The following is a 115,343-nucleotide window of genomic DNA, read 5'->3' as shown; positions in this document are numbered from 1 at the left end:
CTTTAAAACGTCCCATGATGAAACGGTCGTCTTCCAAATCCTGTTTCAGGCGTGCCCACTCCGGATCGCTCAACAACTCGTTCAACCGCTCCTCTTCCGGCCGCGTAAGAGTCCCGGCCCAGGATTTCAGAATTAAATCCAATATGATATGTATGTTGTCTATACTCATAACTGCTTAAAGAATACTTGAAACACGATTAGGTATTACTTTTTAACTAAAATTTATCTTCCTCTTCTTCGGATCGCCACAAAAATGGCCGCGATCAATAAAGCGATCGGGATAAACCATTTGAACATGATATCCGTAATTTTGACGCCCGTTTTACCCAAGAAAAGGCGGTTGTCAATAGATTTCGGACGACGCACGTCAACCGGAGCTTCCCCATCAGAAAGCCAAGAAAACGAACCAAGTATAATATAAAAGTTACCGGACTCTATTTCTTCCCGAGATTTAAAAAGCTCGGCATTACTAATACAGTCTGCATCACCCAAGATCACGATCTTCTGCTCCCGGTCGCCCATCGGACGGGACAAGGCCAGTACAGTCGTGTACATCTGTTCGATTTCTCCGGCCGAAGGATTAAAACGAACGGTATCATCAATAAAATTGGTGGTTTCCATCTCGTTCCACACGCCCGTCGTGTCAGTTTGCAACACGGGGACGACATTGAATCCCTTGTCCGTGGAATATTTCAGCCCCGCGGCCCCGGACATGGCCGCACATTGCCGCCAATTCTTCATATTCTCGTAGAAATAAGACAATTCCAAAGCCCCGGGGGTCGGCCAGGCCATCACTAGATCGGGTTGGAAATTTTCAGTCGGTTTCACAAGTATCCCTTCTGTAAATTCCACACCGAAAGGTTCTACTAACGGATTCATAAACTCACGACTATACGGGTCGCCCACGATGAAAAGATTACCTCCCCGATTTATATATCGTTCCAGACGTTTCATTTCATTCTCGGTCAACGGTTGCATCATATCAGCGATCACGAGAATATTAATCAATGCCGGAATATCCTCTTTCAAGGTTACTTCCGTCACATCAAACCCCTGATTAAGTAGTGCATGGCGGAATCGTTTATCCCGGGCGAAACAAGCGTAATCCCTGTCCCGGTAAAGATTGATATTCCGTTCCCCGTGACCTGTCAGAAAACCGACCGTGGGTAATTCCATGACCATTCGTTTAAAAGCCGCCGAGATCTCTCCCTCCGAAGGATCACGCATCATATCATCAAATTGTCGCAAGAACATTTTTTCCCCGCTTTCCCGGGTCACCTGCCTAACAAAACGATTATCTTCGGGCGTTAGATCAATAACCTGTTTAATCTGTTCAGGGTTAAGATACCTCGAAAATTTAATCTTGTGTGAATGTGCGATCTGTCTTGCTCGTTTCTCCATAGGCAGGTCGGCAAGGAATCCTCTTCTCCTCGTGTTCTGAACCGAATCATAGTAATACACGTACTCCATCTTGATTTCCGGTTTAAAACGAATGTATTCCTGGAATCTTTCTTTATCGTAATTCTGGTAACGCGGGATGGCCTTCATGAAATCATCGTCCAACAGGTTACTGTACGTGGTTATCGTTAAACCGCCTTTCAGTTTCTTGACAATTTCCTGACTATTAGGAGTTAGTGTTCGACTATTTTCACGGGTTGTGTCGACATATCCCATCAAATGAGGACGGGAGCTCAAATAACCGACAAAAGCCACCACGAGAAAAACACCTACATATTTTATGGCATTCTGTCCCCGGGAACTATGATTCACTCGGGAAGAAAGTTTTATAATCGAGAACCAGAGAAACATGCCCGGCACCATGATAAAATAGACAACATCCTCGCTGGAGATCAAACCGCCCGTGAAACTTTCCGCCCGTCCGCGAAGAGATAGCCAGAAGGTGACATCCCGCACGAAATCAATATCCTGCCAGATACTACTCACAAAATTCAAGAAAATCAAAAGCACAAACGTCCCAACGGCCGCGATAATCTGGTAAGACGAAATTGTCGACATAAACAACCCGATCGAGGCATACGTGCAAATCAACAGGTATATACCCAGTATCCCGGTAAGAATATAAAGTACATCGAAATGCTCGACCACGAACAAGCTGTAGATCACGTAAATCACGAATATCCCCACCAGCAAGAAAGCAAAAATCATCATGGAAAAGAATTTTCCCAGAATAATCTGCGTGTTCGTCATTGGCGAAGAATGAAGCAATTTAATGGTACCTCCCGCCAAATCACGACTCACAAGACCCATCGTCAGTAAAGGAATATACAAAAAAAGATAATCCTGAACAGTATAGAACAACCGGCCGAAAAGACTAGAACTGATAAACATCGGGTCATAGCCCATGGCCTGCTCCCGTTCAACCATCTCAATCGCATTGGTAAATATCAATCCCGATTGAAATGTAAATATAATCAAAACCAACCAAGCCACAGGCGAGTAAAACAACATCTGCAATTCGGTCTTCGCTATTTTATATATCATATTCATAAACCTAACATTTTAATATTAACCCGCCTAACCTCTAACGCCCCCGGCGGCGTACCCATATTATAATTCCGGCAAGTGCCAGAATAACGGGAATCACGATCATAAACACGATCGACCATACTTCCATGGCGGCTTCCCCGACATACAGTTTTCTATCAGTAGGATCATCCCCCTCCGTACTTACCGGCAATTCCTCGTGTGATAGCCAGTAAAAAGCGGAATGCGCCAAAGTATAGTTAAAATTCCGAACTTCACGCCTTCCCGTGGCAAACTCCCCGTTACTGAGGAAATCGGTATTCCCGACAATGACAATTCGCTGTTCCTTACCATTCACATCACGGGTTAAAGCCAGAGCCGTGGGAAAAATCCCCGCCTGATCACCAACTTCGGGCATATAAGTAATAGAATCACGCACGAAATCGGCAGTAGTCATCCGGTTCCAACACCCGATCGTGTCCGTTGACATCAAAGGAATGATCTTCACTCCTTCAACGGGTTTATATTCCAAGCTCACGCATCCCGGCATAGCCACGCATCCCTCGTATTTCCGGATCATAGCCAGACCGGACCAAAACCCGACACCTTCATCTGTCGGCAACGCCTGGATCAAATCCGCTTGAAGCAACTCGGTAGGTTGTACTAACTGCCCCGGCATGAAACGCACGCCCCAACGTTCGGTAAGCGGGTTCATCAACTCCTGTCGTCCGGGACCTCCCAGGATTAAAAGATTTCCTCCCCGGGCAATAAACGCATCCAGATTACTCATCTCCCCGACGGACAAGGGAGATCTTAACTCGGAAATAACCAAGATACTGATACTGTCCGGAAGAGGAGCTTTCAGATAGACTTCTTCTATATTGAATCCTTGATTAATCATAGAAGAACGTATATTCTTATCACTGGAAATACGTTTATATTCCCGATCGGCCTCCTTGTATATATTTCGTTCACCATGCCCAGCCAAGAACCCGATCGTCGGGACATCCGATACCAACCGCTTGAATGCAGCCGAAATTTCAGGTTCACCCGGGGAATCTTTCCATCCCCCATGGAAATAGAAACGCAAGTAAGCCTTCTGACCGTTCTCTCGCTCGATGACACGAATCGTTTTATTACCTTCCCCGCTCAAATCCTCAATCTTTCGCATCTTTTCAGGAGAAAGAAAAATAGAAAACGGCACCCCATAATTCTCGCTGATCTGTTTCGCCCTTTCCGCGTCGGTCATATCGGGATACTGCTCTTCCAATTCATTATTATTGGCATTATCGTAAAAATAGACATAACGAATCTTCATATCAGGTTTGAACCGGATATAGGGTCGGAAGTTCTGTTTATCAAAATTGATATGGTTAGGTAAAGTACTCCAAAAATCCTTATCCAACAGGTTGGTATAGGTCGTAATCTTCACCTCACCGTCCAGCATGGCCACGATATCCTGACTATTTTTACTTAATGAATTCATTTTTGTCCGGGTCGAATCATGATACGCCATCAACATCGGACGAGAACTCAAATACCCAAACGTCATGGCCATCACGAACACGCCAAGATAAACACCCCAGCGTGTCGTCCAAGTCCGACGCTGCACCCGGTTAATCAACCGGTAAACGGTCCATGTCAGGAACAAGAAAATCACGATAAGGAAATAAAGCACGTCCTCGCTGCAAATCAACCCGTAAATGAACTCCTCCGTCCGTCCCCGGATAGACAACCAATACGTGAGATCACGTACAAACTCGTAATCCTGCCACACGCCCCCCACGTAATTGAACATGGCCAGGATAAATAACGTCCCGAAAGCTGCCATTACCTGATAAGAGGTCAAGCTGGACACAAACAAACCGATTGCCGCGTAAGCACACAACAACAGGTAAAGCCCGAGCATTCCCGTCAAGATATAAGGTAAATCTATATTTTGGATCGTACATACCCCGAAAATCACGTAAAGTAATATAATTCCAATCATAACTAACCCAAATACCATCAGAGCCAAGTATTTACCCAGTACAATCTCCGCATTACGCAACGGGGCTGATTGCAGTAACTTGATCGTGCCACCACTCAAATCGCGGCTGATCATGTTCATCGTCAGCAAAGGTATGTAAAAGTACAAGGTTCCCTGAATATTACCGAAAAGCTCCCCGAAAATACTGGAAACCCTCCACGCCCCGTATCCCATAGCCTGCCGAACCACAATATCTTCCAACAAACCGGACATGATCATTCCCACTTGATAGGCAAAAACCACCAAAAGCAACCAGGCTATCGGCGAATAAAACAAAGACTGTAATTCGGTCTTCGCTATTTTTATTATCATCTTCATAAGCCCTCCTTTCTAGTGTTTCTTACTTTTGGCCGAAAGCTCGGCAAACACGCTATCCATAGAGCTTTTCTCCATTCGAATTTCCAACAACTGCCAATTTCGGGCCACGCTCGCCTCCACGATCTGCATGATCGCCTCCCGGGAATCCGAGAAATTCACCCGATAGTCCATGCCACCCACACTTTCCGCGTTCTCCACCCCCGGAAGCATTCTTAACTCGTCCACGGCAGGCGTAGATGCCAAACTTACAAATATCGTGCTGGGAACGATGTAGTTATCAAACTCCTCGACAGTCCCGGCAAAAACAACCTGTCCCTCCTCGATCATCCGGATATAATCACACGTTGCCTGTACCTCCGACAGGATATGAGTTGAAAGAATCACCGTACGTTCTTCGGCAATCTCCTTGATCAAGTGACGGATCTCCACGATCTGATTAGGGTCCAGACCATTCGTAGGTTCGTCCAACACGACGAAAGCGGGATTGTGAATAATAGCCTGGGCGATACCTAACCGTTGTTGATAACCTCCCGATAAATTACGCACCAAACGTTTCTTGAAATGTGTCAGACCACAACGTCCCATGACAACCTTGATCGCCTCATTAACCTCGCCCGTGGGAATACGACGGATATTAGCCGAGAATGCCAGAAACTCTTCTACCGTCAAATCATTGTATAATGGAGGTTTCTGTGGCAAAAAACCGATATAGCGTTTCGCCTCAACCGGATTCTCCCTCATACTCACACCCTTTATAAACACTTCTCCCTCAGTCTGTTTCAACACCCCGCACATAATGTTCATTGTCGTCGATTTACCGGCACCGTTGGAACCTAACAAACCGTAAATACCATTTTCCGTTATTTCAAAATTAATATCCCGAACCGCCCATTGCACGCTGTAACGATGAGATAAATGTTCTACCTTAACAATTGATTCTTCCATAAAGTATAGTTTTGAATAAATATTACCACACGTTTTATTACACTTTATAGAATACCCGAAAACGGAAACGGTACTACCCGATTGAAAAAGAAAATTCCGGATGCCGCCAAATAGCTACACCCGGAATCATCATTTATAACAATTAATTCTAATTCTCCTCCAACGCTCTTGCTAGTTGATCAGGACAAGAAGTCTGCTTACGCCCACAACAAATCCCGCGTAACCGACGAATCGCCTCCTCCCGCTTCATTCCCTTCAACAAGGCGGCAACCCCCAAAGCGTTCCCCGCACAACCTTTCTTGAAACTCACTTCCACGATCACGTCATCTTCCAACACGACATGAATCTCCTTTGAACAAACCTCCGATGAGGGAATGTATGTAAATTCTTTTCTCTCCATAACACCATAAATCTAGCGCCACAAAGATAATAATACTATTCTAACATTTCAAGTATCCGCTCATTATTGATGATCAACATACCATGACGATCATCTGTAATTCCTTCTTCAAGTCGATAGGGATAAGTCGGTATGTTTCCTTTCATCAAAGTCGGTACAAAAACAAAATGTAAATTATCAAGGCGCTCCCGCAAAGCATGCCCCGCCTCAATAATATGCGTGGAGATAATAAACGTACAATTCCGGTTCACGGAGAACGCCTCGGTTACCGATACGGTCGCATCATAAGCGTCTTTGACGTTCGTACCCTTGAACAGTTCGTCAAAAACGACAACCAAGTTCTTCCCCTTGGCCACCTCTTCTGCCACCTGTTTCACCCGTAACACCTCAGCGTAATAATGACTATATCCCATATTAATATTATCGGCAACATTGATCGACGTATACAATCCGTCCTGCACGGAAAATTCCATACCATCAGCCGCTACCGGAAAACCCATGTGAGCCAGATAAATCGCAATACTAAAGGATTTCATCAACGTAGACTTACCCGCCATATTGGCTCCCGTGAGGAATAACACGTTGCGATCACAGTCCAAACGTATCGTGTTTCTTACTGCACGCTCTATAGCAGGGTGACAAAACTCCCGAATAGTAATGTGATTCTTCCCAATTGTAAAAGGAAGAGCTTTCGCGTAAGTAAATCCTCTCTCCCGGGCTACCGCAGACACGGCTACATAAACATCAAACCCGTAAAAAGCTTCCAAAACCCCCTGCAACTTCTCCTGGAATTCATGCCGTAACAAATAATCGACACGAGCGAGCCGATACCAAGGTACTTGTTCAAACTTCTCCCCGGAGCACACGCACGCCAAGCGTTTATCAGCAAACACCTCCTGTAACCTGGATAATATCGGTTTGTAAACAGCAGGTACATTACCTGCTGCCAGTTTTCCGGTAAACACCTGAACACGTCGAAGAAACTCCACGCAGGCACATACACCCTCCCGAATAATCACGTGTTCTTTATCAGCACCAATATAATTCAAGAATTTCCGACGTCCCGCACTAAAAAGAGCGGAAGCAAAATTCCCCTGTATCGTCGTGGTAAAATACTGATCTACCTGTTGAAATAATTCATCCGAAACCGGATACTCCAACCCGGATCGCCCAAAAAAAGCAAAAATAGCCGCCCGATCATTAATTGCTCCAACATCTGTCAAGGGGTGTTGAAACATGGATTCAAGCAAACGTTTACCACCCCGTGTCCGAACACGGTTAAATAGAGAGAAAACGGAATTCGCACGGTATTCCCCCAAAATATTCAAATCTTCGAGTGTTTGTCTGTCTATCACAAATTTTTTGTTCTCCGCACCTCTCGATACCTCCCGGTGATCATGCAATATATCAAGAATCTTCTCGTTGCGGATAATCACCATACCATGACGATCGGACGTGATTCCCGGTGTCAGCGTATAGGTGTATTTCGGCATACTCCCCTCCATGATCGTCGGGAAATAAACGAAATTCACGTTATCACATATTCCCCGGAGTTTCTCTCCCGCTTCCACGATATGCGTGGAAATCACGAAAAGACACTCCCGTTTTCGGGCAAAAGCCCGGGCAATAGCCACTGTCGCATCGTAGGCATCCTTGACATTGGTCCCACGAAACAGTTCATCGAAAATAACCAGTAGATTCTTGGATTTACTCAACTGGCTCGCCACGTGTTTCACCCGCAGTACCTCTGCATAAAAATGACTGTATCCCATGCTCAGATTATCCGGCAGGTTGATTGTCGTGTACATTCCCTCCAACACGGAAAAACTCATCTCTGTTGCCGGAACAGGAAACCCCATGTGTCCCAAAAATACCGTCGTTCCAAGCGTTTTCATAAAAGTCGATTTTCCCGCCATGTTAGCCCCGGTCAGGAAGATCACGTTACTGGAACGATCCACGGTCAAAGAGTTAGCCACGGCGTTCGGAATGCCGGGATGATACATCCCGGTCACCCGAAGCACGTCACCCCCGGGAGGTAAAGCCCGGGCAAAAACAAACCCCCGTTCCGTCGCCACCCGGGCCACGGAAATATACACGTCAAGATGATACACCCAATTCAACAAAGGTAAAAAATGATCCCGCAGAGAAAAACGTAACAAGGCATCCAGTTTTGCTGTCTTCTCGTAAGGTAACTTCTTCTGCCCGTATTCCGCCTGTAAAATATCAAAATCCGGTTCCCGTGCCAGTACCCTAATCCGTTCTAATTCCTCCCGGTAGGGATTGTCCCCGGCCTCCCGCCATGCCTTCTCTACAAAGCTTCGCAAACTACCGATAATCTCGATTCCGGCAAGAACTCCTTTATGCAATTGCTCGTAGTCCGTATCAGCACCGAGCGCCCCTTTCAATTTCCGATGCAACGTATTATCCTCTCCGGATAACCGGGTACGAGTATCCGTGTTAGATAAATAATACTCCACCGTATCAAATAATTCTCCCCGGAAAGGGAATACTATATTTTTCTGTTGGAAATAGCGAATGATGCCGCTCCGTTTATTAATTTTCTCTTCGTCTGACAAAGGATAAAGAAACATCTCTTCCAGTACCCGAGCGCCACCACTCGTCCGGGTTGTATTGAACATGCCGTAAACAGAGTTCTTTCCCCGCTTCCCGAAGATATTCAGATCATCCAGTGTTTGTCTGTCAATTATAAAAGCCATAATCCTATCATTGATTTACAATTTTAGCGTCCCCGCCTTCTGATCCACACGAACAGATACAATCCCAACAAACAAAGAGGGAAACACCATTTCAATATCGTCCGGCTAGTCTTAGCTCCCGGCATTTTCAGATTTAAACGAGTATCGGGTGGTACAGGTCGTCGAATATCCACGGGAGCCTCGTTATCCGATAACCAGTGAAAAGCCCCCATAACCAGGTTATAATTATAAGTTTCCAAGCCCGGCCGTCTCTGCCCGACCTCTCCATTCCCGATACAATCTGCATCCGCGGCAATAATAATTTTCTGTTGCCGTCCCCCCATATCCTTCGACAACGCGAGCAAGGTTGGAAACTCTTTCACACACTCCCCGATAGTAGTATTCACGGTAGGAACCTCATCCACAAAATTAGTTGTCTCCAACTCGTTCCAAGTCGTGTCAACACTAGTTACCAGCAACGGAGTTACTTCAAACCCCCGATCTGTTTCGTAAGTCATTTCAACCGCAGTCGGCATGGTAACCTGGAAATGATCACCACCTCCCATATAATAACTGAATTGTCCGGCCACGGGAGTCGCCTTAGAGACAATAAAATTCGGTAAAAAATCCTGATCTGTCCGTTGTACGAGTTGGCCGGGCATAAACTGTACCCCGAAAGGAGCTATCAACGGGTTCATGACCTCCTGTCGACGAGGTTCCCCCAAGATAAACAGATTACCACCACGAGCCACGTAAGCGTCTAACCGGACTTTTTCTTCCTTGTTCAAAGCCGTACGCATATCCGCTATAACCAAGATATTGATCTCCTCCGGGATATCCTGTTCCAAAGTGACTTCTCTAAAATCAAATCCTTGATTAATCAACGAATAACGGAAAAACTTACTCATCGCAAACTGGCGATAGCTACGATCCCCCACACGATCAAAGTCTCGTTCACCATGCCCTTGCAAAAAAGCCACCGTGGGCAACGTCATTGCCAAACGCTTGAAAGCCGCCGAAATCTCGGCCTCACTGGGATAATACTCGTTATCGTTAAACATCCGCAAGAAAGTCTTCTGTCCGTTCTCATGTTCAACCAAACGTACCACCCGATAATCTTCCGGGGCCAGATCAATCTCTTGCTCGATTTCCTGCAACGTCTTAATCCTACTGGTATCCAAATGGTAAGTCAAACACAACTTCTCCATGATCTCTCGCTCGGACAGCCCCGGATTGTAGTCCATTAAACCTAACTGTTTCGCATGGGCATAATAATAGACATACTTCATCTTGATCTCCGGTTTAAAACGGATAAATTTACCAAATTTACCCAAATCATACTTACGACGAACCGGTAAGTGAGAATAGAAATTCGGATCAAAAAGATTCACGTAAGTCGTGATCGTCATATTCCCCTTCAATTGCCTGACAATCTCTTGACTCGCCTCCGTGATCGTACCTCGTTTCGTACGACTCGCATCGTAAAAGAACTTCGTGGCGGGACGGGAACTCACGTATCCCAATATCAAAGCCAACACCACGACTCCGGCGTACTTACCAATAGACATTTTCCAACCTGCTTTTTGCCGGATCGCTTTCAAACGCAAAATAGCAAGTAAGAGAAAGAGTCCTACCACGATAAGAAAATACAATACATCCTCGGAACAAATCAAGCCCTCAACAAACGTATCAGCACGCCCCTTGATCGAGAGCCAGTAAGTGAGTTCTCGCACGAAATCATAACTTTGCCCTACCCGTCCGATAAAATTTAACACGGCCAACATGGCTAATGTCGAGATTGCCGCCACAACCTGGTAAGAAGTCAGACTTGACATGAATAACCCGATAGCACCGTACGCGCATACAATCAGATAAAGCCCTAGAATCCCCGTAAGCACCAACGACAAATCGAAATGAGCAATCGAACAGGATGCCCATACCACGTAAACGCCAACAATCACCATTAACAACAAGCCAAACAAAAGGATCGCCAGGTACTTCCCCAAGATAATCTGAGAGTTCTTGACCGGGGAAGAATAAAGTAATTTAATCGAACCGCTGTTTAATTCCCTACTCATCAATCCCATGGTCAACAAGGGTAAATAAAGATACAAAATATTCTGCACCCGACGAAGAAACCCGAACATACTGGAAAACATGTTATACGTGATGTCTCCCAACAAATAATTCAATTCCTGAGATCGCACGTTCCCCACGAGCGTACTCGTAAAAGCTGATGCCGTCTGAAAAGTAAATAGTATCAGAATCAGCCACGCCACCGGAGAATAAAACAACGTCTGTAATTCCGTGAGCGCTATTCTAAAAGTTAGTTTCATCTTTTCTATTTTTTAATTTATCGTTCAACCTATCGTCCCCGACGCCTCAGCCATAAGGCCAAATATCCCAACAATAACAATAACGGGAACACGTATACCAAACAGATCGTGACCACTTCCGTCCCTTGCAATCCCAAGTAATACCTATTATCCGGGAAAGACGGGCGACGGACATCAACCGGAGCCTGATTGCCCGATAGCCAGTTAAAAAGCCCACCGGGGAAATAATAATTATTTCCCGGAATAACCCCCAAGCGGGATGCACTGACTTCTCCATTCGAGAAACAATCAGCATCTCCGGAAATCACGATTCGCTGTTCCTTGCCGGCAATCTCCCGATTCAACGCCACGATCAGCGGGTAACTCTTCTCTTCCTCCCCGATTGTCGGGTTTACAGTCGGCTTTTCATCGAGGAAATCAGTTGTCTCCAGTTCGTTCCAGAAGCCTTTACCCGGGGAAACAAACAAAGGTGTTACCTCGTAACCTTTATCCTCGTCATAAGCCAAAACGGAAGTTCCCGGCATGGTTATATGTAAATTACGTACTTGAAGAAATTCAAACTGCCAAGCCAGTTTCGAAGATTCGGGTGTAGCGAAGCCGACTACAAAATCGGGAGTAAACCCGTTATCGATACGTGTCACCAATTGACCGGGAAGCATACGTACCCCAAAACGCTCCAAAACGGGATTCATGGTCTCCTGCCGACAGGGTTCACCAAAAATCAACAAATTGCCACCACGAGCGATATAATTATCCAGATTTTTTTCTTCATCCGGAGTCAGAGCTGTTTTCATATCCGACAAAATCAAGATACTCACTTGTTCAGGTACCTCCCGATCCAATGTCAACACTTCGAAGTCAAAGCCATTATTGATTAACGAATAACGGAAATACTTGTCTACCGTCGAGTAACGGAAACTCCGATCCCCGTTCCGTTCAAACCCGCGTTCACCATGTCCCTGCACGTACCCCACGGTAGGGAGTTTCATTGCCACCCGCTTCAAGGCTGCCGAAATCTCCGCTTCCTTAGGTGTCACAGTCACGTCATCAAACATTCGCAAGTAAGTTTTCTTCCCATTCTTTCGCTCAATCAACCGCACCATACGATACCCCTCGCTCGCTAATCCCGCTGTATCCACCCCCTTTAATTCACTCACGTGCGGGAACATATCAGGATCAATATCGTCCACCAGACAAATCTTTTCCACCCGTTCCCGGTCTGAAAGTCCCGGATAACGCTGTTCCAAAGACGGGTTATCCGCGTGGGCGTAATAATACACGTACTTCATCTTAATCTCCGGCTTGAAACGAATGTATTGCATGAAAAGCTCTATGTCACGCTTCCGGCATCCCGGGGCCCCATACATATTGTAACGCTTGTCTAATAAATTCACATAAGTCGTGATCGTCATTCCCCCATCCAGTTGTTTCACAATCTCTTGACTATTGGGCGTGAGTGTATTTGATTTTGTCGCGGTGGTATCATAAAAAAACATCATCACCGGACGAGAAGAAACAAATCCCAGTAATAAAGCAACAAGCACGATCCCCACATATTTCCCGACAATCACGTTCCGACTTCCACCTTCCCGCACACTCTTCAATCGCAAAATTGTAAGAAAGAGAAACAACAGAGAAACAATCAAGAAATAAAGGACATTCTCACTACAAATCAACCCGCTCACGAACTCCATCGCCCGCCCGTTGATACCCAACCAATAAGTAATCTCCCGCACGAAATCAATGTCTTGCCCAACCCCGCTCATGATATTCAAAAAAGAGAACATGGCAAAGGTTCCGATAGCCGCCACCACCTGATAAGAAGTAAGGCTTGATAAGAAAAGACCTATCGCGGAATAGGCACACAACAATAAATAAGTACCCAAAAGACAAGATAATGCCGTCTGTATCTCAAAATTCCTGACCGTGAAAAAAGAAAGAATGATAAAAACAGAAAGAATCAATATCAACGCTCCCCCGTAAACAAGCATTGACAAATACTTCCCCAGTACAATCTGGTAATTCTTGACCGGGGAAGAATAAAGTAACTTAATCGAACCGCTACTCAATTCCCGGCTCATCAACCCCATGGTCAATAGCGGTATATAGAGATAAAGATATTCCAATATATCAAAAAATGTTCCTCCAAGAATCTTTGATGACATACTTGCTATCGTGTACCCCATTTCCTGACTTTGAGAAAACATCCCCAAAGTATCCGTAAAAGTTATAGCGACTTGAATCGTGAAGACGATCATAATCAGCCAGGCAATCGGAGAGTAGAAAAAGTTCTGCAACTCGGCAATCGCTATTCTTTGTATAATTTTCATAACCTAATTCTTCATTACTAGTGATTACTTTTTCTTCTTTGATAACTCGGCAAAAATGAAGTCCAAAGAATTTCTTTCAATACCCACTTCCGTCAAATGCCAATCCCGTTCGACACTTGTGCGAACAACGAGTTCCACCACATCCCGCGGATCGGTACATTTCACCCGAAAACGATTATTTCCCAACTCGTCGATCCCGACGACTCCGGGCAACTTGACTAGTTCGTCCACGCTCGGGGCATTCATCAACGTAATTAACAAGGAATTGGGAGCGATGTAATTGTCAAAGTCCGCCACGGTTCCGGAGAAAACGATCTGTCCCTGTTCCACCATACGAATGTAATCACAGGTCGCCTGTACTTCCGATAAAATATGCGTGGAAAGAATCACGGTACGTTCTTCCGCGATATCCTTGATCAAATGACGTATTTCCAGAATCTGGTTCGGATCCAGACCATTCGTCGGTTCATCCAATACCACCAGCACAGGATCATGAATAATCGCCTGGGCAATTCCCACACGTTGCTGATACCCACCCGATAAATTACGAATCAGACGCTTCCGGAAATGCGTGATCGAACACTTTTCCAACACCTCGTCAATGGCCCGCTCGATTTTATCGGCAGGTATCCAACGCAGATACGCACAGTATCTTAAATATTCTTCTACCGTTAACTCCATGTGCAAGGGTGGTTTCTGCGGCAGAAACCCGATAAAACGTTTCGCTCCGACCGGATCTTCCTTCGTGTTGATCCCGTTAATAAAAACATCGCCTTCCGTCTGTTTCAACACCCCGCACATGATATTCATCAACGTGGATTTCCCGGCCCCATTAGATCCTAATAACCCGTATATACCTTTTCCCTGTATTTCGAAATTAATATCACGTATTGCCCATTGAACACTGTAACGATGAGACAAATTCTGCACTTTTACGATTGCTTGTTCCATACTTTTTATGATTTACTTACTATCAACTTTTGATTTAAAAACAAGAGCTCCGCCACGCCACTTGTTTTTACACGTGGCGGAACCGTTTTTCAAAAATGTTTTATTCAAATAACGCTATGATTTCCTATATTTTAGTATTTTGCTTGAGATCCGTATTCTGATCCGTGACCGATTTCGGAAAAGGCATCACCCATAACTCGGAATCCGGTTTGAGAGAATGCATGATCCCCTTGTCATCCTTTTTCACCATGGTACGTTGATACTCCGTTTCCGTGTTGAAACGACGCATATCATAAAACATCATTCCACTACCCAACAACTCGACATCCCGTTCTTTACGAATATAATCTATCGCCTCTTTCAAGGATGAGGCACTTAGAGGCTGGTACACGCTGGCAATGATTCGCTTCTTTCTTAAAGCATTCAAATCGTCCATAGCCTCGTCCAGAAAGCCCAGCCGGGCATTACATTCCGCCCGTATCAAATAAACTTCCGGCGTGCGTAAACCTCCCCAATTCTTGTTATCCCTCAACCTGCTCTCGTAATAACCGGAAGCCTCATCCCGGTAGAACACGCACAAAAAACGAGTATCTCCTTCCCCGAACCGGGACGGATCCCGGGTACAGAACTGATTCTCCACGGAATCTTTCAACGGAAGTTTTATAGAAATCTCCGTACTTGTCACTAAAGAGTTACCGCCTTTAACCAGAAGGTTTTCATCTTTTCCCAGCGAGTAGGTAATACGAGGTAATCCGGTAAAAGCATTCCGATCATCCTGTATCGTGCGTCCAGTCCCGTCCGGATCAACATACTCCCGATGATAAGCCACCATATCAAAAATATAATCGTTCAGTTTCAATGCCTCATTAGCATCATTAAAAGCCTCTTGCCAATTATGCATGAAAAGATGAACCCGGGCACGCAGAGCATAGCCTGCAGCTCTATTCGGTTCCATAAAATTATCTACTTCCAACGGTAATTCCGGGATCGCCGCATTCAGATCATCCAGAATATGACCGTATATTTTCTCCACACTCTCTTGAGCAATCTGCCCCTCAAAATCATCGGAATTTGTCGTGTAAGGAATTCCCCCGTCCGAAGCCGCCGTTTCCGGATTATAAGCCTTGGCAAACGTGTTAACTAGATAAAAATAATGCAACGCACGTATCGTTTTGGCCTGAGCGATTAACACCTTCGCCCGGATACTTTCCGCTGATGAAGATACATTTATTCCCGGTACATCATTGATTAAAAGGTTCATATAAAATATAGCCCTATAGTTCCCGTTATAAACTTCGTCATTTTTATAATCGGAAATCCGGTCTTTATCTTCCAACCAATAATAATGAATCTGATTCAACGGGCTGGATACCATATAAGAAGGATCCTGATAAGACTCGTTTACCAGATACATTTTATAATATGTTCCTCCAACCGTAAATGCCGGGTTCTGCAAAAAGGCCGCGTAATCCTCCAGCGTTTTGGGAACTCTTTTCCCTTTGGGTATGATATCAAGATAATCCTCGCAACTCCAGCAAACAACACTAGTCCAAAACACAAGGACGGCAACACGAAATATTTTTCTATTCATAACTCTCCAAATTAAAATGAAACATTTATACCAAACGAATATGTCGGTACCGTAGGAGCTGTCCGACTTCCATTATTCAGATTATAGTTTTCCGGATCACTCTTTTCCCCGTTAGCAGCAAAGAAGAACAAATTATCAGCCTGCGCACTCACGCTCACGCTCTTCAAGAACGTGTTTTTCAACCAAACCGAAGGTAAATTGTAAATTAAACTCAAATTACGCAATTTGATATAACTAGCCGATACAACCTGAGAGTCATTATATCTCCAATGGTCATTTCGATAAAAAGTATCCGCATCATAGCTATAAGTGATACGAGGTGTTACTCCCGATTTCAATTCATCTCCCGGTTGTTTCCAACTTTTATCGTAACCATTATATGACAAATTCGCCGGTCCTCCAAACCACGACATATGAGGATCTGCAATCCGCTTACGCATCTTGTGTCCGGCATTGTATATAAAATTCAAAGACAACTCCAGTCCTTTATAACTCAAGGTCGTGAAAATAGCCCCGGTATAAGGAGCCAGCGTCGTTCCACTATAGCGCACGGCGTCTATACTAGTAACATTTACCAAAGAGACTTCTTCTCCATTCTCGTCAAAAATCACGGTTTCACCATTTTCATCTATCCGGGAAAAACGATAACTATACATCGTGTCGTATGGACGTCCCTCTTGCAATACCCCACCAGACACTAATGTTGAAGCACTAAAAGGCTTCTTATTCAGTTTAGTAACCTCGTTTTTGTTATAAGCAAACGTAAACCCGGCAGTCCATTCCAAATCCCGCCAACGCACGGGAGTACCTCTCAATTCCACTTCAAATCCCTTGTTCGTCATCGCCCCCACGTTAAGCTGCATCCTCTCGAAACCGCAAGTCGGGTCACTATCTACCACGGCAAGCAAATCCCCGCTATTACGACTATAATATTGCAATGAACCCGTCAATCTATTCTTGAAAACCGCAAAATCAACCCCCAAATTAGTTACTTTGGTTTTCTCCCACCGTAACGAGGCATTCGGCGGCGTGGTAACCTCCCCGTACTGTTGGCCCGTAATCTTATTCAACTGGTACTCAGCTACCAGATAAGGAGACACACCCCTCGCCACGTTTCCGTTAATCCCGTAGGTCGCACGTACTCTTAAACGATCCAGCCAAGTAATCCCGTGCATGAATTTCTCGTTACTGATTGTCCAAGCCGCACCAACCGACCATAACGGTTTATACAAGTATTTCTTTTTCTTCCCGAACAAATCCGAGAGATCCCAACGGATACTCCCCGTGATATCGTACCGGTTATTAAACGTGTACATCACGTTACCAAAGAAAGAAACAAATCGATTTCTTGTTTCTGACTTCCGGAAAAAATCCCATTCAGATATAGAACTCCACATCAACCCGTTCCAAAATTGGGTCAGCTCTTTATTATTCACGGCTGTATATCCTTGCACTTCATCATCATATCCCCAAACCCGGGTATAAATATATTTACCTTTTGACTCCCGAGTCTCGCTTCCGGCCAAAGCCGTGATCGAATGCATACCATCCTTGGTCGTGTAATCGAAATTCAACTGATTACGCCATGTGAAATTATCCGTATCCGTATTCCCCTCCCCGTAAGAATCGGCATCAGGCAAATAATGCATCACCTTCCCGGAAGCCGCATCCACGTAAGAAAAAGCATTATATTGCATACGCATATCGTAAGACTCCTTGTTATACAATAAAGTCTCTTTAGCCCGGGCAAACTCGTATTGAAAACCTGAAGAGAATTTCAACCATTCCGTGATCTTGAAATTCAGCATCAAAGCGGCCCGGGTCCGATAACTTTTAGTTTTCCGGATATTCTGATCCAACTCATCCTGTAGGATAGCATCCAACCCTTTCAGATCATTCGGGTATTGTTCCAGTGTTAACTGATCCCATCTTGAACTTAAAAACGGTAACGGGATCGGATTTCCTTCCTCGTCCACCAAACGAGTATAAGGAGTATAAGTAGCTAATAATCGAGTTCCGAACGAAGGATTCTTTTCTTCTCCTACCCGGACATTTACGGTCATATCCGTATCTAACCAAGGAGCGATATCGAATGAATTGCGAAGATTCAAGTCTATACTATTCCCTTCGTAATTCTTAAAATCCCGCTGATTATCTGTATAAGTAAGCGAAGCCACGATATTATTTCTTCCCGTAGCCTTGGCTATCGACAAATAATAACGTTGCGTGATCGTCGGGCGATATATATATTTCACGTAATCATCCATAATAGGGGTTCCTGATGAACGGTAAGCATCTATCTTCCGATCCGCCTCGTCTTGCGACAGTTTACCCTCGTGAACCTGTAACATCAGGTCCAAGGTAGGATTAAGCACGTTACTTCCCCGCATCGTATTCTTGTAAGGATAGTCTTTCATAAATTCGTACTGGTAATCTATATAATCACTTGCCGACATATAGTCCATTTTATCATAATTAGGAACAGGCTTTATGGATACATCCGCGGCTACTGAAATCTGGGCCTTCCCCTGTTTTGCCTTTCTTGTCGTGATCACGATCACCCCGTTCGTCGCCCGAGCCCCGTAAATAGAAGCAGCGGCAGCGTCCTTCAACACGGTAATACTCTCGATATCTTCCGGGTTAACTATGGGCGGGTTATACATCACGTTATTATAGACCACCGTGGGGCCTTCTCCTTCCACGGGAAACCCATCAATGACATACAAGGGGGTTGACGTGGCATTAAACGTACTACGTCCCCGAATGTGGCCATATTTTTGAATACCAGCCACCTTCCCTTCCAAAAGCGAAGTAATATCGTACGCCACGTAACGATTCAAATCCTTGTGATTCACCGTGGAAAAAGATCCTGTAACTCGCTCTTTTGAAAGTGTCTGGTATCCGGTAACAACCACGTCGCTCAATTCTTCCACGCCTTCAACCATTACAACTTTAATCGTATCCGTCTTTTCCGTGAACTCTACATTTTGAGTTTTATAACCAACGAAAGAAATATCCAGATACCCTTTAGAAAAAGGCAACAACATGGAAAAACGTCCTTGATTATTTGTCGCTGTTCCCAACAAAGAACCCCGCAAACGTATGGTCACCCCGGGAAGAGGTATATTCTTCTCGTCCGTCACGATTCCTTTTATTCGAAACTCTTTCTTTTCCGGTTGCTGTTCCCGGGTCCGAATCACCACCACGTTATTGTCAAAAGAATAGCCTAAACCGTAATGAGGCAACAGTTCGCTCAAAAAAGTCAGGAAATCTTTATCCTTCACGTTCACATCCTTCACGACAATACGCTTTATAAAATTTAGATTATAAAGAATATCACACCGAGTCTGTCGACTGACCTCCTGTAATACCTTATTCAGCGAGACTTCCTTCATCTCTAAAGAAACCTTGGCATTCTGCGAGTGACTGCTCGCGTGCAAGGACATGCAGATTCCCAAAAGAAAAACACTCAACAGTTTCATGTAAATTAACATTTTACGGTACGGAATCAATAGCATTGAACCGACCACAGTTCGATTTTTTTTCATAGATTTGTAGTATTAAAATTCAACAATATATACTTCTCGTTCTTTCCACGGGCAGAGAAGATATAATGAATTTAACGGGTTGGAAACTATCGGTTTTCAACCCATTATTTTTTCCTGACTGTAATCACATTATCTTTAATAATAAACTCGACAACTCCGGTTTCCTCAAACTTACTTAATAAATAACCGAAATCATCATAACGTTTCAAACGTCCCGAGAACTCGTATTCCTTCACTTCCTCATCCACGTAGAAGACCTTCAAATCGTACCATTTCGACAACATTTCCAAGACCTCTTCCAACGGCATCTCGTTAAACGAATAGTACCCGTCTTTCCACGAGGTGTAATACTTCGTATCCACTTTTTTCATAGCAGACTCTCCCGTCCCTCTATCATAGCACACCTGATTCCCGGGTAATAAATCATACTCTTCCCGATCGCCGCACACGATCTTTAAATGTCCTTCTTCCAGCGTTGTTGCCACATGCTCCTGATCTGCATACGCTTTCACGTTAAAAGAAGTACCCAGCACGACGGCCGTCATACCCGACGCGTGCACTTCAAATCTTTTGACCGAATCTTTGGCCACCTCGAAATATCCTTCACCCTCCAGGTACACTTCTCTGGTATTCCCGGAAAAAACAACCGGGAAACGCAATTCCGACCCGGCATTCAAATATACCTTTGTCCCGTCGGCAAGTATAACATTGTACTCCGCCCCCAAAGGAACCGTCAGCGTGTTGAATTCAACTTCCTTCTTTATCGTATGCTTATTATAGACAAGGGTATTATTAGTATTTTCCACCTTCATAAAACTATCGGCTACAATCACCTCATCCCGGTTCGCGTGTAACGAAATCACTTCACCATTCGCCAACTTCAACCGGGCAAATGACTTCCCATCAATTGACTTCGTGGTCACTACTTGTTCGGCCTCCGGTCGCATGTCCGAAGTTCCCCAATACAGCCATGCCATGCCCAATGATAACAGGAGACAAGCTGCCGCCGAATACTGGTAAAATAACCTTCTTCTTCCACTTCGAGCATTCACTTTATGCCAAATAGAACGCATTCCCCGTTCCGGTTCACGATGTAACCTCTTCCTGATCCCTATCCCTTTTCGCATCCCTTGTAAAGTAGATGTCAATCTCATGTTAGTTTCTTGTTCCAGCCATTCCGCCAACACACGGGACTCCTCCGGTGAAAGTTCTTCCCCGGCAAAATAATCCACTAAAATATCTTCAATTTCTCTCATTCTTGACCATTTTCCCTATAATCACCGCCGAAATAAAAAAGGGTGACAGGAAAAGTCTATTTTTTTAGAATAAAAAATAAAAGGAAAGCATTATACCTGTCTTTCAAGGTATCACGAAGAAATTTTAAAGAACGACTTAACTGTGTCTTTACCGTATTCTTAGATATTTGCAGTTGATCCGCCACTTCCTGATATGACATTCCATCCACGAAAACCATCAGGAATATATGACGTCTCTCCTCCGGCAACAAGTCAATCACCTTGTAAACCATCTCCAAAATCTCGACATTTTCTTCCTCCGGCAAATCTTCTTCAGACATCATTTCCCGGATTACATTCTCGTGAAGATTCTTCTTTCTCCTATCTCCCCTCACGTAATTCAATGAAGAAAACTTTACCGCCTGAAATATATATTTATCCAGACCGGACTCCAACGTTCTGTATCGCTTGGAAATCCAGAACTTCACCAGACAATCCTGCACGATATCCTCTGCCGCTTGTGAATCATCTATAATCTGATTGGCAAAAAGCACCAACGTCTCATAATACGAGCTATAAAGTAACTGAAAAGCCTCCTTTTCCGCAACCTTAAACATATTCAATATTGTTTCCGCTTTATCCATCGTGCATAAATAGATCACAAATATAGGAAAAATCATAAACAACACGAATATTCCTCCCCATTCAACCAGAACAAACGTGCGAAAACACTTTCGCCCGAGTCCGTAAAGTTCATAAAAACCGAAGATTCTTCACTAGTATTCCACCACACACGCACCGGAGATAAACCGTTGATTCACTAGTGTTTCACTAATGCTTCGATTATACATCAATTAGGCTTCGATTATACTTCGATTGAATATTCAATCAATTTCCAATCAACTTTCAGTTAACTTTCAATGAACTTACTAGTGAGACACCGGCGAGACTACGGTGCGGGATACCATCGTCTACCTTCCAACCCTTACTCCCTTCGAGGCAAACGCATTTACCCGACACGATAAAAAACGAAAGAAGAGAAATCCGTTTTCACCGGAAATCTCTCCTTCACAATTTACAAACTGTATTACAATTATTTATTCAACAAGTATTTCGAGAAATAATCCCTCTTCTTCTTTTCAAAATAAGCCTTATAAGGGCCATCATACCCATGTCCTTGTCCCGGTAACACCAGCAAATCGAAGTCCTTTCCTTGCAGGATCAATTCATTCGCCACCCGGAACGTGTTAGCCGGATGCACGTTATTATCCACCTCACCCGTAACCAAGAGTAAATGTCCTTTCAAATATTTCGCCAACTCCTGATTCGTTTTAACGGTAAATTTATGATCATTGCCTATCCCCTGGTAAGTCTCTCCCCAAGTACGGTTATAAATACGATTATCATGATTCCCGGAAGAAACCACGGCAACCTTATAAAAATCCGGGTAAGTACAAATAGCGGCAAAAGCCATCATACCACCCCCGGAATGACCGAAAATACCTACCCGATTCGTGTCAATAAACGCGTATTCTCGTCCCAACTGCTCGATGCCGTACTTGTCATCCGCCAGAGCGTAATCCCTCAAATTTCCATACCCGTACGTGGCGTACGCTTTATCCCGGAAAGGCGAACCACCCCGGTGTCCGAAACAAACCACGATAATACCCCGTTGAGCCAAAGCCGTGTTATTATAACGGTCAAACACCGTAAAGTCCGTCCACACGGTCTCCGTCTGTGGCCCGGGGTACACCTGCGACACGATCGGGTATTTCTTCGAGGGATCAAAATCATAAGGTTTCCACATGATCCCGTACAAATCCGTCTTCCCGTCAGCAGCCTTCACGGTAAACTGTTCCGGGAACTTCCACCCGTATTCCAACAGCTTGGAAACATCCGCCTCTTCCAGCACCGTCAACAAACGTCCGTTACCGTCCCGCACGGAGATGCGCGGTATCGTATCTATCCGGGAAAAATTATCAACAATCAGATTCCCGGGCAAATGAATAAACACCCCGTGGGTTGCATTTTCCGGTGTCAACAGGGTTATTTTCTTCCCGTTGAAACCGACACGATACGCGAAAGTATAATTCGGATTACGCCCTTTCTCTTTGCCGTATCCATACAGGTAGATCTGTTTCTTCTCCGTGTCAATCTTCATGATTCTCCCGGCCGTCCACTCTCCCGAAGTAACCGCGTTCAACAACTTCCCTTCACCGGAATAATGATAATAATGCCCCCAACCGGAACGATCCGACCACAGGAAAATATCTTTCCCCCCGTTCACCACCCGACAACTGAATAACTCTTCATTCAGATACGGTTTACTAACCTCGTGTAGTATCACTTTCACTTCCCCCGTCTTCGCATCCGCGGAACACAACTCGAATTCATCTCGCGTTCCCTTCTTGCGAATAAAAAATACCCGATCATGCACATCAGCTACTTTCAGCACTTCCAACAACTGCCCTCGCCACCGTTCCACGTCGACCTTTTTAAAATCACCCGTTCTGACATTACCGACAAACAACTCCTGCCTCAACACAAGCGTATCTCCCGGTAACTCGTATTTATACTCGGAAACAACGGGTGTCGGTTCCCGAAGAGAATACACCAGGGGGAAAGTTCTCACCTGACGTTCATCTTTTCTCGTGATGTAAAAAGTCCCGTCTTCCGTCAACCACTCGATATCCGGAATTTCAAATTCGTAATCATCCCCCCCGTCAAAAGTAAGTTGTACCTGTTTCTTCTGATCTTTATTCACCAACCAGAGATTATGTTCTTTCGTGATCAACTCGTACTTTAAATCCGGAGATACCCCGTACGGTCGAACTTCCGGGTATTTCTTGGGTTTGGAAGGTAATAATACTCGTTTTCGTGCATCATACACGAATGTCTTTCCCCGAACCTGCAATTTAGCTAACAATTCATCTCCTTCAAATTCCGGGGAATAGTAAACACTCTCCTCTTGTTCCGGAAACATATCCCGCACCAGACTGTCAACCACTTCCTGATCATACAATTCCCGTTTCCCCGTCCGGATGTCATAGGCATAATAAGCCCGTTTCCCCGAACCATCATCCCACACGTACCAGAATAACGGCTTTGTCGGGTGAAAAAAGGGAACGATCATCGTGGAACCAATCTTGTCCTTCAAATTCTGCACGTCATACTTTTCGCCCGAGTACACCTCATCCGGACTCAAAATCGACTTAAAATAATTCACCAGATTCGTTGCCCCATCGCTTTGCACCACTTTACGGGCAATATTCAACAATTGCGGATCATGTTTTCCTTCATGTAACGGGAATAAAGACATTCCCCCGAACATCACTTGTTGATTTTTCTTGTCAAAATCAGCGATATGATCCTCCAGAAGTTTCCGGGCCGTCGACTTATCCCCCTCGCAAACGGCCTTGCTCACGTCCATCATGATCAGGTAATCCTGCTGGAAATGAACCGGGATTGCCGCTATTCTTTGTTTATAATACTCGAAATCTTCCGGCTTACGCTCGAAATCATTGAAATACCAACCCTGCAACACCCATTCCGTCATATCCCTGTAAAGCGAAGTAATCCGGTCAAACACCTTGTCCTCCCCGAACTCTTTTACGAACTCTTGCCAATGCTCCAATAAATAACGCATATTCGCGCTATTAACACCACCCAAAACCCGATCCTCGAACAAGAACCAGTTTTCAGCCTTCAACCGCTCCCGGGGCGTGAGCCGATCAAAATACTCTTTTCCAAGCCGAAGACACTCCTCTCGTTCAAGCAACTGTAACTTCAACTGAACATATTCCCGCAAAAAATCATTAGAATACTTCCCCGAAGCATAAGTCTCGTTCATCCGGGCAACCCGGTTATCCGGCCTCATCCCTTTCCTGATCTCCGCCATGAACACGTCCGCAGTCTTGCCCCCGACAAACTTGTACACGATCTTTCCCTCCTGATCCAACAACAAGAAAGAAGGATATGCCCCGATTTTATACGTATCCGCGTATTGTTTGCCATCCTCGGCCAACATATCCAACTTCACGTTCACGAACGTGGAATTAAAGAAATCGGCAACACTATCCAACGTGAACACTAACGCGTCCATCGTCTTGCAAGGTCCGCAATATTCCGTGTAACAGTCCACGAATGTCAATTTTTTCTCGGAAGCGGCCTTATTCAAGGCCTCTCGCAAAGTCGTTTTCTCAAACGCTATTTTCCGGTTCTGCGCTTCAACCTGGTAAAATACCAGCAATCCCCAAAGCAAAAACAAAATCCTTTTCATATCCTTTATTGTTTATCAAAATATTCCCTGTTCATTCTCAATAACATCACTTGATAATTACTCCGGGTTGACGGGTCCTGATGTTTCTCGCTTAAATCCTTCACCTTGCGGGCAAGTTCCACGAAATAAGCATGGTATACCCCGTTAGCCCCGTTCGACAACCCGAAAGAAATATTATTTTGAGCCATAAAACGGGCAAACTCCGAAACAAAACAAGCCTGAACTCCCCGTTTATAAGTAGACACTGGCGCACTTGGATCAAAATTCTCAAAAACAACCCGATCCAGGTAAGCAAACAACTCCCTAGCCGTAAAAGCCTTCTCCCCTAATCGTCTCTCCCCGGCAACAAGCGATTCCATCACCTCCTTATTCATAAAATGCCTTAACAAGGCTTCAGCCAACCCGACCATCATCTGATCCGTATCGAAAACCCCGGACTGATCCAGTTCTTTCACCCGCACCCATTCCGGGAACTGTCCCAAGATAGCCGACTCCAAGTAGTTCAAAGCCTCTTCCTGTTGTTCCCGGGGCACGTAAGTCACCCGTGTTTCATTCACCCCTTTAATAATCGGCCGCACGGAACGTCCCCCGACTAATTTTACAATTTGAGTAAGATACGTTTGAAATAAAGCCTGCGCTTTCACCGTGAAATCCGACACGTTCTTCCACGCATTCTGATCATCGGGCAACTGTTTTATCCACTCGCTCAATCGCGGATAAATCTTTTTCACCGCCTCAACACCCTGTATACTTGCATTTAATATATCATTTGACAAGAAACCATCCTGAGCATAAGGATCTCCTTTATCTTCCGGAGCGTAAAAAGCTCCCCGCATAGAAGGTAAAGCATCACTATTCCCATAGGCATACTTGATAGCATCGTAATCATAAACAGACACCCGGGGAAAAAGATTCTTCACGCTCACCCCGTCTCCCGGTTGTGCCAGGTAATTAAACGTCACTCCCGAAGTGATAGAGGCCGTTATCCCGTAACGGTTCAGCCACTTTTCCGAACGAATATCAGCTGGCGTGAAAACCGTATACCCGGCTTTGTTTGGCTTCATCTTCAGCACCCCGGAAAAAGCCGATGCCACTTGTGCCGTTAACACATCCTGCCGGACCGCCAGACTATGCAAATCCTTCCTGATCCTCCCGTCCAGCAAACCACATTGCAGGAAATACATTCCCAGCAACTCATCTGCCGCCATATCCATCACGTTCACCCGGGCGCATAAAATCTCCCCGGTCACCGGATTCTCGATCACGGAAGAATATATACCATTATAAGCACTTCCCCAACGGAACAAGATCGCCCCGTAACTCAACGAAGCATCTTTCGCGTCCGAACTAAAACGGAAGACATTCTTCCAACCGGCAGCTTCAAAAGCCCTCTCCCACTGTTTCACGCCATTCTTGATGCTCTCTGCGAAAGGAGCCGGAGTCACCGGATCAATATACACGCAAATCTGTCTTTCCGGTTCGATCGCTATCCCTCTTTTCTGCTTCTTTATCTCTTTCGCGGAAGCTGTCAGATTCCATTTCCGGATATATTCTCTCTTTTGAGCCACGTACTTTTTGGTATCATACTCCGTAACCCCTATCGTCTCGAACCCGTAAGCCGGATGACTGATTCTCTGCTTCATCCTGTTCTCCGGAAGTTGTTGTATCACCATCTCCAGAATATACCTAGTAGCAATATCCCGTCCTTCTTGAGTTTGTGGATTCGACTGATAATCCGACTGTCCGCGGGTCACTGAAAACACGACACCTTTATCAAGCATTCGCCAACCGTCCACCCCGGAACGGGAAGGATCCGGATGACTCAGCCAATAATATGAACTTACATTAAACAACCCGCTCCCCGGATTATTCAATTCCCCCGTCAACTCGATGATGACAGATTTACCGTCCTCTCCCCGGGCCACGATCGGGAAGGTATAATCTATCGGGACAAGACCCGACTTTTTCAAAGCCATCATCATACAAATATCCAAGGAATCCGCAGCCATGTCCGTCAAGCGATTACGAACCACCTGCACCGTATTGTTCCGTCCTTCTGAAAACCGGATAACCCCGGAAGCCTCGGAAACAAAGGCTGCCATGCCGTGAGCAATCTGCGTGGTGATCAACACCTCTTTACCCAGTCCCTCTGCCGGGATTTCCAAATAATACTGATCATTCAAACGATAAACCGTGTAAAAACCTTTATCTGTTTGTAAATCTTTCTGTTCCTTAAATTGTTCGTAAGTCATGGGCTTTACATCCTGTTGCGCCACAACCGGACAAACAAACAACAAAGTCACCAACAGCAACAAATATACATTCAATACTTTCATTCCCGATATTTTTAATTCAATTCAATCAATGCTTTGTTTCCCCCTTTTTCCCACAGGGTAATAAAATTATAAAGAGTCTTGTAATGACTTGCCGTCAACGCATCCGAACACCCTTCTGTCGCGGCCCGTGCATGTTGTTTGATTTTCGAAATTACTTGCTGCATCACAACCCCGACCCCGTTCGAAAGATTGTAAGGATTCTCCGCGTTAATCACCAGATTCTGAAGCAAACCGTTTTGTAACGCCTGATCATACCAGGATAACTTCCCTCCCTGTCCTTTAGCCTCGAAAATGGTCGAATACAAACGATTCAACAACTCGTCTGCCGTGAACCCCTCCTCGCTCAACTGCCTGTTTTTATGCAATGCCGAATACTTTAACAACAACTTTGTCAATTTCCCCAAAGCCTCCTCCTGTTCATAAAATTCAGGAGTAACCCCGGTCTTTTCCATCACTTCAGCCACGAAAAGCCAATCCTGCTCGTGACACAAATACTCTTCCAAGAATGCCCACGCTTCCTCCTCTTTCTCCCGGGATACCGGCTGATTCAACCTCAACTCTTCCTCCCGGGTAGGGTTATCCGAATAACGTCCTCCCACGTAACGCAATACATGTTCTATGTAATTCTGATACTGGCTCAAAACAGACAAATAACGCTTCCGCAATACATAATAATCCGGATCATTCCCGTCAGTCCACGCCTCCAAATGAGCCATTATATACTTCAGGTTATTCATTCCCAAACGATTTGCCTTAATCACGTCATCCCCGCTATCCTCCGACTGCACCCGCGGATCGCTGTAAGTGGTCTCCTCGATATAAAACAGCTTCGGGTCCTGCCGTCTTTCATCCACCCATGCCCGTAACTTCTCGTTATCCCGCTTCAAATTACCTGCTTCCGGAAAATAACGGTATCCCCACTCTATCGCGAACTCGTCATACATGCCGATACGAGGTAACAAATCCAGCGGTTCCAACCCGTCACCCGGTTGAGCCACGTAATTAAACCGTTGATAATCCATAATCGAGGTTCCCAACCCGTGTTCGCGAATAAAGGATTTACTCCGTAAACTATCCACCGGATAAGCCGTACTTCCCATGAAATGATGACGCAATCCCAAAGTATGCCCCACCTCGTGAGTCAACACGGTTGCCGCCAATTCACCCATCACTTCCTGACTCACCGGATACTCTCTTGCCCGGGGATCTACCGCCCCGCACATCACGAAATACCAACGCTGTATCAATTCCAACACGGAATGGAAAATGGCGATATGCGACGTGATAATCTCTCCCGATCTCGGATCAAACACCATCGGCCCGTAAGCATTCGCTATCGGTGAAGCCTTATAAGACACCAACGGGTAACGAATATCCCCCTCGCAATAATCGGGGTCTTCCTCCGGCGTAGGGGCCAACTTCCCGTAAATAGCGTTCTTGAACCCGGCTTTTTCGAAAGCCCCTTGCCACACGTTAACTGCCTGAATAAAATAAGGGACTAAAAACTCCGGTGTAGCCCGATCAATATAAAACACGATCGGCTTCACGGGTTCAACCAACTCTCCCCGCAAATATTTCTCCACGTCCTCCGGTCTCGGTTCCAAGCGCCAACGAGTAGCCATCATCGTTTTATCCATCAAATCCCCACGTTTCACCATCCCGTCCAAGGAGAAGGCAAAGTACCCGACCCGCTCGTCAAATACTCTCTGTATCATCGGTTTTTCCGGTAATAAATACCACGAAGCCCCGACTTCCCAAAGCGTGGAAGGAAATTCGCCCTTTTTCACCTCGCCCGACAAACCGTAACTCCTGATAGACCGGAAATTTATATTCTCCGGGAAAGCCTTCACGTCCAACACGTAGGATTGTCCTTGTTGATAACCGCCCAACTTTAACGACTCCTTGGCCCCTTTCAAGGCAAACAAATCACTATCACTTAAAAACAAGTCCGTGATATCCACCAAGTACGAATCCCCGGAACGAGCCTTTATCTCGAAAGAGGCTATCGCCGGAGATTCCAGATTCCGGTAATAATCAATATATAAACCCGTAGAATCTCCCAGGTGAAACACCTGGGGAGAAACTATTTCAATCCGATCCCGATTCTTGATTAAACGTATCATCCGATCAAACACCGAATCACCGCCATACCCGAAACGGGCATCCCTGCTCCGCTCTTTCTGGGCAGTTCCCTTGACAATCGTCACCGCCACTAAAATATCCCGCCGCAACATATCATCCGGAACCTCCAGATAATACCTTCCATCCTGCACGTAAACGTTAAAGAAACCGGCATCCTTCGGGGTATCCTTCCGAATAAACTCATCTATCGAGACCACGTTATCCTCCGAAAAAGACGCACGACTCTCAGCCCTGCCACCCAACGCGTACAGGGAAAACAATATAACCAATAAATACTTCATACTAACGATTTAAAGCATTGCCAACCTTTTGCAAATCCATGTTATAATTCTCGATAAAATAATTCCGCACCATATCGTACCGCTTCTTCAAAAGACCATTTACATCTTTTACCGGATTCAACAACCCGTCCCAATTCTTTGAAGTTGAATCCCAATCGCTATTATATTCGGGAACCCGAGTTAAAAACTCTTCCGGACAAAGTACCATCATCATCATAAAAGTCTTCCAATCATTATCTTCTGAAATAGCAGAATTTACTAACTGAGGTATTCCCGCAGCCCAAAGCTTCGAGGCTGTATACATATCAGAAGAACTAATATCGTAATTCGCACTTTCACCAAATTCCTTTGTCGGTGCCGTTTTACCCCGTCCAATCATACTCTCTACAAAGGTACGGTTTATCCTACTCCGGAATGCTAGTGAATCCTCCTTTGTCATCTGTGTTACTGCAATATTCCCGTATGACACACATATATTGTCATAATTATACCAAGATTGGACTTCTTGACTTAAGTATTTCATCTGTACGGGTGTCACCGAAAAATCCCAAGTTACATACACGGAATCAATTTCTGAACAAAGCATAATTTTCACCGGAAGAAACTCCTTCAAAAATTCGTCTGAATAAGAAGAGAACCATAACTTCTCGATGACATCTAACTGCTCTCCCACGTACTTTTCATCAGCAGGAGTAACTAAATATCCATTCGTACCATTCACCCCCAAAACACCATTCATCCAACCGGAAGGAGTCCAATAAGTATCCTTATCTGTAAAGATATATAATAAACAGGAACCGTACTTATTGTAATATTCCACAATTACATCATCATAATCATGCTCCCCTTGAGGAACTGAATAACTGGAAATAATCCCCGATGGAGATAACTCTTTCTCATCATAACAAGCTACCGCACACAAGAACCACGATAACAATATCATATAAAAATAAATTTTCCGTTTCATATTATCTAGGATTTTGTTCTAATCTGTAATTTCTCTCTATCGCATCATAAGGAATAGGCAAAGCATAAAGCGGGGAATTACTTTCCAATGTATATTCTCTCTCTACTCCCTCTGAATCAATATATACATGAGTAACCGATAACCCCAAGCGTTTGATATCAAACCAACGGAATCCCTCTTCTAGACTCAATTCCAATCTACGTTCCATCAAGCAAAATTTCAATAACTCATTAGCATCAGTAATCTGTTCGTCAACATAAGAACCCGTTACATACCTTGTCTCTCTTAACACGTTCAAATCATTTAATGCCAGTACCCGGTCTCCAGCGTTCCCCGTGGCTAAAGAACGGCGAATAAAAGCTTCCGCCCGGTTTAAATAAGCTTCTGCTACACGAATACCATGATCTGAACCATTGGATGTATTATGAGCCACTTTAGTTCCGTATGTACACCCGTATGGACTACCATAATACATCTTATATCTCAAATCATTTGTTGCATCATAAAGACGTAACAAATCAGAAGAGACTTCCCAAGGTACGTCATATCCCCAAGTTACATTTGTCGTGAAAAAAGAACCTCCACCAAATGAATTTACACCGTAAATCCAAATCACTTCCGAACTTACATCACTATTATAAACACTCTTACCACTGCCATCCAACAAAGCTAAGCGGGTCAGATCCGGACCTTGAGCTATAGCTAAATCCGCATATTTAATCACGTTATCCATATCCTCGTCACGTCCCATGTAAAGATATAAACGAGAAAGTAAAGTATAAGCTGCAACATTTCCAACACGCCAAACATTATCCGGTGTATAATTTTCTTCTAACAAAGTAGCTGCTGTCAGCAAATCTTTTTCAATTTGTTCATACAATGCTTTCAAAGAAGCCCTACGAGGAAAATCATCTGTTAATTCCATCGTCAATATCAAAGGAACTCCCAAAGCTGTATTCACGTCTATTCCCGGAGCATTATATGGCTGACAATATATTGTCGCTAATTTCAAATAATAAAAACTCCTTAGAAATAACGCTTGCCCCACTAACGCATTCTTTTCCTCCTCGGTACCCGATATTTCGGAAACATAGTCAATAACAACATTACATCCTTTAATTTTCTCATAATACGTTTTCCAAGCATTCACATCCGCTGGAAAAACTTCAATGCCATCAAACATCATCGGATTAAACGTAAACACCGGTGTTCCGCTTTGATGAACGGTAGCATACGTATCATTCGACAACCCGTTACACTGGACTTCATCGGTCAATAACATTAAAAATGTTCCTGTTGCCACTTGGTAAGGGTAAGCTTCTTTATACATTACTCCCCTCAAATCCTCCACGGAAGAAGGTTTTATCTCGTCCTGACTCGACTCTTTGAAGAAATCATGACAGGAAGTACATAACAAATACAGAAGTATTCCCAAACAATATATAGATCGATAATTCTTCATATCAATATCAACTAAAAGGTTACATTAAGATTAAATGAATAAGAGCTAGTCAATGGTTGAGCTCCTGTTGCAACTTCCGGATCCCGCCCCTTAAAATCTTTACTTGCTATTGTAAACGGGTTAGAAACACTTGCTCCCAGACTGATAGACTTACATCCCATCAACTTTGCCGCTTTTTCCGAAAGGAAATAACTCACTGCAATATTATTACATTTCAAAGAAGAGGCATTCACAACCCGGACATTACTATAATTATACATTTCATAAACATTACTAAAGGTCGAATTATTCGGCAGATAAAAATTAGTAACATTTTTATCCGGTAAACCGGGGAATTTAGCATCCGTATCTCCCGGCCTCCAACGCCCGTTCAACTCGGATGACAAATTTTCGTATTCAGAAGGTAAAGTCTGGGATTCATAAGCAGTCTTCAAAAACTTCTTGCCTCCTATTTGTAAATAAAAGCCTGTTGACAAAGACAGTTGTTTATACCGAAATGACATGGATAAACCTCCCGTAAAATCCGGATCTAATTTGCCCGCATATTTCATATACGTGGTAGGATCATTCAATGGATCTCCATCTCCAGATGTTTCCAGATTAATGATCGGATAACCTGTTTCTTGATCTATTCCCTCGCAATCAAACGCCCAGAAGGATGACACTGCATATCCCTTTTTGTAATACTCTCCCGAAGTCGCTGTCCTCCATGTCAAATTTTGTACACCGACTTTCATTATCTTATTATTATTTTTAGAGGTATTAACATTCATATCCCAAGTAAAATGTTTCGTCCGTACCGGGGTAAAACTTACACTTAACTCATACCCCGAATTATTCATACTTCCTCCATTAACCGGCATATTCGCAATACCATATTCCCGGGGAACTAACAATGAAGTAATTATGTCCCTTCCTTTCTTCATGTAATACTCAAATCCAACTCGAATCTTATTATTGAATAGAGCTAAATCCACCCCATAATTATAAGATGTTGTTTTTTCCCAACGCAAATCCTCGTAAGGTAAGGACGTGATTTCCAACAATTCATCTCCTGTATTAACATCCGTCACAGCACTAGATGCCCCGGATGTAGGGATCTTAACGATTAAACTTGGGCTATAATTTGTAGCCATATTACGTTGATAACCAAAACTAAAACGTAAACTCAGATCAGATACTACGTTTTGTCTACTAAACCAAGATTCACGGGCCACGTTCCAACGAAGTCCTCCAGCCCAAACCGGATTAAAATTCTCGTTAGCATAACGTCCAAAACGATTCGATGCATCTACTCGAACACTAAAATTCACAACGTAACGTCCATCGTAAGCATAATTTAACGTCAAATATCCCCCCATTTGATTTGTTTTTCGATCTGTGATTTTACGAGTGAATTTTTTTATCAACTCATTTTCATAAGTAGCTCCTCCATAAGGACTTATTCTCACAGCAGGCACAGTGGCAAAAGATTTTCCCCTATCTCTTAAATAACCATAAGAAGTAGTCGAGAAACCCGTATTCTTTGTACTGGACAATTCAATTCCTAACATTGCAGTTAACGTATGCACCCCATTAAACACTACATCATAAGAAAGCGAATTTCTCCAATTCCATGATATGGTCTTATTCTCATCTTGATTATATTCTCCCCCCACGGGAAGTTGTGAATTCTTGTAGTCGGCATCAATAGGCTTACGTGTACCATAGTCATAACCACGGATTTGAGCAATATACTCCGTTCTTTCCGTAGCCCACGATTCTCCGATAACAGATGCAACATTAACACTCCCCAACATTTGAAATCTCAATGACTCTGTAAAGTCATAATTCAAATTCAGATTCGTATTAATAGACATATTTTTATTCGAAGTCCCCGTTTGATCCCGTTCATTTATAAAATTAAACATTTTAGGACCTGGACTACCATCTTTCAGATAATAAGCCAACTCACCATTATCTTCATAAGCCGCTATTGATCTATTAATTGTAGTTGCATAGGTATATGGATTTACTATATAAAAACCATTCGTCGTTGCCTGAGCTCCAGATAATGTAAATGAAGCCCTTAACTTCTTTCCAAAATTCATATCCAAACCGACATTCGCCCCGTATGACTCCGTGTCATTTCCAATAGCCGTACCCTTTGTTGAATTATACGATAAGGAAGCATAATAGCGAACATCTTCACTACCTCCCGAAACAGAAAGCGAATGGGAATGACTAAATGGATTCCGGAAAAGAATATCAAACCAATCTGTATTCGTAGTTTCCAATTTAGTCACACGTCGTTCAAACTCATCTTTTGTTATCTCCTTCTTCAAATATTGATTTAAAGCCCCGGCATAACCAATATTATTATTAGTCCAACTTGCCGTCAAACCTCGTTGAAAAATTTCTCGAGAAACATCCACTCGTTCCTTGGAATTCATCAGTTCCAATTTATCATAAGTAACTTGTTCCGAGACATTCAAACGGGCCGAGTAAGAAATAGAGGCCGTACCTGCCCTTCCCCGTTTTGTTTTAATTACAATAACTCCATTGGCCGCACGTACGCCATAAATAGCTGTAGCCGAAGCATCTTTTAACACTGTTATACTTTCAATATCATTCGGGTTCAACCAAGTAATAGAACTTCCCACGAAATTCCGGATATAATCAAAATTATCCGAATTAATCTCTCCTGCACTATCAAAAGTTTTCGTGTCAAACGGAAGCGGGTCCTCTTGGATGATCCCGTCCACGACCCAAATCGGTTCCTGACTTCCCAGCAACGTGGATGTTCCCCGTACCCGGGTCTTCTGCCGCACACCGACCAACCCGCTCGTGTTCGTGATAACGACACCCGGTAATCGTCCCTGCAACGCCTGCTCCAAAGTATTCGTCCCGTTAAAATGCAAATCCTCCGCTTTTATCGAAGAAACAGAACCCGCCATTCTTGACCTGTCAAACTCCTGATAACCGGTAATCACCACTTCCCCGAGTTGAGTCATATCCTCCTTCATCACAACCGTGTACTCGAACTTATTCTTTTCAAGTTTCAGATACGTGGTCTGCATTCCCACAAAACTGACAATCAAAGAATCAACGCCCTGAGGCACACGAATTGAAAAATCTCCTTTAGAATCTGTCACCGTTCCGATACTCGTTCCCTTCAGTAATATGGTGACACCGGGAAGAGGTTCTTTATTAGAATCCACGATTTTCCCTTTCACGACGTTAGACTGGTTCGATACCTGACTGGTATTACTTTCAACCTTCCGTTTGATTACCACAATCTCGTCCTTCACGTCATACGTGAACCCCTCTTTCTCCAAAACCCGTTTCAGTACTACTTCCCAATTCTCCCCTTTTGCCTCCACGGTAACCGTTTTCGCATCTTTAAACAGCAATGAATTATACAGGAAATTCAGTCCCGTTTTCTGCTTCATCACCTCCACGAACCTCTCCAGTTTCACGTCTTTCAGATTCAAAGAAACCGTATCCGGCACGACTTTAGCACCATATCCCGCCAAACTTCCTAGCGTCAGGATAAGTGTCAAACTTACCACGTGAAAAAAGCCTTTGCATTTTAAAAGCCTTTTCCACTTCAAGAATGGATTTTTTTTCATAGATTTGTAAATTACTTGTTAAGATGAGATAATGGACATCGAACCTGAGAAATTTGTAGTCCGTTATCTCGTTTTAGTTTATTTATATAAGATCACGTGATTCCCATCCACCCGATACTTCATATCCCCGGTACGGGTTAAAGCATCAAAAAATACATTTATATCATCGTATCGTTTCAAATTCCCTGTAAATGGAAGTTCTCTCAACTCTTCTTCTTCAAAAAGCACGGATATATTATACCATCGTTCCAACGTCTTCATAATATCACCCAAATGCTTCTCCCGAAAAACATATATACCGTCTTTCCACCCCACGAACTCTTCCACATCCACCTTCTGCCGGATCATCTGCCCGTCCTTGGAGGTAACCACTTGTTCCCCGGGTTGAATAATCACCGGATCGGCCTCACCTGTCTCAACGCTCACTTTCCCCCTTACCAGAGTGGTATAGCTCTCCGAGGCATCCGTGTAGGCATTTATCCCGAAGGCCGTTCCCAACACCTTCACCTCCCCGAAAGACGTCTTCACGATAAAAGGCTTCTCGCTCTTCACCACGTCAAAAAAAGCCTCTCCTTCCAACACCACCTCCCGCTTCTCTCCCACGAACGTTACCGGGTATTTCAACCGGGTTTCGGCATTCACCCACACCTTAGTTCCGTCATCCAACGTGATGATACACTCCCCCCCTCTCGGAACCTCCAATTCATTATAAACAATTTCGCAAGACGCTCTTTCTGTCACGTAAGAAATCTCCCCGTTCTCGTATTTTATATTCACACCCTCCTCTTTCAACACGTGCGCACCCGTCTTCGACACCTCGACCTCGGTCCCGTCAGCTAAAATCAACCGGGCCTTCTTCTCCCCTGCCGGAATAACTTTCGAAGCCACGGGCAGTACCTCCTTTTCCCCGCTCTCTCCCAACGTCAACCACAACATCGACCCTAGCACAATCACCCACACGGCTGCCACAGCCGCCACCCAACGAATCGTATTCACCCGTCGGTCGCGTCCCCTTCGCTCTCTAAAAACCATGTAGCCTTTCTTACCCGAATAATTCTCGTACTCCATAAATTGCTTTTTCAAGTACGTCGGATCACTCAACTGATCATACACCTCCCCTAATTGCCGATCTTCCAGCAACTGCTCCAACTTTATTTGTTCTTCCTCGCTTAAACCTTTCAACAAAGATTTCTTGATCAAAGAAGCGTCATCATATATATCTTTCTCCATATTCATCTATTATCGGTTCACTTTGTATACTCATAATACACAACTCCCGATTTCAGATGACACGAGTAGTCATTTTTTTTTTCAATTAAATTAAAAACAGGCACACGGAATCCTGAAGTTTAGAACGTAACGATTTGAACCCTCGACTTTTATGCGTCTTCACCGTGTTCACACTAACACCCAATTTTTCCGCGATCTCATCCCACGAATACCCCTCGATACTCATCAAAATCACTTTCTTCTGCTCCGAAGGCAGGGCCTCGATATACACGTACAACTGCCGGGTAACCTCCTCCCGTACAGTCTGGGCGTACACGTCATCAGCGGTAAAATCACTTTCGGCCCCGATAGAATTCAGAATCGTATCATGGATCTGGTTATTCCGCACGAATACCAAAGCATTATTATAACATGCCCGGTACAAATAACGAGTCAAATCCTGCAGGGAATCAAATTTCTTATCCGATTTCCAGATCGCGATAAAAACCTCTTGCACCAAATCCTCCGTACTCTCCGATCCCTTCAAAATCCGGTTCACGTAGGCACACAATGCCGCATAGTAATGCTCGTAAAGACTCTTCCAAGCCTTTTCATTCTTGCGGTTTACCCCGGATAAAATCAACTGCTCATCTATCATATCGACATATATTCTTCATCACCCATTAGACAAATATAGTGATTTAAAATTCTTTCAAAACATACTTCGTGTACAAAAATACAAAAATGAACGTTCACGCCCCTTTTGACATACTTTTATCCGTTTAAAAATTTTTCTATTCCGCCATATTCTAGTAAATTTGTCATGATTTATCATCAGTTTAATTTTATATCGAATGAATGAATTGAAACCGGAAATAATGGAGTTACTAGCATTAGTCGGAAAAAAGTATTCTCGGAATTTACTTACCACGACCGATTTCGACGAATTCTCTCTTCATCTAAAATCCGAACACGGTTACCTGATCTCCACCTCCACGTTAAAACGCTTGTGGGGATATGTCAACGACACGCACCAGCCGCGTACTCAAACCTTGGATTTATTATCCCGGTACATCGGTTTCACCTGTTTCAGCGATTTCTGTCATCACCTGAAAACCAGCACGATGTACAATTCATCATTCTTCACCACGCGACAAATACAAGTACAGAATTTGAAACCGGGAGACGAGATAGAAATAGGCTGGTCGCCTAATCGTTACTTGCGCTTGCAATACCACGGGGAAGCCCGTTTTCAGGTTATCGACTCGAAGCAATCCAAGCTGAGAAAAGGCGACTGCTTCGAAACAGCTTGTTTTCTAATGGGCCAACCCTTGCTGTTATCCTACATTTTAAGAGATAACCAAAAAACACCGCCCTTCATAGCCGGACGTAACGGGGGACTCACTTTAATCAATCAACTGACATAATGAATGAGGAAACTTTATCATCCGGCTTTTTCGGAGAGGATATAACCTTGGATATATACACGGACCTGAAAGAATTTTATACCCCGGCCAATGGATTCAGCAGACTACACCTATGCCGCCGGTATGGAAAACTGCATATCCTGAAAAGCCTGCAACCCTTCTATTCCTCGCAAGAATTCTACAAGCAACTCTTGCTAAAAGAATTCAATATCGGTTATCAACTGGACCACCCTAACATTCGTCACACCTTGGGGTGGGAGAAAAACGATCTTTTGGGCAATTACATCGTACTGGAATACATCGACGGTATCCCGTTAACCACTTTTATCGAACAAGGTAAACTGACCCAAGCTCTAGCCTACAAATTCATCACGGAAATATGTAATGCCTTGCAGTACATTCATAGCAAACAACTGATCCACAAAGACCTGAAACCCAATAATATTCTTATCACGCATAACGGGAACAATGTCAAACTCATTGATTTCGGACTTGCTGATTGTGATGATTACGAAATCCTGAAAATTCCAGCCGGAACAGAAAAATACCTCGCCCCGGAGCAACTAAACCCAAATGCGACACTGGATTGCAGAACAGACATCTATTCCTTGGGCATCATCATCGAGGAGCTATCAATTATCCTAAAAGATCGCAAACTAGCCTCCATCGCCCAAAAATGTACCTGTCAGGACCCGAATTTGCGTTTCAACAATACCTCGGAAATAGTAGAATCCCTGAAAAGCAAATCTTTCAGAACAATCTACAAATACGCCGTGTTTATCCTTGTCTCCTTCGCAGTAACCTTTCTTTACCTCCAATACCCTTTTGCCGGAAACAAATCCCCGGACAAAAACACGATCACACAAGTATACAGTAACTTCTCAACCAGTAGTACCTATCACCACACCCTCTTACAAGAAAAAAATCGCTTACACCGGAATATAAACCGGTATTCGGCAAACCGCCAAGAATTGGTCCAAGATAGCCTGCTACTGCATCAGGCCCTACAAAAAGCCTTGAATACCGATTTCCCGGAATCAAATCAACGTGAAACCCCGGTATACAAAAGACTCCTGACCAACATACAACTCGACGTGAAACGGGAAATAAGAAACATCCGGGAGAAACTCTGAGTGCGTTTCTATGGGAGCAAAGGACAGAAACATCAGTTTACCTTCCTTACCAATACAATCGAATAGAATAAATAAAAAATTCGATCTACATGTCATAATATCTCAAAATCATTGAATTATTCGTACCTTTATGGTCACAGATAAATTTATAACGCATGAATAATAATAAGTCGGGCAATATTAATAATAATGTTATTAGCAATCTTACCAATCGTATAGAACATTTAATTACGGACGCTCGAACGTATATTGCAAGTGCGGTTAATATCTCTGAAGTTATCACCAAGTATGAAATCGGTCGTGCCATTGTAGAAGTGGTTCAAGATGGTGCGGAACGAGCAACATACGGCAAACAAATATTGCAAAGTGTGTCAGAATCACTCACGAAACGATTAGGAGACGGATGGTCTACCGAAACCCTCAAAAGATGTCGTAAATTTTTTATAATTTATTCTACTCAAGAGGACGGAACAACAGCATTAATAGAATCTTCTACTAACAATTTGGTCAACAGTGTTGACCAAATTCAAAAATCCGCAATATCGTTGAGAAAATCTATGGATACATATTCTTTTACGCTCTCATGGTCTCATTATTTGATTCTGATGCGCATAGAATCTGCTAAAGAACGCAGGTTTTATGAAATCGAATGTCAAAAACAAAATTGGAGTGTTCGACAACTACAACGACAATATGGTTCTAGCTTATATGAGCGATTAGCTCTTAGTCGTGATAAAAAAGGAGTGATGCATTTGGCAAAAGATGGACAAACTCTTAATAAACCAGATGATATTATCAAAAATCCACTCACGTTGGAATTCTTAGGACTCAAACCGGATATTACATATTCGGAAACGAAATTAGAGAATGCCATCATCGGAAAGATACAACAATTTTTATTGGAACTGGGAAAAGGATTTCTATTTGAAGCCCGTCAAAAGCGATTTACTTTCGAAGAAGAAAGTTTTTATGTGGATCTAGTTTTCTATAACCGTCTCCTGCAATGCTACGTGCTTATTGATCTAAAAGTAGACAAATTAGCTCATCAAGATTTGGGGCAAATGCAGATGTACGTCAATTACTATGATCGATATGTAAAGCAAGATTTTGAAAAACCTACAATCGGTATTCTACTTTGCAAAGAAAAGAAGGATGCATTAGTAGAACTTACCCTTCCCAAAAATTCCAATATTTATGCACAACAATATGCCCTCTATCTTCCTGACAAGCAGTTACTACAAATGAAGCTAAAAGAGTGGTTAGAAGAACAAGAAGAGTAAAAAGCAAATTACTCCACGATACGTTTAAACTTTCCCCAAGGATCGGCATAACGATACCTGTTCTTACTCCCGGCAGGCACATGAAGCACGCACGAATCAAAGAAATCCACTCCCTCGAAAGCCTTGGATGCACACGTGGGAGGAATATCTGCCAACACACGTAGTTCTTCCAGCACACACCCGTCAAAACTGTAATCAGATATAAACATGGTTCCACTCCCCAAGGTCACGGAGCGTAACCCGCTACACTCCTGAAAAACCGCACCCGGTACCGAAGCTATTCCATCGGAAAGAACAACTTTCTTAAACTTGGCACCTCGAAACGCCTGAAGTCCCAACACCGTGACCGAATGTGCCATGCTCAAAGTATCCACGGGTGCATACAGGAAAGCATATTCGGCAATCTTTTTCACCCCCTCGGGAATCTCGAATACAGCCCGTGCCCTCCCTTCCGGATACAACAATAACGTCTCTTTCCCCTTGTCATACAAAATACCGTCTTCCGCCGTGAAACCGGAATTCATAACAGAAACCCGAAACTCTTGCAACGAGCTACACCCCTCCGAGGAGGCAAAACTTCGTACCTCATCGGGAATCGTCAGAACCGTTAACCCGGTACACCCCTTGAATGCATCTTTCTCCACGACCTTTATCGTGCTCGGCAAGGCGATTTCCCGAAGATTCCGACAATTCATAAACATACCATACCCCAACGTATCATTAGCCGTATAGCGGGAAGAATAGTAACTCATTCCCCCCTCGACAACCTGTACATCAGTCAGGTAAAGCCGACTCAGTATACCGGGAGTCACTTCCCCCTCAACTCCCCGTCCCAACATATCCCGCAACAAGCGGAAATCAGAACCATTCAATCTTCCGCTAATAGAAATCTCGGTTAATTGATATTTCTGTCGTTCGCTAATCACCTCCGACAACGTTCCCGGCTCCGAAACATATATCGCGTTGTCCGTAATAAATTTCACCTCACTCGTGTATATCTCTCCCACGGCATTGGCGGCATAAGCCCGGACCATGTAGGATGTAGACAAATTCAAATCTGTCAACCGAGCCCTAAAAACGCCCTTTTCTCCCGACTCTGCAGCAACAAACAACTCTTCCGCAGAGGTCTCCTCCCGGTATTTGAATCCCAGAAAAGAAAGAGCCTCGCCTCCATTCTCGACTAACACGCACTGCACGACAGCCGTCGTGGGTCCTTTATTAATCAAAACCATCTCTCCCAACACGGGCTCCGTGTTCGGGGATGTACGAAAACGCAACATTCCCGTCCGTACCACACTACCTCCATTAGAAACTTCCAAGTAATAACCATACTCCGTTCCCGCCTTCAACCCCTCCAATGTAACCTCCGCACCCTCCTCCGTCCGGGTTGCTGCAACCTGTATCATCTCCTCCGGCGAACTTCCATACACGAAATAACAATCCCGTACCGTTCCCTCCCCGTTCAATACTATTTTCCCGGATAAACAGGCCTCATTCCGGGTAATTCCGGTAGCCTCATGCAAAGTCAGTGTCGGGGGTAAGACCGTGGGGTCCGTCTCGTTCGAACAAGCCGCTCCCACCACCACACAACAAATAATATAGAAATAAAACTTATACATACTCTAAAAATTAATCCCGACACCCAGCAACGGTTCCCAATATTTACCCTGAATCGTCAACACTCCAAAAGAAACCGCCACCCGACGCAGCTCCATAAGTACCCCCACTTCTCCCGCGAATCCTTTTACCGAATAATCCGTGTTTTGTAATTTAACACCTTCCAGAGTTTCCCAAACAACCCGCTGCTCCCCGTAACCAATTCCCTCGTAAACATGCAACAATCCTATCACCCGGTGAATTCCTCCCGCGGTCACCGTGTTTAAAGCCCGGGACACGGAACTCTTGTAATAAGGTGTCGGTTCACCAGAGGACAACTCCCCCGCCTTGTTACACTTCCCCAAAATCGACAGGAACCGGAAATTACTTTGCACGTGCAACCACCCTCCATGCCGCTTCATGATCCCAAACCTCAACCCGTTTGCGACCTCCCCCTCGTGTAACCCCAAGGTTGCCAAGAGAAAATAAGCCGGCTTTCCTCCCCGCAACTTTCCCCCGGACACGGGACGAAGCGAACAATCCAACGAAGCATTTTTCAGTCCCCGGAACGGACGTTTCAGCACCTCCGGGTAAGGTTTCTCCTGCACTTTTTCAGGAGGAGAAGCGATCACTAATTCATACGTCAATCGGGACTCCAGTGCCGCCGGAAAACGATAATCCCTCAACACTCCCCAACGAGGATGCTTAATCGTCAATTTCACCGTCCCGTGAGGAACGTAAAGCCATATTTCACCAACTTCATTCTTACGGGAAACAATCCCTAAAGGAGTTGAAAAAACAAAATCCGGGTCACCTACCACTTTTATCAAGGCACAAGCCTCATCATTTAAATCCCTCACCGGATCTATCCAAGCCGTGATATCATTCGGCAAACAACGGAAAGAATGCACCTTGAACTCCTGGGCATCAATCGAACGCCCCAGAAAACACAGTAGGATTATCAATATTATTTTACCCATCATTCCAAATTAAAACTTCCGATATTAAATATCTCCTGTTCGGGTAACGGCGTGTGTTCATCCACCATGCGGGGCTGCCACGTGCGCACGTGTATCCTGGGTGCCGTTTGATCCCGAAAATCCCACAACAAAAATAGATATCCCTCGTCGGAATATGTATCCGATTTATAACTTTGCTTCACCGAAACCCCGTATATACCTTTTTTCGTGGGATGTCGTTTTATCGTAAAATCATTAAATTCCACGTCAATACGCTGATTCCTCCTAAATATCGTCTTCAAATGATTTAGGTACTCACGTTTACTCTTCACACTGTAACGTACCTGCTCGGAGGACAAATAGAGCCTTTCATTCGAGGGAGCTTTCCTGATCACCGTTCCCACGACAATCAACGCCTCCTCGCTAAACAACTGCTCCAGGAAATCAATATCTTTCGTCGGGTACGCCATCCGGAAATGTTCCATATAATTCAATATAACCTGTCGATTCGAGGCATCTTCCTCCTGCAATCCCCCGTCCAGCACTTGCTTGGCTTCCCGGTAGAAAGGATTATTTTTATCTATCACACGGGCTTTAGGCAAAACAGGTTCCGGAGATTTCTCCACCTTCTTCTCTTCTTTCACCGTCACGATGATCGAATCCTTCGCCGCTTCATACCGAGTGAACACTTGGGGACACTCCCTGACCGCCTCCTGATCCCAGTGAACGGCAGAAAACTTATTCGGCCCGACAACCTGTCCCCGTTCATCTATTAAATAATAGACACTATTCTTACGAGCGAAAGCACACCCCTCGAAATCAGAAATCCAATCATACACGAACTCGCAAAGCGGTCGTCCTTCAAAATCAAAAAGAGCCCACTTATCCCTCAATTTCAGCGCCACCCGTCGCTCCCCGATCACCCGTCCATTGTCATAATTTGCCGGGATCAACACCTTTCCGGCCTTATCCATCAACCCGACTCCCGATTCCGTCCAGAATATCGCCGCGTCATAACGGAACGGCATGACTTCCTGCACACGTGTCGGCAGGTACAAACAAACATTTCCCTCACGATCCAAAACCCCGCAATAATTCTGTTCCAAATTCTTGAACATCAAACAACCACATGCAAATCTCTCATGTATCCGGCAGTTTTGTAAAGTAATATAAAATTGAACGTTCCCCTGCTTATTAATTACCTGATAGGCCAACCGCCCCTCCCCGTCGGCAACACCCACAACGGCCAACCCTTCCGAAAAATCCACGGCATAATCGTACACCGGTTTAATTACCATCTCTCCGCGAGTATCCACATAACCATACTTCCCGCTGTTCGTATATACCAACGCCAAGCCTTCCTCAAAATTATGTGCCATCAGTATTTCATGCCCCTGGTAATTATCCACAATCGCCACCTTCTCCCCGAATTTATCCACCACGAGCAACGGCTCACCCTTCTTTTCTTGTGCGAGCGTCACCTCCTCGAAAAAATAACCGATAGTGGTAAAACTCTTGGGCGATACCGATTTCAACTCACCGGAAAAACTATACAAACCATATTTTCCCGAATCATTCGGAACACTCAACCTCTCGTTCACCAAAGCAGAAGGTTGATGAGCGAAAGCATTGATCATCTTGATCTCACCATTCATTCCGATAATTCCCCACTCTTCCCCCCGGGTAATCTGAAACGGTAAACCACCAATTGCTATTCGTTTCTCCTCGCAAGAAACGAATAGCAATACACATACAATCAGAAACGTACCGACTCTCATAATCGACGGGGGTTTACAACATCAGATGGAGCAAAAATACACATTTCTTTCTATTTATCCCAATCTTCAATCTCTCCCCCAATCTCAATTTTCACCTGCTCCGGATTCTTCGAAATCACCACGGTTATCGTGTGCTGTATCCCCGGTTTAAAAACGAATCGACTCTCTACCAGATAGGCAACCCCTTTCATCACCACCTCCACCAGCGGCTTGCTATTATCAATGCGCTGAGGCACCAGTATGGCCGAATACTGGTAAACCCCCGTCTTCATCGCCCGAATCGTCTCCGTCGTACCGTAAGGATTCTTTGTCACGAACCCTGCACTCAAATCTATCGTGGCCGAGGGTACCGTGTTATGCACATACACTTCGGCCTCCTCTGGCAGTTCCCCGTCATAATCCTCTCCCCTTACCAACCGGACATTCAATTTACTCATCCGGTGAGCAAACGTTAACTTCACCGCTCCATCCCCCGCAGTCACGTTTTTCGAACTTGCCCACAAAAAATCACTAGCCTCGTAACCTCCCAACGAATTTCCATCCCTTGCCGTAGTCTGATCCGACGCTACCTCAAACGGCAGATCATCCACGCTTGTCAACGGGGACACGTACGGGTAATAACCAAACACGTCATACGTTCCGTCATTCCAATAAATCTTTCTTGCAGATTCCCATTTCGAACCGGAATACGTCAACAATTCGTTATTCACGTAATTCCCGGAGACTTCCAGAGGGACATCTTTCTCTGTCAAGAATACCCCCATCCGGTCACCCGTCTCAAAATTTGTCGAAGTCGCCCGGGCAAGAGCGGGATGTACCACGTCAAAAGAGACAAACAGATTATCGGGCTCTATTTCCTTTTCAGAATTAGAGCAACCAGCCGAGAGGCACAGGAAATAGAGTATCCCGATTCTGTATATTATTTTCATGCAATTCATAGCTTACTTGTTTTTACATTCAACCCTTATTTCAAAATATCCGGTTTCCCCTTATGAATCCGGGGTGCATATTGATTACCCCGCACCGTAACACCCGAACGCTCCGCAGAACGAGACAATGAATTAACAACATCTCGCTTGTCATTCTCCACGAACTTCTCGAACGAGTAAGATTCTCCGGCATATTCCATGATTCGTTTCACGATCGCTTCCCGGCTGATGGCATTGTAATATGAAATATTATTATTCATACAGCTATTCTGTTCCGAACGGAAAACCCCACGTGCATGCTTGAATCCACCCTCGTAAATATCCACCACGTCACTATATCGGTCATCGAAAATCAAATGCGACCAAGGCACCTCATGCATCTTTCCGGTAAGGGACAGATTCTCATACCATCCCAATGACTTCGCAATATTAAATTCAAACACATGCTCACAACAAGTACAATCACAAAAATCAATAAACGCATTGTGGTAAATATACTCATCTCCCAACTTACCAAAACCATGTCCCCCAGCCTCATGTTGAATAATTCCCCGAGCATCGTAAGGATAACTATCCTCACTTAATGGACAAAACGCTATCGCACTACCATCTGTCCACATCTCAGTTATACCACCGTAATCAATCGTGTTCGGTGTTACAACAATCAACGATTGATTCAAATTACTCTCATCTACCGGAGAAACTTCCATCGCATAATTAAAAATTGCACTATAATTTCCCCTTAATCCGACTCCCCCCGTGAATGTTGTTTCAAACTTCGTGTTCCGAACTGTATTCACAGTACCAATCCCACTCTCCGGAGAAACAGCTATTGCAGTTGAAACATTGAAATAATCTCGATAAGTATGATAAGGTTCAATATCAAAGAAACGTTCCATCTGCTCGTTCATCACCCGCAAATAATCCCCATTGGAGATATTTTCCGCATCGAACCCATCGCCCAAGAATACTAAATTAATTCCTTTACCCCTACTATGAGTTTGTAAAGTAATTTCCTCATCCTCTTCATGTTCATAATAATATTGTGCAACACGGCAAGTTGTCGTATAATCATATTCATCCAGTTTAAACACAATCTCCCCTTCCCTGCTCTCGCTTCCTGCATCAATCGTAAGTGTCAACTCTGTTTTTTTCTCTCCACTCATAGTAGATAACGTACACCAATCAGGCTTACTCACTACTCCCCATTTCCCTTCTGCATCCAAAACCAATTGTCGTTCAGTTCTCCCGTTTAATGTCTTCAACTCTGACGGACGGCATACCAATTTTCTGTGTGCTGTTATCTTTTTAAATTCACACCATCCCGGAGCAGAATTATACTGTTGAATTGCAATTTCTGGTATTTCAAGTACCACATTCTCTTTTTCAACACCATCAAAAGCATTCATGTGCATATAAGAAGGAGTAATACTTTTACATACTATTGAATTTATATAAAAACAATTTCCAAAAGCGACGGAACCTATAGATTCTAAATTATCTGACAAAATAAGTTTTTCAATCATAGAACACCCTATAAACGCTCCTTCCCCTATATTTTGAACACTTTGAGGAATCTCCAACACTCCTGTTAATCGTTGATTATCGCCAAAAGCAAAATCTCCAATAGAAGATAATTTTTCCGGTAGTTTTAATTCTCCAGAAAAATTACAACCAGCAAAAACTCCATTTGATAGAACAAACAAATTTTTCGGTAAAACTAATTCACCTTTAAAACGACATCTAAAAGCATTCTCCTCTATATTTATAATCCCATCATGTAATTTTAATATTCCATCAAAACCACAATAATTAAAAGCCTCTTGATGAATAACAGATACTCTTTTAGGTATTTCTAAACTACCAGTAAATCCTCTGCAATTTTGAAAAGCTCCTAAACCTATGTATTCTAAATTTTCAGGTAAAATCAAAGAACCATATAAATTCTGACAATTATTAAACGTATAATTTCCTATGTATTTCAATTTATCTGGCAATTTTAGCTCACAGGTAAATCCACACTCATCAAAAACAGATCCAACACTATTTTCATCCCCTAAATATTCTAACGTAGTTGGCAACGATAAGGTACCCTTCAAATTCACACAACTTTGAAAAGCAGCAGCCTCTATTTTGACAACACCTTCTGGAATAGTCAATGAACCTGTTAGGTTAGTACAGTTATAAAAAGCAAATGTTCCTATTATTTTTAATTTATCTGGCAATATTATTCGTTGCAAAGATTTCTTTTTATTAAAAGCTCCTTCAGGTATTTTATCATTTTCAGGAACCAAATTCCCCCATTCATCATAATATCTAACAATCTTCACCTCCTTCAAATTCAGAGCCTGCAACCGATCCATCGAATCCCGCATGAAATGAAAATCCAAAGCACAAATCTCCCCCGTAATCTTCAAATTTTGCAATTGCCGGAAATCCTTATTCGCCGCCTTTATTGCCTCTTTTAATTTCCCAGCCTCGGATTCAATCACGATATACTCCTTTGCCGTCGCATCATGCGTTATCATATCATTTTCCCATGCCGTGATCGACTCGCTCACCAGCATAAACTCGTATGCCCCGGTATTCTCCTTCTTATTCACCTTTATCGTGAAATTATGCATCTTCGAAGACACGTAAGCAAACACCTCGTCCTTTTTGAAAGTATACACCACACCATCTACCGTGATCTTAAACAACTCCGTTCCGCTACTTATTTCCTGCGGCACGACAATGGCCCGGAATTCCCCATCCTTCTGATAAGGTATCGTTCCCGTGGTAGCAACCGTTCCCGTGGCTGTCACTTTTCCCGTTGTCAAATCTATCAATGCCTTTCGTTTAGTATTCGTCACCAACACCTGTTTCTCCAATCCCGTCCACTCTCCTTCAGCAAACCCCTCTCCTTCCACCAACGTCACACGAGCCGTACTCATTTTATGCCGGAAAGCCAAGCGGATCACTTTTGTCGAGGGAGCCACCTCCTCTGCTTTTCCCCAAAGAAAATCACTCGCCTCGTAACCTCCCAGACTCCCATTCTCCCCCGCTTTCGACTGATCCTTCTGTACCTCGAAAGCGTACTCACCAATACTCCCCGGAGAATTCCAAGGATAATACCCGTACACATCTATCGGAGTTTTCGAATCCTTCCAGTAAATATCATACGCCCCTCTCCATTTATTACTAGCTTCATTGTAAGTAAACTGCACATTCGAAGCCCGATTTCCTTCCAATTTCAATTCTCCGGGTTTTCCCCCTTCGTAGTCCACGATATAAACCCCTATCACGTCCTTATCACAAAATCCCCCGTCATTCACCCGCGACAGCATCACCTGATCAATTTCCCCGGATAAATCAATCGGAAGTCTCGTATCCTCGCCCCCCATCACTCCATCATCTTTCTGGCAGGCAAAAAGCAAGCATAGAAACGCCATCATGCATGCAACCAAAACACTATATCTTTTCCCCATAACCTATAAATTTTAATTATTCCGCCACCCCTCCGTGATCAATATCATCCTCTTCCCAGCTCCCAATGCCGACATTTATCCCTTCATTCGTCTTATCAACGACAACCGTAAACGTGTGCCGTTTATTCGCTTCAAACGTGAAAGCCTTCTTTAACGCATACTCTTTCTTGTTAATAAGAACGACAATCAAACCAACCTCCTTAACGGATTGCGGCACGATCAACGCCTTGTAATACTCGCCATCCTTCCAAGGGGTGATCACCTTCTCCCCGCCTTCCACCTTCACCGCTCCCGTTGACAGGTTAATCGAAGCCCCGGTACTGACACCATGCACGGTCACGCTCTCGACAACCTTATTCAATTCCTCCTCCGTGTACCCTTTACCGGCAGCCACCTTGATCTGCATACAACTGAAAACATGCTTCAAAGTAATATCAACCGCATCACTCGACGGAGACACGCCACCCGTTTTTCCCAACAAGAAATCGGATGCCTTGTAATTTGCTTCCGTCGATTGATCCGCATTCACGGAAAACTTGTACGCCGCAACATCCGTTATGGTCGCGTACGGATAATAACAATAGAAATCAGCCTTCGTCGTCTCGTCCTTCCAGTAAATCTCCCGCTCCGGGGTCCACGCGGAAGAATAAGTAAACTTCACGTTATCCGCGTGATTCCCCGTGTTCTGCAACGTTCCTGCAGAAGAACCGTTATAATTCACCACGAACAAACCGACCTTATCCCCCGACTCGAAACTCGTTTCCGTGGCCCGGGAAGCAATACCGCAATTTAAAGCTATTTGTACTTTCGGAGTCTCCGGCTCTGTCGGAGGCGTCACCTCCTCTTCACCTCCTCCTCCCGAACATCCACACAGCAAAAGAAAAACTAAAATGTGCAACCAAGATTCTATTTTCATAACCGCTATTTTAAATATGATTTCATTTTTCCACACAAAAATACAGGACAAACCAACACCAAACAAGTTCATAATAGTTCACGACACCCATTATATTTCACTTGTCCCAAAACATATTCTCCCACCTTACGCTATCGTAACGCCCGCATCCCCTGGTATTCAAGCATACTCCGTCAAGTAGCTAATATACGACAAAACACACCCTACATCCAAACAAAACCCATCCAAATATCAATTTTATCGAGGATGAATGCTTCATGAATGCAAGATGAATGCTTCATGATGATAATGAACTACAAATAGGATATTAATAGCAAAATAAGGAAAAATAGCCTAACCAAGAACCAACCCTTGACCAACACCACAGCTTCCACGATCCGTTTATTAGAAAATCTTCTTTATCTTCGTAAATAGTTCAATAATCTCATTGATTATAGATACCTTTACGACTGAAATTCAAAGTCTCTATCACTAATGGCAAAAATTACAGTAAAAGACACCGAAGTGAATGTTATCAAAGTCAATGGCGAGGACTATATTTGCCTGACAGATATGTTGCGGGCCAAAGACGGTGATTTCTTTATTACAGACTGGTTACGTAACCGAAACACGCTTGAATTTATCGGAATTTGGGAGAAGGTGTATAATCCTGATTTTAATTATGGCGAATTCGCCATAATTAGAAACCAGTCGGGACTTAACAGTTTCAAGATAAGCGTCAAAGAGTTTGTGGCACATACTAATGCCGTGAGCCTGCAAGCCAAGGCCGGCAGGTATGGCGGTACCTATGCGCATAAGGACATTGCTTTTGAGTTTGCGATGTGGATAAGCCCTGAATTTAAAGTTTATATAATAAAAGAATTTCAGCGACTGAAAAACGAAGAGCAACGATTACTCGGTTGGACCGCCAAACGTGAGCTATCAAAGATTAACTACCGCATACACACCGATGCCATCAAACAGAATCTTATCCCGACAGAGGTCACTCCGGCACAGGCAAGTATCATCTATGCAGAAGAGGCCGACGTGCTTAACGTAGCCATGTTTGGTATGACTGCTAAAATGTGGCGTGAACAGCATTCCGAATTAAAAGGCAATATCCGTGATTATGCCTCCATCAACGAACTGATTTGCCTTTCTAACATGGAAAACCTAAATGCAGTGTTCATCGACCAAGGTATTCCACAAGGGGAACGACTCATCAAGCTAAATCGGATTGCCATTCAGCAAATGCGTGTATTGGAAGATGACTGGAACAGGAAGCTGTTGAAATAAAACTCACCCCCTCTTCACGGCAGGTAGTTCGAATATCGCCCCGTCGTAACACAAATCCGTGTTCGGGAAAACCTCACGGGCTTGCTCTAGCAAAGGAGCCGGATCGGGATAACGGGATGAAAAATGTCCTAGCAGGAGGTGCTTCGCCCCGGCAAGCACGGCCATTCGCGCCGCTTGTCCCGCAGTACTGTGAAATGTCTCTTTGGCCAAATCGGCAAACTCGTTCCCGTAAGTGGATTCGTGATAAAGTAAATCAACCCCTTTCACGTATTCGGCAAAAGACTCCCGGAAAAGCGTGTCGGTCATGTAAGCGTACGAACGGGGTGCAGGTGGTGCCGTTGTCAAACGGCCATTCGCGATAATCTCGCCATCGGGAGTAACAAAATCCTCCCCCTTCTTCAATCGGTGCATAAAAGCCACGGGCACTTGAAAAGCATCGGTCATCTCCCTTTTAATATTTCTCTCCTTCTCTTTCTCAGCAAACAGAAAACCCGTCACCGGGGCCTCGTAACGATGCTTCAATGGAAAAGCGAGAACCGTCATCATACGATCCTCGTAGATCAAACCGGGTTCACGATCCAGATGGTGAAAAATCAAGGGATAATTCAAACGGGAATTCATCACCTTCAATTGGAATTCAATGATCTCCTGTAAACGCTTATCGGAATAGATATGCAACTCGGCACGTCGGTTTTGTAGCGAGAAACTGGAAAGCAAACCGATCAACCCGAAGAAATGATCCCCGTGCAGGTGAGAAATAAAAATATGATTAATCTTATTGTACGGCACCCGGAAACGTCGCAACTGTTGTTGTGTACCCTCGCCGCAGTCAATAAGAAAGTACCGCTCAAGTACATTGAGTACCTGAGCGGCAGCATTTCTTTGAAGCGTGGGGACGGCTGAACCGCACCCCAGTATAGTCAGTTCGAATTTCACAAATTAATTGTTCTTTTCTTCCTCTTCTTTAGCTTCCATTTGATCCTTCAAAGCAGCCAACTCGGTGATATCACCTAAAGTTGTTTTTTCAAGTTTCTCTTTCACTTTTTTCACTGCTTTCTTGGTAGCGTTAGCATCATCTTTTTTCTTGGCATTGTCAACAGCCTTTTGCTCGTCCTCGAAAATACGAGAGTGAGAAAGGATGATTCTCTTGGCTCCCTTGTTGAACTCGATTACCTTGAACGATAATTTCTCGTCAACCTTAGCCTGAGTTCCGTCTTCTTTTACCAAGTGGCGAGGAGTTGCAAATCCTTCTACGCCGTAAGGCAACGCGATAACAGCACCCTTGTCGAAGATTTCAGTGATCGTACCTTCATGGATAGAATCAACGGTAAAGATCGTTTCGAACACATCCCAAGGATTCTCTTCCAATTGTTTGTGACCCAAACTCAATCTCCGGTTGTCCTTGTCGATTTCAAGAACTACCACGTCGATTTCAGCACCGATCTGGGTGAACTCTGCCGGGTGTTTTACTTTCTTCGTCCAAGACAAGTCAGAAATGTGGATCAACCCGTCAACACCTTCTTCGATCTCTACAAATACACCGAAGTTCGTGAAGTTACGCACGATAGCTTTGTGCTTCGTACCAACAGCATACTTCTCTTCGATATTTTGCCACGGGTCGTTCTTCAATTGTTTGATACCCAAAGACATCTTTCTTTCGTCACGATCCAAGGTAAGAACAACAGCCTCTACCTCATCACCCACTTTCATGAAGTCCTGAGCTGAACGCAAGTGTTGAGACCATGACATTTCAGACACGTGGATCAAGCCTTCTACACCCGGAGCGATCTCTACGAAAGCACCGTAATCAGCCATAACCACTACTTTACCCTTCACGCGGTCACCCACTTTCAAGTCGGCACTCAAAGCATCCCACGGGTGCGGGGTCAATTGTTTCAAACCAAGAGCGATACGTTTCTTCTCGTCATCAAAGTCAAGAATAACAACGTTCAACTTTTGATCCAACTCCACGATCTCGTTCGGGTGATTTACGCGACCCCAAGAAAGATCGGTAATGTGAATCAATCCGTCTACACCGCCCAAGTCAATGAATACTCCGTAAGAGGTGATATTTTTAACAGTACCTTCAAGTACTTGTCCTTTTTCCAGTTTAGAAATGATATCTTTCTTCTGTTGTTCCAACTCAGCCTCGATAAGAGCTTTGTGAGACACAACAACGTTCTTGAACTCTTGGTTGATTTTAACCACCTTGAATTCCATCGTTTTTCCAACATAGATATCATAGTCACGAATCGGCTTAACATCAATTTGAGAACCCGGTAAGAATGCCTCGATACCGAATACGTCAACGATCATACCGCCCTTCGTGCGACATTTAACAAATCCTTTGATGATCTCGTCATTTTCCAACGCGGCGTTAACGCGATCCCAGCTACGTAAAGCTCTCGCTTTCTTGTGAGAAAGAGTCAATTGACCTTTTTTGTCCTCTTGAGTCTCCACGTAAACTTCTACTTTATCTCCCACTTTCAATTCCGGGTCGTAACGGAATTCGTTCAACGAAATGATACCGTCTGATTTGTAACCGATGTTTACAACGACTTCTCTCTTGTTCATTGAAATGATCGTACCATCCACAACTTCTTTCTCTACTACAGAGGAAAGAGTCTCGGCGTACTTGTTAACCAATTCTTCTTTTTCAGATGCGGGGATTACATCATCATTTGCATAAGCTTCCCAATCAAAATCTTCGTCAGCCTCAGCGCTAGTTGTTGCTACCGGAGCAACTTTCTTAGTTTCTTCTTGTGCAAGTTCCACTTGCATTTCTTTTTGTTCTTCAGTCATAATAATAATAAATGTTTCTCTCCTAATAAATTAGACATTATGTTTTTATAACACGGCCGCAAAATTAGAAATAAATATCCACTCGGCAAACAAAATACACTGAAAAATAACGAGAAAATGAAACAACACGAGAATTCAGAAAATCAGGGATATAAATTCATTCTCCAAAGTAAAAAATCTCACTATTTTTCAAGCCCAAAAAGAGGGTGAACTGAATTACTTTCTATTCTCTGGAGAAGTCACCAGTTCCTTCTCTGTTTATAGGAGGTTCCTTTCAATTACTCTATATTATACAACGAATTCGGACAGTAAAGTAACCCCTCTTTCAGAGGTTCCCCGTCCCCTATCGCGTCAAAATATCCGTTTTTAGGCGTCCTAAATATTGATATATCACCGGTTTTGATATACTCGTCAAAATCATAAACATCCCGGATACTTACTCTCTCTTGGGGGTACAAGAACCAATCCAATCCACATTTATCGCCATTCTTATTACAATACTTAAAAACGTCATGAATACTCGTAAATATCAACCCGTAAGGGATTCCATTCTGATCAAGGCATTTTTTATTATTAGTTATGGCATATAACCTAACACCCCCATCAACCTCAATAAACCAATTCACGGCACACCTCAAATCATCACTTTGCTTTTTCAGGTTCTCGGTATACTTGAACTTATTCATGTTTGACAGATCCTTCTCCCCGTATGTATTAATGAATCCTTCTTTTCCACCAAATAACTTTCCCCGGCAATCTTCAGCAACGATGACTTCATTAGGATTATTAATATTCCCCTCCATTTTCTCGAAACCCAACTTAATTGTCTTCGTGGAGCCTAACGCGATAGGTTGAACGGAAACGGTGTAACTATCCTTCTGGATAATCCACTTCACATGAATGATTAAATCATTATAATCGTAATCCCCGTTTCTACTATCTTCGAAAGCAACGACCTGCCAGGTCCGTAACTCTCCCTTATAAAAGTTATTTTCATTTCTAACGTTCTCTATCGTGATAGCATCAGGAAAAGAAGCTCTCGACACAGAAGCAAGATTCGGGATTGAAATTGTAGTCGTGTACGGGCAAATTGCCAATGTATCACCATATAATTTCACGATTGAAGCATACCCCTCCGGCACGATGACCTCCAAATCCTTGTAAGGTTTCAGGAGTTCCACATCCGTATCCGGTTCTTTATACACACTCTTATCATGACAAGATAAGAACAGTAGCATTCCGCATAATATAAATAATATTTTTCTCATAATGAAAGGATGATTTACTTCTACAAAGGTATTTCAATTTATAAACACGACAAAGCAATCCTTGCATTATTTTCAACTAAAATACAACTATATAGCTAAAATTACAACCACAACACCCTAACATTACCGATTTAAGGAAGCATTACAATTCAATCTTCCAGTAAATCCGGGCGCAAACGCTTCGTTCTCTCGTAAGCCTGTTGCTCCTGCCATTCGTCAATCAAAGCGTGATTACCGGATAGCAAAACTTCGGGAACCCGCCAGCCGTTAAATTCAGCCGGACGCGTGTAAACGGGCGGTGCCAACAGATTATCCTGAAAAGAATCGGTCAAGGCCGAAGTTTCATCCCCCATCGCCCCAGGTAGAAGACGTACCACGGCATCCGTCATGATACAAGCCGGTAATTCTCCCCCGGTCAGGACATAATCACCGACAGATATCTCACGAGTAATCAAATGCTCCCGAATACGATGATCTATCCCTTTATAATGCCCGCACAGAATCATGATATTCTCTTTCAAAGAAAGTTCGTTAGCCGTCTTCTGGTTAAAAGTCGGGGCGTCAGGAGCCGTGTAAATAATCTCGTCATAATGACGCTGGGAAGTCAACTCGTTGATACAATCAAAAATAGGTTGTATGGCCATGACCAACCCGGCATCTCCCCCGAAAGAATAGTCATCCACCTTACGATGTTTGTCTTTCGACCAATCCCGAATATTATGAATATGAATCTCCACGATACCTTTTTCTTTCGCCCGTTTAATGATCGAGTGATTCAAAGGACTTTCCAGTAATTCCGGCACTACACTTAATATATCAATACGCATGATAAAACAATTGAAAATTGAAAATGCAAAATTGAAAATGACAAGAATCCATGACAACCCTCCCATTTTCAAACTCGCGAACAAAGATAAGAATTATTGATAAATTCAACTTACATACCCGTGTAATTAAACTGTTCCTCTACATTTTAAATCTATAAAAGGATATCCGCCCCCTTTGCGAGATAATGGCTTCTAAAAGAATTACACGAATTTTTCTTACATTTGCCCATCATAACAGAATACTGAAAAAAATGGATATAATCATTAAAGCAGGCGTCACGTCTGACATTGACGAATTGGAACAACTGTATGACGATCTCAATGATCATCTATCAACAACAACCAATCATCCCGGATGGATAAAAGGGATATACCCAACCCGAAAAAATGCCGAGGAAGGAATTGCCAGTAAAACTTTACACGTGGCGAAATTCGAAGAAAAAATAGTGGGTTCAATTATCCTCAATCACGAACCGGAAGCCGCTTATAACAACGCACCCTGGCAAATAGAAATACCCTACAACAACATCTTCGTGATACACACGCTTGTCGTTCATCCTCATTTCTTAAAATTCGGTATCGGGAAACAACTAATCTCTTTTGCTCTCGAATTTGGGAAGAAATCACACATGAAAGCCATCCGGCTAGATGTTTACGAGCAAAACACTCCTGCCATCAGGTTGTATGAAAAAAATGGATTTCAATATATTACTACCGTTGATCTAGGACTTGGCGATTACGGCCTCCACAAATTTCACCTGTACGAGAAAATATTATAACCGTTATAAATAACCTCGTTATCAAAAAGATAACAAGCTCCTATTTTGATTTGTCACGAGTTTACACTACCTTTGTTATAACATTATATAACACGAAAATCATGGGAAGCGAAGGTTTACAAGAACGATATATTAATCCTTACACGGACTTCGGTTTCAAGAAGTTATTCGGCACGGATATGAATAAAGATTTACTAATCAGCTTCTTGAACGCTTTACTACACGGGGAGCAAACGGTAAAAGACATCACGTATCTGAATACCGAACATCTCGGTACCCTAGAGATTGACAGACGTGCCGTGTTCGATGTATATTGCGAGAACGAGCAGGGAGAAAAATTTCTCGTGGAGATGCAAAAAGGCGAACAGCAATTTTTCAAGGATCGCAGCCTGTTTTACTCGACATTCCCGATCCGGGAACAAGCCGTAAAAGGGAGAAGCTGGGATTATGAATTGAAAGCGGTTTACACGATAGGTATTCTTAATTTCGTTTTTGACAATAAAGATGACAACTATTATCATCACGAAGTTAAATTATTGGATACACGCACGAAAGAAGTTTTCTATAATAAATTAACGTTCATCTACCTGGAAATGCCGAAATTCAACAAGACTGAAGCAGAACTGGAAACGATGTTCGACAAGTGGATGTTTGTTCTTCGAAATTTATCGGTACTTATGGAACGCCCTGCCGCATTACAAGAACGAGTTTTCGAACGTCTCTTCAAGTCCGCGGAAATCGCAGGGTTCAGTAAACAGGAATTATTCGAATATGAAGATAGTCTAAAGGTATTCCGAGATTGGTATAGCGTGGTTAAAACTGCCGCAGACAAGGGATTCACCGAAGGCTTTGGTGAAGGCTTTGGCGAAGGCTTTGGTGAAGGCTTTGGTGAAGGTGAAAAGAAGAAACAATTGGAAATAGCACAAAATCTAAAATCATTAGGGATAGCTATTGACGTTATCGCTCAAAGTACTCACCTATCCCAGGAAGAGATCGAAAAACTATAATTTCCTATTAAACAACGAAACGTTGAATCGAGCTTATTATTATCTCGAATCCCAAAAATTTACAAAAAAAAAGAAAATGCAGGATTCATTTTCAATCCTGCATTTTCAATTTTCAATTATTTCAAGTAGTCTTCAAAGTAATTCGTGACTTTCTGCATCAAATGAATCCGGTCACGTCCCATCACGTTGTGCTCGGCACACGGGTAAGGGAAATAATCTACTTGTACATTATTCTTGATACACTCCCGGATAAAGCTTAAACTCTGCTCCCAAACGACCACGGGATCAACGGCTCCCTGGCAGATTAACAATTTGCCTTTCAGATCTTTTGCCTTGGCAATCAAGCTAGTCTTGGCATATCCTTCCGGATTCTCTTGCGGGGTGTCCATGTAACGTTCTCCATACATCACTTCATACCATTTCCAGTCGATCACGGGTCCCCCGGCAACGGCCACCTTGTAAATTTCAGGATAATTGGTAATCAACGAAATAGTCATGAATCCCCCGTAACTCCATCCATGAATCCCGATACGTTCGGCATCCACCCACGGGAATGATTTCAACCACTCGATACCCTTCACCTGATCCTTCATTTCCACTTGCCCGCACTGGCGATGAATCACTTCCTCGAAAGCCTTTCCCCGGTTGGGCGTACCGTGATTATCGATCACGAATACCACGTAACCGTGTTGTGCCATGTACATTTCCCACATCCGCAAGGAAGCATTCCACGTATTAGTCACCAGTTGGGAATGAGGACCTCCATACACGTAATGAATTACCGGATATTTCTTGTTCGGATCGAAATCCATAGGTTTGATCAAACGATAGTACAAATCGCTTCCGTCATCCGCCTTGATCGAACCCAGAGTGATTTCCCCATAGTTATAATCTTTATTCGGGTTCTCCACTTCTTGAAGACGACGTACCACTTTACCCGTGTTAGCGGTCAAATCCACATTACGAGGAATCTTGATACTACTGTAATTATCTATAAAATAAGCGCAGTCCCCGCTCATCGTGATATTATGCCACCCTTCTTCCGCGGTCAAACGGTTTTTCTTACCACTCTTTACATCCACACGGAAAAGTTGTTTCTCCACCGGAGACACTTCCGAAGAAAGATAATACACGTATTTTCCCGCACGGTCAACGGCCACGAACTCCACGTCTGCATCCACATCTGTCAGGCGCTTGATCAATTTCCCGGTTACATCATGCAGGTAAAGATTCATATACCCGTCCCGATTGTTGGTTGAATAAATAAATTGTTTCGAGTTATTAGGCATAAATACCAAAGCACTCTGCGGTTCCACGTAAGTCTTGGATTTCTCCTCGAATAAAGTAGCCACACGCTTGCCGGTCGAGGCATCATAAGAATTTAAACGCATGTGATCCTGTCCCCGGTTCAGCACCTGAATATACACCAAATCCGATTCCGGCGACCAAGTAACTCCCGGCATATATTGTTCACGACCGAAATCGTTCACATCCAAGAATGTCGTTTTACCGGAAGCGATATCATAAACCCCGAAGCTTACCAACTCGGATTTCATCCCCGCCATCGGGTATTTAATCTCTTTCAATTCTCCCGTGCGGGTATTAATGTCCAGTAATGGAAAATTAGTAACCTGACTCTCGTCTTTACGATAAAATCCCAATTTCTTTCCATCGGGGGACCAGAAAATACCTCCCTTGATTCCGAATTCGTTACGACTCACCACTTGTCCGTTCACGATATTCTTGTCCTGATCAGTAGTCACCGTGTAGCTGTTGCCCCGTTCGTCCTGATAATAGAGATTATTATCAATCGTGTAAGCGTAAGCGTTAGCCGCTTTCGAGTAGGTCTCGTTAGCCGCCCCCTTCGGGAAGGTGAAAGTTTGTTTCAACTGCTTTTTATCCACGTCGATATGGTAGATGCTCCCCTGACGGGAAATCACTAACGTGTTTGCATCCAACCACTCGATATTAGGGTAACCTTTCAATTCGGTTCCTAATATTTTATTCAACTCGGCAACCGTCAACAAGACTTTCTTTTCACCTTTATCGACGGACTCACTCATAAGCCCTTCCCGATCAAGATAAGTCAGTTGATTCTTATCTCCCTGCCATTGAAAATACTTGGACCGGGGGTATAAATGATACCCTATCACGGCCTCCTCCATGGTTAAAACCTTCTTTTGCGCACTCAAATCGAACATCATAGTTAATCCGATTATTGCCAAGAACATCCTTTTCATTCTTTACTTTTAGCTATTATTATTAATCTTCAATTGTAAATTCATCCCGATCTTCCAGCACGGGAAATTTTACACGAAATTCCCGTAAAGTCCTTAAATCAATATCCACCTGCTTCACTTCATCGGCAAAAGGTTCACACGCGATCAACTCCTCCCCTCTGGGGGAAATAACAACCGAATCCCCGGAATAATGTAACCCGTTCCCGTCTTCACCCACGCAATTCACCCCAACCACGTAACATTGATTTTCGATTGCCCTCGCTTTCAGTAATACCTGCCAAGGCATCCTTCTCGCCTCCGGCCAGTTGGCCACGTAAACCGCCAGATCATACCCGGAAGTGTTACGACTCCAAACCGGGAAACGCAGATCATAACAAATGAACGGTGCAATCCTCACCCCCTGGTAATCAAATACCAATAATTCGTTTCCTGCCGAGAAATGATCTTTCTCATTCCCCATCGTGAAAAGATGCTTTTTGTCGTAATGCAACACGTTCCCATCCGGGAATGCAGCCAGCAAACGGTTATAATAATGCCCGTCTTCAAAATAAATCGTCGATCCCATGATCAACGCGTCCTTCTCCTTTGCCCATTCCTGCATACACTGGTGAACTGCCTCGTAAAAAGGAGCTACCCGCTCTTTTCCATTCATGGTAAAACCGGAGGCAAACATTTCGGGTAAAACGATCACGTTAGCTCCTTCTATCGCTCCTATCCGCTTGTTAAAAAGCTTCAAATTCAATGGCACATTCTCCCATTCGAGGTGTGCTTGTACGATCGCAACATTCATATTCTTCTTTTTAATTTACTTAATCACCCGCGGAAAAATTCTCCGGATGCCGGGGATGTACATCCCGGTATGTCGACATGATATATTTTAAATCCGCATCCGGATCACCTGTCGGTTCAAACCGAGGCCCCCACGTGCAATATTTATCTTTGTAATCTATTCTACCCAAGTAAACAGGAACACCCGCCTCTTTGGCAATAACCAAAAATCCTTTTTTCCACTTTTTCCTTTTCTTCCGACTCCCCTCCGGCGTGATCGTCAGGTACATCGTATCCCTTTTCTGAAACTCCTCCACCATTCGATCCACGAGATGATTATCTTTATTACCGCGATCTACCGGGATCACGTGTAATGCTTTCAAAATGGGTCCCAACGGGAAAAAGAAAAATTCCTTTTTCATTAATATATAAGTAGGGACACCATAACTCATGAAAGTAAGCTTTCCCCAGATGAAATCCATAATCGACGTATGCGGCACGGAAATAACCACCGCTTTCTTGTCCGTGGGTAGACTTCCCCGGAGTTTCCAACCAAATATCTTTAATATCAATCGTGCGATATATTTCATAACCTTCTCGTTTTTCTGAAATCCGTCAAAGTTAATATATTTCCGGGAAATATGAAAAAAACAATTAAAACGCTAGGGCAAAAGCGTCAAAACGCTTTCGCCCTTTGAGCCGAAGGTTTATAAAGTCTATAAAGTCAATGGACCCTGCGGGCGCATATCACGGCAGCCGAGTTGCCGATCGGGACAGAGTCCCGTGAAACAAGTAATTCCATTAACTTTATAAACTTTAGATGCCAAAGACATGATTTTATGAACTTTACGGACTAGGGCGAAACCTTTCGCCCTGATTAAAACGCCAGTAGCATAGATATAGAATAGGTTTTCGCAAAAGGATACAACGTCCCCCGCTCGTATTGTTTTCTATCCTTTTGTGAACGAGTGTAAACATCACTCATTGAAAAGCTCAATTTACAATCTTTCAAGAAACAATCTTTCAGAATACCTGCATTTCTGAAATCATAGTAAACAGACAAATACGACAATGAAAACCTGTTGATCTTTTGCACGAAACGGGTGGAATACACCTCTTGATTATCAGAGGAACCGGATTTAAAATAAGAAGCATCACCCGGTTGTTTCCAACGCCCGTACTCCGTTAGCCGTTTGTCAAAATTAAAATGTTCATCCGCATTATCACATTGACTAGAGAGGGTATTATTAAACATCATACTCCCCCGATCCCAGGTAAACACGGTACTTACCCCTATTCCCCAAAACTCCCCGTTCACCCCGAAGTTCCCGATATTTTTAGGCATCATGTCACCACAGTCCACGATAGCCGCTTTTTCGTAATCAAAAGTATTAGAACCGTCCGCAGCAGCAAATATCTCCTTACCGGAAGTCGGATCAATTCCCAGCGAGGCATGGGCCATTAATGCATTAAGTGGAATTTTCGAGCCTTCGAAAAGATTCGCACTTTCACTCCCGACATGAATTGAAGCATTCTTCATCTTATTTTTAAAAGAGGTCACTGCCGCGAATAAATTCAAATGATATTTACCATTCGCGCTATTCAACACTTTAAAATTCAAAAAAGCCTCGAACCCTTTACTCTCTGTTTCAGCATCAATCATGACACTTTGATTTTCATCTTCGAACATAACTCCCGCAACAGCGCATACATGATCAGCTTTTGCCGTAAAATAATTAAAACGCCCGCTCACGAACCCGTTCAACAGGGAGAAATCAGTCCCCACGTTCCAATCATGACGTTTCTGCCACTCGATTTTATCTGTTATACTCTCGTTATCACCCCCGACATTACCAATAGCTAAACGGATTTTAAATTCATCTATCCATTTTAAATCACGTAAAAATAACTCGTTGTGCATAGCCCAACACGCACCGATCGACCAAAATCCGTTTGTTCGGCTTTTCATCGAAGTTACCGAAGTATTTTGAAGACAATAATTCGCATAGAAATAATACCGGCTAGCGTAAGAATAATTAGCAATAGCGTTCACTCTCCATACTTTAGAAGTTAAATCCGGAATATAAATCGGGGCAGGCTGTTCCCCGGCAAATTCCAAGCTTGAAGAAGACATACCATACAAGGACAACATGGAATAGTCTATTTTCGAACGATCGAAATTCGCAACCAAACTTGTCGTAAGATTGCCCATAATTCCCAATTGCCTGTTATAATCCAACCCGAATTCGCCCCCCACATCTTCTCTATTCGTACGAGCTTCTTCATAACTCCCACGCAACTCGGCATCCGAAGAAATAAAATCCGTGTGATCAACCGGTTTGAATTCCCAACCTTTATACTTCAACTTCGAGTAAAGGAAACCTCCACGAGCCATTAAATACGAATTAATATACCAATTTACTTTAAACAATTCGGATATATCACTCCCCTTTATCTTGGATTTAGTACCAATAGTCGTGTTCCAAAGCGGATTAGCCTGAGAAAAATCCCCATCCTCGAAATATCTCACCAGATCCCCGTCCGCATTATAGGGTGAAAAATAAGGATTCATCAACGCGTATTGAGCAAAACTCCCGTACGGGGAAAAATGCCCCCGATTTTCGGTATAACCGAACTGATTACTGATATGTACACCCTTGAATTTATAAGATAAAAAAAGATTACCATCCACCACACGGTTATCGGACTCTTTCATGACTCCCTCCGTGTTGTTGAAATAAAAATTTACCCCGTAAGAAAATTTATCCACGATACCATCCACGTACAATGAATGTTTATGACTTACCGATTCACGTAAAGGTTGTGACAACCAATCCGTGTTCAACCCTTCATCCGCCCTTTTCATCAGATCAATATATCGCGAATCCAGCGGGATAATATTCCCGTCATCTCCCATCTCAAACGAACCATACCCCGCAAACATCTCGCCAACCAGCTTCTCCCACATATTACATAAATTATAACTGGACAAATCTGCCGATTGAATATCAACGTTACCATTATAACGCACGTTCACACTACCCGTCGTGGGAAGTATCGTGTATATTTCTACCACTCCCTGGCCCCCTTCGGCACCGTATTCCGATTTGCCGACGGCACTCTTGATCAACACGACATGATCAATCATGTTAAGGTCGAGATTCATCACACGACGTAACGGAACCTTGAAACCGTTGATAATAAACAACGGTTGAACGTTAGACAGCCCCGTTTGGCCATAAAATTGTATTTCCGGGACCATATTCGGATCCGATCCGTTTTCCAGATTCTCTACCACCATAAAAGAAGGATCGATATTCTTCAACGAATTGATAACACTCGTGTTTCCGGCACGCCGAAGTTCATCGCCGGTAATAACCAAACGTTCCCCGACAAATATTCGAGGAAAGACACAAGAAATCGTTCCCGCAGATTCCTTGGAACCAGAACGTGTTTTTAACCGCTCTTTTTGTGCGAAGACATTCGTTATCACAAATAAACAGAGTAATGCAATAGTAGTAAGTTTTTTCATAATCATCCGAATAACATGTTTAACCCTCTTTGCAACAAAAATAAGATTTTTTTTTACAAATTCACAATTTATCCCGTCAATAATAAAATGAGAATATGAAAATTAACATTTACAGTTGTCAACTTACAAACCAAATCAAATTACTTGGCAAAAAATCACTCGTTTATCTTTGCCAGTTCAAAAACTATTACTACTTTTGCCGAGCGAAAATTTAACCTCAGGGGTACAACAAGCGGAGGAATCCCACCCCACGGTATTAACTTAATAATGAAATAGAACAATGTACGCAATTGTAGAAATCGCAGGACAACAATTCAAGGTTGAAAAAGACCGTAAAGTCTATGTTCATAGACTAGCTGCAGAAGAAGGTGCTCAAGTAGAATTCGAAAAAGTGCTTTTGGTAGACAACGAAGGAGACATCAAAATCGGTACCCCCGTTGTAGAAGGAGCTAAAGTTACGGCAAAAGTATTATCTCACTTAAAGGCTGACAAAGTTGTCATCTTCAAGAAAAAGAGAAGAAAAGGATATTGTAAGAAAAACGGTCATCGTCAATGTATGACCCAGATTCAAATCGAAGCTATCAACGCTTAATTTATTTTGTAACTTCTAAAATTTAAAACGATATGGCACACAAGAAAGGAGTCGGTAGCTCTAAGAACGGTCGTGAATCAGAAAGTAAACGATTAGGAGTAAAGATATTTGGCGGACAATTTGCAAAAGCAGGTAATATCTTAGTTCGTCAAAGAGGAACAGTACATAACCCGGGATTGAACGTGGGAATTGGTAGAGATCATACCTTGTTCGCATTAATCGACGGAAAAGTTGTTTACAGAAAAAAACAAGACAACAAATCTTACGTTTCTATTGAAGCTATCGCTGAATAAGCAGAAAAAAGATAATATTTAAACTCCTGTCCTATTAAAGTACAGGAGTTTTTTTTATTTTTACGCCTTGAAACCGGAAAACGAAAAGTCAATCCTGTTTCAATAATTTATAATTTAAAATCTAAAATTATTAGAGATGCTAAACCTTAAATTTATTCAGGAAAACAAAGACACGGTCATTCGAAAATTAGCCGTGAAGAACTTTGATGCCAAGGAATTAGTTGAGAAAATCATAGCTCTCGACAACGAGAGAAAGAACTTACAAAAAGAATCGGACGACAAGCAATCCGAAATGAATAGCATCTCCAAGCAAATCGGGTCCCTGATGAAAGAAGGGAAAAAAGAAGAAGCCGAAAATGCCAAAGCCAACACGACCCGTCTAAAAGAAGAGATCGCTGCATTGACAGCCAAACATAATAACGCCATGACCGAGTTAAACGCCTTAATCGTGCGTTTACCCAACTTGCCCCACGATTCCGTTCCTCCCGGCAAGAGCGATGCGGACAACGTGATCGTCAAAATAAGCGATAATATTCCCGCTCATGAAGAGGGGCAACTTCCCCACTGGGATCTGGCCAAGAAATATCAACTGATCGATTTAGAGGCCGGGGTTAAAATCACGGGAGCCGGCTTCCCCGTGTACAAAGGCTTGGGGGCCCGTTTACAAAGAGCCTTAATTTATTTCTTCTTGGAAGAAAACATAAAAGCAGGTTATCAGGAAGTGATGCCGCCACTCGTGGTTAACGAGGATTCCGGTTTTGGTACCGGACAGTTACCCGATAAAGACGGTCAGATGTACTACGTGAACGAAGATAAGCTATACCTTATCCCTACTGCTGAAGTACCCGTAACCAACCTTTACCGGGATATGATCGTGGAAGCCGATCAATTACCGATCAAAAACACGGCCTACTCCGCTTGTTTCCGTCGGGAAGCCGGATCATACGGGAAAGACGTCCGCGGTTTGAATCGTCTGCACCAATTTGACAAAGTAGAGATCGTGCAGATCACCCGTCCGGAAGTATCTTACGAGGCTCTTGACGGCATGGTAAAACACGTGGAAGGCCTGTTGATCAAGTTGGGTCTACCCTACCGGATCGTTCGCCTATGTGGTGGAGACCTGAGCTTTACGTCTGCCCTCACGTTCGATTTTGAAGTCTTCTCCAAGGCTCAGAACCGTTGGCTAGAAGTCAGTTCTGTTTCCAACTTCGAAGAGTTCCAGGCAAACCGTTTGAAATTACGTTTCCGGGATAAAGGAGACAAAAAAACGACCATGGTACACACGCTCAACGGTAGCGCACTAGCCTTACCGCGAATCGTGGCCTCCCTGTTGGAAAACAACCAGACACCCGAAGGAATTCGTGTACCGGATGTACTTCGTGGTTTCATGGGTACAGACTATATAAAATAAACGTTGTAGTTTAGAGCTAGATACTTGAAACTTCGTGATTTATCTATCACACGGAAAGATTATAAATAACTTTTTAATCTTCATCACCGTAATTATAAATCACGAAGTTTTTTTATTCTAGCTTTTAATTTAAACCAACCAAATTATGAGACTTGTATACAATACAACTTTTCACGTTGATGACGAAATCGCGGCAGGATTAATCAAATCAATCAAAGAATTCTATATCCCTTATGTCAAAGCAAAAGGTTTATGCTGCGATATACTGTTCACACGAGTTATCGTCCACGAAGAAGAAGGCCGCTCCTTCTCCCTCCAACTCGTGTTCCCCTCGGAAGAAGACTACGCCATTTTCATTGATATATACAAAGACAAACTACTAGGCGTTCTGATTGAATTGTTCGGACAAAATCTCTTGCACTTCAGTACCACACTGGAAGAGATCGAATAATACAGCACATATTCATGAAACCCAAGTAGATTTTCATTATATTTGTAACACATAAATAGTATATAGATAATGGAAAAACTGATCATGGGCATTGACCCCGGTACAAACTTCATGGGATACGCGATACTTAAAACAACCGGTAAGAATTGCAAACCGGAACTTGTCGTATCGGGAGTCGTAGACATGAAAAAAATGACAGATCCTTATCTTAAATTGCAACGAGTATTTCAACGTACCCTACAAGTCATCGACTCCTATCACCCGGATGAACTGGCTATTGAAGCACAATTTTATGGCAAGAACATCCAATCCATGTTGAAACTCGGACGGGCACAAGGTGTCGCCATCGCGGCTGCCCTTCAACGGAATATCCCGATCTTTGAGTACGCACCCAAAAAAATAAAAATGAGCATCACGGGCACAGGAGAAGCATCCAAAGAACAGATCGCCATACTTCTCGGCAAATTCATGAATATGCCCACAACGATCTCCACTTTGGATGAAACAGATGCCATTGCTATCGCCTATTGCCATCATTTACAGGGTAATCTCCCCACCACGGGTAGCTCCAAATGCAAAGATTGGGGCGATTTCATCAAACAAAATCCGGATAAGGTTTTGTAAAACAACAAGTTGTTTTACAAAGTTACAAGTTGCAAGTTGAGCCTGCGGCCCTATTTGTTACAAGTTCCTTGTTTACTTGTAACAAATAGGGCCATAGCTTTCGCTATGGCCCTATTTTACAAAGCAAAGTCAAACAATTTTAATCAACAATATTCGAATATTTTACGAAACAACAATTACTTCCCAGAATTACAGGTCAAGAAAAACTTGTAACCTGCAGAGCCGCAGGCTCAACCTGCAACTTGTAACTAATCGGGTGATAGCAAAAGCTATCACCCGACTAATCTAATCAACAATATCCAAATAAATACTTTCCTGCGCGTAAGGATAAAATTCTTTATCAGTACCGGCCATCTGTTTCAACTGCGGATCAAGCTGTATCGCTTTCTGCAAAGCCACGGCCATCGTCTGCACGTCTTTTATTCTCGCTGCAGCCACGGCCATCATATAATATTCATACCCATCCGTTAGATTCAATTTTTTCAATGTTTCCAAAGCGGCACGATTATCATTAGCCATTAACTGGGCATAAGCTAGGTTTACACTCGGCATAGCCTTCAAATAAGGAATAGCCTTATTATACTCTTTATCTTTCAATAACAACATTCCCAAATTATACTTGGCTTCATTCTTGATAGAAGCTTTGGTATACATCTCTTTTGCTTGGGTGTTGTTACCCTCATTCTGGTAAACGATTCCCAAATTGTTAGAAATTTCCGGTTGTTGACCGATCACGACAGCCGATTCTAACAATTTCTTCGCTTTCCTGTAATCTTTATTTCGAATAGCCATAACAGCCAAATCATTCAACAAATTCGCATCCGTACGTGCGGACAATACAGAGGTTTCTTGCAATTGAGGAACATAATAAGCAGTTGCTTGATCCTCCACTTGCATCACTCCCGGCACGGTATAGAAAATAAAGAAATCAGCACGACGCAAAGTCGGAAGAATCACATCTTTCAATTCCGGTACCGTCTTGATATAAGATTCAAGAACAGCTTCCCGTTTTTGTAAATTCGGGGCATTCTTCAAATCTTTCACGATTTGTACCTTATTCTTCAAATTAGAATCATTCACCAACATATACAAACCTTCCCAATTCTCGTTTACCAAGTTAGACGTGATAAACTTAGAATTCTTCATCATCGGCGTATTAGTCAATCCCAAATCCTTCACGAAGAAAGCCTTGGCTGCATTGAAACGATTCGTGGTCAAATTCTTGTTCAGTCTTTCCGATCCCTCCGGAGAACTGGAAATATACACAACCATATTCGTAATCTGGGCATTCTTGTCTGCCAATATACTCTTCATCGTCTGGACAGCTTGTGTCATCACAGATGATTTCTTCTGTGCATCCGGTATCACGGATTTAGCCAACGGGAATAATACGTACCCGCCAACCACGCCAACGCCTGTTGCCGGAACATCTTTCACGAAAGTTTCAGTGAACAAAGGAATTGCATCCGGGTTATTCGGTAGAGAATACATGTATGTTTTCCATTCTTTCACCCCGTTCGTATTCAGTATTGCCGGAGTCAACGCCACGACCTTGTTACCCATAATAGCCTCTATATCTGCTATTAAAACACCTTTTTGCATTCCTTCACGATACGGGAATGACAGGTTATAAGTAGCTAACGTATTTCCTTGATATTTCACCACCGGATAATTCGTTCCCTTCACCTTCTCTCCTTGGAAATAAAGAGGCTCCATAACCTCTTCCCCACCGGGATATTGCATTTTAGGAGTCACCTTCAATATCAACTTTTTATAAAACTGCTTGGGAGCAAAAGCAATATTATAATTAAAATTCACAACCCCATCCACCGCGGTCAACTGCTGAGGAGAAACTTTCCCCACAATTGCCGTTTCGATAGCCTCTCTCTCCAACTTCTTCATGGTATTACACCCCACCATCAAGAAAGAAAGCATCAAAATAACTCCACTCGTTATCAAAGATAATTTTCTCATAGTTCTCTTTTTTTGCGTTTAACTTATTCTATCCATTAAAAATGTTCATATTTTTCAATTCATATCCTCTCTAACGAATTTTATTGAATAAGGTTTTTTATCTTTGTCGAAAGTTTTGAAGTAACCCAATTCAATTCACAATAATTATGGAAGAAACTGTCAAACCAGTATATATAGAACAGCTATTCAAAAGTAAGAATCCTAAACTAGCTCGTTGGATTCCAAAATTCGTTTACTCCTTCCTAAAACGTGTTATCTGCCAAGATCAGATCAACGATTTTATCTCCAAATACGGGGATCGCAAAGGACTGGATTTTGCCGAGGGAATTCTTGAATACTTGGACATATCTTATATTATTGAAGGTAAAGAAAATCTTCCCGATCCCGACGGGCGCTACATTTTTGCAGCCAATCATGCTTTAGGAGGACCTGACGGGATCATCCTGATCTCCTTCTTGGGAAAAATATACAAGCAACTCAAGTTTCCGGTAAATGACCTATTGATGAATCTCAAAAACCTGAACAACATCTTCTTACCCGTCAACAAACACGGAGCCTTGGCTAAAGAAGCAGCCGTGGATTTGGAAGCAGCTTTCGCCTCCGATGCCCAGGTCATCACGTTCCCGGCCGGAATGGTAAGCCGCAAATACAACGGGGTGGTTCACGACCCGGAATGGCAGAAAAGTTTTATCACAAAAGCTATAAAATACCAACGGGACATTATCCCGATCCGGGTAAAAGCCGAAAATTCAAAATTCTTTTATAATCTAGCTAATTTCCGCACCAAAATAGGATTAAAAGTCAACCTTGAAATGATGTACTTACCCAAAGAAACATTCAAGAAACGGGGTTCCACCTTTACCCTGGTCATCGGGAAACCCATCAAATGGGAATCGCTGGATAAAAGCAAAACCCCGAAAGAATGGGCAGCAGAAATAAAGAAAATTGTCTATCAATTATAGATCCACACACACTATGCAACCAGTTATCTATCCTGTAAACAAAGCTAAATTATTGGCAGAACTCACGGAGGAAAGATTCGTTCGTAAAACCAATAAAGGGGGAAACGAGATTTACTCGTTCAATGCTTTCAACAGCCCGAACCTGATGAGAGAAGTCGGGAGATTACGGGAATTGACTTTCAGAACGGCCGGAGGCGGTACCGGGAAAGAAGTTGATATCGATCCTTTCGATACTGACGAACAAGTCCCCTATCAGCAATTAATCGTGTGGGACCCCAAAGAACAGGAAATTCTAGGAGGATACCGCTATATCTTATGTGATAATTTACCATTGAACAGCGAGGGAGAACCCAATCTGGCCACAACGGAATTATTCCGTTTTTCCGGGCAATTCAAAAAAGAATACTTGACGAAAATGATCGAACTGGGACGTTCATTCGTGCAACCCTTGTACCAGTCCAGCAAAATGGGGCGTAAATCACTCTTTGCTCTGGATAACTTATGGGACGGCTTGGGTGCGCTCACGGTCGAGAATCCCGGTATGGAATACTTCTTCGGGAAGGTAACCATGTATACCAGTTTTAATATCGAGGCTCGCGATATGATTCTCTACTTCATGCGCAAGTATTTTAAAGACCATGAAAGACTTGTCGAGCCGATTACTCCACTTGAAATTCATATCAATGAAGAGAAATTGGGGCAAATCCTGTGTGGAAACAATTATGACGAGGACTACCGTATTCTTTCCCGTTACGTCCGGGAACACGGGGAAAACATTCCGCCGTTGGTGAATGCCTACATGAGCTTGTCGCCCTCCATGAAATCTTTCGGGACGGCAATAAATCCCGGATTCGGGGGTGTCGAGGAAACCGCCATTCTGATCAAGATTGCCGACGTGTACGACACGAAAAAAGCACGGCATATTTCAACGTATATACCTAGAATACTCCGGTTAAGAAAATTCTGATCACACGGTCACGAAGATCAAACTGATCCCGATAGCAAAATAAACCAGCGACTCGATGATGTGCATAATCAACGAGAAGTTGGGATTTTGCATCAATCGCCGGGACAAACGGTCGGCAAGCAAGGCCACGAACGAAAAGATAACAATAGCCTGTGCCATGAAAAGCAACCCCAGCACGAGCAACTCGCCTGCCGGATTCTCGGAAGAATGGCTTACAAATTGAGGAAAAAACGCTATAAAAAACAATAATACTTTCGGGTTCAGAATATTCATCAAGATTCCCTTGCGATACAATTTATACTCCACACCCGAAGAAGGGGGTAAAGCCAATGAATTCTCTTTTCTATGTATAAAAGACTTAATTCCCAGATAAATCAAATAAGCCGCACCCAAAAACTTCAGCACGGTAAAAGCCACGGGAGAATTATACAGTATTAAAGAAAGTCCCAAACTAACTGCCGCCGTGTGGGCGATCAACCCGGTACATAATCCACAAGCAAAAATAATCCCGGCCTTCTTTCCCCGGGTTATACTTTGCGTGATTACGAACAATATATCCGGCCCCGGCATCAAGGTCAGTAAAATAGCAGCACTCAAAAATCCCAGAATATTCACAAGAAAGAAACTAAAAGTTAAAAATTAAAAGATAGAAGTTTAGATTAAAAGATAAAAACTAAAAGTTCTATTGTTTCAAACTTTTAGTTTTTATCTTTTAATTTTCATCTCTATAACAAGTTACTTGCCACCTCTGCCAGATAACTTCTCTCCCCTTTCTCCAAATGAACGTGAGCGAAGATATCCTGTCCCTGCATACGGTCAAACAAGTGCGACAAACCGTTGGATTGTCTATCCAAGTAAGGAGAATCAATCTGATCAATATCCCCCGTGAACACCATCTTCACGCCCTCGCCGGCACGCGTGATAATCGTTTTCACCTCATGCGGGGTAAGATTCTGTGCTTCATCCACGATAAAGAAGACGTTCGACAAACTCCGTCCCCGAATATAAGCCAAAGCGGAAATCACCAGCCGCTCGTCTTTCAGCATATCATCAATCAGCCGGTTCTCCTGACTATGCATATTATAACGGTGCTTAATCACCGCCAGATTATCAAATAAAGGTTGCATATACGGGCTTACCTTTTCATTCACATCCCCCGGCAAATATCCCAAATCCTTATTTGACAAGGCCACAATCGGACGAGCCAAATAAATTTGCTCAAACGCTTTATTCTGTTGCAAAGCGGCAGCCAGGGCTAATAGCGTCTTTCCCGTACCGGCCTTACCGCTTAATGCTACCAAAGAAATATTCGGATTCATCAGCGCATCCAACGCGAAGGCTTGTTCCGAATTCTTCGGGAATATACCGAAAGTATTTAACTTTTCAACTTTCCGCACCACTCTCCGGGTCGGGTCATAACAAGCCAATACCGAATTACTACCATTCTTTAATATATAATAGTTATTTCCCTTGATATCCTCTTTCGGGAAAAACGTTTCTACCGGAACTCCCGCTTCCCCGCTCTCGTAGAGCTTGGCAATCAATTCCGGGGAAAAATCCTCTCTTGTTAATACACACTTGTTTAACGACACTTCCAAGTTCTTCACCTGATCGGTCTTGTAATCCTCTGCCAAAATACCCAGAGACCTCGCTTTCATCCTCAAATTCATATCCTTCGACACCAAAACAACCTTTTCTCCCTTTCTCTCGCTCGCCACGTGTTCGGCAATAGCCAATATCCGGTGATCCGGAATATCCTCGCTGAACGAATCATTCATCTTGGCAGAGAAAGGCACGCCCGTCTGGATAAAAAGACGACCTCTTCCCTTACCTAGCGGTGCTCCGGCCTTAAAAAAATCCTCGCCCGAAATCTGATCCAGCTCACGCACGAACTCCCGTGCATGGTAATTTATCTGGTCATTTCCCCGTTTGAACTTATCCAACTCTTCCAATACCGTGATCGGAATAACAATATCATTATTCTCAAAATTGTAAATTGATCTGTAATCATGAAGTATAACATTCGTATCTAATACAAAAGTCTTCTTATTTGTAGTTTTAGCCATAATGTAATTTTTTTCAAAACAATGACAAGTTACAAAATTAAATCACAAAAAAAAGCGGCTAAGCCGCTTTTTTTAATGTATAAACCGGAACATCCTGTTCCAACGTATCTTACCTAGGAAAGATTTATCCTTATCCAGAGAAAGCCAGATGAAATAAGCCTTCCCGACAATGTGATCTTCCGGAACAAATCCCCAGTAACGCGAATCGGCCGAGTTATGACGATTATCTCCCATCATCCAGTAGTAATCCATCTGGAAAGTGTATTTATCAGCCGGACTCCCGTTAATATAGATCACGGAATCTTTCACCTCTAACTTGTTCCCTTCATAAGCCCCGATAACACGCTCGTAAAGCGGCAGGTTCTCCACGGTCAGATCAATAGTCTCCCCTTTCTTCGGGATCGGTAGAGGACCGAAATCGTCACGTGTCCACGGGTAATTCGGACTAAACGGGAATATCTGTCCCGAATCCTCTTGGTGACTCACGGAAGAAACGTTCGGCATGGCTTTAATCTTCTCGACCATTTCAACCGTCAAGGGTAACACGTAATGGTTATTTCCCATGTACCCATTATTAATATCCTCCATCGACATACCCATCTCCTGTAATTTCACCTTGTTAAAGGGGGAATTCACGATAACATCGTAATTATACTGCATCCCATCCTTATCCTCCAGCTTCTTGCCATTCACGTACAGCACGGCATCCCTCATTTCCAACACGTCTCCCGGCATCCCTACGCATCTCTTGATATAATTCTCCCGTTTATCCACCGGACGGACAATGATCTCGTTATCTTTCCAAATCTGTCTGCGAGCGATAGACCACGCTTCCTCCGGGGTCACGCTTAATTCTTTCTCTTTAGCCACTCGCTCGATATAAGAAGCCTGCCCTCGAATTTGCGAATAGTAGTCCGGATTCTCTATTCCGACGACCACCGTATCCCCCGCCGGGAAATTAAAGACCACGATATCCTCCCGCTTGATCTCGCCCAACCCGCCAATTCGTTTATACGGCCATTGAATCAAATCGGAATAAGCCTTGGTCGACCGAGTAAAAGGCAACGTGTGATGAGTAAACGGTATTGACAACGGCGTGTTCGGTAATTTAGGCCCGTAAGCCACCTTGCTCACGAAAAGATAATCGCCCACCAGCATGGATTTCTCCATGGAAGAGGTCGGGATCGTGTAAGCCTCGAAAAAGAACATACGAATCAATGTCGCCGCGATTATCGCGAAAATCAAGGCATCAATCCACTCCACGGTCTTGCTCTGTTTCTCCACGCCTTTTTTCTTCCAGAAAGCCCAATGGACTTTTTTCGTGATATAAATATCAAACAAAACGGGCACTCCCAGCAACAACCACCAGCTCCCGATCCATAACGTCCATAACAAGTAAACGAAGAGGACACACCCGAGTTTAAACCATCTATTTGTCAATATATTACTCATACACTATTAATTTACGATTTATGATTTTAGATTGAAGAATTCCGTAATTTAATGATTTCAGATTAGGTGATTTCAGTCGCACAATTCTTACTCTCTTTCTTCATAATCACGAAATCACTCAATCGGCAATCTCTGAATCTTTTATCTTTTAGTTTTTATCTTTTATCTTAATCAGGTCTTCCATCCCGAAAACCCCCTGTTTACCAACCAGAAACTCGGCAGCCATGACAGCCCCCTGGGCGAACCCGTCACGGGAATAAGCCGAATGGCATATTTGAATCTCGTCCACACCCGATTGATAAGTCACGGAGTGAATACCCGGAACCTCTCCTTCTCGCTTGGCCTTGATCGGAAGCTCCCCCACTTTCACCTGTCCCTCGTCCAGCTTCCAAGACGTGTACTCCGGATGTTCTTTCAGAATTCCTTCCGCCAACGTGATCGCCGTACCGCTGGGTGCATCCAGTTTATGAATATGATGAGTTTCCTCCAAAGAAACCTTATAATTGGAGAATCGAGCCATCGTTTGGGTTAACCAGCGATTCAAGTGGAAAAAAATATTCACCCCGATACTATAATTGGAAGCATAGAAAAAAGTACCTCCAGAACGTTCACACGCTGTTACCACCTCGTCCCACTTTTCCAACCAACCCGTCGTGCCCGACACGACGGGCACCCGGTTTCGAAAACACCAGTTATAGTTTTCCACGGCCACGGCAGGCATCGTGAACTCGATAGCGACATCCGCCTGTTTCAATTGTTCATCCGTACATCGGGTTCGATTATTTTCATCCACGATCAACACGATCTCGTGTCCCCGCTCACGAGCTAACCGTTCAATGGTCTTCCCCATTTTCCCGTATCCTAGTAATGCAATCTTCATTATATTGAATTAAAAATAATATACCACTAGTTTACAAAGGTAACATTTAAAAATAAAAAAAGGCTACCCGAAGGCAGCCTTTTCCGATATTTTATAATTACTAAGCTAACTCTTTCACTTTCGCAACAATTGCTTTGAAAGCTTCCGGTTGATTCATCGCCAAATCAGCCAGAACTTTGCGGTTCATGTTTACTTCTGCTTTATGAACTAAGCCCATAAACTTAGAGTAAGACAAACCTTCCATTCTAACTGCGGCGTTGATTCTCTGAATCCACAGTGCTCTAAATTCTGATTTTTTCTTCTTTCTGTCACGGTACGCGTATGTCAAACCTTTTTCATACGTGTTTTTAGCAACCGTCCAGACATTTTTTCTTGCACCAAAGTTACCTCTGGTCTGACTTAAAACCTTTTTTCTACGTGCTCTCGAAGCAACGGCATTTTTAGCTCTTGGCATAATCTTTTGTTTTTTGAATGTTAGCGTCCCACGAGGGAACTTTTACAGGCGTAACATCCCGGTTAATTACTTCTTTTAATTTCTTAGATACAAAGCATTTTTCTCACTGTTGCATCGTTAGCTGCGTCAACGATAGCCGAATGAGTCAAATTTCTTTTTCTCTTGGTTGTCTTTTTAGTCAAAATATGACTTTTAAAGGCATGTTTTCTTTTGATCTTCCCGGTAGCAGTCAAAGTAAATCTTTTCTTCGCGCTGCTTACACTCTTCATCTTTGGCATCTGTTCTAATTTTAATTATGTTTCAGAAAATATGTAATTATAAAATATCCTTATTCATTTTAGATTTAGTGATTTTAGATTTAGTGATTTTCCCGCACAATTCTCCCGCTCTTTTATAATCACAGAATCATCAAATCGGCAATCTCTGAATCTTTTCACTCTAAACTTCTCTCTATTTTTTCGGAGTAATAATCACGATCATCTTTTTTCCTTCCAACATGGGAGCGGATTCCAGTTTCCCGTAATCCTCCAAAGCATTGACAAAGCGCTCCAGCAAGTCCGCACCCTGATCTTTGAAAAGGATCGAACGTCCCTTGAAGAACACGTAAGCTCTCACCTTCGCGCCTTCCTGCAGGAACCCGATAGCATGTTTCAACTTGAAATTGAAATCATGGTCATCGGTCTGGGGCCCGAAACGGATCTCCTTTACAACAACCTTCACGCTCTTGGCCTTGATCTCTTTCTGCTTTTTCTTCAGTTGATACAGGAATTTACTGTAATCAATGATCCTGCATACTGGTGGATCGGCATTGGGGGATATCTCTACCAGATCAGCTCCGGCCGCTTCAGCCATCGCTAAAGCTTCTTTTAAAGGATAAACACCCGATTCTACATTCTCACCAACGACTCTCACAGAAGCGGCTCTTATCTGCTCGTTTATTCTGTGCTGTGGCTTGTCACTTTGACCTCTGCCCCTAATTTCCATTGTTCTTGCTATAATTAATCCTCCTTTTATATTATTCATTATAGATAGAATTCAACTGAGCTTCTACCTCTTTGTTAATCATTTCTGCAAACTCTTCCGCTGTCATTGATCCCTTGTCTCCCTCTCCCTGACGGCGCACGGAAACTTTATTTTCGTTCATTTCCTGCTCGCCGACAATCAGCATGTAAGGAATCTTTTTCAACTCGTTATCACGTATCTTACGACCGATCTTCTCGTTACGATCGTCTAAAACGGTGCGAATGTCGGAATTATTTAATAAATTTACAACTTTTTGAGCGTAATCGTTGAATTTTTCGCTAATCGGAAGTACCACAACCTGATCCGGGGTCAACCACAACGGGAATTTTCCTCCCGTGTGCTCGATCAACACGGCCACGAAACGCTCCATACTTCCGAACGGGGCCCGGTGAATCATTACCGGACGATGTTTCTGGTTATCGGCACCCGTGTATTCCAGTTCAAAACGCTCCGGCAAATTGTAATCCACCTGGATCGTACCCAACTGCCATTTCCGCCCGATCGCGTCTTTTACCATGAAGTCAAGCTTCGGACCGTAGAACGCGGCCTCACCCAACTCGACGGTCGTTTTCAATCCTTTCTCGGCGGCAGCCTCGATGATAGCACTCTCCGCTTTCTCCCAGTTCTCGTCGGTTCCGATATATTTCTCCTTGTTATTCGGGTCTCTCAAAGAAACCTGGGCGGTGAAGTTCTCGAAGCTCAACGCCTTGAATATCGTGAAGATAATATCAATCACTTTCTTGAACTCGTCTTTCAACTGGTCGGGAGTACAGAACAAATGCGCGTCATCCTGCGTGAACCCGCGAACCCTTGTCAACCCGTGCAATTCCCCGCTCTGCTCGTAACGGTACACCGTGCCGAACTCCGCGAAACGCACCGGAAGGTCCTTGTAAGACCGGGGTTTAAACTTGAACATCTCGCAATGGTGAGGACAGTTCATCGGTTTCAACATGAACTCCTCGCCTTCCTGCGGGGTCGTGATCACCTGGAAACTATCTTTACCGTATTTCTGGAAATGTCCCGAAGTCTTGTATAAATTCACGTTACCGATATGCGGCGTGATCACCTGCTGGTAACCGTACTTCTTTTGCACTTTTCGTAAGAACGCTTCCAAACGATCCCGCAACATGGCCCCTTTCGGCAACCACATCGGGAGTCCCGAACCCACGGCCTGCGAGAACATGAACAACTCCATCTCCTTGCCGATCTTGCGGTGGTCGCGCAACTTGGCCTCCTCCATCAACACCAGCCATTCGTCCAGCATCTTCTGTTTCGGGAACGTTATACCGTATATACGGGTCAACATCTTGTTATGTTCGTTTCCTCGCCAGTATGCCCCGGCAACAGAGGTCAACTTGATAGCCTTGATATAGGAAGTATCCGGCAAGTGCGGTCCGCGGCACAAGTCCGTGAAATCACCCTGACGGTAATAAGTAATCGTTCCGTCTTCCAAATCGTTTATCAACTCCACTTTATATGTCTCGTCGAGCGATGAAAAATGATCCAACGCCTTTTGCTTACTAACGTCTATCCTGCAATACTCCTCGTTCTTTCTTGCCAGCTCCAACATTTTCTTCTCGATCTCCACTAAATCCTTCTCTTGGATAGCAACACCTTCCCCCGGGTCCACGTCATAGTAGAAACCATTTTCAATAGCGGGGCCGATACCGAACTTGATATTCGGGTAAATAGCCTGCAAAGCTTCTGCCATAAGGTGTGCAGATGAGTGCCAGAAAGCATGGCGTCCCTCCTCGTCATCCCATGTATACAGCTTAATCTCGGCGTCTGTCGTTATACCGCGCGTCAAATCCCACGTGACGCCATTTACGGATATCGACAACACTTCCTTAGCCAGCTTATGGCTAATCGACTTAGCTATGTCCATGCCGGTAACCCCGGACTCGAACTCTTTTACATTCCCATCGGGAAATTTAATCTTTACCATTCTGCTTTCTTTTAGTTATTACTCTTTGTAATTTACAAACTGCAAAACTACAAAAAAACATCCGAATATCAAAGAAAAAGCCCCCGCAGATTAGGTTAGTAGACTCAACAAATTGCTCCTTTTGCCATGAAGCGTGTGAATCAGCAAAATCTGATAAAGTCCTTATCATTATTTTACTCACGTGCAACACCTCGTTTCGATTCGCTATTTACATTATTTTGGAAGATACACGATACTGTAATGTTTGTTTTCTTTATTCTTACCACGTTTATGATTCTTCCACGTGCAACAATCAATAATACATTTATAATAATATAATGCATTATTGATATCAATCTTTCCTTCTACAAGATCATCAATAATCTCCATTTCCGGCCGGAGATTTGTCCCCCGAAGAATTTCTTCCGGGGTAGAAATGGGCAAATAAGAGAAGCTCACTTCATCTAAATCCAAACATCCCCAAGATATGATCTCAGCCATCTCGTTAATAGCTTGCTCGTAAACACGACTAACGAAATACGCCTCGTTCCCTTCTCCCAAGAAGTTCGGATCCATGCTTAAGACCCGACAAATCAAGTTGTAGTGTTTCGGCTTCACGTATCGCCCTCGCTCGTATCTCCAAAGAGTATACAGGTTTATCTTTGTTTGTCGAGATAAATTCAACAAGGATATACCGAGTTTTTTTCTTCTATATCGAAAAATTCCCCCTCTAGTTATTATTTCATTCTTAATTCATTGAAATAGAATTTTCTATAAATAGATTTTCAAGCACATCACGAGGAACATAACGAGCTCCTAACACCAGCTTGCACGACAAGCCAGAGAGGACAAATGTCTTTTGCCGTGCCATGACAGGAAATTTCACCAATGAAGCATTGTGAACCAGCGTTTTTTCACGCTCTTTTCTTATCATTTTCTTTAAATTGTAATGCTTACGCGGAAAATGTATTTCTCCTCGTGATTGTAAATTACTCATGCCGATTCTTGTTGATTTAGATTAAAAAACGTGTACGTTATCAATAATTCAAAAAATAAAAATGATCTCTCGCGGGAGTTATGTTTCAAAGAACTCCGGGCGTTTGAAAAAAATGGGGGCGTATTTCACAACAGACCCCGTGTAGTTCCACGAAAACAAAAATCTGTTATAATCTTTGTCTCGCCTTACTTGTCAGCATTTTTACAACTTCACGTATCCAACTTCACGTATTATCGAAAATTGACTTGCAAAAAAAGGAGGAACAGTCGAAAAGCTCCTGGTTGCATTTAAGAATTTCTTTTCAAAGTTATTCTACTTCTCGACCTGCTCCCCCAAAATGAGCAATGCGCTCTCGTTCTCCAGATGGGGGACTTTATTTCTTATAAGAGCTAATTCCCACAAAGGAATTAGCTCAACAAATATGAAAAAAGAAAATTTTAGTATGAAATGACAAGCTCACATTTACACCATTTGGTTAAAATGTGAGCGTAGAAATCGTCATCTCTCGTCGCAAAATATTAATCCTTTTTCTAGCAAGAAACGCTTTCAAACGCTCACAATAAATTAAGAACTTTAGTTATGTTGATATTATTATAACTGATTATATTAACACCCAACAAATATATTTTGAAGAAAAATCTAAATAAGAATAATCGAACTGACAGATAGAAAGCCAGGGGAGATTACTCTAAAGCTAGAAAGGTGGATTAGACCTGCGACGCAATAAAGTAACCCCACACCTGACTTATCGTTATTATAGGAACATACGAATATCAAGCATAAGAGTTTCGATACAGAGTCTCGTCTATATAATTAATCCGTTTATCTAGAGACTTTTCTCTTAACAACTTACGTTAAATCGAGAAATCAGCTATAAAGGCCTATTCTCAAATACAAAGAAACGGAAAAAAATCTTTGTACGCAACTTAATCAAGAGGTTTTTCAAAATATTTTTCATTTCGTCAAATTTGTTGAAAACAACCATATCATTTATTTGTCCTATCACCCGATAGGAATCCACAAGAAAACAAAAATTCTTCACTAGAATTTCGTCGGAGACAAACCGTTGATTCACTAGTGCTTCACTAATACATCAATTGAGCTTCGATTAGACTTCGATTAGGCATCAATTATAAATTCAATTAACTTCCAGTCAACTTTCAATCAACTTTCAATGAACTTACCAGCGAGACACTAGTGAGACGACAGCGCGGGACACGATCGTCTACCTTCCCTCTTTACCCCCTTCTATCGTACCCTATCAACGGGAATAAACCATACTCTTACCCGATTATTGCCCGTTTTTTTACAGACATTTGCCGGGGTTAGCCTACACTTAGCCGCCACCTAACCACCACCTAACCGCCATTTTAGTAGGCTTTAGGCTTATTTAACACCCAGCAGGAACATTCTTCCCCTCTCCTTTTTCAAGCAAACGAGAGACTATCAACTCCCGACGGGAGAGATGATCCCCGGCAAAGCCCCTATAATGCCCCTGATCAAGAGTGTCCAACCACAACTATACGAATTGACGCATTTTCCAATAACGGCAGAAGCTCAAAACGAGCTTTTATCTGAAATCCAATATTACTAATAATTTTATTAGTAATAACATTGTTAGTAATAAACATATTACCAACTCGGCTCGTCGGTCAATGTCAGCATCATAAAACGGGCATTGAGAAAGAAAGAACTTATAGAAATCGAGAAACGTCAAGTTGTCATTCCCGATCCCGTGATGACGGTGTGGTTAAAACGGGAATTGAGGGCATGATCTTCTCCACAAAATCATCAACGACATCGAAAAGCCTCCAAACACCATATTGGAGAACTATAAAATTTTGACTCAAAGGGAAAAAGCGTCAAAACGCTTTTACCCTGCTACTCCTGCCCGTGCAATTTATTGAACAGGATCGCCAGATTCGTGTAAATTGTAGTATTTTGTACCGCGATATGAGCCGGCACTTTGATTCGAGCCGGGGTAAAATTCCAAATAGCCTTGATTCCCCAGGCCACCATCAAATCTGCCACGTTCTGGGCACATTCGGCCGGAACGGTAATGATACCGATTGCCACGTTACATTCGCCCGGCATTCCCCGGAACTGGTCGACATGAAAAATTTCCACGTCATTAATTTTCGTACCGATTTTCGATTTATCCACGTCAAAAGCCTTCTGGATATTCAACCCGAAATTCCGCAATCCTTTATCCTGTAACAAGGCGCATCCCAAGGACCCCGCCCCGACCAGAAAAGCATTATTGATCTTGTTGAAACCAAGAAAGTCATCCAGTGTTTCCACGAAAGTATCAACCTCGTAACCGACACGAGTTTTACCGGATATCCCGGTATGCGACAAATCTTTCGTCACTTGCGTGGCGTCTATTTCCATGTACTCGGCAATCCTCGTCGAGGACACGTATTTTTCTCCCTGCTTTTGCAAGGTCTTCACGAATGAAAGATACGCGGGCATTCGCCTCAAAACCGGAACCGGAACAACTTTACTATTATTAGTCATATAACGTTCTATAATTTCCGCGAAGTTATATCTTTTCGGTGAAATCCGGTACAAAGAATTTGTATTATTTCTTATTTGCCATTTCCGGCCGCGTTACGTCACTCTTCTGTTTCATCATGTTACTCTCCCCGTTAAAGATAGCCCCCGCCTCCACGACCAACGTCTCCGTGGTGATGGTTCCCTTGACTTGAGATTTAGCCCTCAGTACGACGGTTCCCGTTGAAACAACCTCTCCTTCCATCCTCCCGAACACGTCTATATTCGGGGAGTTAATCTTACCCGTTACACGAGAAGAGGGACCGAGAATTAAGCGACCGTTCGTTCGGACCGTACCCACGAGAGTCCCGTCAATCCGGATATCCCTCGTGGTTTGGATATCCCCCTCGACAAGAACGCTTTCGCTCAAAAGATTCAAAATTGCTTGTACTTCTTTACCCATATTTCTATTTTTAATAATTTCACTTCATTGAAAATGAATAAAACGGCAATATCCCGCCTGATTTTACCCGCGTGATCAACATGAAGGCAAAACCTTCAATCCATTACATGAGAATTACGGGTTGAAAGTTAATAAAAAATCATCGAAAAATATCAAGAACACGACTCACACCCAGCATATATTTTTACTATTTTTGCCCGCTCGATAAAAAAGAATTTGTTTGTTTAAAAGAAGATACATGAACTACAAAGAAACATTAGAATGGCTATTCGCGCAACTCCCGATGTACCAAAGGGAGGGACAAGCGGCCTACAAAGCCAATCTGGACAACACGCTGAAACTGGATGAACATTTCGGTTCCCCGCATAGACAATTCAAAACAATCCACGTGGGTGGGACAAACGGTAAAGGCTCCGTGTCCCACATGCTGGCTTCCATATTACAGGAAGCCGGGTACAAAACCGGGCTATACACCTCCCCGCATTTAAAGGATTTTCGCGAACGCATCAAGATAAACGGGGAAATGATGCCCGAAAAATACGTGATTGATTTTGTAGAACAAAACAAAACCCTCTTTGCCGGGATCAAACCCTCCTTCTTCGAAATGACCGTGGCCATGGCCTTCCAATATTTCGCGGATCAAAAAGTTGATATCGCGGTAATCGAAGTCGGCCTTGGCGGGCGCCTTGATTCCACGAACATCATAACACCCCTGGTTTCTATCATTACCAATATCTCGTTTGATCACATGGCTTTGCTCGGCGATACACTTGAAAAAATCGCGCACGAAAAAGCCGGGATCATAAAACCCGATGTTCCGGCGATTATCGGAACAAAAGACGCGGCCAGTGATTTCGTCTTTATCGAAAAAGCGGCCACTAGCGGGACTACAATTGAATTCGCGTCCGAGAACTGGCAAGTCGAACGTAACCCGATGAACGAGTACCGACTTGAAAACAAACATGGCGTCATTTTCGATCACGTACAACCGGATTTAAAGGGACTTTATCAACGTAAAAACATTCCCGCCGTACTAGAAGCCGTGTTAAGTTTAAGAACAAGCGGGTTGAAAATCACGGATCAAAATGTATATAACGGTATTGCCAACACGATCCGCAACACGGGGCTACTCGGTCGTTGGCAGGAATTATCACGCACGCCTTACACCGTATGCGACACGGGGCATAACATAGACGGCCTCACGGAAATCGTCGCTCAACTGAAAACGTGTAAATACGAAAAACTCCATTTCGTTATGGGAATGGTGAACGACAAGGACGTGGACAGCGTGTTGCACATTCTTCCCAAAGATGCCATCTACTATTTCTGCAAAGCCTCTATTCCCAGGGCCATGAACGAAGAGGTACTGGCTGAAAAAGCCCGGTCAAACGGTCTTCACGGTAACACGTACCCCACGGTTGCCGCGGCTTATCAAGCCGCTCGCGAAGAGGCAAGCGATCAGGACATGATATATATCGGTGGAAGTACTTTCGTGGTAGCCGAAGTTGTATAAACAAAATAAAGCCGTCGGAAATCCCGACGGCCTTATTTACTACACGAAAAATTAAACTATAAACTATTCTTTTTTAGACTTTTCTTTCTCTGCTTTAAAGACCGCGATCACGTTATTATCATCCTTTAAAGTCAACTTATTATTTTTTATCACGAAGCTCTTCGTGTCTTCCAACACCTTGAAAAAGGTGGTTTCAATATCCATATCGGGACAAGCCATTTTCGTCGCTCCCATCCCGCTAAAAGTCAACTGTGTCTCATCCTGCTCGTATGCTCCAAAAAAGCGATTACATCCCGCCCTTCCGAATACTTTTTTCTCGTTGGCCTCGAATGTAACGAAAACCCCGCTCTCGCTCTCTTTAAACTTTATCTCTTTTCCGTTCAGACTCTCCGCCACCCATTTCACCCCCGTCAAAGAGACGCTCTCTTTCGCCGATTTGCAGGAAGCCATGCACAATGTTATTAAACAACAAAAAAATATTCCTTTCATAATTTGATCACCATTTTTGGATATAAATATTTTACCATTTCGATTTATTTCCTACAAATACTATGCCAAAAAGGGACCACGTCAAGGCACTCTCGTTAAAACACGGGGCTCTTTAGCAAAAGTCTTTTTCTATAACTCCCTCCCCCCTTCAGGTACCCCCTCTACAAACAGAGGGCTCTGAAGAAGTCGGTTTTGAGAGAAACAACTACCCCCTTCGGCTCCCCTTCACACAGGAGGGAGAGTTGATTACCAAGCGGTTTCCCCTCGTGTGTAAGGAGAGGTTGGGGTGGTAGTTCAAGACAACAGAACTTTTTCTGCGGTCTCGTAAACAGAAGAAGAGCTGGTGACTCCTCCCGAAGACAGGGCGTCACTTAGCTCACCCTCCTAATTTACAAAAACACGGTATTCTTGTTACCGAGAACGAAATGCCCACGGGGTTAAAGACTTCATGAATTTTATGGACTTTAGATGCCTTCGGCATCACTTTATGGACTTTATAAACTTTTGACTTTCGATGCTAGCGCGTTTTAACGCTTTACCCCCGAAATTAACCATTGAATTACTGAATAAATTCAATAATTGATTATATATTTGCACGAGTTTTGAAAATAAGCAATTATTGCGTGAAACAAAAATAATTATCTACATATCAAAAACATAATAGAACAATGTCCAAGGTTATAAAACTGAAAAAAGGCCTTGATATCAAGTTAAAAGGAGAAGCAGAAAATCTGGTGAAAAACATCGAGAGATGTGATCTGTATGCCGTGAAGCCTACTGATTTCCGGTTGCTTACCCCGAAACTTGCAGTAAAGGCAGGCGATCAAGTGAAAGCGGGCGACGTGTTGTTTATCAACAAGTATCGACCCGAAGTCAAATTCACGTCACCTGTTAGCGGTACCGTTGAAGCCGTAACCAGAGGTGAAAGAAGAAAGTTATTGGAAGTTGTCGTAAAAGCTGATAACCAGATCCAATACAGGGATTTTGGTGCGACTGACGTGAACAAACTTTCCAGGAACGAAATCATCGAAAAATTACTTGACAGTGGTGTTTGGCCCATGATCAGACAACGTCCGTACGACATCATCGCGAACCCGGAGGACATGCCGAAAGCGATATTCGTATCCGGTTTTGATTCCGCCCCGCTCGCTCCCGATTTCGATGTAACGCTCTCGGATGAAATTACCACGCTTCAAGCTGGTATTGATTGCTTGAAAAAATTATGCGAGAAAAACGTGAACCTGAACTTAAAAGAAGGGACTCCTTCCACGTCCGTGTTCACGAAATTGAAAAATGTTGACGTGAATTACTTTGCCGGACCTCACCCGGCCGGTAACGTGGGTATCCAGATTCATCACTTGAACCCGATCAACAAGGGAGACATCATATGGGTTGTAAATGCCATGGATGTTGCCATCATCGGGCGTTTGTTTACTTCCGGTAAATTTGATGCCCGCAAGATCATCGCTCTCGCGGGTTCGGAAGTTGAAAAACCCGCTTACTATAAAACGATCCTTGGGGCGAAAATCGGTTGTCTCGTTAACGGGAAATTGAAAAACCAAGTTCATCAACGTATCATTTCCGGAAACGTTCTCACCGGATACAAAGTAAGCGAAGATGGTTATCTGGGATATTATAATAACATGGTAACCGTGATCCCGGAAGGCGATAAATACGAGTTCTTGGGTTGGGCCACTCCCGGATTCAACAAGTTCTCCATGTCAAAAACGTTCCCTTCTTTCTTGTGCCCAAGTAAGAAATACACGCTCGACGCCAATTACCACGGGGAAGAAAGAGCTTTCGTGGTTACAGGACAATACGAGAAAGTACTCCCGATGGACATCCTTCCCGTGTACTTGTTGAAAGCGGTATTAGCCGAGGATCTGGACAAAATGGAACAACTCGGTATGTACGAGGTCGCACCGGAAGATATGGCTTTGTGTGAATTCGTTTGTACCTCTAAAACCCCGGTTCAGGAAATCCTGGAGAAAGGGATAGAGTTAATGATTAGAGAACTAAACTAATTTTAAATTGTAAATTTTAAATTGTAAAATCCTTGATGGAACACGATTCGAAATTTAAAATCTAAAATCTAAAATTTAAAATTATAGAGATGAATTTTTTACGCAAATATTTAGACAAGCAAAAACCAAAATTTGAAAAGGGGGGCAAGCTGCAAAAGCTGCATTCCGTTTTTACAGGTTTTGAGTCTTTTCTTTTCGTGCCCAATCGCACGACGTCTTCAGGCTGTAACATCCGGGACGCTATTGATTTGAAAAGAACCATGATCATCGTGGTACTGGCCTTGGTTCCGGCGCTTTTATTCGGGATTTATAACGTGGGTTACCAACATTTCAGCGCGGTTGGCACGTTAGCTGAGACCGGATTCTTCGAATTATTCTTTTATGGATTATGGAAAATACTTCCCATGATCATCGTTTCCTACGTGGTCGGTTTAGGTATCGAGTTTGCCGCTGCCCAAATCAGGGGCCACGAGATCAACGAAGGTTTCCTGGTTTCCGGTTTATTGATCCCCATGATCATGCCGGTCAACGCACCCCTGTGGATGGTTGGTGTTTCTACCGCCTTCGCCGTGATTATCGGGAAAGAGATTTTCGGGGGAACCGGGATGAACATCTGGAACCCGGCATTGTTAGCTCGTGCCTTCTTCTTCTTCTCCTACCCTTCCATGATTTCGGGAGACAAAGTATGGGTTGCCGGAATGCCTGACGGTTTTTCACAAGCTACCCCACTGGCAGAAGCAGCGCAAGGATTACCTGCTACTTACGATATGTCTTCCATGTTCTGGGGATTGATACCGGGATCAGTGGGAGAAACATCCACCTTCTGCATTCTACTTGGTGCCATCCTGTTGATCGCAACCGGAATCGGAAGCTGGAAAATCATGCTCTCGACCTTCATCGGGGGATATTGCATGGCATTATTATTAAGTTGCACTTTACCCGAGACCAATTCATACGCCAGCATTGATCCGCTTGCCCACCTGCTTATGGGAGGATTCGCGTTCGGAGCCGTGTTTATGGCTACCGACCCGGTAACATCAGCACAGACGGAAAGAGGAAAATGGATATACGGATTCATCCTCGGTATTATGGCAATCCTTATTCGTACGCTTAACCCCGGCTATCCGGAAGGTATGATGCTTGCCATCCTGTTGATGAATACTTTTGCTCCGCTTATTGACTGGTTTGTCGTTCAGGGTAACATCAAACGCAGGCTGAAAAGAGCTAAAGTTACACGATTGTAGATTTTAAATTTTAAATTATAAATTCAATACTGATACTAATTTAAAATCTAAAATTTAAAATTTAAAATTAATAATGAGATGAACAAACAAGGAAATACATATACCTTTATCTATTCCATCGTTTTGGTTGTCGTGGTTGCAGCCATTCTGGCGATCGTGTCTCTTTCGCTGAAACCGATGCAAGATGAGAATATAGAGAACGAAAAGAGACAGAATATCCTGAGCTCTGTAAATGTTGCTTCCACCCCGGAAACTTCTGCTGAATTGTTCAACAAAATCATCAAGAAACAATTCATCTTGAATTACAAGGGTGAGGCAATTGAAGGTGACGCCTTTGGAGTAGACATTCCTACCGAAGGTAAAAAACTTCAGAAAGCGTTGAAAAACCAAGAACTTCAACAAGCGTTAAAAGACGGACGTTTCCTTTCTGAAACGATTAAAGACGACAAAACATTAGCCGACGTGAAATTCCCGGTATTCGTTGCCGATATCGACGGGGCGACCAAATATATCCTGCCCGTGTACGGGGTCGGACTTTGGGGACCCGTATGGGGTTATCTTTCCCTGAATGACGACAAGAACACCGTGTACGGGGTTCTATTCGACCACAAGGGAGAAACTCCGGGACTTGGTGCCGAGATCACGCAACCCTTCTTCCAGAAGCAATTCACCGGGAAAACCGTTTTTGACAACTCGACCCTAAAGGCTATCACCGTGAAAAAAGGTGGTAACGCGACCGGGGCTCACGAGGTAGACGCTATCTCGGGAGGTACAATCACGTCAAAAGCAGTTGAAACGATGATTGCCGACTATTTAAAATGTTACGAACAATTCTTAAAACAAATACAATAATGAGCGACAAAGAAACATTATTTTCAGCTAAGAACCGGGGGTTATTACTCGGTCCCTTGAGCAAAAATAACCCCGTTCTGGTACAGATTCTGGGTATATGTTCTGCTCTCGCTGTAACCGCGAAACTGGAACCGGCCATCGTGATGGCTCTCTCGGTAACCGCCGTGACAGCTTTTTCCAACGTGATCCTTTCGTTGTTGAGAAACACGATCCCGACACGAATCCGTATCATCGTGCAATTGGTAGTTGTAGCCGCTTTGGTAATCATCGTGGACCAAGTGCTGAAAGCATTTGCATACGAGGTAAGTAAACAGTTATCCGTGTTCGTCGGATTGATCATCACAAACTGTATTATCATGGGACGTATCGAGGCTTTCGCTTTGGCAAACAAACCTTGGCCCTCCTTACTCGACGGTATCGGTAACGGGTTGGGATACGGTTTAATCCTCGTGATTGTAGCCTTCTTCCGTGAATTACTCGGTTCCGGAACTTTGTTCGGAATAAAAGTAATCCCGCAAATCTTCTACGATTGGGGCTACCAGAACAACGGTTTGATGATCCTTCCCCCGATGGCATTGATGCTAGTCGGCCTGATCATCTGGGTTCATCGTTCCAAGAACAAGGATTTAATAGAACAGAAGTAGTCAACTAAAAGTGAAATAACGATATGGAAAATCTATTAAATATATTTGTACGGTCCATATTCATTGATAACATGATCTTCGCTTACTTCTTGGGTATGTGTTCATACCTCGCCGTATCGAAGACCGTGAAAACATCTTTCGGATTGGGTATTGCCGTTGTATTCGTGCTATTAATTACAGTCCCGGTAAACTACTTGCTGGATAACTTCGTGTTGAAAGCGGGTGCGTTAAGCTGGTTATTGGGTGAAAGTGCTGCAAACATTGACCTGAGCTTCCTGAGTTTCATCATGTTCATCGCGGTAATCGCCGCTATCGTGCAATTGGTGGAAATGGTAGTTGAAAAATTTGCCCCGGCTCTCTATAACCAATTAGGTATCTTCCTCCCGTTGATCGCCGTAAACTGTGCAATTATGGGAGCTTCTCTGTTCATGCAGGAAAGAGGATATGCTAACATCGGAGAAGCAACCGCTTTCGGTTTGGGTTCAGGAATCGGCTGGTTACTTGCTATCGTGGGTATCGCCGCAATTCGTGAGAAACTGAAATATTCAAATATCCCCGCCCCGCTTAGAGGTATCGGTATTACCTTTATTGTGACCGGGTTAATGGCTATTTCATTCATGAGTTTCTTAGGAATTAACCTGTAAAATAATTTAGTGATTTCATGATTGCCGATTCAATGATTATAATCACAGAATCTAAATTCACAGAATCACTTAATCATTAAATCTAAAATAAAATAAGATGGTATTATTAGCAATAGATGCAACAATAGTCATGTCAGGGGTGATCGTGTTCCTCCTTGTAACACTGATCCTGGTCGGCATGCTTTTGTTCGCCAAAGCCAAACTGACCCCCAAGGGAGAAGTGAAGGTTGACATCAATCATGGCGAAAAAGAATTAATCACCGAACCGGGGTCCACGCTATTGGCAACCTTGGGAAATAACAAGATCTTCCTTCCCTCGGCATGTGGAGGTAAAGGTTCATGCGGTATGTGTCGTTGTCAGGTAGAATCCGGCGCAGGGTCTATCCTCCCGACTGAAACAGGGTTCTTCTCATACAAACAACAACACGAAAACTGGCGTTTGGCTTGCCAGGTGAAGGTGAAAGAGAATATCGAAATGCACATCCCGGAAGAAGTCCTGGGTATCAAGAAATGGGAATGCGAGGTGGTTTCCAATAGAAACATTTCTACTTTCTTGAAAGAATTCGTGGTAAAACTACCGGAAGGCGAAAACCTGAAATTCAAATCCGGTGGATACATCCAGATTGACGTACCCGCTATCGACGTTGATTTCAAAACTTTCGACATTGACGAGAAATACAAGGCTGATTGGGAACGCATGAAAATGTTCGATCTTAAAATGCATAACCCGGAAGCTACCTACCGTGCTTATTCCATGGCTAACTCCCCGGCAGAAGGCAACATTATCATGTTGAACATCCGTATCGCCACTCCCCCGTTCGACAAAGCGATCAATGGTTTCGCTAACGTGAACCCGGGTATCTGTTCTTCTTATATATTCTCTCGTAAACCGGGAGATAAAGTAAGTATTTCCGGACCTTACGGGGAATTCTTCCTGAGAGACACGAACAACGAAATGATGTTTATCGGTGGTGGTGCCGGTATGGCTCCCATGCGTTCGCACATCTTCAACCTCTTCCACACGATGCACACGGATCGTAAAGTTTCCTTCTGGTATGGAGCACGTGCCCTGCAAGAAGCGCCTTACGTGGACGAATTCAACAAGATTCAGGAAGAGAATCCAAACTTCCACTGGACTCTGGCTCTCGATAGACCCGATCCCGTGGCTGATGCAGCCGGAGTGGCTTACAAGCCGGGCTTCGTACATCAGGTAATCTACGAAAATTACCTGAAGAACCACGAGAACCCGGAAGACATCGAATACTACCTCTGCGGTCCTCCTATGATGATCTCGGCAGTAACCAAAATGCTGTACGATCTGGGAGTTCCCGATGAAAACGTAATGTACGATAACTTCGGAGGATAAATAAAAAAAGAGCTGCTTAAGCAGCTCTTTTTTTATTTCTTTAAGAACGTATTCTTGTATTCTATCGCTTCAAGCAACAATCCCGAATTTACCTGATTCCGGGGAAGCTTGTTCAGAAGTGAATCCGTCACTTGAATATTCCCGGCGACTTTCTTCTCGTAAATCACGTTATTCATGATAAAAGCATAATTCTGCGGGTCACCGGCCAAATGATAAGGCGGTCTTTCAGGGGTAAACAGATCGCACCCCATGCTATAATCTCCGACGGGATTCTTTACCCCCAGCACTCGTTTCATCACGGTAGGAACCACATCATAATGAGAAGTCCGATGCGCATATACCTCAGGAGTATTACCCGGATAATAATAGATAAAAGGCACGTGTACCTGCGCATTCGAAAAATCGCTACCGTGTCCCCAGAAATTCTTCTTGTTCTCGTTAAACTCCTGCCCGTGATCACCCGTCACGACAACAACGGAATTCTCCAGCATCCCGTTTTCCTCTAATTTATGAAACACTTTTCCCACGAGAGAATCCACGTAATAGGCACAATTACGATACAAATTAAAGAACGGTTCCGGGTCCAGACTATTATTCAACGCCAGATAATTGGCATAATCCCACGAAGGCTGGAACTTCTTACGATAAGGAGCCGGAATATCTATGGCATGCAATAAATCATAAAACACGAAAGAAAAAAATGGCTTATCCGAATCCTTCCGTTCATCCAAGTATTTCAGGAAATCTTCCGTGATCCGGTTATCCCGGTCAAAAGGAGTTGACCCCGGTGTCTCCTTCCGGATCTCTTTCACGTTCCCGAAAACGATACGATAAAAAGGAGGATTAACAAGCGTCGCGCTGGCAAAAGTCTCGATATCGTATCCCCGCTCCAACATATTTTCGATAAACAACGGCTGCGTTCCCGTTCGCTCGAAATTCTGCCAGTAAGTAGCTGAAATACCGAAGAACAAACCAAAAATTCCTCCTCGCGTTCCGTTACTGGAACTCAAATGACGATTGAAGACCGAGGCCCGATCCCCGAAAGCCCGGATATTAGGACAACATTCCCGCGTAAAAGTTCTGAAATTCCATGAATCCAGAATAATATAAATGATATTCAACGGCTTCACACTATCCGCTCTTTCTATCGGGTGGATAGGATATATAAAATTATGTCCTCTCCCCTTATCCGGATTGTTAACGTACAAATCCTCCTTCTTGATCACGCCCAATTTTAACATCAACTTATTTGCCGTCAACGGGTAATACTGGGGCAAGCAAGCGGAAACTTCGGTGATAGAACTTATATTTGCCGCGGCGGCATAAGCATGTGTCAGTTGGGGTACGATGCAAGAAAACAAGAAAAGACAAATCCCGATCCTCACCTGTTTCCCATTCACCCGGCGATAGTAACGAAAAGCGATATAAGTCACCGCCAACGTAAGGAATAAAATAACAAGACCGATTAATACCGCGTGTAATACCAGCGTGTTATTAAACACGAATACCTGACTGCCTCCCCCGCCAAAAGCGAGCTCCAACACGAAACCATTGATATGAAATTTATATAATTGAAAAACGATACCATTCAGATAGGCCACCACGTTCAACAAAAATATAGCGGTAACAAATAAAACAGTACCGACTTTTTGTACCCGTCGCCAAAAAGTAAAAGGAAGATAAAAAATGACCCAAGGAATTAGCGTGAAAAGAAATGCCTGTCCCAATGCTGCCAGCAAGTAATAAAAACCGCCAGAAATATTCAGGTATTCAAAATAATTACTATTCACTAAATAAAGAACAAACTGCACGAGCAACATACAAGAAGCGCACATGTAAAAAATAAAACCTCGCTTCAAATAATCAACTCTCTTGGCACAGGCTTCTGACTTCGAAATTCTAAATATCATAAACGATTTATATTAAAAAAAGATCATATAATAGTTACAAATAAAATAGATTTAATCGACTTTTCAACTATTTTCTTCAAATTTCATTCTCAACTACTTATTCCTTTTTCTTGAATTCATAACCACAAATAAAATAGATGTCAATAAACGATCATTTATTGACATCTACAATTTAAAGCGTAGATGGCCTAATAAAAGCCATCTACGACAAAAAATTAATATTTCAACTTACTATAATTTACAGCGTACAAAATAATAAATAACAACGCAAAGAAACCCGACATCACCATGGAAATCATCACCACGCTGTTCCAACCGGAATAAAATGGCAAGATAAACAAAGCAGCAATTTGCGCTAGCGCGTAAAGATAAAAACCGAACTTTTTCAACTTGTACATCATAAACGCTCCCACTAGACTCATCAAGGCACACAACGCGGCCAAAGAATAAATAGCCTGCCCGTGCATGATGGTTGTCTGTAAAACTTCCAGTGAAGAACTCATGATCGAAGCGGCCCACGAAGGTTGCGTCTCAGCTCCAGCCATGCTCGTGATTTGCTGGATTTGAGTAACTAATCGTTCCGGGGTAAACATCACCAACTGGAATAAATTATTAAGCAATCCCCAACCACTTCCGATAAATGTTAAAATACAAAGAACTGTGAGAAATGTCGGTCTTACCGGTCTTTCCACGCCAAAAGGATTTTCCATAATCAAGTCATTTTTATATACACAACAAACGTACACAAATATTCGAAAATTTAAAAACAAGACATGAAAAAAAGTCGGGAAATACTTTGTTTACATGCACGATTAGTATAATTTTGGCCTAGATTTATAAATGTCTATAGTATTAAAAATCTAAATAATGAAAAGAGACACTCAAATTTTCGACCTTATTGACAAAGAAAGTCATCGTCAAAAAGAAGGACTTGAATTAATCGCTTCTGAAAACTTCGTGAGCGAGCAAGTGATGCAAGCCATGGGATCTTGCCTAACTAACAAATACGCAGAAGGATATCCCGGAGCACGTTACTACGGTGGTTGCCAAATCGTTGACCAAACCGAGCAACTGGCTATTGATCGGGCTTGCGAATTGTTCGGGGCTGAATTCGCTAACGTGCAACCGCATTCCGGGGCACAAGCTAACGCAGCCGTGTTCTTCGCTTGCATGAAACCCGGTGATACTTTCTTGGGGCTTGACCTGGCTCATGGTGGACACCTTTCTCACGGATCTCCCGTGAACCTTTCCGGTATCAACTACCACCCGGTAGCTTACCACGTGAAAGAAGAAACCGGAATGGTGGATTACGACGAAATGGAACAACTGGCTTTGGAACACAAGCCGAAGATGATCGTATCCGGAGCTTCTGCTTATTCTCGTGACTGGGATTACAAACGGATGCGTGAAATCGCAGACAAGGTAGGAGCATTATTAATGTGTGATATGTCTCACCCGGCCGGGTTGATCGCTAAAGGTTTATTGAACAACCCGATGGAATATTGCCACATCGTGACGACAACCACTCACAAAACTCTTCGCGGACCCCGTGGAGGTATGATTCTTCTTCCGAAAGATTTCCCGAATCCTTGGGGCTTGAAAACTCCGAAGGGAGAGATCAAGATGATGTCACAAGTGATCAACTTCGCCGTGTTCCCGGGACAACAAGGTGGTCCGCTTGAACACGTGATCGCTGCTAAAGCCGTTGCTTTCGGCGAAGCATTATCCGACGAGTACACGCAATATGCAAAACAAATGCTGGCTAACGCCAAAGCTATGGCTAAAGCCTTCATGGATAAAGGTTACAAAGTAATCTCCGGCGGTACCGACAACCACTCTATGTTGATTGACTTGAGAACTAAATTCCCGGAATTAACAGGTAAAAAAGCTGAAAACACGTTGGTTAAAGCTGACATCACGATCAACAAGAATATGGTTCCGTTCGATACTCGTACCCCGTTCTCAACTTCAGGTCTCCGTGTAGGAACTCCCGCCATTACCACTCGTGGTTTGAAAGAGGAACACATGGCTCTCGTGGTTGACATGATCGACAGAGTACTGAGTGCACCGGATGACGAAACCGTAATTGCACAAGTAAAGAAAGAAGTAAATGCCATGATGAGCGACAGACCCATGTTCGCTTGGTAGTCAAACTTTCTTCCGAAATAAAAAAACGTCACGAATATCGTGACGTTTTTTTTATTTCATCTTTAAAACTTAATTTCCCTTGCTAAAATTACGACTGATCTTACTTATCTTCCGGGAATTTTTCTTCAAATCTTTCAATCCTTTTGCCAGGGCATTATACAATAAATTACCCGCCGAACGGCCAAACACAACTTTTTCATCCCCCGCATCCAAAGACACGGATGCTACAACCCGCTGGAAATAGACCCGGGCCCCCAAAGAAACATCATACACGGCAATACAAACTTCCGATTCGCTTTTGTGATAAGAAACCGGCGTTCCCGGGTAAACCAAATCAGGCACGTCATCACGGACTTTCCGGGCAGTAGCCGTCACCACGTAATCATAATCCGTCGTTTTCTTCAACGTCTCCAGCATCATCGGGGATAACTCGAAAGAAAACTTATCATTGGAAATGTATTTCAACGACACCTTGTTTACCGAATAGATCGAATCTCCCCGCAACTTCTGAAAACCTTCCAACAAATCACGATTCAAACCTTCCCTGTAAGTGTAAGGCAACTTGCAATCCACGTTCGTCACCAACCACTTCCCAGTAGTAAAATCCAACCCTTTAGGGGATTCATAAATGTGCATATAGTGAGGTGTGGCACACGATGCCAACATCACGATAAAAATAAATAAAACATAACGCCTGATCATCCTCTTTCTTTTTATAATGTTTCTAATCCTTCTCTAAAATTCCGGTACTTTAAACGGGGTAATAGCTCTTTTCTCATGCGAGAAGTATCCCCGTAATACGATACTCGTCCGATACGGACAAAATCAAGCGTCAAGGGGCTTTTAACCCCAAACAGGCGGGACGACAGTTCGAAACCCCGTGCCGCCGTGTTAATCATCCACAAGGGCATTCGCCACGGCCGCCACGTGTGCCAATGTTCTGTCGCCTCGTCCAGGAATTCCTGTAACGTCTGCACCCCCTCGTCCCCGATATGATATATGCCGTTAATACCCTCTTTCAAAACAGCCGCCCGTGTCGCTTCTAAAAAATCATCCGTGGATATTAAATGAATACCGGTAACTTTTTTCCAAACACCTAGCAAGGCATGGCGGGAAAACCAACGGGCCGCGTCAATCATCAGAATTCCTTTCCCGTAGACCATCCCAACCCTTAAAGAAACGGGTTCGAATACATGCTTGTTCCCGTATTCAAACAACAATTTTTCTTCCTCCAAGCGAGTCCGGGCATGCACGGAAACAGGCGAACCGTCCAACCTGCCCGTCGCGGGATGTTCCGGAGTGGTCTCTCCCTCCACGTGCGGGAAACTGATTAAAATAATCCGTTTCACCCCTTTTCGCACCGCCCTATCCAACAAATTCTTGAAATATCGCGTATTCGTGGTTGCTAAAAACTTTTCCGGGTTATGCTTAAAAAGAACCCCGGCAAAATGCACCACGGTATCCACACCTTCCAACGCCTCGTTCAGGCTCTCCGGAACGGCCAAATCCGCCCGAAATACATGCACGTGATCTTTCGCCTTCAACTCCGGGATCACGTCCTTACGGTGAATTAAAAGATGTAAACACACGTCGTCATCCGACAAACGACAAGCAAGCAAACTTCCCAGATTACCCGCGGCCCCCGTAATCAATACTCGTTTCAGCATATTTTAATCTTTTACAAGGTCATAATAATACGCATCTATAACCTTCCCGTTCTTGATCGCAGCTTTACGCAAAATAGTCAATTTCGTGAAACCGGCTTTTTCCAACACTTTCATCGAGGCAAAATTATACTCGTAAACATGGGCAAATAACCGCAATATTTCCGTTTCCCGAAACGTGTAGTCCGCCACCAGCCGGACAGCCTCGCTCATGATTCCCCGGCCCCAGTAGGCCTCACCCAACCAGTAACCGATCTCCGCGCTGACACGTCCCACGTCGCTCATCGGTACGATACCGACACCCCCTACCGCTTTTCCGTCCACCACGATAGCAAAATCCTGTACAAAAGGCTTCGTTTGCACCATTCGAATATACGCCTCGGCATCTTGCAGCGTGTAAGGATGCGGAAGACCGTCCCGCACGTTATTCCATATCTTTATATTATTGATATGTTCGGCTAAAGAAAAGCAATCCGTCAATTCCCATTCCCGCAATTCAAAATCACCCTGTTTACTTGCAATAATCATAACGCCTGTCTATAAATTGTTAACGAGCTCAAATATATTGATTATTCCCAACCTTGTATTAATTTATATCGTAAAAAATAAAAATGGGTAATAATTCTACACCATTTGTACATGAATGGGTATCGTTGAAACGCAACCCCAAATGTTAATTTGTAACCTTTTCAAAACAAAAAAATAATTTCTGGTAGTAAATATACTTATTTTGGTACAAGCATGCAGAAAAAAGAAGAAAAATCATTGCATATAACATTTTTATTTTTTAAATTTGGAACAAACACATAAGTATGATAAGATTCATATTACATAGCATCCTCATTCTTGTGGTAACACAGCTCAGTAATGTTGCCATGGGGTTGATTATGAATGAATCACAACACACTATCGTAACTTACCAATTATCGCAACTACAAGATTCCATAAGCAAAGGACAGGATCAGGATTTTCAAAATCCCTATTCCAGTCCGCTGATCCGCACCTCTCTTGTGAGCATGACGAGATCAGAACTTCCATGCCGGGTACGAGTCATGCTGGACGGGGTCTTCAAAGACGCGAGTGAAAGTCTTACCACGAATACGGAGGCAGCACACACGGGGACACATGATGTATTCATATCGCAACCCGAGCGATATTTTCATGAACTCTGTCTGCTAATCATTTGATTCAAGGTGCATATATGGCACGTATCTTGTATAAAAAAACAAGATACATACACGCAAGTGTTATCCTTTATTAAAAACAGAGCAACGCTGGGAACGTTGTATATATATACACACACAACACACAAGAAAATGAAAACAACTTTATTCAGTAAGAATCGGGAAGAAAAAAATTATGAATTATTCTTCGAACCGGAAGAATTGCACCGGGTGCAATACTTTTTAGAAACTAAACAATTCCTGGGACTCTCCGAATTACAAAAATCCGAGGACGATAACACAGGTATGAAATTGAAACTCTCTTTGGCAGAACGCGGAAAACTGGTGACGGCACAACTCTTCGAGTACATCATGTCGGCCTACGAGGCGGTATCACCGATCATGATTTTCCGTAATAAAGAAGCGGTTGCGCTCTCCGGGGCCGTGACGCTTGACGAATAGACATTTTTAGACAAAGAAAACGGGTTCTCGAAAAAAGGACCCGTTTTTTATCTATAACACGAGCTTCATGGTATCTCTGAGAATATATTATTATCACTCAACAAACTAAAAATCTTTGCCCACAGTAAAAAAACGTAGGCAAAGAAACAACATTTTTTATAAATATATTCTTGAATCAACTCTAGCAACCAAAAGATAAATTAATCTATTCTTTCCCACTTAATAGTGTCTTTCTGTGTAGTTTTAGGTACAACCAAACAACGCTTATTAGCTTTAAAACGAAGTATCATATAATCTTCATCTTCCAGTAAACTATTTTCATGATTCCAATATTGAACAATATAATCATATAGATTTTCTGACACATTAATAGACTTACCACTAGTTATATCCCATTTAAAACGACCATTTACAATAGATAAATGTTTCTCCATACGTTCCAACGCTTTATCATAGACATCTTTATTTTTCCATAACAAACTTGGATCTTCTAACAGATTACCTTTTATGTCTAAAAAGACAGAATCCTTGTTCATTCTCTCTATATCATTTGCTCGGTTTTTAGAAAAATAAGAACAACTAGCACAAAGCAAAAGAATATACACGATACTGATTTGAATAACTTTCCTCATCTCAATTATTATTAATATCCATACACTTCAAAAATACGTCTATTCCGAAGAGTTATTAAAGGCAGTATACTCACATTTTGAATTATTTCATAAAAAGTATTCAATTCTTCCCTATGATTCCAACCAGCCATTTCATTAAAATAACAACCATACTTATCTGCCTTATTAAAGGCGCAAGCATTACAACAATAATATCCCCAGTAACCTCCTTTTGCTGTTGTTCCTTCTCCCCTGATTGAAACATCACCTGCACCATCCCCATGAAATCCTGAATTAGGTATATCTATCACTTTATTTAAATTCGTGTAATCAACTTTTCTATCTGGTCCATAATAAGACCAAATCCTAGAAAGTTTTATCATGTTATCCCTATGCTGTCCAAACCATAAAACCTCCCTAAACACTGGTAATTCTGGAGATGAGGCCCTACTCAATTTTTCGTCTAAAATAGGAATAACATTATAATCTCCTCTTTCACTAAACATTAATTTATGAGTACCCGCATTAATCATTTCATTTTTAGATTTCCAATTATCAATGACATAATTATAAATATTCTCAGATACTTTTATATCTGAAGCACGTTCAAAGTCCCAATACAAATGATTATCTTTAAATTTCAAATGACTTTGCATACGCTCAAAAGCTGAAAGGTAAACATCGACATTTCCCCAGATTATTTCAGGATCATACAAGTTACCTTCGATTTCCAAATAAGCAGAATCAACATATAGTTGAGAAAATAGATTTTCCTGAATTGTATTACAATTATCTAAATCATTTTTTTCACAACTCATCATAAGTATGGTAATTACCAACAAGGTAGCCACACTAAAACTAAAATTGAATTCATTCATTTTCATAGGCAACATTTTTAAACTTAGAAATTTTCACTCTTTAACAAATCCTTTAATAGTAAACTCTAAAAGAGGTCGTTTAGGGTCATTTGAGAATATTCTTACATATTTATATTGAACTCCGAATCGATTTGCAGGATTAAAAATAACTTCTAGAACTACTGATTCACCTGGTTTTATTACGTTCTTTGTCAAACTACAATAAGTACAAGTACACGTTGTTTCAACCTTTCTAATTATTAAATCTCTATTTCCAGTATTCTTTATCGGAAACGATGCTTCAATTTTATTTTTTTGAGATAACGTGTCAAAACAAAATATATCGTACTTGACCTCAAGTGTTGGAGTTTTTTCAATATCTTGATTTTCAAAACTTTCTATAACTGTAGCAAATAACTCTATTGGTTTCAAATATATTTCGGTATTTACTTTTATATGAATATTTTTAGAAAAATAACCTATCGAATCAGGTGCCGTAAGAATAATCAAAAGTGAATCACATGAATGAGCAGGAATAAGTATATCTCTGAACTCTCTATCCCTATTATCATGAGCTTGCTTTATCTCAACATATGGAATTATCTCATTAAAAGTAAAAGTAATATCCTGAGAGTTTGGATTATACACTTTTATTAACTTATTATATCGCTTACCAGCTTGTATTTGTCCCCATTCTATTCGTGAGGTTTCAAAAAAAATCCCTCCAATATATACAAAACAATCATCGGGCCTTTTGCTATTTTTACACGAAAACGAGCAAATAACAATTATTACTAATACAAATAAATTACGCCTTTCCATTTTATATATTTTATTCCTTTCTATAAAAACGCATGAATGAATATTTAGGGGGGATAAATTTTACAAATTCTAAATAATTTCATATTAATGCATTACTAAATAAATAATTCATCATGATATAAAAAGATTTTTTTCATACACTTGTTCAAATAAAATTAAAGTAGAAATGACGTTTTCAATAAAATTTGTAGGTTCGCAAAAAATAACGTTACACGTAAATTTACTTCATCCCAAGGTAATAAAATGTAAAACTACAAAGAGTATAATTTTCAATCTCAATTTAAACCCTGATAATGAACTGATCAGCACGCAAAAAAACTATAAAAATAGTACACCACGGGGACAAAGACGATCTAACTAGTCTTTGTCTCGTCTTTATCTTGTCTATGTCTCGCCTTTGATGCCTGATCTCAGGAGTATCTCACCCCTAACTTCTCTAAAATTCATAAACTAATTCTCCTAAGCTACGGAAGATAATCCGTGTACAAAATCCCTTTCAGATGATCGATCTCGTGTTGAAAAATCCGGGCCGTATATTCTTTCACGGTATCTTGTCGCCATTCAAACGAAAGCTCATCCCGGTAGCGCACGATGATTTTCGTCGACCGGTAAACTTCTCCCGCCCGATCAGGAATAGATAAACATCCCTCCTGCCCGATAACCGTATCTTTTGAATAATAAATAATTTCAGGATTCACGTAAAATTCGAAAGGCTCGCCCGCCTTATCCAAGCGTTGCACGGCTACTAACTGACGGGAAATCCCCACTTGGGGAGCAGCGATCCCCACCCCTTGATTTAAGGTATCGTTCACGGTGGCAAGCATACGGGATTTCAAAACCCGGAAACTCTCCGTCTCCATTTCCTCACGCCCCAGTTCTTTCGCTTGTAATCGCAAAAACAAGGAATCCGCGGAGTTTGTCACCAGAAACAAAGGCATAATACCCGCTTCCCCCGACAACCCGATCCGTTCCCGTTCTTCTCGCGTAAAAGAACCGGACTCACCACACGAGAAAAAACATATCCCAACAAGGGTACACAATAGCAATACTCTTATTCTCATTCTACTATTTTATTCGTTTTAAACAAAAGCCCTTTTTTGATAAAATACAATAATGTCCCGATCGTGATCGCGAAAGAAATAAAATCAGCCATGGGCATACTGGCCCATACCCCGGTAATTCCCCAGAAACGAGGTAATATCAACAGGAACGGGATCAGGAAAAGCAACTGGCGAGAAAGCGAAAGGAATATAGAAACTTTCGCTTTTCCGATAGATTGAAAGAAATTCGTGATAATGATCTGGCAGCCGGCAAGAGGAAACACCAAACAGGTCACGCGTAACCCGAACTTCGAGAGTTCCGTCAATTCGTGATTATCCGTGAACATACCCACGATCGCCTCTGGGAACAATTGACTCATCAGAAACCCGAAAGTCGTGATCGAAACACCCGCGATCAACGCGTAACGCAAGGTCTTACGAACACGGTCAAAAAGTAGCGCCCCGTAATTATACCCGACAACCGGCTGCATCCCTTGGGTTACCCCGATTTCAATCATGACAAACAACGTCAGCACCCGGTTCACGATCCCGTAAGCCCCGATAGCCAAATCCCCACCATAGCGCATAAAACTATTGTTCAGGATAATAACCACCGTACTAGCGCACACGTTCATCAGGAAAGGAGACATCCCGATAGAAAAGATACTCATGATAATCCGTCCCCTCAACTTGAAAATTCCCGGTTTAAAACGCACGGAGGTGTTCTTATTCAAATAATGAATCAATATCCATATCAAACCGATGGATTGAGAAATTACCGTGGCTAACGCGGCCCCCCGAATACCCCACTCCAAATGGAAGATAAATATCGGGGCCAATATGATATTCGCGAACACGGTCAACAAAGAGGTCAACATGGCTTTCCGGGGATAGCCCGTGGCCCGCATCACGTTGTTCAACCCGATAAACATAAACGCTATCGGGTTCCCCATTAATATAACCTGCATGAAATCCCTTGCATAAGGTAAGGTTGCCGGACTAGCCCCGAAGAAGTGTAATATCGGATCCAAGAAGATCAAGGTCAATCCCCCGAAACAAAAACCATTAATCACGCTTAACAGAACCACGTTCCCCAAAACAGCCGTGGTTTTCTCCGTATCTTTCTGTCCGAGAAAAATCGAACTGATTGTCGCACCACCGATTCCCACCAGCGTTGAAAAAGCAATGATCAAGTTCATCAAAGGAAAGGTAATCGCCAACCCCGATATCGCCAGAGGACCTACCCCATGACCGATAAAAACACTGTCTATAATATTATACAATGACGTCACCGTCATCCCTATTATAGCAGGTATAGAATACTGTAATAATAATTTTCCGACCGGTTTGGTCTCTAAAATATGCGATGCACTTGTACTTGACATAACTTCTGATCCTCCTTTTTTAAATTCTCCACCTCTTGACAGGAATATCACGAACGATATAACAATTTCCAGAAAACAAGATTTAGACGGAATTACAAAAGTAACAAAAGACCGGGATATTTTAGATTTTAAATTTTAAATTTTAGATTCAATTAATTTATTGATCAATAATCCTGATTAATTTCTTGATTTATGATTTCCGATAAAATGATCCTATCCATTTTAGATTTTAGATTTTAGATTCCCACCGCACAAGGCTGACGCTTTTTTCATTCCAAATTTTAAATTCTACATTTCTCTGAAATGGACTTTATAAACTTTATGGACTCTTTTTTCAATTCTTTTTAAACAGTTTACCGATTCGTCCCATTCCCCAACGCAAAAGAATAGGTAGTGCTGCTTCCCACAATAAAGGAGAAAAATTCTTTAGCATCATCCCGATGAATGGCACTTGTTCGCTCCTTTCCTCCGGCTCGTTATTTTCAATAACTTCTGCCGGTTTGGAGAAGAATAGCGAGGATATCCCCGCGAAAAATATACGCCCGGAATGACGATGTATATATTTAAAATCCTCGTTTATCTTTTGCTCTTGCACCCGGCAACTCTCACGCACCCGTCGCTGTTCCGCCATTAATATTTCCAGCGGAGTGGGTTGCTTCTTCATCATCTTTTTCATCTTTACTCATCATAGCGGTTATAATCTCGTTGGTTACCTTGGAAGTGATCTTTCCCCTGAAAAACATCGTTATTCCGAACAACAACAGGTACATCCCGACCACCAACACGAAACCCAATGCCATACTCCCCAACAGTTCTCCCAGGAAAAAGCCCAACGCCAAAAACAAAAACAGTATCGCGAAAAAAGCCAGTAATACCAAAACAATACCATACGAAAAGACCGCCATGGTCTTGGCGACCCTTTCGTAGGTATTTAGTTTTAATAGCTCAAGCCTTAATTCCACGTAAGTCGAAATATCTTCTTTCAACTCGGCGAATGTCTTCTCGGCAATGTTCTCCATAAGCTATTACTTCGTTTCGGCAGCCGTCTTCCCCGCAACCTTTTCAGCTACATGATTTACATCCTCGGTTACATGTTCTCTCACGTTGTCAGCCTTGGTTTTTGCCTTAGCGTAAACGTCTTTCACGTCTTCTTTCACTTTAGACACGACGTGATCAAATTCTTCAGCTAATTTTTTACGATTGTCAGCTACAATTAAATAACCGACAGCGACTCCCACTACAGCACCGATACCCAGGCCCAGTAGTAAATTTGCAGTTTCATGTTTCATATTCTATGATTTTTAAGTTCGTAGTAATTTAACGAACAAAAACGTGAAAAGGTTCTCCTTTTAGTGATTTTTTTATGAATATTTTTAACGAGTGATAAAATGTATTTTTACAGGGTCATAACGTTCTGGTACAGGAATATGCTCATCAGCTGACTTCCCGATCGCGACAACCGCGAAAGGCACGAATTCCGAGGATAGATGAAATAAGGTTTTCACTTGATGAACCCGGTGCATCTGAGGATAAATCCCCACCCACGTGGAACCCAATTTCTCTCCATAAGCCTGTAATATCAGATTTTGCACGCACGCGGCCAATTCCTGCGGCCAATTTCCCCCGTCAAGTCCCGCTTTACGGGTATTGCAACAAACCAGAACGGCTACCGGGGCGGTCTTCAAAGCTGCCCCATCCGGCAAAGTCGTCACCAACTCGTGAATGTGTTTTTCATCCTCGATAACAAAAAACTCCCAGGGACGGCGATCCTTAACCGATGGCGCATACATGGCAGCTCTCAACAATCGTTCGATCGTCTCCACGCAAATCTTTTCCGGTAAAAAATGTTTCACGCTCCGGCGATTCACGATGGCCTCACCCACGGAAGCCATATCGGTAAACTTCTCGCTACGCATTTCAGACGCCAACTCTCTCACCCGGGGAATGATCCTCGTGAAATGCTCACTTTCCTTGTGAATAGCTAATAACGCCTCGTTTTCCCAAGTTTCTATGATCATCAACACGTTATCCAAACGATTGTTTTCAAGTATTTCGTACCCGATGCACCCTTTTTCCTGTCTTGAAAGCTCAGACATCTCGCTCAAAAGTGCCACTATTTGGCCACGAACTTCACTCTCTACTTCGATTGTAACATTAATCCTGATCATATACATCCTTTTGAAATTTAACATTTATCTCCCCCTCCTGATCGACTTCATAAAAACGGTCAAAATTATAAAAGTTAACCGACTTTTTAATAACCAAAAAGTACTTTTATTCGTAAATACCATAAACTTTAAAAGAAAATAGAATATGAAAACAAAACTAGCTATCAAAAAGATATTCGTATTTGCCCTTCTCGTCACGACAAACAGCGTGCTGTGGGCACAAGAACAACCTAAAGGGAAATTCTCGCTTCCCCCCTTACCCTATGAAGCAAATGCCCTGGCTCCCGTTATCAGCGAAACCACGATAAAATTGCATCATGGCAAACATCTTAAAGCCTATATCGACAACCTGAATAAGTTGATCGTGGGTACACCTTTCGAGAATAGCGACCTTGAAACCATTGTCAAGAATTCTACCGGGGCGATATTCAACAACGCGGCTCAAGCCCTGAACCATATCATCTACTTCAACACATTCTCACCGAAAGCAAACCAACTCCCTTCAGGAGCTTTACTAAAAGCTATCGAAAAAGAGTGGGGATCGTTTGACAACTTCAAAAAAGAATTTACCTCGGCCGCCACGTCCCTGTTCGGTTCCGGGTGGGTATGGCTTGCCAAAGATAAAAATGGTAAATTATACATTCTATCAGAAAGCAATGCCGGCAACCCGATCACCAAAGGATACACGCCATTACTGGGGATTGACGTGTGGGAACATGCCTATTACCTTGATTACCAAAATAGACGTCCCGAACACATCGAAAAACTATGGACTATCATAGACTGGGATACGGTCGGGGCGCGTTACAAATAACATGCCGTAGACACGGTTGATATATTTAAAATATATCAACCGTGCTATTTTTGAGTATAAAAATCTATCTTTGTGGGTTTTAAAAAAGAATAACAAATGATAAATCCATTAGACATTATTCGCAAATATTACACGTTGGATTCTCTCGCCGGGCAATCCCTTCTTATACATAGCCAACTGGTTACGGATAAAGCGATGTCACTAGCCATAAAGCATCCGGAAATGGACCTGGACATACCGTTCATCAAAGAAGCTGCCATGCTTCACGATATCGGTATTTTTCTCACCAATGCCCCTGATATCGGCTGTTTTGGTGAATACAATTACATCTGCCACGGATACTTGGGTGCCGACCTTTTACGTGCCGAAGGACTTCCACGTCATGCCCTAGTATGCGAACGTCACACGGGAGCAGGGATCTCGCTCGAAATGATTGAAGAAAAACACTTACCGTTACCCCCGCGGGACATGCTTCCGATCACGCTGGAAGAAAAACTAATCGCTTTCGCCGATAAATTTTACTCGAAGACCAATTTAACCAGGGAAAAGAAACTCAGTAAAATTCGTATGGAAATGGCCTTTTACGGGACAGAAACCGCCAATCGTTTTAACGAGTGGTGTAAACTTTTTCTATAAAATATTATCTAATTTTCAAAACTTATACCCGCATCATCACGTATTCACACACGAAATAAAATACGTGATGCGGTTATGGAAACATTGAATAATTGGATTATAGCAACAAACGATTTCATCTGGACCTATGTACTGATAGCTCTATTAATTTGTGTCGGGGTATATTTCACCTTTAAAAGTAAATTCGTTCAATTCCGGAATATCCGGGAAATGTTCCGCCTCCTGGGAGATGGGATCACGAGCGGGAACCACAAAAACTCGGTTTCCTCTTTTCAGGCATTCTGTATCGCGACTGCCTCTCGTGTCGGCACGGGTAACCTTGCCGGGGTTGCCACGGCTCTCGCGTTGGGAGGCCCGGGAGCGATCTTCTGGATGTGGCTTATCGCGCTTATCGGATCGGCCTCCGCTTTCATCGAATCCACGTTGGCACAGATATATAAAGTTAAAGGGGAACGCTCCTTCATCGGGGGCCCCGCTTTCTACATGGAAAAAGGTCTGAAAAAACGCTGGCTTGGAATTCTGTTCGCCATTATCATCACCATCACTTTCGGGTTGGTATTCAACTCGGTTCAGGCAAACACGGTTACCCTGGCTTTCAACGAAGTATTCGGCATGAATAGAACCTGGCTGGGTATTATCCTGACCGTACTGACCCTGCTGGTTATATTCGGGGGTATCCACCGGATAGCCGTTATAGCCGGAATCATCGTGCCTCTCATGGCTATCGCTTACATCCTGGTGGCCGTGTTTATCCTGTTCACGCACCTCGGTGCATTACCCCATGTTATCGGTTCTATCTTCTCGAACGCTTTCGGTTTTGAACAAATCGCGGGAGGAGGTCTGGGAGCCGTCATCATGCAAGGGGTCAGGCGAGGACTTTTCTCGAACGAGGCCGGAATGGGTTCCGCCCCGAATGCCGCGGCGACCGCCGACGTGACACATCCCGTAAAACAAGGTTTGATTCAAGCCCTCAGCGTCTTCACCGACACGCTCATCATTTGTAGTTGCACGGCCTTTATCATCCTACTCTCGGATGTCCCGCTAGACGGCTCCGTGAAAGGAATACAACTGACGCAAATAGCCCTATCCCACCAGATCGGAAGCGTCGGTGGCCAATTTATCGCTATCTGTATCTTCCTGTTTGCCTTCAGCTCGATTGTCGGGAATTATTCCTATTGCGAAACCAACCTGTTTTTCATCTCAAAAAACAAAACCTACTTGCAAATTTACCGGGTTGCGGTCGGGCTGATGGTTATGTTCGGTTCTATTGCCGCCCTTGATCTCGTGTGGAACATGGCCGACCTTTTCATGGCTATCATGGCCATTACTAACCTGATAACGATCGTGCTACTTGGCAAAATAGCCCTGAAAGCACTACAAGATTATAACCGTCAACGCCGTATCAGTAAGAAAAGTATTATATTTAAATCATCTTTCATTCCGGAATTAAAAGATTCCACCAGCGAATGGGAATAAAATGATTTTTTTCTTAACTTTGCGACAATTAGGAGAGAGTGGCACAAATTATGAATTTACACACGATAACTCTCCCGCGATCACGCTAAACAAGGATCGGCGCACTTAAAAATAAAGAATAAAATAAAAAGATGAGATTTGACGAGCTGGAACTAGAAGATTCATTATTACAAGGATTAGATTCCATGAATTTTCAAGAAACTACCCCTATACAAGAATTAACAATCCCCGTGATATTAGAGGGAAAAGACCTGATCGCCTGTGCCCAGACGGGTACCGGAAAAACAGCAGCTTACACCCTTCCGATTTTAAACAGACTGATAAAAGAAGAAAACCGAACGGATGCGGTAAAAGCCGTGATCATGGCCCCCACCCGGGAATTAGCTCAACAAATCGACGTCCAGTTCGAAGGATTCTCTTACTTTCTTCCCGTGTCCACGGTCGTGGTGTACGGGGGTGGCGACGGTTCCTTGTGGGATCAACAGAAGAAAGCGTTACGCCTGGGAGCGGATGTCGCGATAGCAACCCCGGGACGACTGATCGCCCATTTGCAGCATAGCGATGTCGATCTTTCACAAGTAAAATATTTTATACTAGACGAGGCGGACCGGATGCTGGATATGGGATTCTTCGAGGATATCATGCAAATCGTTAACAAACTCCCAAAAGATCGGCAAACTATTCTTTTCTCGGCTACCATGCCCCCCAAAATACGCCAGCTGGCACAAAACGTACTCCGGGATCCGGTGGAGATAAACGTGGCGGTATCCAAACCTAACGAGGCGATCATGCAAGCCGCCTATATATGTTACGAACCGCAGAAAATGGGAATTATCGAAGAACTTTTCAGCAAACCGGTTCTACACAAAACCTTGATCTTTGCCTCTTCCAAACAAAAAGTGAAAGATTTGGCATTCACCTTGAAAAAGAAAAAATTTAACGTGGCAGCCATGCACTCCGACCTAGAGCAATCAGAGCGGGAATCTGTCATGATGGACTTTAAAAATAATAAAATTGATATACTCGTTGCCACCGACATCGTCTCTCGTGGTATAGATATTGATGAAATAGGATTGGTCATCAATTTCGATGTACCGCACGATCCGGAGGATTATATCCATCGTATCGGTCGTACGGCGAGAGCCAGCGCTGAAGGAGTTGCCCTAACCTTTGTTTCCGAAGCGGAACAAGGGAAATTTTATCGCATAGAACAGTTTATTGAAGAAGCTGTCTATAAAATTCCGCTTCCCGCTCATCTGGGAAGAGCCCCGGAATACAACCCGAAAGCTTTCGATCATGGCTCATTCAAGGGAAGAAAAAAGAAACCCGGTAATCGCCCGTTCGTAAAAAAGAGAAACAACGCCAGACGAGAAGGAGGCTCACAGTAATAACCTATTAAAACTAAAAACGCTTATGATTCTAAATGCTGGAAACATTTTACTTATCGGATCTATTCTATTATTCATCAGTATTGTCGTCGGAAAAGCAGGTTTTCGTTTTGGAGTCCCCGCCTTGCTCCTCTTCCTGGGAGTAGGAATGCTTTTTGGAACCGACGGTTTGGGAATAGAATTCAATAACCCTCAAACCGCACAATTTATTGGTGTTATCGCGTTAAGTATTATTCTGTTTTCCGGTGGTATGGACACAAGCGCGGCCGAAATCAAGCCCGTCATGGCGCAGGGAGTCGTTCTCGCAACCGCGGGGGTGATGCTCACCGCCCTCCTCACGGGATACTTCATTTACTACGTGACCAACCTGGCTGACAGTTTTGTTACTTTAAGTTTTGCAGAATCCCTACTACTCGCATCCGTGATGTCATCCACTGACTCCGCATCCGTGTTCTCCATTCTCCGATCAAAACGTCAGGGATTAAAAGAAAACCTGCGTCCCATGTTGGAATTGGAAAGTGGTAGTAATGACCCCATGGCTTACATGCTGACCATCCTACTCATACAAGTCATTCAATCCGGCGAAACGAGCATAGCCAACACCGCCCTACAATTCATCATGCAAATGAGTATCGGCGCCGTATCCGGCTACCTTTTAGGAAGACTGGCCGTGTATTGTATCAATAAACTGAACATTAACCAATCTCTATACCCGGTACTTCTCCTGGCCTTCGTGTTCTTCATTTTCTCGTTCACCGATCTTATCCAAGGAAACGGTTATCTGGCTGTTTACCTGGCAGGTCTAGTCGTGGGGAATCATAAAGTGGTACACAAAAAAAGTCTTACTACCTTTTTTGACGGAATCACGTGGTTGTTTCAGATCGTCATGTTCCTCACGCTGGGACTTTTGGTCAATCCGGCCGAATTGCTTCCTATCGCTACACTAGGTATTCTTGTAGGAGTGTTCATGATCATCCTGGCTCGCCCGATAAGTGTTCTCCTCTGTCTTCTTCCCTTCCGGAAAATGACGACCAAAGCACGGGTATACGTCTCGTGGGTCGGATTACGAGGAGCAGTCCCCATCATCTTTGCCACATACCCGCTAATCGCAGGAATACAACACGCATCTTTAATATTCAACGTGGTATTCTTCATCACGATCCTCTCTTTGGTCGTGCAAGGAACCACCGTGAGCTTCATGGCTAAAATCCTGGGCTTATCTACCCCGGAAGAACGTAAAAACGTATTCAACGTCGAATTACCGGAAGAAATCAAGACTGCCATGTCCGAAATCGAGGTTATCCCTTCCATGCTGGCCAAGGGCGACAAACTCATGGATCTCGTCCTACCGGACAACACGCTCGTTGCCTTGATCAAGAAAAACGATTCGTATTGCGTTCCCAAAGGAAAAACGAAATTACACACGGGGGATAAATTACTCGTGATTACCGATGACGACGAAGCTCTCCGTAAAACATACGAAAGTTTGGGCATCACGGATTACTCGATCCAAAAGAACGCTTAACTATTTTAATAGCTAGAAGTATGGAAGATATAATAAATGCTCGTTGCGGCTGGGCCGGGACAGATGAACTGTATGTAAAGTATCATGACGAAGAATGGGGCCAACTCGTGACCGATGACAAAACCCTATTTGAGTTTCTTGTACTCGAAAGTGCCCAGGCAGGATTATCCTGGATCACGATCCTCCGAAAACGTGAAGGATACCGGGAAGCCTTTCATCACTTTGATGTGAAGAAAGTAGCGCAAATGACACCAGAAGACATCGAACGATTGATGCAATTTGATGGAATCGTCAAAAATCGGTTAAAAATCAAAAGCACAATCAATAACGCTAAACTATTTATGGCTATCCAGAAAGAGTTCGGTAGTTTCTACAAGTACACCTTATCCTTCTTTCCCAACCAGCAACCCATTGTCAACAATTTCAAGACTCTAAGCCAGATTCCCGGTACCTCTCCCGAATCGGATGCTATGAGTAAAGACATGAAAAAACGAGGATTTAAATTCTTCGGTTCAACGATCTGCTATGCTTTTTTGCAAGCCACCGGCTTCGTGAACGACCATTTAGAAGGCTGTTTCTGTAAAGCAGATCAAATAAACCATGCATGACCGTAACCAACACAATATCATATAGTAATTTTCTATAATAGTATAAAAATTAAATATTTGTTTGAGCAAACAATTTATCGTATACTTGTACTCGAATTTGATAACAACAATTGCTAAAATTAATATTATGAGTATCAAAGGAACAAAAACAGAACAGAACTTGCTCAAATCGTTTGCCGGTGAATCACAAGCCAGAAGTCGTTACACTTTCTTTGCCAGCGTGGCTAAGAAAGAAGGATTCGAACAGATTGCAGGTGTATTCATGGAAACCGCAGAACAAGAAAAAGAACATGCCAAAAGATTCTTTAAATTCTTGGAGGGCGGAATGGTTGAAATCACCGCTTCTTATCCTGCCGGAGTGATCGGAACGACCGCGGAAAACTTGAAAGCTGCTGCCGAAGGAGAAAACGAAGAGTGGGCTGATCTCTATCCCGAATTTGCAAAGGTAGCCGAAGAAGAAGGATTTAACGCTATCGCTGCCGTATTCCGTAACATCGCTAAGGTGGAAGCAGAACACGAAGCTCGTTACAGAACTCTCCTCGCTCGTGTTGAAGCAGGTAAGGTATTCGAAAGAGACGAAGTGATCTTATGGCAATGCCGTAACTGCGGTTTCGTGTACGAAGGCAAAACTGCCCCTAAGGCATGTCCCGCCTGCGCTCACCCGCAAGCATACTTCGAAGAGAAGAAAAACAATTACTAGTAGTATACCGGTAATCAGAAATCAAAAGCTAAAAGTTGGAGTTTCGATTCCAACTTTTAGCTTTTAATTTTATTTATAGTTAGAAAATTGCAAGGTGATTTTCGTTATATTCGCGTCAATGAAATTGTATTATATTTTTTAATCTATAAAATAAAGTTATTATGAAAAAAGTTATCAACTCACCGAAAGCACCGAAAGCCATCGGTCCTTACAGTCAAGCTATTGAAGCTAACGGAACGCTTTATATCAGCGGTCAACTTCCTATTGATGTGAATACCGGAAAATTCGTGGAAGGTGGAGTAAAAGAACAAACCGAACAATGTTTGAAAAACATCGGTTATATCTTAGAAGAAGCCGGATATACTTTTGACAACGTGGTTAAATCAACCTGCTTGTTAGGAGATATGTCTTATTTCGCCGATATGAACGAAATCTACGCTAAATATTACAAGAGCGATTGTCCCGCTCGTGCAGCTTTTGCCGTAAAGGCTCTCCCGATGGGGGCTATGGTTGAAATCGAAACCATCGCGGTAAAATAAAAACAAAAAACGGCTGAAATCAGCCGTTTTTTTTATACCTTAGGGAAGTATAACTTAAATCTACCATTATGAGAACATTCGGTTTACTTCTTGTACTTGCCCTGTTTGTTGCCTGCGCATCTCAAAAAGATGTTGCCCAGAATAAAAAAGGGCGTTGCGCGATAAAAGACTCCACCCAATATGAATTAATCGTTTTCGATTCGGGATTCGACTTCTGGCTTGCCAGTCATCAAACCGTATCCACCCAACATTCGAACGAGTATTATCAAAGCATGAATCATCAATATGCCCTCGAATGGAACAGAAGATACGCTTCCGGAGACCCTAGAATCAATAGTTACATTGATTACAACCTGAACAAAAACTACGGGTTCGATTTCAATTACAAACTCTACATGTATTTCAGGTTCTTCGAGGATACCAATCGAGTGAAACTCATACCCGGCAATAGAAGCCTTTGACAATTTTAGATTTTAGATTTTAGATTTTAGA

At 43.1% G+C, this 115,343-nt stretch carries 95 protein-coding genes (1 of these 95 running past the window's edge); 32 read left to right on the top strand and 63 right to left on the bottom strand.

Annotated elements, in window-relative coordinates:
• The 21 genes from DWW52_RS17100 to DWW52_RS17000 form a co-directional block, all read right to left on the bottom strand.
• A protein-coding gene (locus DWW52_RS17100) for a FecR family protein (protein ID WP_118716678.1) crosses the window boundary here: on the bottom strand, window positions 1-169 show its beginning. 1,019 nt of this gene lie to the left of the window's left edge; 169 of the gene's 1,188 nt are visible here — the first part of the coding sequence; it begins with the start codon at window positions 167-169; its stop codon lies off the left edge, out of view.
• Window positions 170-222: 53 nt separating this feature from the next.
• On the bottom strand, window positions 223-2,508 hold the full coding sequence (locus DWW52_RS17095; RefSeq protein WP_118716677.1) for a Gldg family protein: 2,286 nt from the start codon (window positions 2,506-2,508) through the stop codon (window positions 223-225).
• Between the two features lie 34 nt (window positions 2,509-2,542).
• Window positions 2,543-4,831, bottom strand: coding sequence for a Gldg family protein (locus DWW52_RS17090; protein WP_118716676.1), 2,289 nt, complete (start codon window positions 4,829-4,831; stop codon window positions 2,543-2,545).
• Between the two features lie 12 nt (window positions 4,832-4,843).
• Complete coding sequence (locus DWW52_RS17085) at window positions 4,844-5,776, bottom strand: ABC transporter ATP-binding protein (RefSeq protein ID WP_118716675.1); 933 nt, start codon at window positions 5,774-5,776, stop codon at window positions 4,844-4,846.
• 148 nt (window positions 5,777-5,924) lie between these two features.
• On the bottom strand, window positions 5,925-6,176 hold the full coding sequence (locus DWW52_RS17080; RefSeq protein WP_118716674.1) for a TIGR03905 family TSCPD domain-containing protein: 252 nt from the start codon (window positions 6,174-6,176) through the stop codon (window positions 5,925-5,927).
• A 35-nt stretch (window positions 6,177-6,211) separates the two neighbouring features.
• Window positions 6,212-8,893, bottom strand: coding sequence for a hypothetical protein (locus tag DWW52_RS21135; protein ID WP_199692017.1), 2,682 nt, complete (start codon window positions 8,891-8,893; stop codon window positions 6,212-6,214).
• Window positions 8,894-8,916: 23 nt separating this feature from the next.
• Complete coding sequence (locus tag DWW52_RS17070; RefSeq protein WP_118716673.1) at window positions 8,917-11,208, bottom strand: Gldg family protein; 2,292 nt, start codon at window positions 11,206-11,208, stop codon at window positions 8,917-8,919.
• Between the two features lie 29 nt (window positions 11,209-11,237).
• Window positions 11,238-13,538: a Gldg family protein gene (locus tag DWW52_RS17065; RefSeq protein WP_118716672.1), complete on the bottom strand. Its 2,301-nt coding sequence runs from the start codon at window positions 13,536-13,538 to the stop codon at window positions 11,238-11,240.
• A gap of 24 nt (window positions 13,539-13,562) precedes the next feature.
• Window positions 13,563-14,489, bottom strand: a complete 927-nt coding sequence (locus DWW52_RS17060; protein WP_118716671.1) for an ABC transporter ATP-binding protein — start codon at window positions 14,487-14,489, stop codon at window positions 13,563-13,565.
• 124 nt (window positions 14,490-14,613) lie between these two features.
• The gene (locus DWW52_RS17055; protein WP_118716670.1) at window positions 14,614-16,080 is read right to left on the bottom strand and encodes a RagB/SusD family nutrient uptake outer membrane protein; all 1,467 of its coding nucleotides are present in this window, start codon (window positions 16,078-16,080) and stop codon (window positions 14,614-14,616) included.
• 11 nt (window positions 16,081-16,091) lie between these two features.
• The gene (locus DWW52_RS17050) at window positions 16,092-19,562 is read right to left on the bottom strand and encodes a SusC/RagA family TonB-linked outer membrane protein (protein ID WP_158582648.1); all 3,471 of its coding nucleotides are present in this window, start codon (window positions 19,560-19,562) and stop codon (window positions 16,092-16,094) included.
• Window positions 19,563-19,732: 170 nt separating this feature from the next.
• Window positions 19,733-20,884, bottom strand: coding sequence for a FecR family protein (locus DWW52_RS17045; protein ID WP_118716668.1), 1,152 nt, complete (start codon window positions 20,882-20,884; stop codon window positions 19,733-19,735).
• Between the two features lie 56 nt (window positions 20,885-20,940).
• Window positions 20,941-21,543 carry an RNA polymerase sigma-70 factor gene (locus DWW52_RS17040; RefSeq protein ID WP_118716667.1) on the bottom strand — a complete coding sequence of 201 codons (603 nt, stop codon included), beginning with the start codon at window positions 21,541-21,543 and terminating at the stop codon, window positions 20,941-20,943.
• A gap of 413 nt (window positions 21,544-21,956) precedes the next feature.
• Complete coding sequence (locus DWW52_RS17035) at window positions 21,957-25,142, bottom strand: prolyl oligopeptidase family serine peptidase (RefSeq protein WP_118716666.1); 3,186 nt, start codon at window positions 25,140-25,142, stop codon at window positions 21,957-21,959.
• 5 nt (window positions 25,143-25,147) lie between these two features.
• The gene (locus tag DWW52_RS17030) at window positions 25,148-27,478 is read right to left on the bottom strand and encodes a zinc-dependent metalloprotease (RefSeq protein ID WP_118716665.1); all 2,331 of its coding nucleotides are present in this window, start codon (window positions 27,476-27,478) and stop codon (window positions 25,148-25,150) included.
• Window positions 27,479-27,489: 11 nt separating this feature from the next.
• Entirely contained in the window at window positions 27,490-29,901 is a 2,412-nt protein-coding gene (locus tag DWW52_RS17025) for a zinc-dependent metalloprotease (RefSeq protein ID WP_118716664.1), read from the bottom strand.
• 1 nt (window position 29,902) lies between these two features.
• Window positions 29,903-30,868 (bottom strand): hypothetical protein, encoded by a 966-nt coding sequence (locus tag DWW52_RS17020; protein WP_118716663.1) that lies wholly within the window; start codon window positions 30,866-30,868, stop codon window positions 29,903-29,905.
• Between the two features lies 1 nt (window position 30,869).
• A complete protein-coding gene (locus DWW52_RS17015) occupies window positions 30,870-32,330 on the bottom strand; it encodes a RagB/SusD family nutrient uptake outer membrane protein (RefSeq protein ID WP_118716662.1) in 1,461 nt (486 codons plus the stop codon).
• 11 nt (window positions 32,331-32,341) lie between these two features.
• Window positions 32,342-35,941: a SusC/RagA family TonB-linked outer membrane protein gene (locus DWW52_RS17010; protein WP_118716661.1), complete on the bottom strand. Its 3,600-nt coding sequence runs from the start codon at window positions 35,939-35,941 to the stop codon at window positions 32,342-32,344.
• A 78-nt stretch (window positions 35,942-36,019) separates the two neighbouring features.
• Entirely contained in the window at window positions 36,020-37,171 is a 1,152-nt protein-coding gene (locus tag DWW52_RS17005; protein ID WP_158582647.1) for a FecR family protein, read from the bottom strand.
• An 85-nt stretch (window positions 37,172-37,256) separates the two neighbouring features.
• Window positions 37,257-37,808, bottom strand: coding sequence for an RNA polymerase sigma factor (locus DWW52_RS17000; protein WP_118716659.1), 552 nt, complete (start codon window positions 37,806-37,808; stop codon window positions 37,257-37,259).
• A gap of 196 nt (window positions 37,809-38,004) precedes the next feature.
• Between DWW52_RS17000 and DWW52_RS16995 the strand changes: the two genes are divergently transcribed.
• The 3 genes from DWW52_RS16995 to DWW52_RS16985 all read left to right on the top strand — a co-directional run bounded on the left by DWW52_RS16995 (window position 38,005) and on the right by DWW52_RS16985 (window position 40,990).
• Window positions 38,005-38,577: a hypothetical protein gene (locus tag DWW52_RS16995; protein ID WP_118716658.1), complete on the top strand. Its 573-nt coding sequence runs from the start codon at window positions 38,005-38,007 to the stop codon at window positions 38,575-38,577.
• A complete protein-coding gene (locus DWW52_RS16990) occupies window positions 38,577-39,710 on the top strand; it encodes a serine/threonine-protein kinase (RefSeq protein ID WP_118716657.1) in 1,134 nt (377 codons plus the stop codon). Before DWW52_RS16995 ends, DWW52_RS16990 begins: the two co-directional genes overlap by 1 nt.
• A gap of 155 nt (window positions 39,711-39,865) precedes the next feature.
• On the top strand, window positions 39,866-40,990 hold the full coding sequence (locus tag DWW52_RS16985; protein ID WP_118716656.1) for a YhcG family protein: 1,125 nt from the start codon (window positions 39,866-39,868) through the stop codon (window positions 40,988-40,990).
• A gap of 8 nt (window positions 40,991-40,998) precedes the next feature.
• Here DWW52_RS16985 and DWW52_RS16980 read toward each other — a convergent pair whose 3' ends face one another.
• Genes DWW52_RS16980 through DWW52_RS16955 form a run of 6 tightly spaced genes read right to left on the bottom strand, consistent with a single transcriptional unit; the run spans window position 40,999 to window position 50,635 of the window.
• Window positions 40,999-42,609: a leucine-rich repeat domain-containing protein gene (locus DWW52_RS16980; protein ID WP_118716655.1), complete on the bottom strand. Its 1,611-nt coding sequence runs from the start codon at window positions 42,607-42,609 to the stop codon at window positions 40,999-41,001.
• A gap of 3 nt (window positions 42,610-42,612) precedes the next feature.
• Window positions 42,613-43,566 (bottom strand): hypothetical protein, encoded by a 954-nt coding sequence (locus tag DWW52_RS16975; RefSeq protein ID WP_148315395.1) that lies wholly within the window; start codon window positions 43,564-43,566, stop codon window positions 42,613-42,615.
• Window positions 43,566-45,323, bottom strand: a complete 1,758-nt coding sequence (locus tag DWW52_RS16970) for a WG repeat-containing protein (protein WP_118716653.1) — start codon at window positions 45,321-45,323, stop codon at window positions 43,566-43,568. The genes DWW52_RS16975 and DWW52_RS16970 overlap by 1 nt, the downstream gene beginning before the upstream one ends.
• 50 nt (window positions 45,324-45,373) lie before the next feature.
• On the bottom strand, window positions 45,374-46,261 hold the full coding sequence (locus DWW52_RS16965) for a fimbrillin family protein (RefSeq protein ID WP_118716652.1): 888 nt from the start codon (window positions 46,259-46,261) through the stop codon (window positions 45,374-45,376).
• A 26-nt stretch (window positions 46,262-46,287) separates the two neighbouring features.
• Window positions 46,288-49,719 carry a fimbrillin family protein gene (locus DWW52_RS16960; RefSeq protein WP_118716651.1) on the bottom strand — a complete coding sequence of 1,144 codons (3,432 nt, stop codon included), beginning with the start codon at window positions 49,717-49,719 and terminating at the stop codon, window positions 46,288-46,290.
• A 16-nt stretch (window positions 49,720-49,735) separates the two neighbouring features.
• On the bottom strand, window positions 49,736-50,635 hold the full coding sequence (locus tag DWW52_RS16955) for a fimbrillin family protein (RefSeq protein WP_158582646.1): 900 nt from the start codon (window positions 50,633-50,635) through the stop codon (window positions 49,736-49,738).
• 474 nt (window positions 50,636-51,109) lie between these two features.
• Here DWW52_RS16955 and DWW52_RS16950 point away from each other — a divergent pair, with 474 nt between their 5' ends.
• A complete protein-coding gene (locus tag DWW52_RS16950; RefSeq protein WP_118716649.1) occupies window positions 51,110-51,910 on the top strand; it encodes a KilA-N domain-containing protein in 801 nt (266 codons plus the stop codon).
• Window positions 51,911-51,913: 3 nt separating this feature from the next.
• On the opposite strand, the gene DWW52_RS16945 is transcribed toward DWW52_RS16950, so the two are convergent.
• The 4 genes from DWW52_RS16945 to trmD form a co-directional block, all read right to left on the bottom strand.
• The gene (locus DWW52_RS16945; RefSeq protein WP_118716648.1) at window positions 51,914-52,846 is read right to left on the bottom strand and encodes a ribonuclease Z; all 933 of its coding nucleotides are present in this window, start codon (window positions 52,844-52,846) and stop codon (window positions 51,914-51,916) included.
• 3 nt (window positions 52,847-52,849) lie between these two features.
• Window positions 52,850-54,712 carry a 30S ribosomal protein S1 gene (rpsA, locus tag DWW52_RS16940; RefSeq protein WP_199692016.1) on the bottom strand — a complete coding sequence of 621 codons (1,863 nt, stop codon included), beginning with the start codon at window positions 54,710-54,712 and terminating at the stop codon, window positions 52,850-52,852.
• A gap of 278 nt (window positions 54,713-54,990) precedes the next feature.
• Window positions 54,991-55,980 (bottom strand): DUF4114 domain-containing protein, encoded by a 990-nt coding sequence (locus DWW52_RS16935; protein ID WP_148315394.1) that lies wholly within the window; start codon window positions 55,978-55,980, stop codon window positions 54,991-54,993.
• A gap of 149 nt (window positions 55,981-56,129) precedes the next feature.
• Window positions 56,130-56,807 (bottom strand): tRNA (guanosine(37)-N1)-methyltransferase TrmD, encoded by a 678-nt coding sequence (trmD, locus tag DWW52_RS16930; protein WP_118716646.1) that lies wholly within the window; start codon window positions 56,805-56,807, stop codon window positions 56,130-56,132.
• Window positions 56,808-57,058: 251 nt separating this feature from the next.
• On the opposite strand from trmD, the gene DWW52_RS16925 reads away from it, so the two are divergent.
• Window positions 57,059-57,586, top strand: a complete 528-nt coding sequence (locus DWW52_RS16925; RefSeq protein ID WP_118716701.1) for a GNAT family N-acetyltransferase — start codon at window positions 57,059-57,061, stop codon at window positions 57,584-57,586.
• Window positions 57,587-57,687: 101 nt separating this feature from the next.
• On the top strand, window positions 57,688-58,593 hold the full coding sequence (locus tag DWW52_RS16920) for an Rpn family recombination-promoting nuclease/putative transposase (RefSeq protein ID WP_118716645.1): 906 nt from the start codon (window positions 57,688-57,690) through the stop codon (window positions 58,591-58,593).
• 116 nt (window positions 58,594-58,709) lie between these two features.
• Here DWW52_RS16920 and DWW52_RS16915 read toward each other — a convergent pair whose 3' ends face one another.
• The 4 genes from DWW52_RS16915 to DWW52_RS16900 all read right to left on the bottom strand — a co-directional run bounded on the left by DWW52_RS16915 (window position 58,710) and on the right by DWW52_RS16900 (window position 65,133).
• Window positions 58,710-60,833, bottom strand: coding sequence for a DPP IV N-terminal domain-containing protein (locus DWW52_RS16915; RefSeq protein ID WP_118716644.1), 2,124 nt, complete (start codon window positions 60,831-60,833; stop codon window positions 58,710-58,712).
• 22 nt (window positions 60,834-60,855) lie between these two features.
• Window positions 60,856-61,623, bottom strand: a complete 768-nt coding sequence (locus DWW52_RS16910) for an amidohydrolase (RefSeq protein ID WP_118716643.1) — start codon at window positions 61,621-61,623, stop codon at window positions 60,856-60,858.
• A gap of 19 nt (window positions 61,624-61,642) precedes the next feature.
• Window positions 61,643-62,191: a 1-acyl-sn-glycerol-3-phosphate acyltransferase gene (locus DWW52_RS16905; RefSeq protein ID WP_118716642.1), complete on the bottom strand. Its 549-nt coding sequence runs from the start codon at window positions 62,189-62,191 to the stop codon at window positions 61,643-61,645.
• A gap of 287 nt (window positions 62,192-62,478) precedes the next feature.
• Window positions 62,479-65,133 (bottom strand): TonB-dependent receptor plug domain-containing protein, encoded by a 2,655-nt coding sequence (locus DWW52_RS16900; RefSeq protein WP_158582645.1) that lies wholly within the window; start codon window positions 65,131-65,133, stop codon window positions 62,479-62,481.
• 280 nt (window positions 65,134-65,413) lie between these two features.
• On the opposite strand from DWW52_RS16900, the gene rplU reads away from it, so the two are divergent.
• The 5 genes from rplU (at window position 65,414) to ruvC (ending at window position 68,504) form a co-directional block, all read left to right on the top strand.
• Window positions 65,414-65,725, top strand: a complete 312-nt coding sequence (gene rplU / locus DWW52_RS16895; RefSeq protein ID WP_118716640.1) for a 50S ribosomal protein L21 — start codon at window positions 65,414-65,416, stop codon at window positions 65,723-65,725.
• A 32-nt stretch (window positions 65,726-65,757) separates the two neighbouring features.
• Window positions 65,758-66,018, top strand: a complete 261-nt coding sequence (gene rpmA / locus DWW52_RS16890; protein WP_118716639.1) for a 50S ribosomal protein L27 — start codon at window positions 65,758-65,760, stop codon at window positions 66,016-66,018.
• A 136-nt stretch (window positions 66,019-66,154) separates the two neighbouring features.
• Window positions 66,155-67,429 carry a serine--tRNA ligase gene (serS, locus tag DWW52_RS16885; RefSeq protein WP_118716638.1) on the top strand — a complete coding sequence of 425 codons (1,275 nt, stop codon included), beginning with the start codon at window positions 66,155-66,157 and terminating at the stop codon, window positions 67,427-67,429.
• A 145-nt stretch (window positions 67,430-67,574) separates the two neighbouring features.
• Window positions 67,575-67,880: a DUF4286 family protein gene (locus tag DWW52_RS16880; RefSeq protein ID WP_118716637.1), complete on the top strand. Its 306-nt coding sequence runs from the start codon at window positions 67,575-67,577 to the stop codon at window positions 67,878-67,880.
• Between the two features lie 69 nt (window positions 67,881-67,949).
• The gene (gene ruvC / locus DWW52_RS16875; RefSeq protein ID WP_118716636.1) at window positions 67,950-68,504 is read left to right on the top strand and encodes a crossover junction endodeoxyribonuclease RuvC; all 555 of its coding nucleotides are present in this window, start codon (window positions 67,950-67,952) and stop codon (window positions 68,502-68,504) included.
• 285 nt (window positions 68,505-68,789) lie between these two features.
• Here the strand turns inward: ruvC and DWW52_RS16870 are convergent, their stop codons facing one another.
• The gene (locus DWW52_RS16870; RefSeq protein WP_233556960.1) at window positions 68,790-70,478 is read right to left on the bottom strand and encodes a lipopolysaccharide assembly protein LapB; all 1,689 of its coding nucleotides are present in this window, start codon (window positions 70,476-70,478) and stop codon (window positions 68,790-68,792) included.
• A 146-nt stretch (window positions 70,479-70,624) separates the two neighbouring features.
• Between DWW52_RS16870 and DWW52_RS16865 the strand changes: the two genes are divergently transcribed.
• Together DWW52_RS16865 and DWW52_RS16860 are read left to right on the top strand one after the other, a co-directional pair.
• Complete coding sequence (locus DWW52_RS16865; RefSeq protein ID WP_118716635.1) at window positions 70,625-71,440, top strand: glycerol acyltransferase; 816 nt, start codon at window positions 70,625-70,627, stop codon at window positions 71,438-71,440.
• A 13-nt stretch (window positions 71,441-71,453) separates the two neighbouring features.
• Entirely contained in the window at window positions 71,454-72,407 is a 954-nt protein-coding gene (locus tag DWW52_RS16860; RefSeq protein WP_118716634.1) for a GNAT family N-acetyltransferase, read from the top strand.
• Here the strand turns inward: DWW52_RS16860 and DWW52_RS16855 are convergent, their stop codons facing one another.
• The 12 genes from DWW52_RS16855 to DWW52_RS16795 all read right to left on the bottom strand — a co-directional run bounded on the left by DWW52_RS16855 (window position 72,408) and on the right by DWW52_RS16795 (window position 84,159).
• Window positions 72,408-73,022: a LysE family translocator gene (locus DWW52_RS16855; protein WP_199692015.1), complete on the bottom strand. Its 615-nt coding sequence runs from the start codon at window positions 73,020-73,022 to the stop codon at window positions 72,408-72,410.
• A gap of 110 nt (window positions 73,023-73,132) precedes the next feature.
• Complete coding sequence (locus DWW52_RS16850) at window positions 73,133-74,473, bottom strand: PhoH family protein (protein WP_118716633.1); 1,341 nt, start codon at window positions 74,471-74,473, stop codon at window positions 73,133-73,135.
• 72 nt (window positions 74,474-74,545) lie between these two features.
• On the bottom strand, window positions 74,546-75,925 hold the full coding sequence (lepB, locus tag DWW52_RS16845) for a signal peptidase I (RefSeq protein ID WP_118716632.1): 1,380 nt from the start codon (window positions 75,923-75,925) through the stop codon (window positions 74,546-74,548).
• A gap of 148 nt (window positions 75,926-76,073) precedes the next feature.
• Entirely contained in the window at window positions 76,074-76,805 is a 732-nt protein-coding gene (gene dapB, locus DWW52_RS16840; RefSeq protein WP_118716631.1) for a 4-hydroxy-tetrahydrodipicolinate reductase, read from the bottom strand.
• Between the two features lie 100 nt (window positions 76,806-76,905).
• A complete protein-coding gene (gene rplT / locus DWW52_RS16835; protein ID WP_027200086.1) occupies window positions 76,906-77,259 on the bottom strand; it encodes a 50S ribosomal protein L20 in 354 nt (117 codons plus the stop codon).
• An 83-nt stretch (window positions 77,260-77,342) separates the two neighbouring features.
• A complete protein-coding gene (rpmI, locus tag DWW52_RS16830; RefSeq protein WP_118716630.1) occupies window positions 77,343-77,537 on the bottom strand; it encodes a 50S ribosomal protein L35 in 195 nt (64 codons plus the stop codon).
• A 172-nt stretch (window positions 77,538-77,709) separates the two neighbouring features.
• On the bottom strand, window positions 77,710-78,243 hold the full coding sequence (infC, locus tag DWW52_RS16825; RefSeq protein ID WP_118716698.1) for a translation initiation factor IF-3: 534 nt from the start codon (window positions 78,241-78,243) through the stop codon (window positions 77,710-77,712).
• A gap of 31 nt (window positions 78,244-78,274) precedes the next feature.
• Entirely contained in the window at window positions 78,275-80,227 is a 1,953-nt protein-coding gene (thrS, locus tag DWW52_RS16820) for a threonine--tRNA ligase (RefSeq protein WP_118716629.1), read from the bottom strand.
• A 213-nt stretch (window positions 80,228-80,440) separates the two neighbouring features.
• Window positions 80,441-80,893: a hypothetical protein gene (locus tag DWW52_RS16810; RefSeq protein ID WP_148315393.1), complete on the bottom strand. Its 453-nt coding sequence runs from the start codon at window positions 80,891-80,893 to the stop codon at window positions 80,441-80,443.
• A gap of 61 nt (window positions 80,894-80,954) precedes the next feature.
• The gene (locus DWW52_RS20955; protein WP_148315392.1) at window positions 80,955-81,203 is read right to left on the bottom strand and encodes a hypothetical protein; all 249 of its coding nucleotides are present in this window, start codon (window positions 81,201-81,203) and stop codon (window positions 80,955-80,957) included.
• A gap of 1,881 nt (window positions 81,204-83,084) precedes the next feature.
• Window positions 83,085-83,720: a redox-sensing transcriptional repressor Rex gene (locus DWW52_RS16800; RefSeq protein WP_118716626.1), complete on the bottom strand. Its 636-nt coding sequence runs from the start codon at window positions 83,718-83,720 to the stop codon at window positions 83,085-83,087.
• Window positions 83,721-83,784: 64 nt separating this feature from the next.
• A complete protein-coding gene (locus tag DWW52_RS16795; protein ID WP_118716625.1) occupies window positions 83,785-84,159 on the bottom strand; it encodes a polymer-forming cytoskeletal protein in 375 nt (124 codons plus the stop codon).
• A gap of 238 nt (window positions 84,160-84,397) precedes the next feature.
• Between DWW52_RS16795 and DWW52_RS16790 the strand changes: the two genes are divergently transcribed.
• Window positions 84,398-85,672, top strand: coding sequence for a folylpolyglutamate synthase/dihydrofolate synthase family protein (locus tag DWW52_RS16790; RefSeq protein WP_118716624.1), 1,275 nt, complete (start codon window positions 84,398-84,400; stop codon window positions 85,670-85,672).
• A gap of 63 nt (window positions 85,673-85,735) precedes the next feature.
• Here the strand turns inward: DWW52_RS16790 and DWW52_RS16785 are convergent, their stop codons facing one another.
• Window positions 85,736-86,161 carry an META domain-containing protein gene (locus DWW52_RS16785; RefSeq protein ID WP_233556958.1) on the bottom strand — a complete coding sequence of 142 codons (426 nt, stop codon included), beginning with the start codon at window positions 86,159-86,161 and terminating at the stop codon, window positions 85,736-85,738.
• Between the two features lie 668 nt (window positions 86,162-86,829).
• On the opposite strand from DWW52_RS16785, the gene DWW52_RS16780 reads away from it, so the two are divergent.
• From DWW52_RS16780 to nqrF, 6 genes are all read left to right on the top strand, one after another.
• Window positions 86,830-88,185, top strand: coding sequence for a Na(+)-translocating NADH-quinone reductase subunit A (locus DWW52_RS16780; protein WP_118716623.1), 1,356 nt, complete (start codon window positions 86,830-86,832; stop codon window positions 88,183-88,185).
• A gap of 89 nt (window positions 88,186-88,274) precedes the next feature.
• Window positions 88,275-89,429 carry an NADH:ubiquinone reductase (Na(+)-transporting) subunit B gene (locus DWW52_RS16775; protein ID WP_118716622.1) on the top strand — a complete coding sequence of 385 codons (1,155 nt, stop codon included), beginning with the start codon at window positions 88,275-88,277 and terminating at the stop codon, window positions 89,427-89,429.
• Between the two features lie 78 nt (window positions 89,430-89,507).
• Complete coding sequence (gene nqrC / locus DWW52_RS16770; RefSeq protein ID WP_118716621.1) at window positions 89,508-90,281, top strand: NADH:ubiquinone reductase (Na(+)-transporting) subunit C; 774 nt, start codon at window positions 89,508-89,510, stop codon at window positions 90,279-90,281.
• Window positions 90,281-90,925 (top strand): NADH:ubiquinone reductase (Na(+)-transporting) subunit D, encoded by a 645-nt coding sequence (locus tag DWW52_RS16765; protein WP_118716620.1) that lies wholly within the window; start codon window positions 90,281-90,283, stop codon window positions 90,923-90,925. Before nqrC ends, DWW52_RS16765 begins: the two co-directional genes overlap by 1 nt.
• Before the next feature lie 23 nt (window positions 90,926-90,948).
• The gene (gene nqrE / locus DWW52_RS16760; protein WP_118716619.1) at window positions 90,949-91,569 is read left to right on the top strand and encodes an NADH:ubiquinone reductase (Na(+)-transporting) subunit E; all 621 of its coding nucleotides are present in this window, start codon (window positions 90,949-90,951) and stop codon (window positions 91,567-91,569) included.
• Window positions 91,570-91,666: 97 nt separating this feature from the next.
• Window positions 91,667-92,935: an NADH:ubiquinone reductase (Na(+)-transporting) subunit F gene (gene nqrF, locus DWW52_RS16755; RefSeq protein ID WP_118716618.1), complete on the top strand. Its 1,269-nt coding sequence runs from the start codon at window positions 91,667-91,669 to the stop codon at window positions 92,933-92,935.
• A 32-nt stretch (window positions 92,936-92,967) separates the two neighbouring features.
• On the opposite strand, the gene DWW52_RS16750 is transcribed toward nqrF, so the two are convergent.
• Together DWW52_RS16750 and DWW52_RS16745 are read right to left on the bottom strand one after the other, a co-directional pair.
• Complete coding sequence (locus DWW52_RS16750; RefSeq protein ID WP_118716617.1) at window positions 92,968-94,845, bottom strand: DUF3413 domain-containing protein; 1,878 nt, start codon at window positions 94,843-94,845, stop codon at window positions 92,968-92,970.
• A gap of 215 nt (window positions 94,846-95,060) precedes the next feature.
• A complete protein-coding gene (locus tag DWW52_RS16745; protein ID WP_118716616.1) occupies window positions 95,061-95,555 on the bottom strand; it encodes a hypothetical protein in 495 nt (164 codons plus the stop codon).
• A 157-nt stretch (window positions 95,556-95,712) separates the two neighbouring features.
• Between DWW52_RS16745 and glyA the strand changes: the two genes are divergently transcribed.
• Window positions 95,713-96,993 carry a serine hydroxymethyltransferase gene (gene glyA / locus DWW52_RS16740; protein ID WP_118716615.1) on the top strand — a complete coding sequence of 427 codons (1,281 nt, stop codon included), beginning with the start codon at window positions 95,713-95,715 and terminating at the stop codon, window positions 96,991-96,993.
• A gap of 69 nt (window positions 96,994-97,062) precedes the next feature.
• Here glyA and DWW52_RS16735 read toward each other — a convergent pair whose 3' ends face one another.
• The 3 genes from DWW52_RS16735 to DWW52_RS16725 are packed head-to-tail and all read right to left on the bottom strand — an operon-like array spanning window position 97,063 to window position 99,185.
• Window positions 97,063-97,695, bottom strand: a complete 633-nt coding sequence (locus DWW52_RS16735; protein ID WP_118716614.1) for a hypothetical protein — start codon at window positions 97,693-97,695, stop codon at window positions 97,063-97,065.
• An 11-nt stretch (window positions 97,696-97,706) separates the two neighbouring features.
• The gene (locus tag DWW52_RS16730; RefSeq protein WP_233556956.1) at window positions 97,707-98,660 is read right to left on the bottom strand and encodes an NAD(P)-dependent oxidoreductase; all 954 of its coding nucleotides are present in this window, start codon (window positions 98,658-98,660) and stop codon (window positions 97,707-97,709) included.
• Window positions 98,661-98,663: 3 nt separating this feature from the next.
• The gene (locus DWW52_RS16725) at window positions 98,664-99,185 is read right to left on the bottom strand and encodes a GNAT family N-acetyltransferase (protein WP_118716613.1); all 522 of its coding nucleotides are present in this window, start codon (window positions 99,183-99,185) and stop codon (window positions 98,664-98,666) included.
• Window positions 99,186-99,469: 284 nt separating this feature from the next.
• Between DWW52_RS16725 and DWW52_RS16720 the strand changes: the two genes are divergently transcribed.
• Window positions 99,470-99,844: a hypothetical protein gene (locus tag DWW52_RS16720; RefSeq protein WP_118716612.1), complete on the top strand. Its 375-nt coding sequence runs from the start codon at window positions 99,470-99,472 to the stop codon at window positions 99,842-99,844.
• 129 nt (window positions 99,845-99,973) lie between these two features.
• Window positions 99,974-100,282, top strand: a complete 309-nt coding sequence (locus tag DWW52_RS16715; RefSeq protein WP_118716611.1) for a hypothetical protein — start codon at window positions 99,974-99,976, stop codon at window positions 100,280-100,282.
• Between the two features lie 200 nt (window positions 100,283-100,482).
• Here the strand turns inward: DWW52_RS16715 and DWW52_RS16710 are convergent, their stop codons facing one another.
• The 9 genes from DWW52_RS16710 to DWW52_RS16670 all read right to left on the bottom strand — a co-directional run bounded on the left by DWW52_RS16710 (window position 100,483) and on the right by DWW52_RS16670 (window position 107,165).
• Complete coding sequence (locus DWW52_RS16710) at window positions 100,483-100,914, bottom strand: hypothetical protein (protein WP_118716610.1); 432 nt, start codon at window positions 100,912-100,914, stop codon at window positions 100,483-100,485.
• A gap of 11 nt (window positions 100,915-100,925) precedes the next feature.
• On the bottom strand, window positions 100,926-101,777 hold the full coding sequence (locus tag DWW52_RS16705) for a hypothetical protein (protein WP_118716609.1): 852 nt from the start codon (window positions 101,775-101,777) through the stop codon (window positions 100,926-100,928).
• Between the two features lie 27 nt (window positions 101,778-101,804).
• On the bottom strand, window positions 101,805-102,572 hold the full coding sequence (locus DWW52_RS16700) for a DUF1573 domain-containing protein (RefSeq protein ID WP_118716608.1): 768 nt from the start codon (window positions 102,570-102,572) through the stop codon (window positions 101,805-101,807).
• 464 nt (window positions 102,573-103,036) lie between these two features.
• Window positions 103,037-103,633 carry a peptide deformylase gene (gene def, locus DWW52_RS16695; protein WP_118716607.1) on the bottom strand — a complete coding sequence of 199 codons (597 nt, stop codon included), beginning with the start codon at window positions 103,631-103,633 and terminating at the stop codon, window positions 103,037-103,039.
• Window positions 103,630-104,997: an MATE family efflux transporter gene (locus DWW52_RS16690; RefSeq protein ID WP_118716606.1), complete on the bottom strand. Its 1,368-nt coding sequence runs from the start codon at window positions 104,995-104,997 to the stop codon at window positions 103,630-103,632. The genes def and DWW52_RS16690 overlap by 4 nt, the downstream gene beginning before the upstream one ends.
• A 334-nt stretch (window positions 104,998-105,331) precedes the next feature.
• Window positions 105,332-105,664, bottom strand: a complete 333-nt coding sequence (locus tag DWW52_RS16685) for a hypothetical protein (protein ID WP_148315391.1) — start codon at window positions 105,662-105,664, stop codon at window positions 105,332-105,334.
• Window positions 105,603-106,016 carry a phage holin family protein gene (locus DWW52_RS16680; protein WP_118716604.1) on the bottom strand — a complete coding sequence of 138 codons (414 nt, stop codon included), beginning with the start codon at window positions 106,014-106,016 and terminating at the stop codon, window positions 105,603-105,605. The genes DWW52_RS16685 and DWW52_RS16680 overlap by 62 nt, the downstream gene beginning before the upstream one ends.
• A 6-nt stretch (window positions 106,017-106,022) precedes the next feature.
• Window positions 106,023-106,286, bottom strand: a complete 264-nt coding sequence (locus DWW52_RS16675) for a YtxH domain-containing protein (RefSeq protein ID WP_118716603.1) — start codon at window positions 106,284-106,286, stop codon at window positions 106,023-106,025.
• Between the two features lie 84 nt (window positions 106,287-106,370).
• Complete coding sequence (locus DWW52_RS16670; protein WP_158582644.1) at window positions 106,371-107,165, bottom strand: nitroreductase family protein; 795 nt, start codon at window positions 107,163-107,165, stop codon at window positions 106,371-106,373.
• 145 nt (window positions 107,166-107,310) lie between these two features.
• Here DWW52_RS16670 and DWW52_RS16665 point away from each other — a divergent pair, with 145 nt between their 5' ends.
• From DWW52_RS16665 to DWW52_RS16625, 9 genes are all read left to right on the top strand, one after another.
• Window positions 107,311-107,979, top strand: coding sequence for a superoxide dismutase (locus DWW52_RS16665; RefSeq protein WP_118716601.1), 669 nt, complete (start codon window positions 107,311-107,313; stop codon window positions 107,977-107,979).
• A 99-nt stretch (window positions 107,980-108,078) separates the two neighbouring features.
• On the top strand, window positions 108,079-108,615 hold the full coding sequence (locus DWW52_RS16660; RefSeq protein ID WP_118716695.1) for an HD domain-containing protein: 537 nt from the start codon (window positions 108,079-108,081) through the stop codon (window positions 108,613-108,615).
• 75 nt (window positions 108,616-108,690) lie between these two features.
• Window positions 108,691-110,091, top strand: coding sequence for a sodium:alanine symporter family protein (locus DWW52_RS16655; protein WP_118716600.1), 1,401 nt, complete (start codon window positions 108,691-108,693; stop codon window positions 110,089-110,091).
• Between the two features lie 131 nt (window positions 110,092-110,222).
• Complete coding sequence (locus DWW52_RS16650; RefSeq protein WP_118716599.1) at window positions 110,223-111,479, top strand: DEAD/DEAH box helicase; 1,257 nt, start codon at window positions 110,223-110,225, stop codon at window positions 111,477-111,479.
• Window positions 111,480-111,504: 25 nt separating this feature from the next.
• Complete coding sequence (locus tag DWW52_RS16645) at window positions 111,505-113,004, top strand: potassium/proton antiporter (protein ID WP_118716598.1); 1,500 nt, start codon at window positions 111,505-111,507, stop codon at window positions 113,002-113,004.
• A 20-nt stretch (window positions 113,005-113,024) separates the two neighbouring features.
• Window positions 113,025-113,612: a DNA-3-methyladenine glycosylase I gene (locus tag DWW52_RS16640; RefSeq protein ID WP_118716597.1), complete on the top strand. Its 588-nt coding sequence runs from the start codon at window positions 113,025-113,027 to the stop codon at window positions 113,610-113,612.
• A 127-nt stretch (window positions 113,613-113,739) separates the two neighbouring features.
• Window positions 113,740-114,312: a rubrerythrin gene (gene rbr, locus DWW52_RS16635; protein ID WP_118716596.1), complete on the top strand. Its 573-nt coding sequence runs from the start codon at window positions 113,740-113,742 to the stop codon at window positions 114,310-114,312.
• Window positions 114,313-114,473: 161 nt separating this feature from the next.
• Window positions 114,474-114,851: a RidA family protein gene (locus DWW52_RS16630; protein ID WP_118716595.1), complete on the top strand. Its 378-nt coding sequence runs from the start codon at window positions 114,474-114,476 to the stop codon at window positions 114,849-114,851.
• Between the two features lie 68 nt (window positions 114,852-114,919).
• Window positions 114,920-115,312: a DUF6146 family protein gene (locus DWW52_RS16625; protein WP_118716594.1), complete on the top strand. Its 393-nt coding sequence runs from the start codon at window positions 114,920-114,922 to the stop codon at window positions 115,310-115,312.
• Window positions 115,313-115,343: the final 31 nt, after the last annotated feature.

The organism is Odoribacter sp. AF15-53, assembly GCF_003479425.1.
Lineage (GTDB): Bacteria > Bacteroidota > Bacteroidia > Bacteroidales > Marinifilaceae > Butyricimonas.
This window is presented reverse-complemented; position numbering and strand designations above follow the sequence as displayed.

Coding starts and splice junctions, on each gene's coding strand:
- DWW52_RS17025 (WP_118716664.1), bottom strand. CDS start 29,901: ATGAAGTATTTATTGGTTATATTGTTTTCCCTGTACGCGTTGGGTGGC.
- DWW52_RS17055 (WP_118716670.1), bottom strand. CDS start 16,080: ATGAATAGAAAAATATTTCGTGTTGCCGTCCTTGTGTTTTGGACTAGT.
- DWW52_RS16745 (WP_118716616.1), bottom strand. CDS start 95,555: ATGGAAAATCCTTTTGGCGTGGAAAGACCGGTAAGACCGACATTTCTC.
- DWW52_RS16630 (WP_118716595.1), top strand. CDS start 114,474: ATGAAAAAAGTTATCAACTCACCGAAAGCACCGAAAGCCATCGGTCCT.
- DWW52_RS16775 (WP_118716622.1), top strand. CDS start 88,275: ATGAATTTTTTACGCAAATATTTAGACAAGCAAAAACCAAAATTTGAA.
- DWW52_RS16850 (WP_118716633.1), bottom strand. CDS start 74,473: ATGGCTAAAACTACAAATAAGAAGACTTTTGTATTAGATACGAATGTT.
- rpmI (WP_118716630.1), bottom strand. CDS start 77,537: ATGCCAAAGATGAAGAGTGTAAGCAGCGCGAAGAAAAGATTTACTTTG.
- nqrC (WP_118716621.1), top strand. CDS start 89,508: ATGAACAAACAAGGAAATACATATACCTTTATCTATTCCATCGTTTTG.
- DWW52_RS16640 (WP_118716597.1), top strand. CDS start 113,025: ATGGAAGATATAATAAATGCTCGTTGCGGCTGGGCCGGGACAGATGAA.
- DWW52_RS16790 (WP_118716624.1), top strand. CDS start 84,398: ATGAACTACAAAGAAACATTAGAATGGCTATTCGCGCAACTCCCGATG.
- DWW52_RS16715 (WP_118716611.1), top strand. CDS start 99,974: ATGAAAACAACTTTATTCAGTAAGAATCGGGAAGAAAAAAATTATGAA.
- DWW52_RS17060 (WP_118716671.1), bottom strand. CDS start 14,489: ATGGAACAAGCAATCGTAAAAGTGCAGAATTTGTCTCATCGTTACAGT.
- DWW52_RS17020 (WP_118716663.1), bottom strand. CDS start 30,868: ATGAAACGGAAAATTTATTTTTATATGATATTGTTATCGTGGTTCTTG.
- DWW52_RS16690 (WP_118716606.1), bottom strand. CDS start 104,997: ATGTCAAGTACAAGTGCATCGCATATTTTAGAGACCAAACCGGTCGGA.
- DWW52_RS16665 (WP_118716601.1), top strand. CDS start 107,311: ATGAAAACAAAACTAGCTATCAAAAAGATATTCGTATTTGCCCTTCTC.
- DWW52_RS16720 (WP_118716612.1), top strand. CDS start 99,470: ATGATAAGATTCATATTACATAGCATCCTCATTCTTGTGGTAACACAG.
- DWW52_RS16915 (WP_118716644.1), bottom strand. CDS start 60,833: ATGAAAAGGATGTTCTTGGCAATAATCGGATTAACTATGATGTTCGAT.
- DWW52_RS16795 (WP_118716625.1), bottom strand. CDS start 84,159: ATGGGTAAAGAAGTACAAGCAATTTTGAATCTTTTGAGCGAAAGCGTT.
- DWW52_RS17070 (WP_118716673.1), bottom strand. CDS start 11,208: ATGAAACTAACTTTTAGAATAGCGCTCACGGAATTACAGACGTTGTTT.
- DWW52_RS17005 (WP_158582647.1), bottom strand. CDS start 37,171: ATGGAGAAAGATATATATGATGACGCTTCTTTGATCAAGAAATCTTTG.
- DWW52_RS16865 (WP_118716635.1), top strand. CDS start 70,625: ATGGAAGAAACTGTCAAACCAGTATATATAGAACAGCTATTCAAAAGT.
- infC (WP_118716698.1), bottom strand. CDS start 78,243: ATGGAAATTAGGGGCAGAGGTCAAAGTGACAAGCCACAGCACAGAATA.
- DWW52_RS16975 (WP_148315395.1), bottom strand. CDS start 43,566: ATGGGTAAAATAATATTGATAATCCTACTGTGTTTTCTGGGGCGTTCG.
- rbr (WP_118716596.1), top strand. CDS start 113,740: ATGAGTATCAAAGGAACAAAAACAGAACAGAACTTGCTCAAATCGTTT.
- DWW52_RS16710 (WP_118716610.1), bottom strand. CDS start 100,914: ATGAGGAAAGTTATTCAAATCAGTATCGTGTATATTCTTTTGCTTTGT.
- DWW52_RS16990 (WP_118716657.1), top strand. CDS start 38,577: ATGAATGAGGAAACTTTATCATCCGGCTTTTTCGGAGAGGATATAACC.
- DWW52_RS16780 (WP_118716623.1), top strand. CDS start 86,830: ATGTCCAAGGTTATAAAACTGAAAAAAGGCCTTGATATCAAGTTAAAA.
- DWW52_RS16685 (WP_148315391.1), bottom strand. CDS start 105,664: ATGATGAAGAAGCAACCCACTCCGCTGGAAATATTAATGGCGGAACAG.
- DWW52_RS16935 (WP_148315394.1), bottom strand. CDS start 55,980: ATGAGAAAAATATTATTTATATTATGCGGAATGCTACTGTTCTTATCT.
- DWW52_RS17040 (WP_118716667.1), bottom strand. CDS start 21,543: ATGATTTTTCCTATATTTGTGATCTATTTATGCACGATGGATAAAGCG.
- rpmA (WP_118716639.1), top strand. CDS start 65,758: ATGGCACACAAGAAAGGAGTCGGTAGCTCTAAGAACGGTCGTGAATCA.
- dapB (WP_118716631.1), bottom strand. CDS start 76,805: ATGAAGATTGCATTACTAGGATACGGGAAAATGGGGAAGACCATTGAA.
- DWW52_RS21135 (WP_199692017.1), bottom strand. CDS start 8,893: ATGGCTTTTATAATTGACAGACAAACACTGGATGATCTGAATATCTTC.
- lepB (WP_118716632.1), bottom strand. CDS start 75,925: ATGAGTAATATATTGACAAATAGATGGTTTAAACTCGGGTGTGTCCTC.
- glyA (WP_118716615.1), top strand. CDS start 95,713: ATGAAAAGAGACACTCAAATTTTCGACCTTATTGACAAAGAAAGTCAT.
- ruvC (WP_118716636.1), top strand. CDS start 67,950: ATGGAAAAACTGATCATGGGCATTGACCCCGGTACAAACTTCATGGGA.
- DWW52_RS16730 (WP_233556956.1), bottom strand. CDS start 98,660: ATGCTGAAACGAGTATTGATTACGGGGGCCGCGGGTAATCTGGGAAGT.
- DWW52_RS16735 (WP_118716614.1), bottom strand. CDS start 97,695: ATGATCAGGCGTTATGTTTTATTTATTTTTATCGTGATGTTGGCATCG.
- def (WP_118716607.1), bottom strand. CDS start 103,633: ATGAGAATAAGAGTATTGCTATTGTGTACCCTTGTTGGGATATGTTTT.
- DWW52_RS16765 (WP_118716620.1), top strand. CDS start 90,281: ATGAGCGACAAAGAAACATTATTTTCAGCTAAGAACCGGGGGTTATTA.
- DWW52_RS16645 (WP_118716598.1), top strand. CDS start 111,505: ATGATTCTAAATGCTGGAAACATTTTACTTATCGGATCTATTCTATTA.
- DWW52_RS16965 (WP_118716652.1), bottom strand. CDS start 46,261: ATGAATTGCATGAAAATAATATACAGAATCGGGATACTCTATTTCCTG.
- DWW52_RS16880 (WP_118716637.1), top strand. CDS start 67,575: ATGAGACTTGTATACAATACAACTTTTCACGTTGATGACGAAATCGCG.
- DWW52_RS16955 (WP_158582646.1), bottom strand. CDS start 50,635: ATGAAAATAGAATCTTGGTTGCACATTTTAGTTTTTCTTTTGCTGTGT.
- DWW52_RS17035 (WP_118716666.1), bottom strand. CDS start 25,142: ATGAAAAGGATTTTGTTTTTGCTTTGGGGATTGCTGGTATTTTACCAG.
- DWW52_RS17050 (WP_158582648.1), bottom strand. CDS start 19,562: ATGAAACTGTTGAGTGTTTTTCTTTTGGGAATCTGCATGTCCTTGCAC.
- DWW52_RS16985 (WP_118716656.1), top strand. CDS start 39,866: ATGAATAATAATAAGTCGGGCAATATTAATAATAATGTTATTAGCAAT.
- nqrF (WP_118716618.1), top strand. CDS start 91,667: ATGGTATTATTAGCAATAGATGCAACAATAGTCATGTCAGGGGTGATC.
- DWW52_RS16670 (WP_158582644.1), bottom strand. CDS start 107,165: ATGATCAGGATTAATGTTACAATCGAAGTAGAGAGTGAAGTTCGTGGC.
- DWW52_RS17000 (WP_118716659.1), bottom strand. CDS start 37,808: ATGATAGATGAGCAGTTGATTTTATCCGGGGTAAACCGCAAGAATGAA.
- DWW52_RS16705 (WP_118716609.1), bottom strand. CDS start 101,777: ATGAAAATGAATGAATTCAATTTTAGTTTTAGTGTGGCTACCTTGTTG.
- DWW52_RS16675 (WP_118716603.1), bottom strand. CDS start 106,286: ATGAAACATGAAACTGCAAATTTACTACTGGGCCTGGGTATCGGTGCT.
- DWW52_RS17015 (WP_118716662.1), bottom strand. CDS start 32,330: ATGAAGAATTATCGATCTATATATTGTTTGGGAATACTTCTGTATTTG.
- DWW52_RS16800 (WP_118716626.1), bottom strand. CDS start 83,720: ATGACTAATAATAGTAAAGTTGTTCCGGTTCCGGTTTTGAGGCGAATG.
- trmD (WP_118716646.1), bottom strand. CDS start 56,807: ATGCGTATTGATATATTAAGTGTAGTGCCGGAATTACTGGAAAGTCCT.
- DWW52_RS16995 (WP_118716658.1), top strand. CDS start 38,005: ATGAATGAATTGAAACCGGAAATAATGGAGTTACTAGCATTAGTCGGA.
- DWW52_RS17010 (WP_118716661.1), bottom strand. CDS start 35,941: ATGAAAAAAAATCCATTCTTGAAGTGGAAAAGGCTTTTAAAATGCAAA.
- rplU (WP_118716640.1), top strand. CDS start 65,414: ATGTACGCAATTGTAGAAATCGCAGGACAACAATTCAAGGTTGAAAAA.
- nqrE (WP_118716619.1), top strand. CDS start 90,949: ATGGAAAATCTATTAAATATATTTGTACGGTCCATATTCATTGATAAC.
- DWW52_RS17080 (WP_118716674.1), bottom strand. CDS start 6,176: ATGGAGAGAAAAGAATTTACATACATTCCCTCATCGGAGGTTTGTTCA.
- DWW52_RS17095 (WP_118716677.1), bottom strand. CDS start 2,508: ATGAATATGATATATAAAATAGCGAAGACCGAATTGCAGATGTTGTTT.
- DWW52_RS16725 (WP_118716613.1), bottom strand. CDS start 99,185: ATGATTATTGCAAGTAAACAGGGTGATTTTGAATTGCGGGAATGGGAA.
- DWW52_RS16925 (WP_118716701.1), top strand. CDS start 57,059: ATGGATATAATCATTAAAGCAGGCGTCACGTCTGACATTGACGAATTG.
- thrS (WP_118716629.1), bottom strand. CDS start 80,227: ATGGTAAAGATTAAATTTCCCGATGGGAATGTAAAAGAGTTCGAGTCC.
- DWW52_RS16700 (WP_118716608.1), bottom strand. CDS start 102,572: ATGGAAAGGCGTAATTTATTTGTATTAGTAATAATTGTTATTTGCTCG.
- DWW52_RS16650 (WP_118716599.1), top strand. CDS start 110,223: ATGAGATTTGACGAGCTGGAACTAGAAGATTCATTATTACAAGGATTA.
- DWW52_RS16920 (WP_118716645.1), top strand. CDS start 57,688: ATGGGAAGCGAAGGTTTACAAGAACGATATATTAATCCTTACACGGAC.
- DWW52_RS16625 (WP_118716594.1), top strand. CDS start 114,920: ATGAGAACATTCGGTTTACTTCTTGTACTTGCCCTGTTTGTTGCCTGC.
- DWW52_RS16980 (WP_118716655.1), bottom strand. CDS start 42,609: ATGTATAAGTTTTATTTCTATATTATTTGTTGTGTGGTGGTGGGAGCG.
- DWW52_RS17085 (WP_118716675.1), bottom strand. CDS start 5,776: ATGGAAGAATCAATTGTTAAGGTAGAACATTTATCTCATCGTTACAGC.
- rpsA (WP_199692016.1), bottom strand. CDS start 54,712: ATGACTGAAGAACAAAAAGAAATGCAAGTGGAACTTGCACAAGAAGAA.
- DWW52_RS16905 (WP_118716642.1), bottom strand. CDS start 62,191: ATGAAATATATCGCACGATTGATATTAAAGATATTTGGTTGGAAACTC.
- DWW52_RS16870 (WP_233556960.1), bottom strand. CDS start 70,478: ATGAGAAAATTATCTTTGATAACGAGTGGAGTTATTTTGATGCTTTCT.
- DWW52_RS16960 (WP_118716651.1), bottom strand. CDS start 49,719: ATGGGGAAAAGATATAGTGTTTTGGTTGCATGCATGATGGCGTTTCTA.
- DWW52_RS16680 (WP_118716604.1), bottom strand. CDS start 106,016: ATGGAGAACATTGCCGAGAAGACATTCGCCGAGTTGAAAGAAGATATT.
- DWW52_RS16970 (WP_118716653.1), bottom strand. CDS start 45,323: ATGAGAGTCGGTACGTTTCTGATTGTATGTGTATTGCTATTCGTTTCT.
- serS (WP_118716638.1), top strand. CDS start 66,155: ATGCTAAACCTTAAATTTATTCAGGAAAACAAAGACACGGTCATTCGA.
- DWW52_RS17030 (WP_118716665.1), bottom strand. CDS start 27,478: ATGAAAGTATTGAATGTATATTTGTTGCTGTTGGTGACTTTGTTGTTT.
- DWW52_RS16785 (WP_233556958.1), bottom strand. CDS start 86,161: ATGAAAGGAATATTTTTTTGTTGTTTAATAACATTGTGCATGGCTTCC.
- DWW52_RS16910 (WP_118716643.1), bottom strand. CDS start 61,623: ATGAATGTTGCGATCGTACAAGCACACCTCGAATGGGAGAATGTGCCA.
- DWW52_RS17045 (WP_118716668.1), bottom strand. CDS start 20,884: ATGAGAGAAATTGAAGATATTTTAGTGGATTATTTTGCCGGGGAAGAA.
- DWW52_RS20955 (WP_148315392.1), bottom strand. CDS start 81,203: ATGAGTAATTTACAATCACGAGGAGAAATACATTTTCCGCGTAAGCAT.
- DWW52_RS17090 (WP_118716676.1), bottom strand. CDS start 4,831: ATGAAGATGATAATAAAAATAGCGAAGACCGAATTACAGTCTTTGTTT.
- DWW52_RS16950 (WP_118716649.1), top strand. CDS start 51,110: ATGGCAAAAATTACAGTAAAAGACACCGAAGTGAATGTTATCAAAGTC.
- DWW52_RS16900 (WP_158582645.1), bottom strand. CDS start 65,133: ATGAAAAAACTTACTACTATTGCATTACTCTGTTTATTTGTGATAACG.
- DWW52_RS16750 (WP_118716617.1), bottom strand. CDS start 94,845: ATGATATTTAGAATTTCGAAGTCAGAAGCCTGTGCCAAGAGAGTTGAT.
- DWW52_RS16655 (WP_118716600.1), top strand. CDS start 108,691: ATGGAAACATTGAATAATTGGATTATAGCAACAAACGATTTCATCTGG.
- rplT (WP_027200086.1), bottom strand. CDS start 77,259: ATGCCAAGAGCTAAAAATGCCGTTGCTTCGAGAGCACGTAGAAAAAAG.
- DWW52_RS16860 (WP_118716634.1), top strand. CDS start 71,454: ATGCAACCAGTTATCTATCCTGTAAACAAAGCTAAATTATTGGCAGAA.
- DWW52_RS17065 (WP_118716672.1), bottom strand. CDS start 13,538: ATGAAAATTATACAAAGAATAGCGATTGCCGAGTTGCAGAACTTTTTC.